Below are 115,343 nucleotides of genomic sequence, written 5' to 3' on the forward strand. Positions count from 1 at the left end.
AGCTATCTGAACGTGGAGACGACGGTAGGCATCAGCTCGCTTCACGCGGACGTGTTCATGCTGCCGAAGCTCATGGACGAAGCCAACGCCGCCGCGGAATGGCGGCACACGAATCCGGGACAGCGCGTGTTCTACTTCGAGGATCGCAAGGCGCGGGAAAATCTCGGCATCGCCGCCTGGATCGCGCAGGTGGACGCCTTTGCGCAGAAGCTCAAGGCCGGCGCCGGCCATGACGGGCCGGACGAAAACGGCAATCCGCTGCTTCAGACGCTGCGCCGGCTGCAGAACGAAGCCGAGATTTTCAACAGCTACTTCGGCATGCTGGCGTACCGGCTGTACGGCTTGCTGCTCGAGCAAGGCCGGGCGAACGGGATGTCGCTGCAAAGGTTCGATCCGGACGCGTACTTCCGCGGTTCGGATGCGCAAGGCAAGCTGGCGGCGCTGGCCGCCTACATCCCCGAGGTATCGGCGATGCTGGGGCAGCTGACGCAAGACCGCGACCGCTCCATTCTCGCGCGCATTACCGGCTTTATCCGGGAACGCTTCCGCGATCCGGCGCTCAAGATTCAGGATATCGCGAGCGAGGTCCACTTCAGCACGGCTTACCTGAGCTACCTGTTCAAGCGGGAGACGGGCAAAAACCTGTGGGACTTCGTCACGGAGCTGCGGATCGAAGAGGCGAAGCGCATGCTCGAGACGACCGACAAAAAGCGCTACGAAATCGCTTATGCCGTCGGCTATGAATCGCCGGAGCACTTCGGACGGATGTTCAAGCGGTACGCGGGCCTCAGTCCCGCGGAATACCGCAAGGAGAGGCAGGGGAATGACGGCTGAAGCTCAAATACAAAGTCGCGATCGCCTTCGCGCTGTTCATTGTCTGCCCTTTCCTCGTCGTCGGCTGGATCTCCGCGTACAAGGCGTCCGACTCGATGCGGGACGAGGTCGGCCTTACGACCCTTAGGCTCGTCAAGCAGAACCACGTGACGCTGGAGAAAACGCTGTCCGCCGTCAGCGACAAAACCGTCACGCTGCTGGACACCCACTTTTTCAGCGACGACGGCCAATACCGGTTCTGGACCAACATCGAGACGCTCGGCCAAATGCGGGAAGCGGACGCCGTCCTGGAGCGGTGGTCGTCGGACGGCACGGAATACTCCCTTTATATGACGAACAAGGAGGGAAAAAGCGCGCCGTTCGACTTGTCCAACAAAACCCGCGGCTTCAAGTATATAACCTGGGATACGGCGGCGCTGCCGGATTGGGCCGCCCGGGCGCTGAAGGAAAAGGGCGGGGCGACGCTGCTCCCGCTGTCGACGGACGGCGGCGTGCCGACCGTCAGCCTCGTCCGCGCCGTCCTGAACCCCAAGGCATACGATGATACGCTTGGTTTCCTCGTCGTATCGAGGCTCGAAGCGCTGATGAAGCGAGACCTTGTCTCGGTGGGCCTTGCGGACGATGCCGGCATTTATCTGTTCAACGATACGGGCGAGCCGCTCATCCGGATCGGAGACGAGGCGCTCGACATGAAGGGCATGCCCGACCGGCTGCAGGGCGAGACGGAAGGCTACTACTATGCCAAACGCGGCGGCGAGGAGCTGCTGTACGCTTTTTCCAGACGCTCCGCGTTCGGTACCCGGCTCGTATATCAGATCCCGCTGGGCGCCGTCGCCGACAGAAGGACCGCATTTCAATGGATTATCATGGCCGCCTCGGCGATCTACCTGCTGTGCGTGTTCGCCTTCGTCCTGTATTTGCTGCGGATCGTCGTGCGTCCGCTCGTCCGGCTGACGAAGATCACGCGAATTTACGAGCCGGGCAAGCGATTGGAAGCCGACGAAGGCCTGCTGCGCGGTGACGAGTTCGGCATCCTTTACGGCGCCTTCCTCAAGATGACGGACAGGCTGGACCGCTCCATAGAAGAAAACTACGTCATCAAAATCCAGCAGCGGGAAAACGAGCTCGCCGCGCTTCACTCGCAGATTACGCCGCATTTGCTCTACAACACGCTGGACTCGATCTATTGGTACGCGCTCGACAGCGGCAATCCGGGCGTCGGCGACATGGTCAAGGATCTGTCCAAGCTGCTGCGGATCGGTCTCAGCAAAGGGAAGACGGAAATCCCGATGGGCGAGGAGCTCGAGCACGCGCAGGCATACTGCCGGCTGCAGATGAAGCGGTATCCCGATACGTTCGAGGCGCGCTGGGAGGTGGACGAGAGTCTCTTGTCCTTCATGACGCCGAAGGTCATTCTTCAGCCGCTCGTGGAAAACGCGATCTTCCACAGCGTGAGCAGCATGGACGGCGAGGGGCAGATTGTCATCCGCGCGCGGAGAGCAGGAGACGACATCCGGCTTGAGGTGGAGGACAACGGGTTTCTGCCGGTGGACATGGAGCGGCTGGACCGTATCCTGAGCGGCGAGGAGCGGGACAAGGGCTACGGCATCCGCAACGTGCACGAGCGCGTGCGGCTGCATTTCGGCGAGGCTTACGGGCTGAGCTACGAGCGACCCGAGGGGAGCGGGCTGCGGGCGGTCGTCACGATTCCGGCGCGGGACGGCGGAGATTGACGCGAACAGGCGGCTTCCGCTGTTCACTTTGGTCTCTATGGTCCCGCGCACGGCTGCGAGCATGATTTTTACGCTAATCCGCACGCTCGATTTTCGAAAGGCAGAAGTCTTCCCAGCGATCTCTTGTGTACTGTGATTGCGAATTGGCAGGAATGATCGTTTTTTCAGTGGGCAAGTAGAAATAATGCTTTTGGGCATGCTTTTGCAAATCCGGCATTTTTTTAAAGTCCTTTTGCAATGTTCGATAAAAGGCCTGTATCCGTTTGTCGGGCGCTTTTGATATCATGCGCATTTGAATCAGTTCTCGACTTTGATCGGTTTCTCTGCCGCCTTTAACTTCAATGGAAGCGGAACTTGGCGCATCATAAAAATATCCGAATTGTTTGATTTCCGATAAGTCTTTTATGTCGAATCCGGAAAAGAAAAAGGAATGATAGGCGGTATTATCAAAATAACCGGCGAACAAATCTATTTCATTACCTTCAAAAGCTGAATACCGGCGTTTTCCCTTTGCGTTAACATATAATTCGGCATATAGTTTAACGCCATGACTCTGCATTGCGTTTCGACTCTCTGTAAGAAAATCGATAACGGACATTGAAATATTAAAATAAATGGCGATACGGATCCCCTCCCCGTCTTAAACCTCCAAGGTCAGCGATATTCCCCAAGATAAACAGGTCGTCCGGCCATGTGCCGGACGGCTTTTTCTACGAGAATCAGAACGTCTGACTTCGGTCGGCCATTCATGAAAGGCAAGCGCCTTTTCGGCGTGCCGGCACTTTTCGGATATTCGGCTACTCGGCTATTCGGCTATGGGATGAGTCGAAAAACCTGCATTTGTACAGGTGTTCTCTATCGGCCCGCGCCATTTGAGGAAATGCCTGCAAATATGCAGGTAAATGCAAAGCGCAAGCCAAAAATCCGGCCGACGAAGGAAAATAACTGCGCTTTCGCGCTTTCGCATCTATTTTATACAGCAGGGGCGAAATCGGCAAAAAAAGCTGCATATTCGCAGGTTTGCAGGCATTGCGGCAGCAGAACGACGCTGGCGGCGATACGAGGGCCGATCGGGGCGGCTGTCGGACGAGCCATCGATAGGCATTCCGCGCGATGCCAGCTTCTCATTTTACATCACACTCTGACAGGAATACATCATCGTCGCATGCGGACCGCCCATCTATACTGAAGTCACAGAAAGGATGTGGCGCCGTTGCACGCAAGATGGAAGCTCTTTTGGAAGTACAGGTATCTGACCTTGATGATCGTGCCCGCCTTGGCGGTGCTTGTTCTGAACAATTACCTGCCGATGTTCGGTGTGTTCATCGCCTTCAAGAACATCAACTATATCGACGGCATCTGGAGGAGCCCGTGGGTCGGCTTCGACAACTTCGAGTTTCTGTTCACCTCGGGCTCGATCTGGCGGATCGCCCGCAATACGGTGTCGTACAGCCTCGTCTTCATGATCGTCAACCTGCTGCTGTCCGTGGCGATCGCCGTCGCGATCAACGAGATCCGCAATCGCTGGCTGGCGAAAACCTATCAGACTTTTCTGATCATGCCCTACTTTCTGTCGATGGTCGTCGTGAGCTATCTCGTATACGGGTTCCTTAATCCGGAGAAAGGCTTCCTCAACCATACGATCGTCGAGTGGCTGGGCATGGAGCACGTCTTCTGGTACTCCGAGACCGCGTACTGGCCCTATATCCTGACGATCGTCAGCGCCTGGAAGGGCGTCGGCATCGGCGCCGTCATCTACATCGCGGCGATTGCGGGCATCGATCCCGAGTACTACGAGGCCGCCGTCATCGACGGCGCTTCGAAGTGGCGGCAGATATTCCACATCACGCTGCCCACGATCCGGCCGGTCATCATTATCATCACGATACTGAACATGGGCCACGTGTTCAACTCCGACTTCGGCCTGTTCTACCAGGTGCCGATGAACGCCGGACCGCTCTATCCCGTCACCGATACGGTCGACACCTATGTCTATCGCGCGCTGAAGGAGCTCAACGATATCGGCATGTCGTCCGCGGCGGCGCTCGTCCAATCCGTGCTCGGCTTCGCGCTCGTGCTGCTGACCAACGCGTCGGTGCGCAGAATCGACAAGGACCAAGCCCTGTTCTAGTAAAAAACCGAGGTGAACTATAGCTATGCTGAGAACCGCGAACCGCCGCGAGAATACGATCTCGCCGCTCACCAACTTCGTCCTGAACGGCGGCTTCATCGTCTTGGCGCTGGCCTGCGTGCTGCCCGTCGTCCTGGTCATTATCGTTTCGTTCACGCACAACGACTCCTTGCTAAGCCGCGGCTACAGTTTTTTTCCCGCCAAATGGTCGCTGATCGCCTACGAGAGCCTGTTCAAGGACTACGGCACGATCCTGCGCGCCTATGGCGTCAGCATCGGCATCACCGCCGCCGGCACCTTGCTCAGCGTGCTGCTGATGGCGCTGTACGCCTACCCGATCTCCCGCCAGGACTATCCGCTGCGTCCGTTTTTCACCTTCTTCCTGTTTTTCACGATGCTGTTCAGCGGCGGCATCGTGAGCAAATACATCGTGTTCACGCAGGGGCTCGGGCTGCTGGACAATTACATGTCGCTCCTTCTGCCGCTCCTCATCGTACCGTTTAACGTCATCATCATGCGCACCTTTTTCCAGACGACGATCCATCCCGCGCTCATCGAATCGGCCAGGATCGACGGCGCCGGGGAGCTGCGGATCTTTATCCGAATCGTCCTGCCGCTCTCGCTTCCGGTCATGGCGACGATGGCGCTGTTCAGCACGATCCTGTTCTGGAACGACTGGTTCAACGCGCTTTTGTTCATCCGGGCGGAAGATAAATATCCGGTCCAGTTTCTCATGATCCGCGTGCTGAACGACATCCAGTATTTGCGGGAAAACGTGCAGCTGGCGGCGCAAAATCCGGAAATGATGCGAGAACTGCCGAACGAATCGCTGCAAATGGCGATGGCGGTCGTCGGCATGGGCCCGATCCTGATCGTTTACCCCTTTTTCCAAAAGTATTTTGTCAAAGGACTCACGATCGGCGCCGTCAAAGGCTGATCCGATCGACAGTCGCATACCGGTAGTCCCGGCCGCCGGCACGCTCGCTATGCCGATTCCCGGCCGATCTATATAATCTGAATTAAATACCAGGAGGGTTACGCAATGAACATGAAAAAAACGAAAAGGCATATCCCGGCATTGGCGCTCGTCTTCGCCTTTGCCACGATGCTGCAGGCTTGCGCCGGCGGCAGCGGCAACGACCAGGGGGCTTCCTCGCAGACGGCAAGCTCCGCCGCGCCGAGCAGCGCATCCGCATCGGCGAGCGCGGCTCCTTCCGAGAGCGCAGCGCCTAGCGAGCTCGCGCCGTACGAGGTGTCGATCGTCTACTTCGGCAAGCCGCAGGCGGACGACGCGCTCGTCGAAGCGAAGCTGAACGAATTTTTCAAGGAAAAGATCAACGCGACGGTCAAGCTGCAGCCGATCGCCTCGAGCGATTATAAGAATCGCACCGAGCTGATGATGAATACCGGGGAAAAGATGGACCTCGTCTTCACGGCTTCCTGGCTGAACTTCTTTGGCAACGTTTCCAAGGGCGCCTTCATCGAGCTGGACGATCTGCTGGCGAAGTACGGACAGGGTATCAAGGACCGGCTGAACCCGCTTTATCTCGAGGCGCCGCGTCTTAAAGGCAAACTGTATGCGATCCCGACGAACAAGGAAATCACGCAAGGCAAGGCGCTCACCTACCGCAAGGACATCGTCGACAAGTACCAGATTCCGATCGACAGCATCAATACGATGGCGGACCTCGAGCCTTGGATGGAAAAAGTGAAAGCAAGCGAGCCCGGCATCATCCCTTACTACGTGTCGGGCGGCTCCGGCAACTTCGGCGGCGGCTTCATGATGTACGAGACGCGCGGCAACTACCGGCCGATCGGTCCGGCGCCGGCGAAGACGCCGATGTTCCTGCTCGATTACAAGTCTTCCGACGAGATGAAGGTCAAGTCGGTGCTCGATCCCGAGATTGTGGACATCAACAAGCAGGAAGTCGGCCTGTTCCGCAGCTTCTACGAGAAGGGCTACATCAATGCCGACGCGGCGACGAGCACGACGACCGTCAACGATCTGCAAAAGGAAGGCAAGATCTGGGTGCAGGCCGCGACCTGGAAGCCGGGCGCCGACATCGAGATGAAGCTCGCCACCGACAGCAAATACGACTACGTGTCCCACGTCGTCGAAGAGCCGATCGTCACGACGGACCTGGCCGCAGGCTCGATGTTCGCGATCTCCCGTACGTCCAAGGATCCGGATCGCGCGATGATGGTGCTGAACTACCTGCACACCGATCCGTACGTCATCAACCTGTTCGTCAACGGCATCGAAGACAAGCACTATAAAAAGGTCGGCGAAAACCGCATCGAACCGGTCGCCGACAGCGGCTACAACCCGGGCACGTCGTGGGTCGTCGGCAACCAGCTGCTCAACTACCTGAAGCCGGGCCAGCCCGACGATCTGTACACGAGCTGGGAGAAGTTCAACAACGATGCCAAGCGCTTCCCGCTCATGGGCTTCGTGTTCGACGAGGCCAACGTGAAAAACGAGATTACGCAAATGACCGCCGTCGTCACCGAGTACCAGTCGATCTTTACCGGCGCCGTCAAAAATCCGGAGAAGCTTCTCGACGAGCGCAACGCCAAGCTGAAGAGCGCAGGCATCGAGAAGGTGCAAGCCGAGCTGCAAAAACAAATCGACGCCTGGCGGGCAGAGAACAAAAAGTAAGAATCGCGTATGACGACGACGCGATAGCTTGAAGCGGCAGAGCGTCCGAATTCCGGGACGCTCTGTCCGTCCGTTGGGGGAAAGATCACTCGCCGCAAGGGGGCAGCGCACGTGAAACCGCAAAACCTGATTTATACGTTCGTCAGCTATGCCGCGCACTACGATACGCCCTGGGGGCATGGCGTCGCCGTAGAAGGCATCGACCGGACGGCCGCGCTCGCGCACAAGCACGGCATTCCGGTCACGTGGATCGTGAACGGCCGGTCCGTGCCGGTCCTTCGGGAGCGGATCGCCGACTGGCACGACGAATTCGGCGACGACGTCATTTTGCAAACGCCCTTTTTTATCGAGGACACGGGGGCCGACAAAGAAGCGTTCAAGCGGCGGCTGGAGGAAGACTGGCGCATCGTCCGGGAGGCGTTCCCCTGGGTCCGCACCAAAGTCGCGGCGCGCGGCAAAATATACAACGAAGTGATCGAAGCGCTCGAGGAGCTGGAATTCAGCGGCATGTGGGGCTACTGTTGGGAGCAAGTATGGTGGGACGGCATCACGCATAACGGCATTCCTTGGGGCTCATGGTACGTGGATCCGGCCCGCTACAAAGCGCCGCATCCCGGCAAGGGGACGATCGTCGCCTGCGAATGGACGGCCCGCGACTTGAATGCGACCTTCCACTCCGGCTGCCCGGTCATCTATTCTACGGATCCGAACGACGTGCTGCGGGCTGGACTCTGCGACGGCGGGGACGCGGAATATTGGAAGCGCGTGTTCGACGTTTACCTGGAAAATACGGCGCACAACGATCAGGTGTTTTTCTTGCAGCAGCAGGAGGCCCATGAAATGGAATTTACCGAACGGTTCGCCGTATTTCCGGCCGAGCACGTCGAGGCCTGCGCAGGCATGCTCGATCTGTTTTTTGCCTATGTCGCGAGCCGGTCCGTCACGCTCTCGACCGTGCCGCGCGCGATGGAGATGTACCGCGAAGCCAACGCCGAGACGGCGCCGTCGTACATGCTCGCGAGGGATGCCGGCGGAAGGCCGCAGCCGAACGAATACACGGTCACGCTCGGAGGGACGGCGGCCGGCCCCTGGCCCAAAACGTTTCTTTATTACGACAAGGAATGCCAGCTGGCGTTCGCGGACGGCGAATGCGTGCCGCGGCGCCTGCGCAGCTACGTGGGCAGGACCGGCATGCACGATACGTTCGACATAGAGCCGCCGCAGGTGTTCGTGCGCGGGTACGAGAAGACGGAGGCGCGCATCGTCATGACCTTCGACATCGGGCATGCGCCGCCGATGCCGTTCGGGCTCGCTTACTGGGACGAGCTGAGCGGCTATGAAGTCGAGTGCTGTTCGGAAGGGGTGACGGCTAAAATGATACTGGGCGAGCTGGTTTTCCTGCGGCTTGCGCTGAAGGGGGCGCCTGCTGCCGTCGAGCTGAGGCTTAGAAGAAAGAGCGGGTACGATGCCGGGCATGTTCGCAGGGATCGTGAAGAAAGCGGATACAGGAAATAGCCGCAGCATCTCGAAATCTATGTAAACGCCATGCCGGCCTTTTTCGCATCTCGCGCGCATCGGCGATTTTATCTTGCGGGGAGTGGGGCCGCTTGGCGGTCAAGCGCCGATTTTTCTCGATCCAAAGCAAGCTGCTCGCGCTGCTCTGCGCATTGATCACCGTCCCTTTTCTGTTCAGCGGCTATATTACGTATTACAAGTATTCGAGCAATGTCGAGCGGGATGCCGCGGCGTATTCGGAACAAATCGCGGAGCAGGTGTCGATCAACCTGGAGCGCTATATCAAGGAGATGGAGCGCATCACGCTGTCTCTGTATTACGACGAGAGCGTGCTCGGCATTTTGACGAAGCATGCGGGCCCGCTCCGTCAGGACAATTATCTGGCCTCGAACGAGCTGTCAAGCATGAGCCAGCTCATGTCTTCGCTCATTTATGAGCAAGGCGAGGTAGAAGGCATCTTCGTATTCGCCCCCGACGGGAGCCTGTTCAGCAACCTTCAGGAGACGGCGCGCATCCATTGGACCGTAGACGGCAACGGGTGGATGACGGATGCGATCTCGATGGACGGCGGACTCGCCATCCTGCCGCCGAGCCCGGGCGGGTATTACCTGGACAAGCCGCGGGAGGTCGTAACGCTCGCGCGGTTGATCAAAAATCCGGTGACGGGCGTGCCTCTCGGCTTCGTAAAAGTGGACCTGACGAGCGCGGGCTTCGAACGGATTCTTTCTCCCGTTCAGGTCACGCCCAACAGCCGTCTCTTTATTTTTAATGCCGACGGGGACCGCATCTACCCGTTCAAAGCGGAAGCGGACGGCGGCGGCATCCGGCCCGATCCCGCAGGTGCGTCCGGAAAGCTCGTGTCCGAGCGTTTCACCGATTACGGCGGGCTTCGCATCGTGGGCGTCATTCCGAAGGAAGACGTGCTTGCGGACGCGCGGCGACTGACGAGCTTCACGCTGTGGATCTCCCTCGGCGCGCTGCTCGTCGCCTATCTGGCATCCATTTATACGGCCCGCCGCCTCGTTCGTCCGATCCGGGCCTTGCACGCGAAGATGAAGCGGGTGCAAAACGGCGAGCTTGGGGAGCGGGCGCCCGTCACCTCGAGCGACGAGATCGGACTGCTCACGACAGGCTTCAATATCATGGTATCTCGGCTAGAGGTGATGATCAAGGAGAACTACGAGCTTACGCTTCGGGAAAAGGAGGCTCAATTGTCCGCGCTGCAGAGCCAGATCAACCCGCATTTTTTATATAATACGCTCGAATCGATCAGCATGTCCGCACGCCGGGAGGGGGCGTCGGGATGGCCCGACGCGATCGCGAGCCTCGGCAAGCTGCTGCGGTATACCGTGGACAAGCAGGAACGGCTCGTCCCGCTCGGAGAGGAGCTCGCATTCGTCGACAATTACCTGAACATCCAGTCGTTCAGGCTCGAGAGCAGGCTTGCGGTCGACGTACAGGTCGATCTGTCGCACGAGTCCGCGCTCGTGCCGAAGCTGATTCTGCAGCCGCTCGTCGAAAATGCGATCGAGCACGGCATGAGCGCCGGCCCCTGAAGCTGACGCTTCGAACGATCGCGGACGAGCAGGATCTGATCATCAGGATCAGCGACGACGGCGCGGGCATCGCGCCGGCCCGGCTGCCGGAGGTCGAGCGGCGCATGTACGAGGCCGAGCTGCCGCTGCCTGCGCAGCCTGCGGCTAAGCGGCCCCGCGGCTTCGCGCTGCGGAATATTCACCGGCGGCTTCGCATCCTGTACGGCGAGCCGTACGGGCTCGGCATCGACAAGACACACGGGAGCGGGACGGCGTTCGTCGTCCGGATTCCGTTCCAATGGAATGAAGAAGAGGAGGAGGAAGCCGTATGAACATCTTGCTAGCGGAGGACGAACCCAAGATCAGGCAGGGGCTGCGGGAGCTGATCGAAGCCGCGCTGCCGGGCGCTCCCGTCATCCGGGAGGCGGCGAGCGGCAAAGAAGCGTACGAGGTGGTGCGGACGCAGCCGTCGCTCGACCTGCTCATTACCGATATCCGCATGGGGGAAATGAACGGAATCGAACTGCTAAAGCGGGCGAGACGGCAGCATCCGGTGCTGTCGATCGTCGTCATCAGCGGCTACGACGAGTTCGCGTACGCCAGGGAGGCGCTTCGCTACGGCGTGCTCGACTATTTGCTCAAGCCGATCGGCCGGGCGGAGCTGGCCCAGGTGCTGGGCAGGGTGCAGGAGGCGATGGCATCCCGGGAGGCGGAAAGGAGCGACTGCGACGACGGGCGCGTCGCGTCCGCAGACAGAGCGGGGGCCGGCGAGGAGCGCCTGCTAATCCGGCAGGTGAAAGAGCTCGTCGCCCAGTCGCTCGACCGGGATATCTCGTTGCAATATCTCGCAGGCGAAGTGTATTTGCATCCTAAATATTTATCCGACATATTCAAGCGGGAGACAGGCGTCAACCTGTCGGATTACGTGACGGAGCAGCGGATCGCGAAGGCGAAGCACCTGCTTCGCAGGACGACGCTCAAGATCGGGGACGTCGCGGCCATGTGCGGGCTGCCGAACCAGAAATACTTCGCGTCGCTCTTCAAGCAGCGGACCGGCTGTACGCCGACCGAGTTCAGAGAAGGATAAAACGCCTTCCGATATCGAACCATTTCTGGAATCCGTGTCGTATGAAGCGCCGGCTCCTTTTTCTACAATAGATTTGTAAGCGCTTATCATAACGGTGGAGGAAAGGGGAAACGACATGAAGAAATGGCTCGGAGGCGCGCTTGCGCTGGCGGTGGCCGGCGCTACGCTCGCGGCGTGCGGATCGGACAACGAATCGGCGTCCGGCGGCTCGCAGTCCACGGGGACGGCGAACGCAGGGAAAGAAATCAAGCTGAAGTTCGGCATATGGGGCAACGAGACGCACAGCGCGATGTACGAGAAAATGATTGAAGCGTACCGCACGGCGCATCCCAACGTCAGCGTGGAGATCATGACGATTCCGTTCGCGGATTATCAGCAGAAGATGTCGATCATGATGGCCTCGAAGACGGCGCCGGACGTGCTGTGGCTCGCCGAGCGCGCGATCCCGCAGTTCATGGAGGCGGGACAGCTCGCCGACCTGTCCGCGCTAAAGGGCGATGCCGGCTACGAATTCGGCGATCTGATCCCGTCGACGGTCGATCTCGTCTCGAAGGACGGCAAGCTGTTCGGTATCCCTTTTTCTACGCCGCCCGGTATGATCTACTACAACAAGACGTTGTTTAAGGAAAAAGGGCTCCAAACGCCGACGGAGCTATACGCCGAAGGCCGTTGGACCTACGAAGAAATGGAGAAGGCGGCCAAGGCGATTACCGACCCGTCCAAAGGCATTTACGGCGTCAATCTGATCCGGCCAAACGGTTGGGGCGCAAGCTGGATCGAATCGCTCCAGACGGTCGTATGGGCGTTCGGCGCCGACTACTTCAGCCCGGACGGCAAGTATTCCAAGCTTGGTCTCGTCGATACGCATTTTCCGCTTACGGTACCGCCGATCTTGGGGGCGGGCGGCATATTCGGCGTGTTTTTGCTCCGCCAGTTTTATATCACGCTGCCGGCGGAGCTCGACGAGGCGGCCGAGATCGACGGATGCTCGCCGCTCCAGACGTTCTGGCGCATTATGGTCCCGCTCGCCGCTCCCGCCTTTGCGACGCTGTCGATTTTCACGTTCCTGAACAGCTGGGAGGACTTCCTCGATCCGCTTATTTTCCTCAGTTCGTCGGCGAAGTTCACGCTGCCGGTCGCGCTTAAGCTGTTTACGGATACGGCCGGAACGGCCTGGCATTTGCTCATGGCGGCTTCCGTCATGTCGACGGTTCCGCTGCTGCTCGTATTTTTTTTCGCCCAGCGCAAGTTCATCGACGGCATTGCGACGACGGGGCTCAAATAGGAGGCGGACTTTCATGATCAGCATGATCGAAACGGACGTCGTCGTCACGGGCGGCGGACCGGCCGGCGTCAACGCGGCGCTGGCGGCTGCGAGAGGCGGGGCGCGGACGGTGCTCGTCGAGCGTTACGGATTTCTTGGAGGCATGTCTACGGCAGCGCTCGTCTACCCGTGGATGACCTTTCATACGATGGAAGGCAAGCAGGTCGTCGCGGGCATTGCGCAGGAGATCGTGGACCGGCTGCGGCGTATCGGCGCCTCGCGCGGCCATGTGCGCGATACGGTCGGCTTCGTCCGCACGGTGACGCCATACCATCCGGAACAGTACAAGATCGTCGCGTACGACATGCTGCGGGAAGCGGGCGTACGCGTATTGCTGCACAGCTTCGTCGACCGCGTCCTGATGGCGAGCGGCGAGCGGATCGATGCCGTCGTCCTGACGTCCAAGTCCGGACCGATTGAGGTGCGCGGCCGCACGTTCGTCGACACGACCGGCGACGCGGACATCGCTTATCTGGCGGGCGCGCCGTGCCTGAAGGGGAGGCCCGGCGACAACCGTACGCAGCCGATGACGATGAAGTTCCGCATGCGCGGCGTCGACCTTAATAAAGTAAAGGCCTATATGCTGACGTACCGGGACGAATTTTACAAGAAGACGCCGTTCGACGAGCTGGAGACGCTGCCGCTGACCGGCGTGCTCGGCTTCTACAAGCACTGGCGGGAGGCGAATCTGCCGATCAACCGTGACCAGGTTCTGTTCTTTACGGGGCCCGAGACGGACGAGGTGCTCGTCAACACGACGCGGGTGCAGGGACTCGACGGCACGGACGTCGAAGATCTGACGCTGGCCGAGGCACTGGGACGCAAGCAGGCGCTGCAGGTGGGCGACTTCATGAAGACGCTGCCCGGCTTCGAGCGCGCTTCGATCTCCCAGGTGGGCGCCCAAATCGGCGTCCGCGAGACGCGGCGCATTCAAGGCAGGTACGTGCTGCAGGCGGAGGACGTCGTGGCCGGGCGCCGATTCGACGATGCGATCGCCCGGAGCGGCTACCCGATCGACATCCACGATCCGTCGGGCAAGGGCGTAACGGCCGCATGGGTGGAAGGGGACGGCGCGTACGACATTCCGTACCGCTGCCTGGTGCCGCTCGGCATCGGCAACCTGCTCGTCGGCGGGCGCTGCATCTCCACCTCGCACGAGGCGCTGGCGACGACGCGTCTCACGCCGAGCTGCATGGCGACGGGACAGGCGGCGGGCGCCGCCGCCGCGCTCTCGCTCCGGGCCGGCGTGCCGCCGTCGGACTTGGACGCGCAGGCGCTCCGCGCGATGCTCCGGGAGCAGCAGGCGATCGTGGACTAAGCGGCGGAAGCGGCGATAGGGGTCGCCGGCGAAGGCTGCCTGTGAGGCGATAGTTGGTTGGTTTGCGCGCCCCTGCGTCTTCTCGCGGAGAAGATGCAGGGGCGCTATTTTTGCGCAGCGCCGGCTGGAGCGGCGGGCTAATGGCGCGAGGGAGCCGAGTTGTACAAGAAGTGTGCACGAAGCGAACGTTATGAGCCGCCACGCCACGCGTCCGCAATCCGCCAAGATGCACAAGAAGTGTGCACGAAGCGAACGTCATGCGCGGCTACGCGTCCGCAACCCGCCAAGATGCACGAAAAATGGTGCTGTAACCTCTTTTTGCAAGTAACGCTCACGATCGCGACCAAACTTGGCCGCCTACACGCCCTCCCTTTCACCGCAGCATATCACCGCAGCATATTCTTCACCACCAGCCACAAATTCCCTGGCTTCTCCGCCAGGCGGCGCGTGTAGTAGGGATACCACATCGTACCGTAAGGCACGTAGCAGCGCACGCGATAGCCCTCCTTCGCCAGCCGCGCCTGCTCGGACATCCGCAGCCCGTACAGCATCTGAAACTCGAATTTGTCCTTCGAAATCCCGTTCCGATGCGCATAGGCTTTGACCCAGCTTAGGATCGCGTTGTCGTGCGACGCTACGGCCGTGTAGACGCCGCGCTCCAGATGGAGCTGCACCATGCTCTTGAAGCGGGCGCGGATCTCTGCCGTCTCTTGAAAGGCGATGGCGGCAGGCTCGCGGTAAGCGCCTTTGACGAGTCTCAAATGAACGCCCGCATCCATCAAGTCCCGCGCGTCCCCTTCGCTACGCTTCAGATAAGCTTGCAGCACGGTGCCCACGTTGGAGAACCCCTCCCGGTGCAGCCGGACGGTCATATCGATCGTCGCTTGCGTATAAGGCGAATTTTCCATATCGATCCGCACGAAATTGCCGTACTCCCTGGCACGGACGACGATCTCGCGGATGTTGCGGCAGCAGGCGTCGGCGTCCAGCGCGAGCCCCATCTGCGTCGGCTTCAGCGATACGTTGGCCCGGACGCCAGAATCCGCGATCGCGTCGAGCAGTTTCAAATACTCGTCGCGGTAAGTGCGCGCCTCCTCCAGACTGCCGATGCCTTCGCCGAGCGCGTCCAGCGTAGCCAGTATGCCGAGGCGGTTGAGCGCCGCCACCTCGCGCAGCGCGCCTTGCAGATGGTCGCTGGCGACGAAGCGGCCGGCCAGCTTGCGGCCGAATCGGAGCGTCAGCCGCTTGACCGTGCGGTTGCCCGTCACGGCCGTCATCGCTTTGCGGTACAGCGTCGAGCCGATATTCATGGGAGACGCTCCTTTCGCATGTCGGTCGTGCATAGATTGAGGAGGAGAGGCTGTTATCATTCGTTACCCGAAGGAGGCTGTCTTTAGGAATGAGGACCGAATTTAAAAACGAACCCTTCACGAACTTCAAGGCGGAGCCGGCCAACCTCGCATATGACGCCGCACTCCGGCAAGTTGAAGCGGAGCTCGGCTGGAGTTATCCGCTCGTCATCGGCGGAGCGCGAATCGATACGGAGCGCAAGGCGGCATCGGTCAACCCGGCCAAACATGGCCAAGTCGTGGGGATCGTCGCGCAGGCCGACCGCGAGCTGGCGGAGCGGGCAATCGACGCAGCGTCAGTCGCGTTCGAGACTTGGAGGCTGGTCGATCCCTGCGAGAGAGCCCGCTACCTGTACCGGGCGGCGGCGATGCTGCGGCGGCGCAAGCATGAATTTTCGGCCTGGATGACGCTGGAGGCCGGTAAAACGCGCGTAGAGGCGGACGCCGACACTGCGGAGGCGGTCGACTTCATGGAGTTTTACGCGCGGGAAATGCAGCGCCTTGCCCTGCCGCAGCCGCTGACGCCGTCGGCGGAGGAAGAGAACCAGCTTTACTACGCGCCGCTCGGCGTCGGCGTCGTTATCCCGCCCTGGAACTTCCCGCTGGCGATCGTCGCCGGCATGACCTGCGCGGCGGTCGTCTGCGGCAACGCGGTCGTGCTCAAGCCGGCCAGCCCGACGCCGGTCATCGCCGCCAAGTTCGTCGAGCTGCTCGAACAGGCGGGTCTGCCTCCGGGCGTCGTGAACTTTCTGCCCGGAGCCGGCGGCGAAGTAGGCGACGCGCTGGTGGATCATCCGCTGACGCGTTTCGTCAGCTTCACGGGATCGCGCGACATCGGCTTGCGCATCAACGAACGCGCGGCCAAGACGCAGCCGGGACAGCGGTGGATCAAGCGCGTCGTCCTGGAGATGGGCGGCAAGGACGCGATCGTCGTCGATGCGGATGCAGACGCAGACTTGGCGGCGGAGGCGATCGTCGCAGCGGGCTTCGGCTTTTCGGGCCAGAAGTGCTCGGCTTGCTCGCGCGCGATCGTACATCAAGATATATATGAAGCGGTATTAAATAAAGTCGCGGAACGAACCGGGAAGCTGGTCGTCGGCGATCCTGCGGATCGTGCGACCGATGTCGGACCTGTCGTCGACGAAAAGGCGTACCGCAAAATTCTCGATTATATCGCCATCGGCAAGCAGGAGGGCAAGCTCATCCGGGGCGGCGGCACCGGCGATCCCGGCGGCTGGTTCGTGGAGCCGACGATCTTCGCCGACGTCGACCCGAAGGCGCGCATTTCGCAGGAGGAAATCTTCGGCCCGGTCGTCGCATTCACGAAAGCGGACTCGTTCGAAGAAGCGATCCGCATCGCGAACGACACCGACTACGGCTTGACGGGCGCGGTGATCTCAAACGACCGGGCGCATCTCGAGTTGGCCCGCCGCGAGTTTTTCGCCGGCAACTTGTATCTCAACCGCAAGTGCACGGGCGCGCTGGTAGGCACGCATCCGTTCGGCGGCTTCCATATGTCGGGGACGGATTCCAAGGCGGGCGGCCGGGACTATTTGCTGCTGTTCACGCAGGCGAAGGTCGTATCGGAGCGGTTTTAAACAAACGGAAGGGTGCCACGGTTCATTCCTGTGCTAGAGGAACCGGCGCGCATCGCGTATAATCTTCTGTAAAGAAGGTCGACATTACTGCTTGTATGCCAATAGCGTCCTCAATACGCGTGGCCCGACTTCTGTCCTAGATAACGCGGTGCATCCTAAATCCGAAGAAGCGCTGCGCCGTCGAGTCAAGTTAGGAGACTTCATGCTCTATTACGTTCTCATGTTGTCCGCGGCCGCGGTCGTGCTGCTCGCTTCCGACGTTCGCAGCGAGAGCGGCCGCTGGGCCGCGTTTTTCCTGCTGAGCGCCGCGACCGGCGGCGTCGCGCGGCTCTGGCTGCAATCCCCGCTGCCGCGCGTTTGGTTCGAGATCGCGCAGCTGCTCAATCAGATCGTGACGCCTTACGGCGTCCTCGTGTTCGGCCTGGTTTATGCCGGCGGAGCGGCAGCTGCCTTGACGAAACGGCGGCGGCTGAAAGGGTGGCTGCTGTTGCCGCCGGTGGCGACACTAGCATACACGCTGCTGCGCGGTAACTTCGAGCCGAACTACCCGCTGATGCTGATCTGGGCCGCGCCCTATTACTTGGCGGCATGCGTGCTGCTGATCGCATCCTACCTCAGGGAGACGGACCGGCGGATGCGCAGGAGCCGGCTGATTACCGTCGTCATTACCGTGCCGACGCTGCTCGGCGTAGTGGCGTTTATCCATGTCGCCAAGACGATATGGCCGGACTTCGACTTTTTCGGCTATATCTCGGTTTTTTTTGTCTATTCGTTCGCGATCGCCCTGCTGTGCGTGTTCGTATACGGCGTGCTCGGGGTGAAGGTGCGCGTCGAGAGCGACTCGCTCGCCGGTGCCATGAAGGCAGCCGGCATGGGGACGAGCCTGCTCAACCATACGATAAAAAACGAGGTCGGCAAGATCGCGATCGGCGTGGAAAACCTGCGCGCCGCGCCGGATGGCGTAGACCTTGGCGCCGAAGAACAATTGGCGGTCATCGAACGGGCGGCGGCGCATCTGATGGAGATGGCGAATCGCATCCACAGCCGGACGCGGGACTTTGCCTGGAATCCGGCGCGCTGCGATCCGACCGCGCTCATGAGAGAGGCGCTGGAGCCGCTCAAAGAGCGCTTCGCTAGACAAGACGTCTCCATCGTTGAAACAGATGAGGGGAAGGAGATGCTGTTCGTCGATCCCGTTCATTTGCGCGAAGCGATCGGCAACGTGCTCGCCAACGCGGCGGATGCGATGGAAGCGGGCGGCGCGCTGGAGACGAAGATCGCGAAGGAGCGCCGGGATATCGTGCTGAGCGTCCGGGATACCGGCGCGGGGATGCCGCCCGAGCTGCTCGAACGGGTATGGGAACCCTTTTATAGCACGAAGCAGGGCAAGAACAACTACGGACTGGGCTTGTCCTATGTCCATCAGGTGCTTCGCAAATGCGGAGGGCGCGCGGAGATCGACAGCAAGCCGGGGGCCGGCACGGTCGTCCGGCTGCGTATCCCGCGATCGCGGAGATGAGAGGGAGCGGAGCCATGAAGCCGATTCGATTGCTGCTCGTCGAAGACGACCCGGATTGGGTCAAGTCGATGAGCGTCTACCTGAACCGGGAGGAAGACCTGCTGGTCGTCGGCACGGCCGCGACGCCGGAGGAGGCGCTGCGCCTGGCCGCTTCGATCGAATTTGACGTGGCGCTGCTGGACGTGCATCTGACCGAGGCCGGTCGGGACGGCATCCACACGGCTCTTGCCTTGGCGGAGATTCGTCCGGTGCGGATTATCATGCTGACGTCAGATTCGTCGGAACGCACGATGACGGACGCCTTCACGGCCGGCGCGCTGCACTATTTGGACAAGTCCAGGTTCAAGGAGCTCCCCCAGGCGATACGCGGCGTCTTCCATCATCCCGAAGCGATGGAAGCGCTGCTGAAGGAACTGAGGCGGCTCAAGCGCGAAGAGCAATTGCAGCCGCTAACCGCCGCCGAACGCGAGGTTTACGAGATGCTGGAGGAAGGCTACACGCATGCGCAGATCGAGCGCAAGCTGTACAAGTCCGAGAGCACACTCAAAAACCAGGTGAACAAAATCCTCAAAAAGCTCGGCGTTCGCAGCGGACGCGAGGCGGTGGACAAGGTTCGCAAAGGCGGTCTGGATCAGGAACGCGATATCGAGGGGAATTAGCGTTCTAAACTTTAGTGCCGAAGAAGGAGCGAGACGCTTGAAAATTATTGTGGACGACCTGTCCGGTCCCGAGGTGGCGGCGCTGCTGGAAGCGCATTTGCGGGGCATGGCCGCGGATACGCCGCCGGAGAGCATTCACGCGCTCGACCTCGAGGGGCTCAAGCGGCCGGAAATTACGTTTTGGAGCGCCTGGGACGGCCGGGAGCTGATGGGCTGCGGGGCGCTCAAGGATCTCGGCGGCGGTCACGGCGAGCTCAAATCAATGCGGACTGCAGCGGCGCATCTGCGCAAAGGCGTTGCAGCCGGCGTACTCGCGCATATTGTAGCGGAGGCGCGGCGCAGGGGCTTCGAGCGGGTGAGTCTGGAGACAGGTTCGCCCGACTCGTTCATTCCTGCGCGCAAGCTGTACGAGAAGTTCGGCTTCGCCTATTGCGGCCCTTTTGCGGACTATGGAGAGGATCCGTACAGCGTATATATGACGATGACTTTATAAACTTTGCTTTACTTAGGCTTCCGGCGAACCGCCGGGGGCCTATTTTTTATAGTCCCCCGCGCGCCTGCCGTCCTATGGAAGTTGGAACTGCCGCAATCCGCCGCCGAATCCTACAATGAAGATATAAAGGAGGCGGCACGAGATGAGTCGACACGGGGATACGTGGAAAAAGGGCGCTGTTGCCCGGATGCAGGCGGCAAAGCGGCGCTCGCCGGAGAGCAGCCTACGGGAGAACGAGTCGGATGCGTTCGTGCTGCTCGTGGACGGAGATTGCGCGATGTGCAGGGGCATTGCCCGCTTCGCGGCGAAGCGGGACCGGGCGGAGCGGCTGCGCTTCGCGGCGCAGGACTCCGCGGCCGGGCGAGAGCTGACGGCGCGTCTTGGTCTTACGCTGCCGTCCGGCGGCAGCTTCGTGCTCGTTCGCGGCTCGGCGTCGTGGACGCGGTCGGCGGCAGCGATCCGCACGCTCGCGGCGCTGGATGCGCCATGGCCGGCGGCAGCCGTTGCGCTCCGGCTCGTGCCGGCACGGCTGAGGGACGCCGTCTACGACGCGATCGCCGCGCGAAGGCATCGGCTGGCGGGGCGCATGGGCGAGCGTTGTCCGGCGGTGCCCGACGAGCGGTTGCGGCGGCGTTTGCTGGCCGACGGCGGCTGGAACGGGCAGGATGGCGATGCCGCTGCGGCCATAGAGCAGAACGGCTCGATGACAGCCGGAGCCGGTGAAGGGGCAACGGCGATGCCGACAGCCGAAACGTTAACAGCCGGCTTCGGACAGGGGGGCGAAGCGATGCGAGCAGCCGAAACCCAAGGACGGCTTCGGACGGACAAGGCGCGTGGCCGTCAACGGGCACTGGGCGCAAAGCGTCCGATTTATGTCGAGATCGACATCGCTTCAGACATGGAGACGCTTTGGCGACACACGCAGCAGCCGAAACTTCATGAGCGCTGGGATTTACGCTTTTCCGAGATCGACTACCTGCCCAAGGCATCGTCGAAAGACGACCAGGACTTCCTTTACCTGACCCGGATCGGCTTCGGACTATCGATCCGCGGCACGGGGAAGTCCCGGGCGCCGGACATCGCGGCGGATGGCGTCCGCACCTCGGTGCTCGCATTCGGTACGGACCAACCGCTCTCGCTGATCGGGCGCGGAGGCGGCTATTGGAGATATACGCAGCTGCCGGACGGCGGCGTGCGGTTCGTCACGCGCTTCGATTATCGCACGCGTTTCGGCCGCGCGGGACGCTGGCTCGACAGGCTGCTGTTCAGGCCGTTGTTCGGCTGGGCCACCGCCTGGAGCTTTGACGCGCTGCGGCTGTGGCTCGATCGCGGCGTGCCGCCGGAGGAGAGCCTGCTGCGCGCCAAGCTGCATGCGCTCAGCATCGCCGTCTTGTCGCTTTGCTGGGCATATGCCGGCCTGGTTCCGAAGCTGCTGTACCCAGCCGCCTCGGGCGAGCTGGACCTGCTGCGCGCGCTCGGCTGGTTTCCGGGCTTCGAGCCGGCAGTTCTATCCGCGCTCGGCGTTGGCGAGCTGCTGATTGGAGGCATCGTGGCGCTAAGACGGTCTCCGAAGCTGCTCGCGGCGCAGGCGATCGCGGTAAGCGCGCTCACGGCCGTTGCGTTGGCAGGTTCGCCCGAGCTGTCGTACGCGCCGTTCAACCCGCTCGTCTTGACGATGCTGATGCTGGCGGCTACGTTTGCCGCGCGCTGGACGTATAAAGGACTCCCATCCGCAAAGAGATGCCGAAGGCAGCCCGGGAGCCGCAACGAAAAGAGGACTATAAAGGGGGAACATGCATGAAGTCGATATTCGAAAAAGCGCTCGGGGAGAAGGAATTCGCGAAGCTGCATCCGAAAATCCGCGAGCGCTTCGGGTTTCACAGCGCAGAAGGGAGTGCTTCGATCGGACGAGGCGTGATGGAGGAGGTCCGCTATGCGAAGTGGGCGGCGCTCCCGCTTGCGGTCGGCGCGTCGCGCAACATCATGTTTCCCGAAGGTGGACGCCAAGTCCCGTTTTCCATCGAAAATTACGCATACCGCGACGCGCTCGGCAGAGAAACGCTGACCATCAACCGCACGTTCCGCTTCGAGCGGTCGCTTCGCCGGTTCGACGCGACAATGGTGTATAGCGACGATCGTGAACGCATTGTAGATTACCTGGGAAATAAACAGCATCTTGCGGTCGACCTGGACGTATGGGCGGCTCCGAACGGCGGCATCCAGATTCGTTCCGGCGAGCAGCGCTTTTATGAAGGACCGCTCGGTTTCCGTTTTCCGGGGCCGCTCACCGGCTGCGCGGACGTATGCGAATGGTACGACGAGGACGATGCCTGCTACCGCATCTCGGTATCGGTCCGCAATCCGCTGATGGGCCGGATTTTCGCCTACAAGGGCGCGTTTCAGGCAGAGACCGTACATGTCGGTCAAGGAGGCATTCCGCTGCAGGCGATGCCGCTCCGGCTGGAGCGCAGGGAATAATCCATTCAAAGCCATTTATACATTTCATAACACTTCAATGCTTCATGGTGCGCCACGACCGAATAGCCCAACCGCCTGTAAAATCGCGTGCCGGCCTCGTTCCCTTCGTCCACGTATAGCCGGGCGCGCATGCAGCCGAGGTTTTGCGCGTGGCGTTCGACACGGCTCATCAGCCTGGTGCCGTAGCCTTTGCCTTGACAGGAACGGTCTACCGCGAGCAGATCGACGAACAGTGTATCGTGCTGTATGATGAGGTGTAGAAAGGCACGAACCTTGCGGCCTTCGGATGCGACGAGCGTTGAGCCCTGCGCGAGGCGCGCTGCCATATCCTTGCGGAGCTTCCGCCCGCCCGGATGGGGATGGGGAGAGATCGGGATCAGCTCCCGGGTAACGATCCGGACGATGGCGGGCAGGTCGCCTCGTTTCAGCCAGCGCAACATTGGCATCTCCTCCAGAGCGGTCCGCATACGGAATGCGTATCTTTGACTATCATATGAAGGGACGCCGTCGCTCGCTCTCCGCGATTAGGCGATCATGCGGATTTAAAACGGATCCCGCCGGGCTTGGCGCATGAGCGCGCGGGCGAACGGAAATAATGGACACACCGGGGTTGCGACGGCCGGGTGAACCGGGCGAAAATGGATTTGTTCAAGACTTTAATCCTTGTCTTGACTAACGCTTCACCGGAGCATATAATGGGTACTACATTGATTCATCTTGAACAGCATTGAAGAGGAAGATGCGGGTGGGCACTATCGCTCAGAGAGCGTCGGGATTGCTGAGACCGATGCCGATAACCCTGTACGCAAGGTCTCCTCGGAGCTGGTCTCCAGAACGGCTGTACGCAGCTTATTAAGGAGTCTCGGGATGGCGCACGTTATCGCGCCTGAAGTATGGACGTCCTCCGAGCGCTCGGATCGGCGACATACTTGATGAGGCGCCGATTGCGAGATCGCGCGCGAATCCGGGTGGTACCGCGGAAGGAACAGCCTTTCGTCCCTGAACGTTTAACAGACGTTCGGACGAAGGGCTTTTTATTTTGATTTACAGCATACTGATTCATAGAAGATTCATTAAGGAGGATGAAGGATGGTCGCGAACAGTGCCACGCTGAAGTCCAAGGAACAATTGATCGAGAAATGGGGCAAGCAAGAAGTCATCTCGGGATCCGAGATGCTGCTGCGCAGCCTGCTGCTCGAAGGTGTCGACTGCGTGTTCGGCTATCCGGGCGGCGCCGTTCTGTATATTTACGACGCGATGTACGGCTTCGAAGACTTTAATCACCTGCTCACCCGTCACGAACAAGGTGCGATCCATGCTGCAGACGGCTATGCGCGCAGCACCGGCAAGGTCGGCGTCTGCATCGCGACGTCGGGCCCGGGCGCGACCAACCTCGTCACCGGGATCGCGACGGCATATATGGATTCCGTGCCGCTGGTTGTCATCACAGGCAACGTCGCGACGACGCTGATCGGCACGGACGCCTTCCAGGAGGCCGACATCGTGGGCATCACGATGCCGATCACCAAGCACAGCTATCTGGTGCGCAAGGCCGAGGATCTGCCGCGGATCATTCACGAGGCGTTCCATATCGCCAACTCGGGCCGCAAGGGCCCCGTCCTGATCGACATTCCGAAGGACGTCTCTAATGAGAAGGCGATGTTCAAGCCGCACGACGAAGTGAAGCTTCGGGGCTACAACCCGACCGTTCAGCCGAACAAGCAGCAGGTCGACAAGATGCTGCGCGCAATCGAGCAGGCAGAGCGTCCGGTGTTGCTTGTCGGCGGCGGCGCCGTATACTCCGGCGCCCACGAGGAAGTGCTGGCCTTCGCCGAGAAGACCGGCATTCCGGTCACGACGACGCTGCTGGGCCTCGGAGCGTTCCCGAGCGGACACGAGCTTCACATGGGCTTCCCGGGCATGCACGGTACCTGGACGGCCAACATGGCCATTCAGGAGTCGGATCTGCTCGTCAATATCGGCGCGCGATTCGACGACCGCGTGACGGGCAAGCTCAATGGCTTCGCGCCCCATGCGAAGATCGTGCACGTGGACATCGATCCTGCGGAGATCGGCAAAAACGTGCCGACCGACATCCCGATCGTCGGCGACGTCAAGGCTGTGCTGCAGCAGGCGATCGCAGGTGCCAAGTACGCGTCCAAGGCCGATGCCTGGCGGGCGCAGATCGCCGAGCGCAAGGCGGCGAAGCCGTTTACGTACAAGGATTCGGATGAGGAGCTCAAGCCGCAGTGGGTCGTATCGATGATTCACGAGACGACGAACGGCGACGCGATCGTCACGACCGACGTCGGCCAGCACCAGATGTGGGCGGCGCAGTACTATCCGTTCAACAAGCCGCGTTCCTGGGTCACCTCGGGCGGACTCGGCACGATGGGCTTCGGCTTCCCGTCGGCGATCGGCGCGCAGATGGGCAATCCGGACCGCACGGTCGTCTCGATCAACGGCGACGGCGGCATGCAGATGTGCTCTCAGGAGCTCGCCATCTGTGCGATCAACAAGATTCCGGTCAAGGTTGCGATCCTGAACAATCAGGTGCTCGGCATGGTCCGCCAATGGCAGGAGCTCATCTACGACAACCGCTTCAGCCACATCGACCTGGCCGGCAGCCCGGATTTCGTCAAGCTGGCCGAAGCTTACGGCGTCAAAGCCTTCCGCGCAACCAACAAAGACGAAGCCCGCACGGCCTGGGAAGCGGCGCTCGCGCATGACGGCCCTGCCGTCGTCGAGTTCGTCGTCCGCAAGAGCGAGAATGTCTATCCGATGGTTACGCAGGGCAGCACGATCGATCAAATGCTGATGGGGGATGACGAATGAGCACCAGACATACGATCGCCATTCTCGTGAACGACCAGCCCGGCGTGCTGCAACGGGTGTCCGGCCTGTTCGGACGCCGCGGCTTCAATATCGAGAGCATCACCGTCGGGACCTCCGAAGAGCCGGGCTTGTCCCGCATGGTTATCGTCACCAAGGGCGACGACCATACGCTCGAGCAGATTGAAAAGCAGCTTTACAAAATTATCGACGTCATCAAGGTCGTGGATATCGGCAGCAGCCCGATGGTCGCCAGAGAACTCGGTCTGATCAAGGTCGGCGCCGATCCTTCGGCCCGGCCCGAGATTCTGGGCATTGTCGATACGTTCCGTGCGGCCGTGGTCGACATCAGCCCGACCAGCCTGATCGTCCAGGTCGTCGGCGATACCGACAAGATCGACGCCATGATCGAGCTGCTCAAGCCCTACGGCATCCGCGAACTGTCGCGGACAGGCGTGACGGCGATGGCGCGGGGCAGCGTGCGCTAAGCTTAGGAGCGATCGCGCAGCCGCCCCCGGCATTATTTCTTTCATCCGCTATCCCAGGAGCGGGTGTTCGAGGGGAGAACTCCCTTTCGCGGCCAAGGCTTGTACACGGAGTCGGCCCGCGCCGCGCGAATACGGTTCTCCCTTGGGACGCCCGTTCCATGAGGGTCGCCTATATATCCCAGCTTCACATACTAAGGAGGATCTTACCCATGGCAGTCAAACTGTTCCACGAAAAAGACGCCGACCTCGGCGCCCTGCAAAACAAAACGATCGCGGTCATCGGCTACGGCAGCCAAGGCCACGCCCAGGCGCAAAACCTGCGCGACAGCGGCCTGCAAGTCATCATCGGCCTTCGCGAAGGCAAGTCCGCTCAAGCGGCTCGCAACGACGGCTTTGAAGTATTCCCGGTAGCTGAAGCGGTTTCCAAGGCAGACGTCGTGCAAATCCTGATGCCTGACGAAACGCAAGCTCGCGTTTACCGCGAAGAGATCGAACCGAACCTGAAGAAGGGCGCAGCCCTCATGTTCTCCCACGGCTTCAACGTTCACTTCGGCCAGATCGTCGCTCCTAAGGATGCCGACGTCCTGCTCGTAGCGCCGAAGTCCCCAGGCCACATGGTTCGCCGTACGTACGTTGAAGGCTTCGGCGTTCCCGGACTGATCGCGATCCATCAAAACGGCACTGGCAAAGCATTCGAAATCGGCATGGCTTATGCGAAAGGCATCGGCTGTACCCGCGCGGGCGTCATCGAGACTTCGTTCCGCGAAGAGACCGAGACCGACCTGTTCGGCGAGCAAGCCGTATTGTGCGGCGGCGCTACGGCGCTTGTCAAAGCCGGCTTCGAAACGCTGGTCGAAGGCGGATACGCGCCTGAGATGGCTTACTTCGAAGTTCTGCACGAATTGAAGCTGATCGTCGACATGATGTACGAAGGCGGCCTCGCTTCGATGCGCAGCTCGATCTCCAACACGGCTGAGTACGGCGACTATGTCACCGGCCCGCGCGTCGTAACCGACGAGACGAAAAAGGCGATGAAGGCTGTTCTGACGGACATCCAAACGGGCAAGTTCGCTCGCGACTTCATCCTCGAAAACCAATCCGGCAACGCGTTCATGACGGCTACCCGCCGCATCGAAGCCGAGCACCCGATCGAAGTCGTCGGCGCGCAGCTGCGTGGACTGATGCACTGGATCAAGAAGTAAGAGCGAGCTAACCTTATGTTATAATCGGGAGAAGGTCGGAGCATTTCGGCCTTCTCTTTCTCTCATCTGCATGACGATCGGAGGTGCGGGCCTGCAGGCCACGCCATGCGCAAAATTTATATGTTCGACACGACGCTCCGCGACGGTGAGCAATCCCCCGGGGTCAACCTGAATACGCAGGAAAAAGTCGAAATCGCCCTGCAGCTCGAAAAGCTCGGCATCGACCGGATCGAAGCCGGCTTCCCGATCGCTTCGCCCGGCGACCTCGCCGCGGTGGGCGCGGTCGCTCGCGCCGTCAAGAACGCGTCCGTTACCGGACTGGCCCGTTCCCGTGAGAAGGACATCGACGCGGTCGTCGAAGCGCTGAAGGGCGCCCAGGATCCGCGCATCCACATTTTCCTCGCCACCTCGCCGATCCACCGCAAGCACAAGCTGCGCATGGAAAAGCACGAGGTGCTCGAAGCCGCGGAAGCGATGATCAAGTACGCGAAGAAGCACTTTTCCCAGGTGGAGTTCTCGGCGGAGGACGCGGGCCGCACGGAGATCGACTTCCTCGTCGAAGTGACAGCGCTTGCCGTTAAGCTGGGGGTATCCGTCGTGAACCTTCCGGACACGGTCGGCTACCTGTCGCCTTACGAATACGGCAACATTTTCAAGACGATGAAGGAGCAAGTGCCCGGCATCGAGAAGGTCCAGCTTTCCGCGCATTGCCATGACGATCTGGGCTTGGCGACGGCTAATGCGCTGGCCGCGATTCAGAACGGCGCCGATCAGATCGAAGGCACGATCAACGGCATCGGCGAGCGCGCCGGCAATACGGCGCTTGAAGAAGTGGCGCTCGCGCTTTATACGCGCGGGGAGTTTTTCCAGGCGACCACCGGCCTGAACCTGCAGGAGATCGCCAAGACGAGCCGTCTCGTCAGCAAGCTGACGGGCATGCCCGTGCCGGGCAACAAGGCGATCGTCGGCGCGAACGCGTTCGCGCACGAGTCGGGTATCCACCAGGACGGCGTGCTGAAGGAGAAGACGACGTACGAGATCATCTCCCCGGCGACGATCGGCATGAAGGACAGCAAGCTTGTCCTCGGTAAGCACTCCGGCCGTCACGCGTTCCGCGAGAAGCTCGTCGATCTCGGCTTCGAGGGCTTGTCCGAGGATCAGGTCAACGCCGCCTTCGGCAAGTTCAAGGACTTGGCCGACCGCAAAAAGGACGTGTCCAACGAGGATATTCTGGCGCTGCTCGAAGAGAAGATCATCGAGACGCCCGAGGTGTTCGCGCTTGAGCAGCTTATCGTTTCGTTCGACAGCCATGCCGTACCAAGCGCGACGGTCAAGCTGAAGACGCCGGCCGGCATTGCGTCGCATACGTCCGAGGGCAACGGCTCCGTCGATGCGATCTATCATGCGATTAACGCCCAGACGGGCGAAGTCGTCGAACTGGACGACTACACGATCAAGTCGGTTACGGACGGCACGGATGCGCTTGGCGAGGTTCACGTCGTGCTCAAGCAGGGCGAGTACAGCGCACAAGGCCGCGGCGTCAGCACCGACATTCTCGAAGCGAGCGCGCGCGCCTACGTAGACGCGCTGAACCGTCTCGTCGAGAAGCGGCAGGAGCCGCCTCGCACCAAGCGCGACCGCGACAACGTCACTTTGATTTAACACACACGAATATTTAAGGCGGAGGCCCGCCGCTTCGAAGCTACGGACCGCCGTCATTTGAGAAATGGGGAACCCCGTATGAATTACAGATACTCCTCCAGACTCGGGAGCTTCTCCTCCTCGGCAGTCCGGGAAATTTTGAAGCTGACGCAGGGGAATTCGATCATCTCCTTCGCCGGCGGGCTGCCCGCTGAGGAGCACTTTCCGGTCGCCGCGGTGTCCGAAGCGTTCCAGCGCGTGATGTTCCAAGGCAACAAAGCGCTCCAATACGGACTGACCGAAGGCTACCTGCCGCTGCGCGAGGCGCTTTGCGAGCGTATGGCGCGCAAGGGCTGCAACGTCACGCCCGACGACATGCTGCTCACGACCGGCTCTCAGCAGGCGATCGATTTGCTGACGCGCATCTACATCGATCCCGGCGACACGATCCTGGTTGAACGCCCGACCTATTTGTCCGCACTGCAAGTATTCCGTTCTTACGGCGCGGAGACCGTGTCCGTAGAAGGCGACAGCGACGGCCTGGACCTTGCGGATCTGGAAGCCAAGCTGCTGAAATACAAGCCTAAGATGCTGTACGTCATTCCGACGTTCTCGAATCCGACCGGCAAGGCGTGGAATGTCGAGCGCCGCAAAGCCGTGCTTGAGCTATGCCAGCGCACGGATACGCTGATCCTCGAAGACGATCCGTACGGCGAACTGAAGTTCGGCGACGCATCGCTGACGTATCCGTCGATCTTCTCGTTGGCGCCGTCCGTCGCGGGCTCTTGCGTCGTCTATACGAGCACCTTTTCCAAGACGGTAGCTCCGGGTCTTCGAACCGGCTGGGTCATGGCCGATCCGGATATCATCCGCAACATGGCGCGTGCCAAGCAAGCGGCCGACCTGCAATCCAGCACGCTGGATCAGCAGACGCTCTATCAGCTGCTGACCCATTTCGACCTCGACGGTCATATCGAATTCGTCCGTACGGAATATGAAAAGCGGATGGAGAACATGGTCGGTTTGCTCCAGCAAGAAGCTTGGCAGGGCGTCGAGTGGGAAGTGCCTAAGGGCGGCATGTTCATCTGGATCGAGTTCCCGTCCTCGGTGAACACGAACGATCTGTTGAAGACGGCTGTCGAGCACGGCGTCGCCTTCGTCCCGGGCATCTCGTTTTATTCCGAGCAACCGGAGCTGAACAAGGCGCGCTTTAACTTCTCGTACACGGACGAGGAGCGTTCTCGGCAAGGCATTGCCAGGCTGTCCAAGGCGCTGGCGCATGTCGGCGTCGGCGTGTAAGTATAGCTAGTGGCGCGAAGGATTTAACATGCGGACGCACCGTTCGTCGAGGAATCGACTGCGGTGCGTTATTTATTTCGTGGGCATGGCGCGTGAATATAGGTTCACTTTTCCGGGCTCATTCCATTATCCCATTGCATCAGCTAGGCGCCTGATTGGCTTAAACCGCGATCCACTGCATATATAATCGACTAAGTGCTCTATTCACTATGCGCTCGATCATTGTCCCGGAACTACGCCAATCGCAAACGGATGAAGGCTCGATTGCGTCAGTAGGGACCGGAGCGGGTGCTATTGTGCATCGGGGAGAAATGATACAATGATTTACAGGCTGGCGCTGCAAATGCGCATGATCTTTACATGATCGCTCGCGGGGAGACTACTATTTGTAGAAGCGTAAATCTGTTGCACTGCTCAAAATAAAGTCAATCTGAGCCGATGGGATAATGGAATGAGCGCGAAAAATGACATCGTTCACTCAGGGTGATCCATTATATGGATAATATTAAGATTAGAGGAATTAAAATGGGGTCAGAAAAATGAGTGGAAGCCGGGACGCGATATCCCTTGAGGAAGCGCAGCGGCGCATCTTGGCCTGGGCCGAGCCGATCGGCGCCGAGGAGGTGCCGCTGTTTCAGGCGTACGGCCTTCGTTTGGCAAAAGCGGTGCGGACGGAATCGCCCATACCGGCGTTTGCGCGCGCGGGCATGGACGGCTACGCCGTAAAGGCGGCGGATCTGGCGGCAGCGTCGCCGCAGCGACCGGTTATGCTCGATATTTTGGAAGGAGACTCTCGCGGCGCCATAGCGTGTCGTATTCGCTCTGGCGAGACCATGCGCGTCGGGACAGGCGGCCCGCTGCCCGAAGGCGCGGATACGGTCGTCATGCAAGAAGCCGTTGTCTTAAGGCAGGGCGACGACGGCGTGCGCCAGGCTGTTTTCTTGCGGCCGGAGACAATGGGCAGGCATGTCACCGCCGCGGGCGCCGAGGCTTTGGCAGGCACCGTGCTCCTCGCGGCGGGAACGCGCATCGGTCCGGGACAAGCAGCGCTGCTGGCGTCGGTCGGCGCAGTACGGCCTCGCGTTTACCGTAAGCCGCGAATGGTCGTCATTACGGCGGGGGACGATGTGGTGTCCGTCGATTCCGTGCCGGGCATCGGACAAGTTCGAAACGGCAATCTGCCGATGCTGCGGGCATTGATTGAATCGGCGGCGGGGGAAACGATTTGGGACGCGCATGTGCCGGATGAGCCGCACCAAACGAAGCAAACGTTGCAGCGCGGCCTCGCGGATGCCGATTTAGTCATCGTGTCGGGCGGCATTTCCGTGGGAGACACCGACATCATGGGCGAATTTTTCCGGGAAGTCGGCCCCGGCCTCTTGTTTTCCAAGCTGGCCATTCGACCTGGAAGCGCGTCGAGCGCGATTGTCATGGACGGCAAGCTGCTCATCGGGCTGTCCGGCAATCCCGGTGCCTGCTTCGCCGGATTCGAGCTGTTGGCGCGGCCGGCGATTGAGCGGCTGGGAGGGGGCAGCGGCGCTCTGACATGGTGCCAGGCGCGTTTGGCCGAAGGCAGCGTAAAGAGCAATGCCAATCCCCGGTTTTTGCGCGGCGTCGTTTGGATCGAAGCGGGCATGCTGATGGCCAGGCCATGTGCTGAGAACAGTTCATCAGGGCTTGTCTCGATCGGAGAAACCAATGCGCTGCTTGCGATTCCTCCATCTGCCCGAGAGACGCGGGCTGGCGCGGTGATTGACGTTCGGTTGCTTCCCGGCTGGCAGGAGTGCGTATGGCATTGATATCCGCAAGGAATGGGAACTCTAACGTTAGTTTATCCGGCTGTCATGCCGTCGTATTGTGCGGCGGAGCCGGCAGAAGAATGGGCGCCCGCAAGGAATGGCTCGAATTTAACGGAGAGCCGCTGCTTTTGCGGTTGTGCAGAAGCCTAATGGAGGTCGCAGAGCAGGTGACGGTCGTAGCCGACGTTAAACGCGACTACGACTTTCTACCGAAGGAAATTCGCGTCATTGCGGATAACGTCAACGAATTCGGCCCCGTCGCCGGCATATGCGCGGGTATGTCGGCCTCTAGCCTTCCGCTGCAGCTCGTCGTCGCCTGCGACTACCCGCTCGCAGGGCCGCAGGTATGGCTGGCGCTTGCAGAGGCGCTGGCACAGCATCCGGAGGCGGACGCCGTGCTGCCTGAGGTCGACGGCAAGCTTCATCCGCTGTGCGCGTTGTATCGCAGCCGTACGCTCGCCGTATGGCAAGCCGCGCTTAACGCCGGGAATAAGCGAGTGATGGCTGCTACGGAACGTATGAGCATGATAAGATGGCTGCCGAAAGGCGGGGCGTCGGATTGGCTCATGAACATGAATACGCCGGAAGACTACCGGATCGCAAAGGAGCGTCTGCGCCCATGATTACCCTGCCTCCCGTTTTTCAGATCGTAGGCTATGCAGACAGCGGCAAAACGACGCTTCTCTGCGCACTCGTACGGCATCTGACGAGCCTTGGCATGAAGGTGGCAACGCTCAAACATCACGGCCACCAGCCGGACGACAGCAAGAGGACCAGGGCGGCGGCGCTTGATCTGCCGGATAAGGATACTTGGCTCCATCTGGCGGCAGGAGCTGCGGGGACGGGCGCATCTTCGCCGGCCTTATCGGCCGTTTGGACGCCTGGCGAAGCCACGCTGGAAGAGCTGGCGGTGATGCTGCCGTCGGCGGACTTTATCTTGGCGGAGGGTTTCAAACGAGCTCCCTATGCCAAGTGGTTGCTTCTGCGAGAGCCGCGCGACATCAAACTCCTTGACGAACTAGTCAACGTTATAGGCGTTTCCGCCTGTTTTCCTTTTTCACATCCAAGCCTGCCCGTTGTTGATCGAAACGAGGTCGAACGAATCGCGGCAATGGCTGTTGCCGCAGCGCAAATGAAGGCGTAAAGCAGCTTCACGCCTGTCAGGCAGAGCTTGTCCCCGCCACTCATAGCCGTTAACTATTAACGGCATAGTTTTTATGTTTTGGACGAGACCCGCGATATGTGCTACAACTAAACATAGCAATCGGAATGGAACCTAAGTCGGGAGTGAACTTAAACGTATGGCAGAAGTGAAGAAGATAGCGGTCATCGCCGGCGACGGCATCGGCCCTGAGGTCGTCGGTGAAGCGATAAAGGTATTGAAGAAAACGGAAGAACTGTTCGGTTATAAGTTTGAACTCGAGCACGGCCTGTTCGGTGGCATCGCCATCGACGAGAAGGGCACGCCGCTGCCGCAAGAGACGCTCGACATTTGCCAGCGTGCGGACGCCGTCCTGCTCGGCGCTGTCGGCGGTCCGAAGTGGGACAACAATTCGAAGGAGCTGCGCCCGGAGACGGGACTGCTCGGCATCCGCAAGGCGCTCGGCCTGTTTTCCAACATCCGTCCTGCAGTCGTATTCGACTGCCTGAAGGACGCTTCGACGCTGAAGCCTGAAGTGCTCGAAGGCACCGACCTCATCGTCGTGCGCGAGCTGACCGGCGGCATTTACTTCGGCGAGAAGTTCCGTCGCGAAGGCGCAGGCGGCCAAGAAGCGATCGATACCTGCGTATATAACGTGCAGGAGATCGAGCGCATCGTACGCCAAGGCTTCGAGATCGCGCAAAAGCGCCGCAAGAAGCTTGCGTCGGTCGACAAGGCGAACGTCCTTGAGACGAGCCGCCTGTGGCGCGAGACCGTCAACAAGATCGCGCCGGAATATCCGGATGTCGAGCTCGAGCACGTCCTCGTCGACAACTGCGCGATGCAGTTGCTGCGCCGCCCGTCCAGCTTCGACGTCATCGTGACAGAGAACATGTTCGGCGACATCCTGAGCGACGAAGCCGCCATGCTGACCGGTTCGATCGGCATGCTGTCGTCCGCTTCGCTCGGCGAAGGCAGCTTCGGCCTATATGAGCCGGTTCACGGCTCCGCGCCCGATATCGCAGGTCAAGGCATCTCCAACCCGATTGCGACCATCTTGTCCGTTGCGCTCATGTTCCAGCTGACGTTCGGCTATGCCGAAGCGGCTGAAGTCATCGAGCGCGCCGTCAAGCAAGTGCTTGACGCCGGTCACCGTACGGGCGACATCGCGGTAGACAAGAGCCAGGCGATCGGCACGACGGCAATGGGCGATCTGATCGTAGCCGCGATGGTTCGCTAAACCGCGTCGAAAGCTGCCGGCAATCGTGCCGGGCTAACTTGCATCCTGACGGTAAGGATTAGATTAGAATAATTTTAAAGAAGTAATCACTACAGCTTGATTTTCATTCTCACTCTATGATACTATCGTTTATAGCAAATAAGGCCCGGCTTTGTAGTCGGAATTACAGGAGGTAATTGTCAATGGCAGAGCGTTTGGTCGGCCGCGAGGCCCCGCACTTTAACCTGGAGACTGTGTCCGGTGACGGCAAGGAATTCGGCAGAGCTTCCCTTACGGATTACAAGGGCAAGTGGCTGGTATTCTTCTTCTATCCGCTGGACTTCACCTTCGTATGCCCGACGGAGATCGTCGCGCTGTCCGAAGCTTACGATCAATTCAAAGCGCTGAACACCGAAGTTCTCGGCGTCAGCGTAGACAGTATCCACAGCCACAAGGCTTGGATCAACACCTCTAAGAATGACAACGGCCTCGGCCAACTGAACTTCCCGCTGGCTGCCGACATTACGAAGCAAGCGGCTCGCGACTACGGCGTGCTGATCGAAGAAGAAGGCATCGCGCTGCGCGGCCTGTTCATCATCGATCCGGATGGCGTGCTGAAGTACCAAGTCGTCAACCACAACGACGTAGGCCGCAGCGTCGAAGAGACGCTCCGCGTGCTCCAAGCGCTTCAATCCGGCGGGCTGTGCCCGATCAACTGGAAACCGGGCGACAAGAACCTGGTTGCCAACTAATCGAATATCGTTGGGCCAAAGGCGCATGCTCTTGCATGCGCCTTTGGCATCCTTTAGACGGCAGCCCTTTTATTGACTTTTGGGATGCGTGGCAGGAATTTGCCGTTTTAGAGGAGAATATAGTGAATCATCCGGCAAAGCCATACACGTCCATAAGGGAGGGGAAGTCGATGTCATTCTGTTGCGGAGCCAGCATGATCGGGACCAAGGGAACGCTGAAGCACTATCGCACGCGAATTCACAACGTCCCGATTCTGTTTTGTCCGGTATGCCACCGGGTCGAGGTGCATTACCTGGTCGAGAACGAATATGAGATTCTTGCCGACTACGCGCACGGCGACGGCGCGTCGGAGGTAGACTTCCAGGACTACGTGGACGAATCGGAGAAAGATCTGCACGAGAACTCGGTCAACAACGAGGAAGAGGATCCCCTCCTCATGGTGCAGAATCAGATCGACATGGGGCTGGACCTGCTTACCTTCGCCAAGAAGATCGGAGACGAAGAGTGGGAGCGACAGCTCAAGCGCCGACTCGGCGTGCTGAGCCAGCGCAGGCACAAGCTCCGCCTCAAGCGGACGACGGGCGGGACGCTGTAGTGCTATCATTTTTCGACACATAGAGCAAGGCGAGGACGCCGCTACCGGATCTGCGACTTATGACTCAAGTCGACAGCTCGGGAGCGGCGTTTTTCGCGTTTTATTCGACATCTTCTCTGATTGACATCTTTCCCATTCCTTTACTATGATGGACTTGACGCAAGGTCGAGCCTGGAGGAATACGGCATGGAGAAATGGAGAACGAGATATTTCCCGGTTCTCGTGGAGTATGTACTTCACGAAGACACGAGGGAGGGATACGATCTGAGCGAGCTGCTCGACCTGCTGAATGGCGTTCCCGCTGAGCACATTTTCGAGCATCACGAGGAGAACGTTCGCCTGCTCGTCTCGCATGCGGATAGCGAGGACAGGCTGGCGCTCATGCATCGGAGTCTATTGTTTCTTCACGAGATTCTCGGCAGTCACACCTGTTCCGAGTCAGCGGCAGCCAAGGAAGAACAGCTGCCCGAGGATTTGAGGCAGGCCGCGGCGAAGGCCATTCCGCTCCAGGAAGAGAGGCCGAGCCGTTTCGAGACGGTACTCCAGCATCTGGACAGCGGGATTGCGCTGTTCGAGCCCGGCGGGACGCTTCGATTTTTGAACGTGCCGATGGCTCGGCTGCTGCAAGCGCCCAGGCGCATACTGATCGGCCAGAGTCTCCGCCAACTATTGTTTCACCCCAGCTTGAGCCGTTCGCTGCGGCTTATTTTTATTCGTATGTACAGGCAGTTGAAGTATGACCGACGCGCACAGGGCGAGTTTCAGGATGGCAGTCGCTATCTGCTGATCAGTATCTCGCAGATCGAAGAACTCGATGGGGATATTTTGGTCAGCATCAAGGACGTATCCGAGCACAAGCAGATTGAACAGAGCGCTTTTCAGAATGACAAGCTGGCGATGCTGGGCAAGATTGCTGCGGCGATCGCTCATGAGATCCGCAACCCGCTGACGAGCATCCGGGGCTTCATACAACTGCTCAAGCCATATCTGGAGTCGATCGGCAAGCAGGAATACGCGCGAATCATTTTGTCCGAGATCGACAGAGCGAACGACATTATTTATGAATTTCTCAATTCGTCCAAGCCTTCCGCGCCGATGACCCAGACCGTGCTCGTGGGCCTGCTGCTTAAGGAGACGATCTTGCTGACCGAGAGCGAGGCGCACATGCAAGGGGTCGAAATGACGTGCGAGATTTTTGATCCATATCTGACGATCTCGATTGACGTCAAGCAGATCAAGCAAGTGATTTTGAACATGGTAAAAAATGCTTTGGATGCGGTTGCACACGTGGCGGACAAGCGCAGGCCGAACATTCGGCTATCTGCGCGCCAGGAACGCGGGTATGCCGTCATCAGCATCGCCGACAATGGACGAGGGATGGACCGGGAGACGCTGACCAGGTTATTCGATCCCTTCTTTACGACGAAGTTCGAGGGGACCGGGCTCGGTCTGTCAGTGAGCTACCGAATCATCCGGAACCATGGCGGCACGGTACAGGTAGACAGCCGGCTCGGCGAGGGCACGGAGTTTATGATTTATTTGCCATTCGTAGGGGAAAAAGAGTAGAATCGGATTGAACGAAAGCGCGCTCCGCGACGGCTACGTCTCGGGGCTTTTTTATGTCGCCCGGTGGCTATCGTTGCGGGTGAAGCAGTCGATAGATTCGGATCACCATGGGGGAACTGCCGATGACCAAGCGCATACGAATCGCGGGTCTGGATATTCAACGACTGCTCCGAAGCAGGTTTAACGATTCAGAGACCAGACGCGGATTGCGAGCTTCGCTAATCGAAGGCATCCCCGCTACGATCATCGCCAATCTGCTGGGCGGGCCCTTGCAGACGGCGTTTTTGTTGTACCTGGGGTTCCAGTCCGAGCAGATCGGATTGATCGCCGCGATCCCTTCCTTGACGCTGCTCGCGCAGATCTTCATGGCGTTTGCCATGGAGAGGTGGAGAGACAGGCGAAAGGTCGCAACGATGCTTGGCGTCGGCCATCGGACGATGTGGATATGCACGGGATTGATCCCGCTGTTGTTCCCCCATGCGGCTTGGGCGCCGATGTACATGCTCGTATTCCTCTGTTCATTCACGCTGGGGCAAGCCGGAGGGGTCATCTGGACGTCCTTAATGGCCGATATCGTACCGCCTCCCGTGCGCGGTCGTTACTTCGGCATCCGCAATACGATTCACTGGGCAGTGGCCAGCCTGACATTGCTGATCGGCGGGCAACTCATGGATTGGTTGCCGGGCGGGCGAGGCTTCACGATTCTTTTTGTGGTCTGCGCGCTCTGCGTCGTATGGAACGGCATCGAGCTGTCCCGTTATGCCAATCCGCCCTACGAGAGCGCAGGCGGCGGGCTATCCGCTTCCCTGATCCTCAAGCCCTTCCGAGATCAGCCCTTTTTATCCGCTGCCTCCTTCATCACGCTTTTCATTTTAATTCAGAACGTTGTCGTACCGCTTTATGCTTATGCAATGCTTAATTTACTGAATTTGAGCTATAGCAGCGTCACCTTGATTACGATGATTCAAAATATCGTCATGATGGTCAGTTATATTTTTTGGGGTAATTTGAATGCACGTTTTTCCGCGCGCAGGCTGCTTACCTGGACATTTCCGATCATTGCACTCGCCTGTATCGTCTGGTTTGGCATGGCAGCGCTGCCGGTCCTGCTGATCCTCGGCTTGTCGCACGTCCTGCTCGGTATCGGTTTAGGCGGCTACAATTTGCTTGTGTTTAACTTTTTGATCGGGGATACGCCGAAATCGGACAGACCGATCTACATCGCTGTGTTTTCCGCGTTGACCGGTATCGCGGGTTTCGTCGGCCCGAACATCGGAGGCTGGCTGTTCAAGGCTGCAAACGACGCACCCTCGTGGTTGCAGGATTACGGAATCGTCGGATTAACGGGATTTGCGTTGCTAGTGCCTGCGCTCGCGATCGCGCCGTTCGTGTTCAGGAATGCGCGAAGCTCGAACAAAAAAACGAGCTGATATGAGAAAGGTGGGGCGCCTCCAAGCGTGCAAACGCAAAAAAAGCCCGCTGCGCCATGGGCGCAGCGGGCCAGTAGGAGGAATTGCTAGAGCCATGAGCTCTTAGTACAGGCCGATGCCCGCACGAAGGATGATCACGAGAAGAATGAAGAGGACGAGGACGAATGCTGCTCCGCCGCCGTAACCTGCGCCAGCTACTCCGCTCATTTGCTACACCTCCGAGGTTTTGGATTGTGGTGACTTCCACACCCCTAATATATGTGTTGTTGCCGAATCGGACTGTCCAATCGCCTATTTCCGAAAGAAAAAGCGAGCGTTAGCTGAGACGCTGCCATTCAGTTTTAGTTATTTGACGCCAAAATACTCCTTCAGACCGTCCACGATCGCTTGGGCGACGCGGTTCTGGAAACTGTCGCTAAAAAGAATCGATTCTTCCGTTGCGTTGGACAAAAATCCGACTTCAAGCAGCGTAGCGGGCATGGCCGTCTCGCGCAGCACCTTATAGCTTGCGTACTTGACCTTGCGGTCGGTAAAGCCGGTCGCTTGAACCAGATGCTTGTGCATGATATTCGCCAGCGTCTTGCCGCTCCCCGTATAATAATAAGTTTCTGTACCTCGAACGGTCGGTTTGCCGGGCGCGATGTTGGCGTGAATGGACACGAATGCGTCCGCGCCGGCTTTGTTCGCAATCGTCGCACGGTCCGATAGCGGGATAAACGTATCGTCATTGCGGGTCAGCACGACCTGAAAAGCGGATTCCTTCTTCAGCAGCTTCTCCACTTTAAGCGCCAACGACAGATTAAACGATTTTTCTTGCTTCTTGGTGGCGCCGATCCCGCCCGGGTCGCCGTCGCCGTGACCAGGATCGATAACGACGATCTTTTTGCCATTGCTCGGATTAACGGGGGGCGGTGTCGGCGTCGCGGTCGGCTTCAGATCGACAACGTATACGTTCGACTCGACATCTGCTTCTTGGTAGGCGGAATAAGGCTTGTCCGCCGCCAGATCCAGCGTAATAGTGATCGTCTTGGACGCGGTATCGGTTACGGCATATCCGACATGAGTAGCGCTCGAACCGTCAGAAATCGTGAACTCGCCTGATTGCGTTGCCGTATCGTAAGACTGCAGCGTCGAAAACGCAGGATCGAACGACGTATTCGGCAGCTCGACTACAATACGCGAAGGATTGGCGACCGCATACGTTTTAGGGATGAGGCTGCCGTTAAACGAGATCGCCAATCTGCCGTCGCTCCAGCCGATTCCTTTAATCTGCCCGCCCGTAGCGGGAGAAGGCAATGGCGTGGGCGTCGTTCCGGGAGCGGGCGTCGGCGTTGGATTAGGCGATGTCGTCGGCGCGGGCGAAGGTGTCGGTGTAGCCGATGGCGTGGGAGAAGTTGGAATCCATGGCTCCGATGGTTGGGGAGACGTCAAGGTCACAATCTTCTTGACATTATCCCAGCCGATGTCGATTCCTGCGGATTCGCCTACGAATCGGAGCGGGACCAGCGTCGTGCCTGAGCGATTGACGGGAGCGGCGTTCAGCTTGAAGCTGGCGTCGCCGACGCTGGCGACCGAGCTACCGATTGTCAACTTGATGTCGCCGCTGCCCGACCAGATTTTCACTTGCTTTTCGGTTTGGTTCCAAGTAACGAGAAGGCCGAGATTTTCAGCAATGACGCGAATGGGGACCATGACGCTGCCTTTCAAAATTTCGACCTTGTCTTTTTTCTGGAGTGACAGCGCTTGTCCGTCCAGTATGATGGTTGCCCCAGAGGACTGGGCGTTGGCTTGTCCGGCGAACGAAAAACAGAAGAAAATTGCTGCGAGCAGTACAAAGAAGCCGATCTGTTTCAATTCTCCACCTCATCCATGATGTTCTAGTACGTTTAGGTTAAGACGCCGACTTATAGTAAAAGGTTTCGCAAGATAGCGAAATCGGGTCGAAAGTATGATTTCTTAACACTAAACTTCATGTCGAGGGGCCAAATAAACGAAACGGGCAGAGGAGTGCTTATACTCATTTTTTCTAATTCATTCCATTATCCCATTGCGTCAGCTAGGCTGGAGTAAGAATACAGAAAGTTTACAAGTATTAAAAATCGAAAGTTCTAACTGTTCAAGCTCCCCATCTGCTCATATGATGACCCTTCCACCGCGATCTGCTTCCAAAGTAAATCCATGGCACGACAAGTATGGGCTTTGGCTTTATAAGCTCCTTGTATTGGATAGCGCGTGTCACCGCACACCAACGCATCAAGACGGGCAGTGTGGAAGCGGATTGCAATTGCTTGTTCAAACGGAACGCAAACTCGTCTAGATACGCCTGCAGATGCTTGGCCCCAATGCCATTGAAGGTATCGTTTAGCCAAGCGCAAACCATCTTCGCAATCGGGAACAAAGCGGCATGCATCTTGCCAAAGCGATCGCTCGTAGGAACGGCATGCGGCACGGCGTGCTTGCGAGCGAATGCATGGTAACCCGTTGCTAGAACTCTCCTGTTAACCGGGTCGACATGCGCCGGCTCCGGTTGATGTAGCACGACGCGGTCCGGCTTATCTTGCTCGTTCAAGGAGGCGCCGATCAGCACTGGCTGCCGGGCGTCTTGATAAATTGGCGAACCATAATAAAATGCGTCAAGCCTAAAATCAGATTCAATAAGGTTCGAAGCTTCAGCGGATTGGATTGCAAATCTAATCTTTTGAGCGATGTGCCAAGCCGTCTTATAAGTAACCGTAATTATATCGGAAAGGCGGAGCGCGCTGAGACCGCCCGGCTGAGAGAGCAGGAACATAGCCTGGAACCAACGAGGCAGCGGCGTACGGCTTCCTTCCATGATGGTGCCGGAAATAATGGAGGTCTGACGACGGCACGAGGTGCACTGATACAGCGGAAGCCGACGTGTTCGTATGAGAGAGAAGCTACTGCAACGGCATGCCGGACAGCGAAATCCATCGGGCCAGCGAAGCGCAAAAAGCGCTCGAGCACATGCAGCATCCGATGAGAAACGCAGGCAAAACTGCTCATAAGTATCAGCTTCAACTGTCATGATGTGCCTCCCGGAGCCCTTTTTTACTATAATATAGAACATTTGTTCTCTTTTCAAGTGTTTTTAGCGCATATTTTCATAAAAATTCCATTAAAATGATCGGTATATTGGCATGTACTAACAAAATAATGACGGCTGAGTTGATGGGATAATGGAACGAAGCTTTGAAACCGGCCGGCAGGGCTGAAGCGTTGGGGTAGTGGAACGAAGCGCGGAAACTGGCCAGCTGAAGCGTTGGGATAGTGGAATGCAGCGCAGAAATTGGTTAGCTGACGCATTGGGATAATGGGGTGAAGCTGAGAAACTGGCTGGCTGATTAGATGGGATAGTGGGAGGAAGAGCGAAAATAGAGGGTGCAATCGCGCGGGTGTAAAAAAATGGAATTAATAATGGGCTTCAGCATCCTCCCTAACTTGGCGGGCTAATTCCTCTGATTCCACCGGTGTCCGCTGCGGCGTCGTGGTCGGATAATAGAAGGTACCGGAGGGAGGGTGTGCCATGTTATATGGCGTTTGTTATTATCCGGAGCATTGGCCGAAGGCGCGTTGGACGACGGATGTGGCGCTTATGCAGGAGGCTGGCGTCAATGTCGTACGGATCGCGGAGTTTGCGTGGTCGAAAATGGAGCCGCTCCCTGGCGAATACGATTGGTCGTGGCTGGACGAGATCATCGGCTTGCTGGAGGCGCATGGCATTCGGGCGGTGCTTGGAACGCCTACCGCGACGCCGCCCAAGTGGCTCATGGACCGCAATCCGGATTTGTACATGAGGGACGATAAGGGTCAGGCGAGGGGCTTCGGCAACCGCCGTCATTATTGCTACAACCATGCGGGATATCGGCAACTCAGCGCGAATATCGTGGAGCGAATGGCGAAGCGGTACGGCAGACACGACAATATCGTCGCCTGGCAGATCGACAATGAGTTCGGCTGCACGGACACGATTCGATGCTACTGCGATAATTGCCGCATGGCTTTTCAAAGGTGGCTGAAAAATAAGTACGGCGATATCGGCACGTTGAACGAAGCGTGGGGAACGGTATTCTGGAGCCATGTCTACAATGCTTGGGGAGAGATCGTATTGCCGGCGTATACGGTGTTCCCGATGCATAATCCCGGACTTCATCTGGACTATATGCGCTTCGCGTCCGACTCGGTCGCCGAGTACCAGCAGATCCAGGTCGACATCCTGCGGCGAGAGTCGCCGGACAAACCGATCACGCACAACTTCATGGGCTACTTTGCGGAGGTTGACGCGTACAAGCTGGCAGCGCAGCTGGACTTTGCGTCCTGGGACAACTATCCGAATCTGCACTTCGACGAGAAAGCGGATCCGCTTAACCCGGCCATTCAGCACGACATGACCCGGGGGCTGAAGCGTCAGCCGTTTTGGGTCATGGAGCAGCAGAGCGGCTCGCCCGGTGGAAACTTCATCTTTGCAATGCCGAAGCCCGGCGAACTGCGAAGGTGGACTTACCAGGCCGTTGCGCACGGCGCGGACGCCATTGTTTATTTCCGGTGGCGGACGTGCTTGTTTGGGGCCGAGCAGTACTGGCACGGCTTGCTGCCCCATGACGGTATTCCGGGACGAAGATATGAAGAAGCCAAACAAACGGGAGCAGAGCTGCAGCGGCTATCCGGCAGATGGCTTGGCGCAGGCTCTGGCGCGGAGGTCGCCATCCTGCGGTCGCATGACAACGAATGGGCGATGGATATCCAGCCGCAGTCTTTTGGCCATCGATATATGGCGCACTTCAAGACGTATTGCAGATACTTTTACGAAAGGCATATACCGGCAGACCTTGTGGCACCGGACGCGCCGCTCGGATCCTATCGTCTTGTCGTCGCGCCGCACGACATGCTGACGCACCCGGCTGCGGCCGAGTCAATCTATGAATATGCAAAAGCGGGCGGCACAATCGTGCTGGACTTCCGGGCGGGCATCAAGCAACCCGACAATCGGATGGAGGAGCGGACGATTCCTGGCGCGTACAGAGAACTGCTCGGACTTCGCGTGACCGATTACGGATCGCTGCGGCAAGCGGACGCGCGCGCTGTCACGCTCGAACAAGGGGAGGTCGCGCCGGAAGGCTTCGCGGGACGCGTTTGGTACGACATTCTCGCGCTTGAAGGCGCTGAGGCAATTGCCTGGTACGCGGACGATTTTTTCGCGGACACGCCTGCGGCTACCCGGCATGCGTACGGGAGCGGAACCGCCTATTACTTGGCCACGGAGCCGACGCCGGCACTGATGACGGCGCTGATGGATCGGATCTGCGGGGGAGCCGGCGTGATGCCGATCGATGGAATTGCGGCGCCGGCAGGCGTAGAGATCGCGCGCAGAAGAAACGGCGTAAAAGAGTATATTTTCGTTCTCAACCACAACGAGCAGCCGGCGCAACTCGCGCTTGCCGAGCCCTTGGACGAGCTGATCGCTGGCGTCATGGAGGAAGGAGAAATTCTGCTTGAAGCTAATGGTATTCGAGTCTACGAGCGGCCGGTCCGCTAGCGGTCCGACTTGCTGCCCAAGTTGATCCGGCCTTTCGTTTGAGGGGTGAAGGAAGCGGATCAAGCGGGTTGTTGGCTCATGCAACCCAGCGCATAATCAGATTATAAGCAGCAGACAGATCAGGCAAGAGAGAGGGATCAAGAGATGGCCGATATCGCGAAAAGCCTTGTCCCGTCTCAGGCGGAGGCAATCCGGCGCAAGCAAAGCTTGGGCGCAATGATCGCCAACCAGCATCAATTGCTGGTCATGTCCATTCCGTTCGTACTGATCGTCATTTTGTTTTCCTACGTCCCGCTGTGGGGCTGGATTATGGCGTTTCAGAAGTACACGCTGGGAAAAGGCATCCTGCACAGTCCGTTCGCGGGGCTGGACAACTTCAAGCTGCTGTTCAAGGACCAGCAATTTTACCACGTGCTCCGCAATACGCTCGTCATGGGCGTGCTCAATCTGATCGTCTCGTTCGCAGGCGCCATCGCGCTCGCGCTGCTGCTGAACGAGGTTAGGGCGCGATTTTTCAAACGGACGATCCAGACAATCACGTACATCCCCCACTTCGTCTCCTGGGTGGTCATCGCCAACATCGTCACGCAGCTGTTGTCCCCGGACGGTGGAACGCTCAACCAGATGCTCGTCCAGCTAGGCGTACTGAACGACCCTTACTACTTTATGTCCAACCCGAAGCTGTTCTGGCTTATTCATACGATTGCCAACCTGTGGAAGGAAGTCGGGTGGAACACGATTATCTATCTGGCCATACTGGGCGGGCTTAATCCGGAGCATTACGAGGCAGCGGAAGTGGACGGCGCGAGCCGCTGGGCGAAAATGCGCTATATCTCGATTCCCGGGCTGATGCCGACGGCGATCCTGCTGCTCATCATCTCGGTAGGCTGGATTATCCAGAGCGGGTACGAGTCGCAGTTCCTGCTCGGCAACGCGATGACGATCGACTATTCGGAGGTACTCGATCTGTATGCGCTCCGGTATTCGCAGCAAATCGGCGATTATTCGTACGGCGTGGCGATCAGCATGTTCAAATCCGTCGTCAGCGTGCTGATGGTGCTGGGCGTCAACTACCTGGCCCGCAAGACCAATCAAAGCCGGCTGTTCTAACTGCGGCCGGCGGCAAGGAAGGAGATGCGAACGCATGAACCGCGCCCGCGGCGACTACGCATTCAGTACGATTAATTACGTTTTCCTCGCATTGCTCGGATTCGCCACGGTGTTTCCGTTTCTCAACCTGCTCGCGATCTCGCTGAACGACACGCTCGACACGATGCGCGGCGGCATCTACTTCCTGCCGCGGAAGTGGACGCTGCTGAACTATGAGATTATCTTCCGCGAGAACGGCCTTCTGATGGCGGGCGTGCGCTCGGTCATCCGGACGGTGCTCGGCACGGCGCTTGGACTGTTCTGTACGACGCTCCTCGCTTATGCGCTCAGCCGCAAGGAATTTTTTCTCCGCAAACAGCTGAATATCGTTCTCGTCCTCACGATGTACGTCAACGGCGGCCTCATCCCGACCTACCTGCTCATCCGCAACCTGCATCTGATGAATCACTTTGCGGTGTACATTTTGCCTTTGCTCATCAGCGTCTACAACGTCATCATCATGCGAAGCTACTTCGAGCAGCTTCCCGACGGCATCACGGAATCGGCGAAAATAGACGGCGCGAGCGACTTTCAGGTATTGTTCCGCATCGTGCTCCAGATCAGCCTGCCGGTGCTGTCCACGATCGCCCTTTTTATCGCGGTCATGCACTGGAACTCCTGGTTCGACAATTATTTGTACGCCAGCCGCAATCATAACCTAAGCCTGCTGCAGTACACGCTTCAGAAGGTGCTGATCCAGTCGGCCAACGAGATCGTCAGCGATAACGGGCATGCCAACGTCCAGGCGATCCGCAACAATCCGGAATCGATCCGGGCGGCGATCACGATGGTGGTCACGCTGCCGATCCTGTTCGTATACCCGTTTCTGCAGAAGTACTTCGTCAAAGGAATTACGATTGGCGCTATGAAAGAATAGCGGTATCATACGGGAGAACCCTTCCGTTGATATATCATTTCAAACATAGATTGAGAGGGTGTCCTATGAAAATGGTCAAACGGAAATACGGCTTCGCGCTCGGCGCCTCGGCGGTCCTGCTCGCAGGTCTCGCCACCGGCTGCTCGGGCAATGACAACGAGGGCGCTTCGCCTTCCGCCAGCCAATCTGAAAGCGCTCCCGCTTCGAGCACGGCTGCCGCGTCCGGCTCAGCCTCGGCCAGCTCAGGCTCAGCCAGCGCCGCGCCGACGCAGGATCTGACGCCGGTCACCTACACGATCAACACGACCGACGACAAGCTTAACTGGGAATCGCCGATCACGAAGAAGCTGACCGAAAAAACCGGCGTCAGCTTGAAATACGACCTGACCGTTGGCGACCAGTTTCAAAAGTGGGATCTGTGGCTCGCTTCGAACGATTATCCGGACATTATCTCGCTCGATCCCAAGTACACGCAAAAGTACAAGGACGCCGGCGCGATCATCCCGCTAGGCGATCTGATCGATCAATACGGTCCGCATATCAAGGAGAAGTTCGGCAAGTATTACAACCTGCTGAAGGACAAGGACGGCAAAATCTACGCCCTTTATAACGTCAATGCCAGCCAGGAGGCCTCGCCGGACGCAACGGGCAGCTTCATCATCCAGCAGGATGTGCTGAAGGAGGCCGGTTACCCGCAGGTCAAGACGCTCGACCAGCTATACGAACTTATCAAGGCTTACAAGGAAAAGCATCCGAAGATCGAAGGCAAGGACACGATCGGCTTCGCAGCCGCGATGCTGAGCTATACGATGAACATTTCCTTCAACAATCCGATCGTGAGCTCCAACGGCTGGCCGGACAACGGCAACTTCAAGGTACAGGACAACGGGGACGTCAACTACATTCCTGTGACCGAGGATGCCAAGAGCTATTATAAATTCCTTAACAAGCTTTACCGCGACGGCCTGTTCGACAAGGAAGCGTTCTCGCTGGACAGCATTCAGGGCAAAATCTCGCAAGGCCGCGTGATCGCCGCTTATGCGCCGGGCTGGTTCCTCGGAGACTCGGAGAAGGCGCTCCGCGCCGCAGGCAAGCCGGGCAGCACGTATGCGCATCTGCCGATCTATGCGAACGAGAGCGTCGAGGACCACTCCAACGCGATGACCCCGACGGCCGGCGGGGGGCTTTCCTGGACGATCAGCGCTGGCGCCAAACATCCGGAGCGCATCATTCAGTTCATCGACTATCTGTTCTCCGACGAAGGGCAAGTGCTGACGCAGTGGGGCATCGAAGGCGAAGATTATACGGTGCAAGGCGGCAAGAGAACGGTGGCGGACGGCCTGCTCGCGCAGCGCAGCTCGGATCCCGACGTGGACTACAAGCGCGGCTTCAAGAGTACGGGTACGGGCGGAGCGCCCTGGTTCGGCATCGGCAACGGCGCCAAGCTTGCCGACGGCGACTACGCGACGCCGCTCACCAAGGATTCCGTCGTGCAGACGTACGACGACACGACGAAGGCGACGCTGGCCGCATACGGCAAGCAGGTCTGGGCGGACTTCCTGCCGCCGGTCAACTTCGTGCCGGGCTATCTGTGGCAGCTCACGCCGCCGGAGACCGTCAAGGTGCAGCAGCAGAAGATCGACGACGCATGGCGCAAAAACTTGCCGAAGATCGTCATGAGCAAGAGCGACGACGAGTTCGAGGGCGCCTGGTCGACAATGGTCGGTTCGATCCAGAAGAGCGGACTCGACGACATGAACAAAGCGTATACGCAGCTGTGGGCGGATTTTAACGCGACGTACGAGAGCACGATCGGGGGATGACCTTCTGACCCGTTAACGAAGCGGCGCCTGTCGCGATTCAATGGCGAGCTGCAGCCTAAAAAGCAGGATATACTCCTTGTCTGGCAAGACAGGCAAGGAGTATTATCTTTACAAAGAAAGGGCTTGCAAAAGCCCGGTATGCCGGGGGCGGCGACGCATGAAAATTCGGACCAAGCTCATTCTCGCCAACCTGTTCATCGTTCTGTTTCTGCTCGGATCGGTGACCTATGTGCTCGTGCAGCGAAGCAGCGCGCTCGTCTACGAGCGGGTCATCGAGAATGCTTCCCTGTCGCTGTCACAGGTAGCCAACAATCTCGACAACAAGCTCGAATCCTACGAATTGATTCCGAACACGCTTTTTCTGAACAATACGATCGACAGCATTCTGGAAACGCGGTACGACGATTACAAGGATGCATACGACGACTACGCCGAATATTATCAGCCCTTTATCTCTGCCGTGCGCACGACGCGCGACGTCGCTCATCTCAATCTGTACACGACGAACGACACGTTCCTGTTCGGAGACATTTTGCTCATCGACGACGACGTCAAAAAGTCGGACTGGTACCCGAAGGTCATAGGCGGCAGGTCCGGCGGCTACTGGACCGGTCCGTATGCGCTCATCGGGGAAAATCAGGCCGTCATCAGCTACCGCAAGCGACTCAACAACTACATGAACGATTCGCTCAAGATCGTATCCCTCGAGATCAAGCAGCAGGTGCTCTACGACCTTATCAACGAGGAGGGCAAGAGCAAGCGGTATCTGTTCGCCATGGCGGACGGCACGGTCATGATGGATAGCGATCGAAGCCGGCCGAAGCCGCTCGCCAAGCTTCAGGACTTGCCCTTCTTTTCGAAAATCGAGGGTATGGACGGCAGCTTCCGTTACGAAATGGACGGGGAGCTCTATGAGATCGTGTACCGGTCGCTTAGCTCCCGCAACGTTGTCAAGGGCATGAAGGTGCTCGCCTTTATCCCGGTGACTCAGCTGCAGCCCAAGCTCGAGCAGCTTCGGTCGCTTGCGATTCTGTTGTTTCTGATCGCCTTCGTCATCTCCGGCTTGCTGATCTCCGCCATCTCCGTCGGCATGACCCGCCGCCTGTCGGAGCTCGCGTCCAAGATGAAGCGGATCCATAAGGATAACTTCCAGAGCTTCGTCGAGGTGAGGGGGAAGGACGAGGTCGCACAGCTCGGCGAAATGTTCAACGTCATGGTCCGCCGGGTGGGGACGCTGATCCAGGAGGTATACCAGTCCGAGATCGACCGCAAGGGGCAGGAGCTGCGGACGAAGGAGGTCGAGCTGTATGCGCTGCAGACGCAGATCAACCCGCATTTCCTGTTCAACGTGCTCAATATGATCCGCGGCAAGCTGCTGATCGTCGGCGAGCGGGATACCGCGAAGGTCGTCGGCCTGCTTGCGAAGTCGTTCCGCATGATGCTGAAGAGCGGCGGCCAGACGGTCGCGTTGTCCGAAGAGCTGGAGTTTGTCGACAGCTACTTGCAGATTCAGCAGTACCGGTTCGGCCACAAGTTCACGTACCGGATCGACGTGCCCGACGAAGCAAGGGACGCACGATTGCCGAAGCTCAGCCTGCAGCCGCTCGTCGAAAATGCGATTACGCACGGCATTGAGCTCAGTCCTGACGAGTGCCGGGTGTGGATCGAGGGCGAGATCGTCTCCGGCGCGCTGCGGCTCGTCGTGGGCGACGACGGCCTCGGGATGACGCCGGAGCGATTGGCCGAGGTGGAGCGCTCTCTCACGGAGGATGCGCTGAGCAGCGACTCGCATATCGGTCTGCGCAACGTTCATGCGAGGCTTAAAGCTAGATACGGCGACGAAAACGGTCTCGCAATCGAGTCCGCGCCGGGGGGAGGCGTCATTGTGCGCCTGGTCATTCCGCTAACGCACAGGGAGGAGGAGCGTGATGTATAGCGTATTGATCGTAGACGACGAGCCGCTCGCCCGGCAGTCGCTCCGCTATCTGATCGACTGGAAATCGCTCGGCTATCAAATCGCCGCGGAGGCGGCCGACGGAGCAGAGGCGCTCGCGGTCATGAAGGCGCAGCCGATCTCGCTCGTGCTGACCGACATCCGGATGCCGGTCATGAACGGTCTTGCGTTCGTGGAGCGACTGCGCGAATTTTCCGATGCGGCCGTCGTAATCTTGAGCGGCTACGACGATTTCGAGTATGCGCGCCAGGGCATGAAGATGGGCGTCAAGGACTATTTGCTGAAGCCGGTCGACGAGGACGACCTGGAGGCGCTGCTCCGCCTCGTCTCGTCGGAGCTCGCCGCCCGAAGCATGCAGGACCGCCGGCAGCATCTCGGCGAGTCGCTGCAGCGGGAGCTGCTGCTGCGACGTTGGACGCAGGGGCAGGCCGACGCGGATGAGCTGGAGGCGCTGCGCGATCTGCTGCCCTGGCAGGAGCGGGGCGGCTTGTACGCCTGTCTGCTGATCGAGATGGACTTCGTCTTCGGCGGCGGTGTGGCGTTGTCGGAGCGGGACATCGCCCTGAAGCGGTTTGCCGTGCAAAATATCGCCGAAGAGGTCTGCATGGGCGCCGGTTCGCTGTTCGAGGCGGGCGAGGACCGATATGGCATCGTGCTCCGGGTGGTGGAAGCGGATCGAGTGGCGGAGTCGCTGGCGGCTCGCATCGCCGAATCGGTCGCGCTCTACGCGAAGGAGACGGTGAGCGTGGGCGTCGGGCACGCGGTGGCGGATCCGGTGCGCGCGGCCGAGTCCTTCGCCGCGGCCGAGGAAGCGTTGGCCGCCAAGTTTTTGCAAGGCGGCGCCGCGGTGCTGCGTCGGCTGGAGCCGCCGGCGGAAGGCATGAACGGTGCGGCGGCGGATACCGGCGCGGCGGGCGCGCTTCAGGCGGAGCCCGTCGGAGCGTTCATGGCGCAGCTCGAGCGCGTGCTCGCGGCGGTGCGCAGCCAGGATCGCGCGGCGACGGAGCAGGCGCTCGCGAGCTTGCGCCGGTCGCTGCCGCACAGCGGCCTGAGTGCCGGCGCGATGCGGACGGCGATTTTGTACGCGCTTGTTCAGCTGCACCAACTGCTGAAGGAGCAAGGCGCCGATCCGAGCCCGCTGTTCGCGCGCGAGATCGGCGATTATGGACGCGTCATGACGTCCAGGTCCGCGGACGAGCTGCTTCGGTTCGCCGAAGGCAAATATATCGGCGTGCTCGAGCAGCTGGCGCGGATGCGCGCCGTCAAGCCGAACCGGGTGATCGCGGAGGCGAAGGCGATGATCGAAGCGCATTACGGCGAGAATCTCAGCTTAAGGAGCATTGCGGATCGGGTGTTTCTGAACCCGAATCATCTTGGCAAGCTATTTAAGTCCGTCACCGGCCTGTCTTTTAACGATTATCTGCTGCAGGTCCGGATGGCGCATGCCAAGCGCATGCTGCGAGAGACGGATTTAAAAGTTTACGAGATTGCGTCAAGCGTCGGCTATACGGAACTGGATTGGTTTTACAAGCGCTTTAAAGCCTTCACCGGGGTGAGCGCGGGCGAATATCGGGCAGGTGCGGGATGACGGAAGTCGCCGCGCCTGCGGAAAAGAGGCGAACTTATGGAGGAACTGAGAGAATGGCGGGCGTGCTGGATCTGGCCCGAGTCGTTGCGCGAAGATTCGGAAGGGGGAACGCGTCAGCAGCGGGCGCTGTTCCGGCGCGAGTTCCAGGTGCCGGAGGAAGGGGCCGGACTTAAGCTGGACGTGTCCGCGGACAGCAAGTTCCGGCTTTATCTGAACGGCAACCTGATCGCGAGGGGGCCGATCAAAGGCGACGCCTGGGCGCAGTATTACGATACGCTCGACGTGGGCGATAAGCTGGTGCCGGGCGCCAACGTGCTCGCGGCGGAGGTTGTGCATTATCCCCGCCTGGCGAGCGTGCCGGGCGCGGAGGTCGGTCCGGCGTCCGAAGGGCGGGCGGATTATGGCGGCTTGTGGATTCAGGGCGCGCTGGAGGATGAAGCCGGCAGGGAGTTGACGCGGCTCGACTCGGACGACCACTGGAGGGCGCTGCCGCTGCGGGCCGTCCGAATCGGACCGGAGATCGGGACGCTGTTCGTCGGCGGCACGGAGGAAGTGCGCGGCGACATGCTGCCGGCGGGCTGGCGGGAGGCGGGCTTCGACGACGCGTCCTGGGAGCGGCCGGTCGCGACGGAGCCGCTTGACCGGTTATACGGCCAGGTCAGCCCCTGGCAGCTGGCCGCAAATCCGATTCCGCGCATGCGCGAGACGCCGAGGGCGTTCGCGCGCGTGATACGAAGCGAGGATTTACAGGCAGCACAAGGCGTACCGGATGGCGCGGCATCCGGAGGCGACGCTGCGGAGGCGCTGCCGTTTCCGCTTAAGCTGGCGCCGGGTCATTCCGCCTGGGCGGAGCTCGATGCCGGATTGATGACGACCGGCTACGTGCGGCTGGCTGTCGCCGGGGGCGCGGGGGCGCGGATCTCGCTGCTGTATTCGGAAGCGTACGAATACGAGAATCCCGCGGACCACGGCGGCAACCGCCGGGGCGTGCGCGACGATCCCGCGGACAAGGTGCTGCGCGGCAACGAGGATGTGTACCTGCCTGTCGGCGCCGGTACGCCGGATGATCCGGAGGTCTACGAGCCCATGGGAAGGCGGGCGTTTCGCTTCGTGCGCTTGTCCGTGCAGGCCGCAGACGCACCGCTCACGATCGTTGACCTTAGCTACGCGGAGACGGGGTATCCATTGGACGCCGTCTCGCAGGTGGAGACGTCCGATCCATTGTCCGGCGAGCTATGGAACATCAGCCTGAACACGCTGCGCCGCTGCATGCAGGATACGTACGAGGACACGCCTTATTATGAGCAAATGCAGTACGTTATGGATGCCAAGTCGCAGGCGCTGTTTACCTACGCTGTCAGTGCAGACGATCGGCTGGCGCGCAAGACGATTCACGATTTTCACAGCTCGCTGACGCCCTCGGGCCTGATTCAAAGCCGGTATCCCTCGGTGAACGGGCAGTTTATTCCCGGCTTCGCGCTTTACTGGGTCATGATGGTGCACGATCATTACCGTCACTTCGGCGACACAGCGCTCGTACGCAGATACCTGTCGACGGCGGACGCGATTCTCGGCTGGTTCGACCGGCGGATCGGAAAAGACGGCCTGGTCGGACCTATGCCCGAAGCCTATTGGTCGTTTGTCGACTGGGTGACGGCGTGGAACGCGACTGCCGGAGCTCCGCCTGCCAAGCTGCAGGGACCGCTCACCGTCTACAACCTGATGTACGCGTCCGCGCTTCGCGAAGCGGCGGATCTGAATGCATGGTCGGGCCGCGGCGACACGGCGGCCGAGTACCGGCAGCGCGCGGAGGCGGTGCTCGTTGCCGTGCGACGGTCTTGCTTGGACGAAGCGGAGCAGTTGTACCGGGACGGCCCGCAGGTCGCGCAGTTCAGCCAGCATACGCAGATCTGGGCCGTCCTGGCGGACGCCGTTCAAGGCGGGGAAGCCCGCGAATTGCTGGCGCGGATGCTGGCGCGGAACGATCTGCCGAAGGCGTCGTTCTCGATGGCGCATTATTTGTTCCGGGCGGCAGCCAAGACGGGGCTGTACGGTTATGCCGACGCCTTCTGGCAGCCATGGCGGGAGCAGGTCGGCCTGCATCTGACCGCCTGGGTCGAGGACCCCGTTCAGCAGCGCAGCGATTGCCACGGCTGGGGCGCGCTGCCGTTGTACGAATACGTCGCCGAGACGCTCGGCGTTCAGCCGGAGGAGCCGGGTTATCGCACCGTCCGGATCGCGCCGCGCACGGGCGGACTGACCTGGGCGAGCGGCGAGGCGAAGACGCCTGCGGGTCTCGTTAAAGTTTCGTGGAAGCTGAACGAAACGAACGGAGGAACGCGGTTCGCGCTGAGCGGCGAAGCGCCGGAAGGCGTTCCGGTCGTCGTCGTGCTGCCCGACGGCACCCGGCACGTGCCCAGTGGTCCGGTTTTCGAATATGAATGCAGCGTAGAGGAGGGAGCGACGGCGTGAAGCTGGCGACCGCGTATTACCCGGATTATCATCCGCAGGAGGAATGGGCGAGGGACTTCCGGCTGATGCGGGAGGCGGGCATCGCATGCATCCGCATCGCGGAGTTCGCCTGGGCGAAGATGGAACCGGAGGACGGCGTTTACGATTGGGGCTGGCTGGACGACAGCATCCGGGCGGCCGAGGCGCACGGGCTGTCGGTCATGCTGTGCACGCCGACCGCGACGCCTCCGGTCTGGCTCACCGAGCGTTACCCGGACGTGCTGCCCGTAGGCAAGAGCGGCAGGACGATCGCCCATGGCGCCAGGCAGCAGCGGTGCTACAGCTCGGACGCCTATAAGAGATACTCGCTGCGGATCGTAGAAGAGATGGGCAAGCGCTACGGCGGCGATCCGGCAGTCATCGGCTGGCAGATCGACAACGAGTTTGGCGGCGAGACGAAATACGACTACGGCGACATGTCCAGAAAAGGATTCCAGGCTTATTTGGAAGCGGTGTTCGGGGACATAAGCGTCCTTAACGAGCGCTGGGGCACCGCGTTCTGGTCGCAAACGTATCAGCGGTTCGATCAGATCCAGCTGCCTGCGCCGATCGACTGCGATGTCATGATGTGGCCGCACCCGAGCCTGGAGCTGGCGTTCCGACGGTTCTCCTCCAAGGTCATGACGGATTTCCACCGCAGCCAGGTCGAGACGCTCCGCCGCTATTCGAAGGCGCCGATCACGACAAACGCCTTTATGTTCAACTGGGGAGACAACGTGGACTGGGCGAAGCTGTTCGCTTGCAGCGACGTCGTCGGCATCGATATTTACAGCAGCGACAAGGAGGAGATCGCCTTCTACGCGGACGCCTGCCGGTCGCTGCTGAACCGCCCGTTCTGGGTGATGGAGTACGGCACGGGAAGCACGGCGCTGTCGGCCGAGATGGACCTGATGCGCTCGCGGGGCTGCGAATGGTTCAGCCTGTTCAAGTTCCGCGTGTTTCCATGGGGGCAGGAGCAGGAAACGGCAAAGGGGGCGCTGCTGGCCGTCACCGGGGACCCGCTGCCGGGCTACGGCGCGGTCAAACGCTGGGCGGACTCCCGCGAAGCCTCGCCGGAACCGCTGCGGGTACAAGACTCCGGCATCGGCGTGTATTATGACTTTGAATGCGCCTGGGCCTACCAGATCTCGAAAGCCGATCCGGTCGACTATTTCAAATACGTTCACCGAACCGTTTACGGCAGCGTCTTCAGCGAGACTTCTTCGGTCAGCGTCCTTTTCGAACCGGCGGCGATCGACGGCGTCCGCACGCTGCTGCTGCCGCTGCAAATGCTGCACGACGAGGCGCTGGAGAAGGCGCTAATCGCCTTCGTCAAGAACGGCGGCCATCTGGTGGCCACCTCCGACCTTTTCCGGCGCAACCGCGACAACGTCTATTTAAGCAAGGTTCCGGCGATTTTCCTTGAGGCGCTTGGCTGGCTGGACAGCCGCTTCATTGACGATGTGCCCGAGCTTGAAGCGTCGCCGAATCCCATATTGGCGGAGCGCGCGTACGGGCTGGGGCGGATGACGATCGTCAGAAGGGATCTGGACCGCGAAGGCTGGGCAACCCTGGCCCAGTCTGGCGTCCAAGCATGAGTTTCCGATTGACATTTTGTTGCTGGAATGCTTATAATGTGAACCATCTAAATGAAGGAGGCTGATGTTATATGTTGAGCGTAGCGTCGATTGTGCTGTCGTCCGTCGCGTATGCATCGGTCTCGAACGGAGCCGGCTTGGGAGACTAAGCCTTTTTCGGCCATCATGGCCGGCTGCCGCGGAGACCGACAGGTCCCCGCGGTTTTTTTGTTGTGCACGGAAACCCTTCGCTCGAGCGGTCTTTGACTGTGTGGGCAGCATGAACACGACGGTTGTCGTCGCGCTTGGTCGTGCTTAGAGGGAGGGAATCCGTCCGGCCGCAGGGGGACCTGCGGCTTTTTGTGTTTTTTAGATTGTTTATCGTTGGATCAAAAAAAATTAAACTTCAAAGGAGTTACCGAACGAATGAACGAACAAGCAAAAACCGCTTGGCCTGAAATGGAGATTTACGGTTGGAACGAGCAGCGGGACCAGGAATATGCGGCGCTGCAGTCGACGGGCAAAAAGCTGGCGCCCGCGCGAATTGTCGCCCAGTTCAGCCATCAGTACCGCATCGCGACGCCTTGGGGGGATCGGCTGGCCGAGGTGTCCGGCAAGTTTGCTTATACGGCGGCGACGCCGGGGGATTATCCGGCTGTCGGAGACTGGGTGGCCGCCGAGCTGCCGGACGGCGATTCGCACGCCGTCGTCCACGCGCTGCTGCCGAGACGGACGGCGATCTTGCGGCGGGCGGCGGGCAGCCGTCCGGACGAGCAGATCATCGGCGCGAATCTCGATACGGTGTTTATCGTTGTCTCGCTGAACGAGGATTGGAATCTGCGCCGCATCGAACGCTATCTGATCGCCGTGCGCGATGGCGGCGCGAAGCCGGTGCTGCTGCTGACCAAGGCGGATCTGTGCGAGGAGCCGGAACGGTATGTCCGGGAAGCAAGCACGATTGCGCCGGAGGTGCCGGTCTTCCCGGTCAGCGCGCTGCTGGACCAGGGACGGGAAGCGCTGGCTCCGTATCTGACGCCGGGCACGACGGTAGGCGCGACGGGATCGTCCGGCGTAGGAAAGTCCACGCTGCTCAACTGGCTGGCGGGCGAACGCCGGCAAGCGGTGCAAGGCATTCGCGAGGACGACGCCCGAGGCCGTCATACGACGACGCACCGCGAATTGTTCGTGCTGCCCTCGGGCGTCGTCTGGCTCGACACGCCGGGCATGCGGGAGCTGCAGCTCTGGGAATCGGAGGACGGCTGGCAAGCGACGTTCTCCGATATCGAAGCGCTGGCGTCGTCATGCCGTTTCCGCGATTGCAGGCACGAGGCCGAGCAGGGCTGCGCCGTGCGGGAGGCGCTGAGCGGCGGCGAGCTCGATTCGGCACGCTACGCGAACTACCGCAAGACCGAGCGGGAGCTGGCGCGTCTCGCGCAGAAGGAGCAGCGCGCCGGCAAACGGCTCGCCAAGGAGGCGGGAGCGCGCGGCGGCAAGTCGGCGCCTGGCGGCATGAAGCAGAAACGCGTGCGCGTATACGAGGACGAGGATTAAAAATGGAAAGGGGCTTAGAGTTACATGGAAAAACCGTGCAACTCTAAGCCGTTAAGCGCAATCGGGCATTAACGCCGCTTCCGCACCGCTTGGCAACGAATCGGAGCTTCTGTCGGAAGCGCAGTCGGCACCAAAAAACCGTCAGGGCATCTTCTTCTTCCCTGACGGTTTGGTATTATCTGCCCCAAGCCAGCATCTTGCGCTGGAACTCCTTGGGCGAACAGTTGTTGAAGCGCTTGAACATCTTGTAGAAATGCGCCATGTTCGGCATGCCGATGCGGTCTCCGACCTCGCTGACGCTGAGATCGCGGGTGAGCAGCAGCTGCTCGGCGGTCTTGATCTTGCGGAAGTTGACGTATTCGGTGAACGAGATGCCCATCGACTTTTTAAAAAACTTCACGAAATAATAATAGCTCATATTCGCCAGCCGGCAGGCATCCTCTACGGTGACGCGTCCGGTGATGCCGGACTCCACGTAGTCGAGCACGGGCCGGAGCCGGATGCGTTCGACGCGGTCCTGGCCCGCGAGGAGTCCCATTTTATCGTGACGAATCATGACGAGCAGAATTTTTTTGATCAGCAGATTGACCGCGAGCTCGTAGCCGGCTTCCTTCCGCCTGGCTTCTTCGTAGATCTCCGCGATGCAGGTCGCCGCCTCGCGTCTCGCGGCTGCGTTTTCTTTGAACAGGTAGTTCATGGCGCTTAGCGGGACCTTCGTCTCGTTGAAGTACTGCAGATATGAAATCGTGCTCTGGTCGAAAAAGGCCTGGAGATCGAACTGCAGCACGAGATACTGCACCTGGGCGTCTCCGTAACTGCGGTCGCGGTGAAGCTGCGAGCTGCCGAGCACGACAACGTCGCCTTCCCGCATGACATGCGTCTCGCCGTTGACTTCGACGTCGAGACGCCCGCTCTGGACGAGCAGCAGCTCGCACTCCGGGTGGTGGTGCCAGCCGTAGAGCAGGTCGGCCTGGCGCATCGCCTGCCATACCTTGATCGATAGCAACGGATTCTCGTATTCGATTTTCTCCTGTCTTGCCTGCATGCCGGGTGGCCTCCCTGACCAAAATCGCATAACGACCGCGCACCATTGCACATGGGAATCCGGTAGATGAATGATATACTTGAATTGTAGTTCTATCAGCGCGAACATTCAAGGAGGACAACCTTTTGAGTCAAGTGCATGTGGGCATGATCGGCTGCGGGGGCATCGCCTTCGGCAAGCATCTGCCGTCACTCGCCAAGATTCCCGAAGCTAAAATAACCGCCTTTTTCGACGTATCCCAAGAGCGGGCGCACGACGCCAAGAACAAGTACGGTACGCCGGACGCGCGCGTCTACGACAATGTTCAGGCGCTGCTCCACGATCCGGACGTCCATGTCGTGCACGTGTGTACGCCCAACGATACGCATGCCGAGATCTCGATCGCCGCGATGGAAGCTGGCAAGCACGTGCTCTGCGAAAAGCCGATGGCCAAGACGTCCGCAGACGCCCAGCGCATGCTTGAAGTGTCCGAGCGCACCGGCCGGAAGCTGAGCATCGCCTACCAGAACCGCTACCGCGCAGACAGCCGCTGGCTGTACGCAGCCTGCCGCGGCGGCGAACTCGGCGAGGTCTATCTCGCCAAGGCGCATGCCATTCGCCGACGCGCGGTGCCGACCTGGGGCGTGTTCCTCGATCTGGAGAAGCAGGGCGGAGGCCCGCTGATCGACATCGGCACGCATGCGCTCGATCTGGCGCTGTGGATGATGGATAACTACGAGCCCAGGACCGTTCTCGGGACGACCTATCGCAAGCTCGCCGAACAAGGCAGCCCGGCCAACGCCTGGGGCAACTGGAATCCGGAGGCGTTCACCGTCGAGGACTCGGCATTTGCGATGATCACGATGAAAAGCGGCGCGACCGTATGGGTCGAATCGAGCTGGGCGCTTAACACGCTCGACGTGGACGAGGCCAAGGTGACGCTGCACGGCTCCAAGGCCGGCGCTGACATGAAGGGCGGCCTGCGCGTCAACGGCGAGGAGCATGGTCAGCTTTACACCAAGGAGATTCTGCTCGGCAATCAGTTCGATCCGTCGATGCCAAGCGACTCCGCCGAGCGCGAGGCGCGCGCCTGGATCGATGCGATCCTGAACGACCAAGCGCCAGTCGTCACCGCCCGCCAAGGCTACGTGGTACAGCAGATTCTCGAAGCGATCTACGAATCCGCGAACAAGGGACAAGCGATCTCTTTCGCTTAAGCCTTCGTTTTAAGCAAAGTTGGCTCGTTTTTGTACGAAGTTTTACCGCTTTAACACGAATTTCCGCCGCGTCGCCGGAAGTCATCTCCGTTTTCTCGCAAAACGGAGATGACTTCCGGCGACCGTTCCTGTAAACTAAGTTTGCTGGATAAACAAAGACTGCATGGACCTCTAATTTTGAAAGGTTGGGTGAAGCGCTCGTGAAATTGGGAGTATTTCTCGTATTGTTCGGCCAGCAGGACCTCGAATCCGCGCTGGATACGGCCAAAGCGGCCGGTCTCGAAGCCGTCGAACTCGGCTGCGGCGGTTTTCCCGGCACCTCGCACGTTAACGCGCGGGAAGTGCTGAATGACGAAGCCGCGATTGCGCGCATCAAAAATGCGGTCGATTCCCGCGGCATGACGATCAGTGCGCTGAGCGTGCACGGCAATCCGTTGCACCCCGATGCAAGCGTTGCCAAGTCCGATCACGAAGACTTCGTCGCTACCGTCCAACTGGCTGAAAAACTGGGCGTCGACACCGTCATCACGTTCTCCGGCTGCCCTGGCGAATCGGAGAATTCCAAATATCCGTCCTGGGTTACCTGCCCTTGGCCGCCGGACTTCCTCACCGTGCTCGAGTGGCAGTGGAACGAAATCGCGATTCCTTATTGGAAAGAGCAATCCGCGTTCTGCCGCAAGCACGGCGTGCGCGTCGCGATCGAATCCCACCCGGGCTTCCTCGTCTACAATACCGAGACCGCGCTGCGCCTCCGCCGCGAAGCCGGCGACAATATCGGCGTCAACTTCGATCCGTCCCACCTGTTCTGGCAGGGCATGGATCCGATCGAGTGCGTGAAGGCGCTCAGCGATTCGATCTTTCACGTGCACGCCAAGGACACGAAGATTGACGCGCGCAACACCGCGCTCAACGGCGTGCTCGACACGAAGCACTACGGCGACATTTTGAACCGTTCGTTCGTCTTCCGCACGGTCGGCTACGGCCATGACGACGAGTTCTGGAAAAACCTCGTCAGCACGCTGCGTCTGGTCGGCTACGACGGCGTCATCAGCATCGAGCACGAGGACGGCATCATGAGCGTGAACGAAGGCTTCACCAAAGCCGCGGGCTTCCTGAACGGCCTCATTCTCAAGGAAAGCGCGGGTGAAATGTGGTGGGCGTAAGCAAAAAAACGTTGAACGTCGGCATGGTCGGCTACAAGTTCATGGGCAAAGCCCACAGTCATGCGTACAAGGACGTCGGCATGTTCTTCGATCTCGAAGCGCCGGTCGTCATGAAGGCGATCTGCGGACGGGACGAGCAGGGCGTCAAGGAAGCTGCAGACAAGTTCGGCTGGGAAAGCTATGAGACCGACTGGCGCAAGCTGGTTGCGCGCGACGATATCGACTTCATCGACATCAACGCGCCGAGCGACGCGCACAAGGAGATCGCGCTGGCTGCCATCGAGGCGGGCAAGCATGTCTTCTGCGAAAAGCCGCTGGCGCTGAACCTGGCCGACGCGCGCGAAATGCTCGCCGCCGCCGACAAAGCGGGCGTCAAGCATGCCATCTGCTTCAACTACCGCTTCCTGCCGGCCGTACAGCTGGCCAAACAGATCATCGAGAGCGGCAAGCTAGGCGAGATCCATCACTACCGTGCGACCTACCTGCAGGACTGGCTGGTCGATCCTGAAGCGCCGCTCGCATGGCGCCTCAAGAAGGAAGTTGCCGGTTCCGGCACGCACGGCGACCTGAACGCGCACAGCATTGACCTCGCCCGCTTCCTGATCGGCGAGTTCGACCGCGTCGTCGGCCACAGCCGCACGTTCGTGAAGCAGCGCCCGATCCCGTCGTCCACGTCCGGCTTGTCCGGCACGGGCACGTCCGAGATGGGCGAAGTGACCGTAGACGACGCCACCGGCTTCCTGGCCGACTTCAAGAACGGCGCGATGGGCGTATTCATCGCCACGCGCTTCGCGGCAGGCCGCAAAAACCATAACACGTTCGAAATCCACGGCAGCAAAGGCACGCTGCGCTGGGATCTGGAGCGTCTCAACGAGCTTGAGGTTTACTTCCGCGAGGACGAGCCCGAGCTGGCGGGCTTCCGCACGATCCTGGCGACCGATCCTTCGCACAAATACGCAGCCAACTGGTGGCCGACAGGTCACATCATCGGCTACGAGCACGGCTTCGTGCACATCGTATACGAATTCCTGCAGCATATGGCGACCGGTTCGCCGTTCGCGCCGACCTTCCTGGACGGCGTGCGCTGCCAAGAGGTGCTCGAAGCGGTCGATCTGTCGATCGAGCGCGGCGCCTGGGTCGGCATCGAAGAAGTATAATGACATTTCCGCGGCGTAACGCTCGCCGGCAAAAGCAATCCCTCGGCTCTTCCGGAGCCGGGGGATTGTTTTTTTTAGCGGGCCGTTCCATTATCCCATCGGTTCAGGCGAGAGGGGCGTCGTAGATGGCCGTGAATGGTCGATCGTGGATGGTCGTCGTTAGTCGTCATTGGCCTTCCACCGATGCGACGAATTCGCGTATATATCCTTTTCAAATAAATGGTAGTATCATAATCGAAAAGCGATATGCTTTTTAGCCGATCGATTTGCAAATCTCAGTAGCATCAGCCCTGAAATAATAGGATTTTCCCTGTAGACCGCTTCCGAAACATCTGATAATAGAGGATATTCCAGGAGCGCAGGGAGGCTAGCCCAATGAATGATTATACGTTTGAGAAAAAAGTGGCTGTCTATGAAAAGGCGGATATATTGGTCGTAGGAGGCGGTCCCGCGGGAGTGGCTGCGGCGATCGCGTCGGCAAGGCGGGGAAAAAGAGTCACGCTCCTCGAACAATCCGGTCAACTGGGCGGGATGGGCACCTTGGGAAATGTAAGCGTGTTTATGGGCGTCGGCAACGTGACGGGCATTTATCGCGAGATCGTCTCCGAGGTGCTGCCGCAGCAGGCGGTGCCGGACGATCATAAAGGTTCGATCTGGCCCCAGTACAACCCGTTCCGTCTGCGGCACTATTTGAACGAGAAGCTCGAAAAGGAAGGCGTTCGGGTGCTGTTCCACGTCAGCTGCGCGGGAACCGTCACTGAGCGGGGACAGGTCAAGGCGGTGATCGCGAACTCGCGCGAAGGACTGCTGGCGTTTGAAGCGGACGCGTTCATCGACTGCACGGGAGACGGGCGCGTGGCGATCGAAGCGGGAGCCGACTACACCTCGGGGCGCGAAGCCGACGGGATGACGCAACCGATGACGCTGATGTTCATGATGCAAAATACCGGTCAGCCGGTCTTACGGCAGCTGCCGGAGGGCTGTTATCATTACGAGCACGTATCCGAATTGCCGCAAGGAAGACTGCTTCATTGGGAGCAAAGCGAGCCGGGCAATCTGCTCGTCAACATGACCCGGGTAAAGGGGAACGGGGCCAAAGTCGAGGACGTCAGCTATGCGGAAAAGGAAGCGATGCGGCAGGCCTTCTCCGTCGCCGACTTTTTGCAGCGCAACGGGTTCGAGAACTATGCGCTTTCCCATATTCCGGGGCAGGTCGGCGTCAGGGAGACGAATCAGATTGTCGGTCATTACACGCTGACCGAGGCGGACATCCTCTCCAGCCGAAGATTCGACGATGTCGTGGCGCAGACGAACTACGAGATCGATATTCACAATCCGGACGGCAAGGCAGGCACCGACGAGCGGGAAGTGAAAGGGTACGACATTCCGTACCGCTGTCTGATTCCGCAAGGCGTACAAGGCTTGCTCGTAGCGGGACGCTCGATATCGGCCACGCATGTAGCCATGTCGTCGATGCGGGTCCAGGCGACGTGTTATGCGCTCGGCCAGGCGGCCGGAGTCGCGGCCTCGATCGCTGCGGATCGAGGAATTCCGCTGGAGCATGTCGGCGCGGATGAGCTGCATGAAGCGCTAGGACAGCAAAACGTGACGTTCTTGAAGAACATTGCCAAGTGATTCGAGCACGCCATTATTCGTAAAATGCACAAACGGGTTCACGCGTCGGAGCGGCCGCGAGGCCCCGCTTGTGCCTTTTGCCGTTATATCGCTCCTTCATGTTCGGTTAGGGAGGCTGGGTTATGTATAAATTGGTCATTATCGACGATGAGCCGGCCGTCCGGAGCGGGCTAAGCAAATTCGTGAATTGGGCCGAATACGGAATTTTATTGGCCGGGACGGCGGACGACGGCGATACGGGGCTGGCATTGATCGAACGGGAGAAGCCCGACATCGTGCTGACGGACGTAATGATGCCGACGATGGACGGCATCCGGATGTCGAGGGACGTTCGGGAGCGGTTTCCCGAGGCGAAAATCGTATTCATCAGCGGCCACAACGACGCGGATTATTTGCGTTCGGCCTTGCAGATTCATGCTGCGGACTATATTTTCAAGCCGGTCAAGCGGACTGAGCTTCGCAAGGTTATCGAAGGCGTCGTGCAGGACCTGCGTGCCAAAGAAAAGGAGAAGCAGTTGCTCAAGGACATGCAGGTCAAGCTGAGTCAGAGCATGCCGCTGCTTCGCGAGAAGTTCCTGATAGCGTTGATTCAGGAGGGCATCGCCAATACCGACGAACTGCAGGAAAGAGCGGCATTCCTCAATCTGGCGCTGCCGCTCGGAATGCCGTGCCTCGTGCTTGCCATAACGATCGACGATTCGGCGGAAGTGTACGGCGGCCGCTCGGAGCGGGATAAGCAGCTGTTGTCTTATTCGCTCTTGAACATCATTCAAGAGCTGATCGACCGGTTCCTCCCCGGGTATGCGTTCGAGAACAGAGTGGCCGAATACGTAGCGCTACTGGCGCTTGACGACCGGCTGCCGGATCCGGAGGATACGCTGCTCTCGCTCGCAAAGGCGATTCGCGACAATGTGCAGCGGTGGCTGAAGATTAGCGTGACGATCGGCGTCGGCGAGCGCGTCGAGCATATCGGTTTACTGCCGGCTTCCTACCGGCATGCCCGGGAAGCGGCAGACCAAAAGTGGTATATGGGCAAAAACCAGGTGATTACGATGGACAGTCTGGAAATCGGATCCGCGGGCCCGATTCGATTCGATTCCCGCCAGAGCGAGCGGCTGCTGTCCGGTCTGAAGTCGGGAGACAAGCAACAATTGGAGACGGAGCTGGACAGCATCTTCGAAGCGCTGGCGCCGATTCGCAAGGAAGGCTTCAAATACGTCCGGCATGCCGGACTGCAAATGATTGCGCTAGCCGGCAGGCTGCTGCTTGAATTGAACCTGCTTACCCGCGACAAGGAAGAACAGGAGGCCCGGACGCTGGACGGGCTGCTGAAGCTGGAGACGAAGGCGGAGATGAAGCGCTTCGTAAGCGATTACTTATTCGGCATATGCAGCTGGATTCAGGAGAAGCGGAGCGGACGGTCGAGCAACGTCATCGAGCATACGCAAAAATACATAGGCGAGAATTACGCCAAAAACTTATCGGTCGCGGAGATTGCCGCCAGCGTCTACCTCAGCCAAACTTATGTCAGCCTCCTATACAAGCAGGAGACCGGGGAGACGATTTACGAATACTTGATGAAGGTCCGCATCGAGAAAGCGAAGGAGCTGCTGCGCGATCCCCGCATCAAGTTCTACGAGGTGTGCGAGCTGGTCGGATATTCCGATCCGAGCTATTTCGGCAAGCTGTTCAAAAAAATGACCGGGCTAACGCTAAGCGCTTACCGGGAACAGCAATAGACGAGAAACAAGGTTCCATGCGAAAGGAGTTGAGCCGGTGAGAAGCGTCCTGCGAAAAAGAAGAAGCCGCGCATTCGAGCTGTGGGAAGGCATCGTGGCGGCCAGGAGGTGGATGCTCGCCTACGGGCTTCTGATTTTTCTGCCGGCCTGCATCATGCTGTTCGTCTATTATGAGCAGTCCTCCCGGATTTTGCAGGAGGAGGTGACCCAGACCATGAAGCAGACGTTGAAACAGGCAGGCATTAACCTGAGCTCGCGGCTCGATTATGTGCAAAACGCATCCAATTCCTTATTCATGAACCAGAAGCTGTATGAGAGTTTGGACCCCGCTCACCCGATTATCGAGCGAATCAATCAATCGAAGGAGCTGCGCAATTTGCTCGAATCGGTACAGACGGCGCCCGACATCGCCAGGGCGCGTATTTTTACCGATCCGGAAAATCTATACGGCTTCGATTTATTGAATCTTTTTCCGCTGGAAGAATTAATAGATCGTCCCTGGCGCGAAGAAGTCTTGAACGCGGGAGGCAGCGTCGTGTGGACGGGCGTATATGAGGAAAACTATCTGGACGCGGGGGCGGCGCGGATTTTTTCCTGTGTCCGGATGCTGAGACATCCGCGAAATTTTGATAGGACGCTTGGCGTGCTGATGCTCGACGTATCCGAGAAGGCGGTCGCCGACATTATTGCCGAGCTGGATTTTCCGGCGCACAGCCGCGTCTATATCATGAATCGCAGCGGAACGATCATTTATAGCGCGGAGCGCGCCTTGATCGGCACCAAGTCTGCGCTCGCGAGTGAATCCGACGAAGGCATCCTCGAGCGGTCCGTCGGCGGCGTCGATTTATTCGAGCTGCTTGCGCCGATCAGAACCGCGGACTGGCGGCTCGTGCTCGAGGTGCCTAAATCCGGCCTGACGCAACGCACGACTGCGTTAAGTCAGTGGTCCGGCATCGCGACGATCGCCGGCATGATCGTCATGTTCCTGATTCTCGTATTCGTGCTGCTGGCTTTCGTCATCAATGGCATGAACCTCCGGATCAAGTCCGTCGTCAAGACAATCCGCACGGAAGGCGTCGAAGGGCTGGAAGAGCCGCGTACCGTGACGGGGGGCGACTTTTATCTGCTGGAGCGGGTCGTCGATCACTTGGTGCATCGGGTGAAGGACCTGATGGAGGAAGCTTATCGTTCGAAAATGCTGGAGCGGGAGGCCGAGCTTCGCGCGCTCCAGGCGCAGATCAATCCGCACTTCCTCTACAATACGCTGGACACGATCAACTGGCTTGCGATCTCCCGCGATGCCGACGATATCAGCCATATGATCGAAAGTCTATCCGACTATTTCCGGCTCAGCCTGAACAAGGGGAAGGATCATGTACGCGTAGCGGACGAGATGGAGCTGGCGAGAGTCTATCTGGAAATTCAGCAGAATCGGTTCCCATCCACGTTCGATTTTGCATTCGAGGTGGAGCCGCAGGCAAACGCATGCATGATCCCGAAGCTGACGCTGCAGCCCATCGTCGAAAACGCGCTTCTGCACGGCATTCGCAAAAACAAGGGGAAAGCCGGAACGATCCGCATTTGCGCGCACCGGAGCGGCGACGAGCTTGAGATTGCCGTCTCGGACGACGGCATCGGCATGGAGGAGCAGCTGGCTGCCAGTCTGCTGTCCGAATCGCGTCCATCCGAGCGTTCCGAAGGGGGCGGCAGTTCGTACGGGCTTTACAACGTGAACGAGCGGATCAAGCTGATGGCCGGCTATGAATACGGGCTTAAGGTCCTCTCCCGTCCGGGCGAGGGGACTGTCGTGACCATTCGTCTGAAGGCTTCGAAGGAGCAAATAACAGAGTAGGATACGACGAGAAAGTGTCGGATTGTCATCTACATGACCCATCCTCCTGCAGGTAAAATGAAGCCATAAGTGCAGGAGGTGCTACCATGATATGAACGAAGTGATTGCCCCATTGAAAAAAAAGGCAGAACGAACCGCCGCTTTGCAAAAGCGCGCAAGCAGACGGCGATTGGTATGGCGCAACATCGATACGTATTTGCTGCTGGTGCCCGGTCTGCTGTTACTGCTCCTCTTCAAATATATCCCCATGTACGGCATCGTGATCGCATTTCAGGATTACAACATTTTCGACGGGATCTCGGCGAGCGATTGGGTGGGGCTTACGCAGTTCCGCAAGCTCATGCACTCGGCGGAATTCATGCAAGTATTCGCGAATACGCTGCTCATCAGCATCTACAAGATCGTGCTGTTGTTCCCGATCCCGATCCTCATCGCGCTGCTGCTGAACGAGATTCGCTTCACGGCATTCAAGCGGACCGTCCAGACGATCATTTACATGCCCCACTTTTTGTCCTGGGTCATCATCTCCGGTTTATTCATGACCATCCTGTCTCCCTCCGACGGTCTCGTCAATTCCGTCATTCAATGGTTCGGCGGCGAACCGGTCAAGTTTTTCATGGATAACAGCGTATTTCGAAGCGTCGTCGTGTTCACGGCGGGCTGGAAAGAGATCGGATGGAACGCGATCATCTTCATCGCTGCGCTCGCCGGCATCGAGCAGGAGCAATACGAGGCGGCCTCGATCGACGGCGCAAGCCGGCTGCGGCAGATGTGGCATATCTCGCTTCCAGGTTTGTTGCCGACGATCATCCTGATGCTCATTCTGAGACTGGGCATCGTGCTGGATGCGGGTACGGAGCAGATCCTGACGATGTACAATCCTACCGTCTACGAATCCGGCGACGTCATCGGCACCTATGTCTATCGGACGGGCCTCGGCAAGATGGATTACAGCTTCAGCACCGCGGTCGGCCTCTTCAATTCGGTCGTCGGCTTCATTCTCGTCGTCACCGGCAACTGGTTCAGCAAGAGAGTGCTGAAGCGCGGAATCTGGTAAGGGAGAGCTGACATGCACATTCATAAAAGAACGTTTGGCGACTGGATGCTGGACATCTTCGTCTATGGCTTCATGATCGTATTGGGGCTGATTACGCTGCTGCCCATGATCCATGTGTTTTCCAAATCCGTCAGCTCGGACTGGGCGCTCGTGTCGGGACGCGTGGATCTGCTGCCGGTCGGCTTTCAAATCGATACGCTGGTGAATGTCGTTACTTCCTACGCATTCGGCCGGGCTTTCCTTATTTCGGTCATCGTGACGTCGATGGGGACCTTGTTCAGCATCCTGGTGACGGCCATCACCGCCTATCCGCTGTCCAAGCGGGAACTGCCCGGCATCTCCGTCATCATGGTCCTGTTCGTCTTCACGATGTTGTTCAACGGAGGGCTCATTCCCAATTACCTGCTCATTCGGGAGCTGCATCTGATCAACAGTCTGTGGTCGCTCATCTTGCCGGCGATGATCAGCGTATTTAATATGCTGGTGATCAAGAGCTATTACGAAGGGCTTCCGGAAGCGCTTGAAGAATCGGCGCGGATCGACGGAGCGAGGTCCTATACGATCCTGTTCCGCATCATTTTGCCGCTCAGCATGCCCGTTCTCGCCACGATCGCCTTGTTCTACGCGGTGGGCTTTTGGAACGACTACTTCAGTCCGATGCTTTACATCAGCGATCCTGCGCTCAAAACGCTGCAATTGCATCTGCGCGACGTCGTGATGGAGAACGATACGGCAAACGCGATCAACAAATCGGCGGACGATCTGATGAACATGTCGCCGGAAAGCATCCGGGCCGCTACCGTAGTCGCCTCTACCGTGCCCATTCTTCTCGTATATCCGTTCCTCCAGAAGTATTTTATCAAGGGCGTACTGATCGGCTCCGTCAAAGGTTGATGCTGCATTAACGCCGGCGGACGACACCGCCGCTTAATGATAAATCGAAAAAATAATCATGGGAGGTTTTAAAAAGAGATGAAAAAGACGATGAAATGGGTCGCGCTCCCTGCGACGCTAAGCCTTATGCTGCTGTCCGCTTGCGGATCGAACGGCGAGGGAGCGGGCCATGCGCAAAATAGCGCCTCTGCTCCGTCAAGCCAGTCCCCGTCTGCAAGCGAAGCCGCCAAGCCCGAATTGAAAGCGCTTATGCGCCTCGGTCCCAACTTCGAGAAAGATCCGATCGCCGCCATGCTGGAAGAGAAGACCGGCTATAAAGTCAATTACGAAGCGCTCCCGGTGGATAAGCCGGAGGATAAACTCAATCTGCTGATCGCTTCCTCCGAGCCGTACGACATCGTCTCGACGGGCGGAGACAGCAGCTCCAAAGCGATCTATGCCGATTATGCCAAAAAAGGCGCGCTGGTCGATCTGACGCCGCTCATCGAGAAATACGGCAAAAACATCAAAGCGTCGCTGTCCGCAGAGACGCTGGAAATGGCCAAGGTTGACGGTAAAATCTATGCGATACCGACCAGGTCCATCGAATCCGTCGGCACGAGCCTGATGATCCGCAAGGATTGGCTTGATAAGCTGGGCCTGCAGGTGCCGACGACGCTTGACGAGCTGACGGCCGTCCTCAAAGCGTTCAAGGAAAAGGATCCCGGCGGCAACGGAGCCAAAAACATCCCGATGGCCATTAAGGGCGACGTTCCGATGGTCGACAACATCGTCGGCGCCTTTGGTATCGTCAACGATTGGAACGATGTGGACAGCCATCTGGTACCCCGTGCCATGAATCCTTCGTTTAAAGACTATTTGTCGTATATGTCCGATCTGTACAAACAAGGGCTGCTCGATCAGGAGTTCGCGATCAACAAGGACGCGACGGTGAAGGAAAAGTTCACGAACGGCAAGGCGGGCGTCATCGTATTGCATTGGGCCGACATCCCGCAGATCGACGATGCGCTTAAGAAAAACTTCCCGGAAGCCACGTATGTTTACATTCCCGCATTGGCAGGCAAAGACGGCCAGGCAGGTCTGGCCCAGTCATCCGGATTCGACCGGATCACCTTTGTTCCGAAGTCTTCCAAGCACCCGGAAGATGCGATCAAATGGATCGATGCCAAGCTGGACCCGGATACGTTCAAAAACATGGCGATCGGCCTGGAGGGCACGCACCATACGTTCAAGGACGGGAACTATTATCCGATTTTGCCGATCTTCAATGACGAGCGCGGCTCAGCCAGCAACTACTTGACCGGCATCGACGAGAAAAACTATCCGATCTATTGGCAGGCTCGCGTTCGCAAGGACGAGCGGCTTTACAAAGGCTGGGAAGCGCTGAACAAGCAGCAGAAGCCGGAAGCGTTCAAGAAAAATCCGCTGGGATTGGCGCCTTATTTGCCGGATTACTCCAAAGAAGACGCGCAGCTCGGCCAGATGGTCAACGACTATGCCGTCAAAGTAATCGTCGGCGCCGAGCAACTGACGGGATTCGACGCCTTCACGGACAAATACAAAAAGGCGGGCGGCCAGACGAGCTACGACGAAATCAACGCCTGGTACGCGACGGTGAAAAAATAACGAAGCGCGGCAGTCTGCAGGCGTTGCATAAAACGGGCAGTCTGCCGCATTCGCCATGCATTTTTAAAAGTCCATTCGCGAAAGGGGGGACGAACGCTGTAAGTCGGGCAAGTGGATATCCATTATGGGAGGGAATAGGGATGATCGGCTTGGAATTATCGAAAAGATGGAAATCGCGCGTTGTATGGATGCTCTTTTTTCTGATCGGTATGCTGCTGTTCAATGTTAAATCCCTCAATGCCGCTCAACCGGAAGCCTACAACTGGCAAAACGTACGCATCGGCGGGGGCGGCTTCGTAACCGGGATCGCCATTCATCCGACGGAGCCTGACCTTGTCTACATTCGCACCGACGTCGGCGGCGCCTTGCGCTGGGACGCGGCCAACCAGAAGTGGATCCCGCTATTGAATGCGGTTCCACGCGAGAAATACAATTATTACGGCGTTGACAGCATCGCGCTCGATCCGTCGGATCCGAACGTGGTGTACGTCGCAGCGGGCAAATACAACTATGTAGGGGCGCCAGCCGATGTTCTGAAGTCGACGGACCGGGGAGCCACGTGGACGCCGACCGGTTTTAGTCCCAGGCATTATGGCAACGGATCGGGCCGGGATTTGGGCGAGCGGCTTGCCGTGGATCCGAACGACGGTCAAATCGTCTATATGGGAACCCGGTACGACGGGCTGTGGAAGAGCACGTCCGGCGCGAGCAACGGCTCGTGGCAGCAGGTGACGAGCTTCCCGACCGTCGGTGCCGATCCGACCGGACTCAATTTCGTACTGTTCGACAAGAGCACGGGATCTCCGGGCAATCCGTCGCAAACGATCTATGTCGGGGTCAAGGGCACGGGCATCTATCGGAGCACGGATGGGGGGGCATCGTGGACGCTGATGGCCGGAAGCCCGTTGACGCCTCGTCGGGCCGTCCTTGCCGGCGGCACCCTGTACGTAACTTACGAGTCGGGCGTCGGCAAGTATGCAGGCGGCGTATGGACTGATATTACGCCTCCGTCGGCTGGGAGATACAACGGCATTACGGTAGATCCAACCAACCCGAACATCGTGATGACGGCCATCGAGGATGGCTCGAACACGCCGGCGCCGATCTACCGGTCGACGAACGGCGGCACGAACTGGACGCAGATCACCTTCGTCAAGCATCAAAACGTGCCTTGGTGGACGAGTAACTGGTTTGCCGCCAATACGTCCACCTTGACCATCGATCCCCATGATCCGAAGCGGGTGTGGCTGACCGACTTCTACGGCACCTGGCGTACGGACGATATAACGGCAAGTCCGTCCCACTGGTATACGTACGAAGAAGGCCACGAGGAAGTGGTGACGTTCGCCCTGCGCAGCACCCCGATCGGCGCGCCGCTGCTGAGCGGGCACGCGGATGTCGACGGCTTGCGCCATACGTCGCTCACGGCGTTTCCAAGCGCCAAATTCGGCGGCCCGACGATGGGCGATACGGTATCCATCGATTTTCAAGAGAGCAATCCGAACTTCATCGCCCGGGTAGGCACCACGCGTTATGCCAGCACGGCAAGCGGCGGCTACAGCACCAACAACGGGGCGACCTGGACGGCGTTTCCCAGTTCGCCGGGCATAGCGGGACGCATCGCCGTATCGGCCGGCAGCGAGACGATGGTCTGGGTACCCCAGTACGGCAGTCCGCTTTATTCGACCGATCGGGGACAGTCGTGGACACCGGGCACGGGCGCGCCGTCCGGAGCCGTACACGATTTTTGGGTCTGGTACCAGCCGCTGGCGTCGGACCGGGTCAACAACAACACGTTCTATCTGTTGGAACGCGGGACGTGGAAATTGTTCCGCAGTACGGACGGCGGGGCTTCTTGGGGGCTTGCTTCCACAATACCGGTATCGCTGAACAAGACGCCCGCGTATTTCAGCGTCAAGGCAGCCCCGGGCAAGGCGGGCGAGCTGTGGGCCAGCCTGGATGCGGGAGGGCTGTGGCGCTCCGGCAATTCAGGCGATACCTGGACGCAGGTGCCGAACGTACAGCAGGCGACGCTGTTTGCATTCGGTAAAAACAAGCTTGGCGCTACGGACCCTACCGTTTTCGTATACGGCAAGGTGGACAATACCATCGGCATTTTCCGCTCCGACGACTTCGGCGCCACCTGGATGAAGATCGACGTGCTCGACCCTGCGATCGGCGACGAAGCCAATACGATGGAAGGCGACCGCCAAACCTGGGGGCGCGTCTATATCGGAACGAACGGCAACGGCGTTTATTACGGCGATACCTTGATGAGCGAAGGGACCGATACGGAGCCGCCGTCGACCCCTGCGAACTTGTCGTCTCCGTCGCATACGTCGGCGACCGTAAACCTGTCCTGGACGGCTTCGACCGACAATACCGGCGTGGCGGGCTACAACATCTATAACGGTGGCACGTATGTCGGAGCCACCACGACGCCTTCGAGCACCAGCTATACCGTAAGCGGCTTAACGCCTAACACAACTTATTCATTTACGGTAAAAGCCAAAGACGGCGCGGGCAATCTGTCGACTGCGAGCAATGCGATTAGCGTGACGACGGCGTCTCCGCCGGCGCCGCCGACGAATCTGACGATGACATCGGCTACGCTCACGAGCCTGACGCTGAGCTGGAGCCCGCCGTCCAATATGTCCGGTGTCGTCGGCTACAACCTGTACGTCGGTTCCAAGCAAGTGGCCGCTACCTCGGGCACGACATACACGCTCACGAACTTGCTGCCAAGCCGAACCTATTCGGTTACGATTCGTGCGTTCGACGCCGCAGGCAGCACGTCTGCAGCCAGCAATACGCTTGCTGCGACAACCGCGGCAGGTCCGGGCACGCTCGCCTTCAGCGACGATTTTCAGGATGGTGTTGCGGACGGCTGGACCTCCGTAAACGGGATATGGTCCGTCGTAACGTCGGGGGGCTCCAAGGTTTACAGGCAATCCTCCTGGCCGACGGACAATGCGTTCAGTACGGTCGATGCAAGCAGCTATTCCAACTACAGCATGGAAACAAATATTAAGCTTACTCAGAACGACAGCGATCTGGCCGCCGGCATTACGGCTCGATACCAGGATCCGGGCAACTTTTACTACTTCCGGGTCAAGGCGGGCAAGTTGCAGATCGGCAAATCGGTGAACGGAGCAGTCACGATCCTGACTGCGAAAAATTATGTGATGACGACAAACGTCGTATACTCGTTCACGGCAGTATTGAACAACAGCACACTCGACTTTTACGTGAACGGGTTCAAGGAATTGTCGGTTACGGATACGAGTCTTACCTCCGGTAAAATCGGCCTGTACGCCTTTAAAACAAGCGTGGAATTCGACGACGTAAAAGTCGTTCACGACCGCGATTTTGCGCCGCCGACGGCTCCCGGCAATTTGCGCCTGACGTCAAAAAGCGAGACGACGGCGGACCTGGCGTGGGACGCTTCGTCGGACAATGTCGGCGTCACCCAATACGAAGTGTATCGGGGCTCGACTTTGATCGGGACCGTCGCGTCCAACGCGTATTCCGCGACCGGCCTTGCGGCGAATACCGCTTACACATTCAGCGTCAAGGCGAAGGATGCGGCCGGCAACGTATCCGCGGCGAGTGCCGCGCTCAGCGTCACGACCGATCCGTATTCGTATCAGGCGAAGAAGACGATCGCCGTCGTGACCGTGAACGGATCGCTTGACGAAGCGGGCTGGTCAGCGTCCGGATTTAAGCAAGCCAAGAAAGCGATCATCGGCACGCCGAACAATACGGCCCAATTCAGCGCCTTGTGGGACAACAATTATTTATACGTGGGCGTCAAAGTCCTCGACGGCAATCTGTACAATACCTCTACGCTGCCCTACAACGATGACTCAATCGAGATTTATATCGACAGCAACAACAATAAGGGTACGACGTATGACAGCTACGACCAGCAGTATGTTAAAGGCTGGAACGACAGCACGCTTTGGCTGCAGCGAACGATGCCGAATGGCGTGTTGCATGGATGGGCTCCGATTCCGGGCGGATACAGCGTAGAGCTGGCAATTCCGTGGAGCTCGCTCGGCCTTGCGCCGACCGCCGGCTTGACCGTCGGCTTCGACGTGGCGAACAACGACTCGGACACCGGCAACGGCCGGGACAGCCAGCTGATGTGGGCGGGAACGAACGACAACTGGACGAATACGTCCGCTTTCGGGAGCCTGCAGCTTTCCTCCGTTTCAATTGGAGATATGCAGCCTCCGACGGCCCCGACGAACTTGACGTCGCCCTCGCACACCGACCGGTCGGCCATGTTGTCCTGGACGGCTTCGACGGACAATGTCGGCGTAACCGCCTACGAGATTTACAACGGCGCCAGTTTGGTTGCATCGGTTGCTTCGACGACCTATACGGTCACCGGGTTAACGCCGGAAGCCAGCTATACCTTCCATGTAAAAGCGAAAGACGCGGAAAACAACGTGTCTGCCGCGAGCAACACGGTCAGCGTCACGATGGATGCATCCTACACGCTGCTCTCCGTCGCCAAAACGAATGCCGCCATCCAAGTCGACGGCACGCTGGACGAATCGGCATGGACCATCACTAAACAAGTGAGCAAAGACGTGAGCGGTATCGGCAACAATACGACGAAGTTCGGCGTGTTGTGGGACGACAATTATTTGTACGTCGGAATCACCGTCCTCGACGCCGATCTGTACAACAATTCGCCGGAGCCCTATGCCGACGATTCCGTCGAGATTTATATTGACGGCAATCATAACAAGGGCACGACCTACGACAGCTATGACCGGCAGTTCATCAAAGGCTGGAACGACAGTGCGCTGTTCGAGGCGCGAAGCCTCACAAGCGGCGTGCAGCATGCATGGGCTACGATTACGGGCGGATACAGCGTGGAACTGGCGATTCCGTGGAGCTCGCTTGGCATCACGCCATCCGCGGGGATGGTAATCGGCTTTGACGTTGCGAACAATGACGAGGATGACGGCAACGGCCGAAGCAGCCAAACGGTATGGGCCGGCGAGTCCGCGAACTGGACGAATACGTCCGCCTTCGGAGAATTAAAGCTGTTGGCGCCGTAAGCGAGAAGCGAAGGAAGCCAAGGAAGCATCCGCTAGTTGCTTATGACGTCGGTTCCGGTATGCGGCAGAGGGATGCAAGCCTTGCCCGTACCGGACCGGCTGTCAAAGGAATAACTGAGAGGAGGAGATGGAAGGTGGAGATCATACGCCGCGTTTCCACATCGCAAAAAGCGGTTGCTTTTACGTTCGACGACGGTCCGCATCCCATTTATACGCCGCAATTGCTGGATCTTTTCGATACGGTTTCCGGTCGCGCTACGTTTTTCATGATGGGTAAACAAATGGCGCTTTATCCCGAGACCGTCAAGGAGGTCCATGTCAGGAACCATGAGATCGGGAACCATTCATATTCCCATCCTTATATGACGCAAATCGGCTTGGACGAATGCGAGCGCGAGCTGTTCGATACGGATAGTTTGATTACAAAGATAACAGGTGTCCGTCCATCGGTTATGCGTCCTCCTTACCTGGATTATAATCCGGACGTACACACGATTACGACAAAACTGAAGTATCGGGTCATAGGCGCGCTCAACGGAGAAGCCAAAGACTGGGGCACGCCAGGCGTCGATCATATTCTCGAAGCTACGCGAAAGCACGTTGGATGCGGAAGTATCCTGCTCTTTCACGACGGCTTCGGCGACCGGTCCCAAACCATCGAAGCCGTTCGAATTTTGACCAACGAATTGACGGAAGAAGGTTATAGGCTCGTAACGGTCAGCGAGCTCTTGCGGCTGTCGGAATCGTAGGGAGACTGTCGTAGCAGGGCTACGCAGTCGTTTTTTTTGTTATCCCATTATCCCATCGGTTCAGCTTGTACGAATCGGCCCAACCCGACCTGACCTGACCTGACCCGACCCGACCTGAGCCAATGGGATAATGGGACGACATGCGTGATCGAAGTACATCGCTGAGCGGATGGGATAGTGGGCTGAAGTGAAAAAAAGTATCGTCCAGTCTCTGTGTTCCAGTATTTTACATGCGCCAACCGTTTAGAAGTTGCTGGCGGCGGTTTGGCCGAGTGTGGTATATTACCACCGTACAACTAAAGAATAATTCCGGGCGAGGCTGTTCTAAACGAACGGCCGGCAGCGCCGGGAGAGGTTCGCGAACTCCCTCTATAAAAAACTATGCAAAAGCGGCGGCCCGTTACGGGCGCTGTCGTTTTTGACGTTCGGCGCGAAGCGGCTATAGGCCCGCTTCGCGCCGTTTCTTTGGTTGCGGGAATTCGAAAGCCTCTCTCCTGATGCCCAACTAGGAGCGTGCAACGATGAAACAGGAAAAAGCGATCGTCGTATTCAGCGGCGGCCAGGATAGTACGACTTGTCTGTTCTGGGCGAAGGAAAACTTCGCCGAGGTGGAGACCGTCACCTTCAAATACGGTCAGCGGCATGCGCTGGAAACGGAGATCGCCGCCGCAATCGCGGCAGAGCTCGGCGTGCGCCATCATCTGCTGGATATGTCGCTGCTCGGGCAATTGACGCCGAACGCGCTGACCCGCAGCAACATCGAGATCAAGCAGGAAGAGGGCGAGCTGCCTACGACTTTTGTAGACGGTCGCAATTTGCTCTTCCTTAGCTTCGCCGCCGTGCTGGCCAAGCAAGTTGGTGCCAAGCATATCGTGACCGGCGTCTGCGAAACGGATTTCAGCGGTTATCCAGACTGCCGCGACGTGTTCATTAAATCGCTTAACGTGACGCTGAATCTGGCGATGGACTATCCGTTCGTCATCGATACGCCGCTCATGTGGCTGAACAAGGCGCAGACCTGGGCGCTGGCCGACCGGCTCGGCGCGTTTGAATTCGTCAGAGATCGCACGCTGACCTGTTACAACGGCATTCCCGCCTCAGGATGCGGAGAGTGCCCTGCCTGCAAGCTTCGCGCAAACGGTCTGGCAATCTATCTTGGCGAAGCTGCAAAGGAGGGCGTACGCTGATGCTTCAGCAGATCTATCCGGTCGTTCCGCATCCGTACCGCTACGAGCTGAACAAGGATTTACAATTTGCCGCAGCGCACTTCATACCGGCAGAGACGGCAGGCAAATGCAGTCAAGTACACGGCCACACCTACTTCGTCAACGTCACTGTCGCCGGAGACACGCTGGATGAAGCGGGATTTCTCGTGAATTTTTCGGATATGAAGACGCTTATTCATACTCGCTATGACCATACTCTGCTAAATGACGATACGGACAGCTTTAGCGCGGAGGACCCGAACCGTTTTCCGACGACGGAGGTCGTGGCAAAGACGATATGCGAGCTCGTGCAGCGCCATCTGGACGGGCGGCCCAATCATGCCGTTTGCCTGCAGGTGTTTTTGCGGGAGACGCCGACCAGCTACTGTGTTTATCGGCCGTGGCCGAAAGTTCACAAGCGACCGGCGGGTGACGAGCGTGCTTAAGCAAGCGCCGAGTCCGCAGGAGAGCCGCATAGGCCGCATTCCGGTGATGGAAATATTCGGTCCGACGGTTCAGGGCGAAGGCATGGTTATCGGCAGGAAGACGAGATTCGTCCGCACGGCCGGCTGCGACTATCGGTGCAGCTGGTGCGATTCGGCCTTCACATGGGACGGCACCGGCAAAGACGATATTCGCATGATGAGTCCGGACGATGTTGTACGAGAGCTGACCGCGCTCGACGGATCCGCGCCGGATCACGTGACGCTGTCGGGCGGCAATCCCGCGCTGCTGCCGCAGCTCGGCGCGCTGATCGGCGCGCTTCGCACGGCGGGAGCGGTCGTCGCCCTGGAGACGCAGGGCAGCAAATGGCAGGATTGGTTCATGGAGATCGACGAGTTGACGATATCGCCTAAGCCGCCAAGCTCCGGCATGACGACGGATTGGTCCGCGCTTGAGCGAATCGTCGCGCGTCTTGCGGAGGGCGGCCGCGATTTCAGCTTAAAGGTTGTCGTCTTTGACGAGCATGACCTGGCTTACGCGGCGGACGTGCATCGGCGCTTTCCCGGCATTTCGTTTTATTTGCAGGCAGGCAACGATAGGCTCGGCGAGCAGGATCGCAAGCAGCTGTTGCCCTATTTGCTGGCGCGATACGAGTGGCTGGTAGAACGGGTCGTCGCCGATTCGGGTCTGCGCGACGTACACGTACTGCCTCAGCTGCACACCTGGATCTGGGGGAACAAAAAAGGCGTATAAGGAGGCCGCAACGATGGCGGGAAGAAGCAAAGAAGAGCTGGCGGGCGTATCGCTCCTCGGCAACCAGGGCACTGCATACGCAAGCACGTACGCGCCCGAGGTGCTGGAATCGTTCGACAACAAGCATCCGGGCCGGGACTACTTCGTCAAATTCAACTGTCCCGAATTTACAAGCCTTTGCCCGATGACCGGGCAGCCGGATTTTGCAACGATTTATATCTCGTACATTCCGGATGTGAAGATGGTGGAGAGCAAGTCGCTCAAGCTGTACTTGTTCAGCTTCCGCAACCACGGCGATTTTCACGAGGACTGCATGAACATTATTATGAACGATCTTATCGAACTGATGGCGCCGCGGTATATCGAAGTATGGGGCAAGTTTACGCCGAGAGGCGGCATCTCCATCGATCCTTACTGCAACTGGGGACAGCCTGGCACCAAATACGAGGCGATGGCCGAGCATCGGCTGCTGAATCACGATCTGTACCCGGAAAAGGTGGACAACCGATAGGTTGAACGGAAAGCCGCCGACATATACGCGAGGAGCTGCCTGAAAGTCCGCATCGAGCGGACTGCCTGGGCAGCTCCTTTTAACGTGCTAGCTATTTGCGCTATTTACGCTATTTACGCAGCTCAAGCTATGCGTGCGCAGCTCGCCTACCGCCGCGACAAGCTCGGCATGAAGCGCATGCCGGGCCGGAATGCCCATGTGCTGCGCGATGAAGGCGGACAATCCGTTTGCGCGCAGCGCATCCTGCAGCTGAACGGACTCGGGGTCGCCGGCGTACCGGTACAAAATCGCCGCAGCCGCTGCAACGGTCAGATGGGGGACCGCCAGTCCGAGCTCGTGCGCCTCCAGCAGCGGGCGGACGATTCGTTCGCCGCGCGACAGCTTGCGCAGCGGCGAGCGCGCGACCCGCGTGACGTCGTCTACAATCGCCGGATTGGCGAAGCGCTCCAGCGTTTTGTCGATATAAAGGCGATGCTCGTCGCGGTCCAGACCGTATTTACGGACGAGCAGCTCTCCGGTCTCCTCCAGCGTCTGTTGGACCTTGCGACGCAGCGGCGCGCGCTTCAGCACTTCTTGGAGCGTATGGCAACCAGCCCTATGCCCCAGATAAGCGGCCACACAATGCCCTGTGTTCACCGTGTACAGCTTGCGCGCCATATAAGGTTCGAGCTTGTCGGCAAAAATGGCGCCGCGGATGCGGCGAAAGTCAGGCCGCAGCGGTTTGCGGTCGATAATCCATTCGTAGAAGGGCTCGACCTTGATGGCAAGCGGATCGTCGCTCGGCTGTGCGGGAACGATGCGGTCGATCATGGAATCGGGGAAAATGACGCTGCGGTCTGCGCGGGCGCGGCCTTTGGCGGACAGATTTTCATAAATGTGCTTTTTAAGCTGGGTACTGCCTCTGACCGCATTTTCACATGCGATAATATACAGCGGATGGCTGTGCGTCGCCAATCTGCGCTCCAAGGCTGCAGCGATCGTTGCGGCGATCGCCGGCAGCGAAGCCACGCCTACGGCCGTGGTCAAAATATCTGCGTTCAAAATACGGCGCTTGACCTCCTCGCCGTTCTTGATGTGAACGGCGGTAACGTTGCGAACAACTTCGGTCTGTTCGGATTCGTCCGCGTAGGTCACGGTATATTGCTGCTGCTGCTTCAGCCGGGCAATCTGCGTCTCGTTGCGGGCGACGAAGCACACTTCGTAACCCGACTTCGACAGCTGCATGCCGATAAATCCCCGTCCGATGTTGCTGGCACCGAAGTGCACGGCCAGCGGCTTTTGATTGCGCGGACGCGGGTAAGCCCGCGCGGATACTCGTTCAGTATGCCTTGCAGCGACAGTTTCATCGCGAACACTCAAATGACCTCGCCCCTTTTTCATTTTTAGAATAATAGTAAGAATATTGCGAAAACATAACGGATCAGCCGGCAACCGCCTCGTTGACGATGCGATGAAAATCCAGCTCCAGCAGCGATTCGACCCGGCGAAGGCAGTCGCCGAATTCAAGGCGCTTGGTCAACGGATTAGGCGTTACGATGCAGCGGATGCCTGCGTCTTCGGCGGCTTTGGCGCCGTTAGGGGAATCTTCGATCGCGATCGCCTCGAGGGCGGACACGCCGAGCGCACGCAGCGCTTGCATATAAAGCTCCGGACTCGGCTTCACCTCGCTGACGTCGTCCGCGGTGCGGATGCAGTCGAAGTAATCGAGGATTCCCAGCTTCTTCAGATGGGTCTCGACCCATTCTCTGCGGGAGCTCGAAGCAAGTCCAATCTTGAGTCCGGCCGCCTTCGCGCTATTGAGGAAATGAAGAACGCCGGGTCGCATTTGTTCGCGTTCCATCAACTTGCCGTGCAGCTCGTGCACCGACTCGCGGAATAAATCCGGGTCGATCGGCAGCTTGAGATCGGTGATCAAATATTCGTAGGGGTTAAACTTGTGGAGGCTCGTGCCGATGCAGCCGGCGTACATGTCCAGGGACAAGTCCACCTCGTACTCCCGGTATGCGGACTTAAAAGCTTCGTACCATGCAGTCTCGGTGTCGAGGATCGTACCGTCAAAATCGAAAATAACAGCTTTTGTTTGCGATGCGATAGTCATAAGTTTCAAATCCCTCCATGGAGTTGTTCTGCTCTTCCGAACAACGGCGAGAGGGGGGACGCCGGCGATGGGCCGCTGGCAGAAAATAAAAAAGACCCTTCAAACCTGAAGGGCCGCGGATTCTAAATGAAATTTAGAAAATCAAATGGACCCATCTTCAAACGCTGACGAGGTTAGCTGACGGACTCGGGTAAGATGGTACCCTACTGACCGGATCTCCTGCGATCCTGTCTCGATTCGCCCCAAAACGTGGTTCCCCCGCTCTCCGGCCGTGCCGGAAACTAAGCTTACGTCCATGTTAAAGGTCCATCCAAAGGCTGTCAAGTTTGGTTAAACGATGTATGCGGTGTCATTCAAAATGAATTCGCTGTCATCGCGAAGTTCGTTAAAAAAGGGATAATTTACATTTCTCCATTGTTCCTCTAACGCCGTGTTGACAAGCCGCTGATAAACTGAGCGGGTCAAGAATAGCGGATAAGGGGCTGGGAGCATGAGTTTGCTTCTATTAGAAAAGACGAAATCCCGGGCGGCCGACGAGGCGCCCCGCTTAAAAACGGAAGAACGAAGCACGCAGCTTCCGGAGATTGCGGCCGTAAACAAAGCCGAACCCGCGGAATTCGCCAAACATTATCCGTCCGTCGCGCTTGCGGAGTGGATTCGTTCCTGCCCGCAGGTGTCGCCGGAGCAGACTTGCGGCGAGATGGCCGAGCTGTTCCGCAGACGCCATGAGCTCGAGTGCGTCGCTGTCGTGAAGGCGACCGGCGAACCTGCGGGAATCGTCATGCGGCATCGCTTCTTTAAGTTGATCGGCTCGCTGTACGGCATGCCGCTGTTCGCGGACAAGCCCGTAACCAAGCTGATGGATAGCAAGGCGATGATCGCCGAGACCGACCTGTCGCCGCAGGAGCTGATCGACCGCGCGATGTCGCGGGACGAGGAGCGGATCTACGATGCGGTCATGATGACGAGCGGCGGCGCCTTTACAGGCGTCCTTACGGTCAGCGACATGCTGCAGCTCTCGAGGCTGCTCCGGCGCGAGCTCGCCGGACGCCAGATGTCGACCGTACGCGGCGCCGAACGGATGCTGCGCGACATTCGGGGCGCGGTCGATCGCCTCGCCGGCGAGGCGTCGGTATCACGCACGGGGAGTCTTGAGGTCGCAGAGCTGGCCGAGCATGGCCAGCAAGATCTGACCGAGATGCTGGGGCTGTTCCGCCTGTGGACGGAGACGGCGGAACGACAGGCCAAATCGGTGGACGAGCTGCTCGCCAGCGTGTCGGACACGGTCGGCATCGCCAAGCTCATCGCGCAGCTGGCCGACCAGTGCAACCTGCTCGCGATCAACGCGCAGATCGAAGCGGCAAGAGCCGGCTCGCACGGCCTCGGTTTTTCCGTCGTCGCGCAGGAAGTACGCCAGCTTGCCGATCAGACCAAGTCCCAGGCCAGTCAGATTCGCGAACAGCTGAACGGGATGGCAGCTTCGGCCGCGGCCGCCGCCGCGCATGTGCGCGAAGGCAAGGAAGGCGCCGATCGCGGACTGCTGCAGGTGCACAAAGCGGAGAATACGTTTAACCGGCTGTGGACGCGCAGCTCCGAAAATGCGAAGAGCACGGAACATCTCGCGGTTGCTTCGCGCGAAGCGTCGGTCATGTCGGAGCAGATCGCGGCGCAAGTCGCCAAGCTCGCGGTTCAAATGAACGAATCTCCCGAAGAAAAATATTAACGTTCTACATTTTTTACATTGCGTTAACAATGCACGAATACAAGATTGACGAATGGTCGCTAGAATCAGAGATGTGCTTGAGAGCAAAACAAATATAAACACAATTTGAAAGGGGCTCTATCTCTTGAAAAAATCTCTGCTCGTACTGACGACGCTCGCGCTTGGCATCTCGCTCGCTGCTTGCGGCAAAAACGACAATTCCAATAACGCAAGCAATAGCGGCGCATCCTCCAGCGCGCCTGCCAGCGCAGCCATCAGCGGCGCGTTCAGCGCAGCGGGCTCGACCGCGCTTCAACCGCTGGTCGATCAAGCTTCGAAGAAGTTCATGGATCTCAACAAGGACGTCACGATCACCGTCAACGGCGGCGGCAGCGGCGCCGGCCTGTCCCAAGTTGCAGAAGGCACCGTGCAAATCGGCAACTCCGACGTATTCGCAGAAGAGAAGCTGAAGGACGCCGACGCTGACAAGGCGAAGGAACTCGTCGATCACCAAGTCGCAGTCGTATCGATCGCAGCGGTATCCAACAAGGACGTAGGCGTGGACAACCTGACGAAGGCGCAGCTGGTCGACATCTTCACCGGCAAAGTAACGAACTGGAAAGACGTCGGCGGCAAGGATGAGAAGATCGTCCTCGTCAACCGTCCTGCAAGCTCCGGCACGCGCGCAACGTTCGAAAACTTCGCGCTCGGCGCGAAGTCGGAAGATCTGCCTGACTCGATCACGGAAGATGCATCCGGTACGGTTCGCAAGCTCGTCTCCGAAACGCCTGGCGCCATCGGCTACCTGGCACTGTCCTACCTCGACGATACGATCCAAGCGCTGAAGTACGAAGGCGTAGAAGCAACGGCTGAAAACGTAGCGTCCGGCACTTATCCGGTATGGGCTTACGAGCACATGTACACGAAGGGCGAGCCTGACGGCGCACTGAAGGCATTCCTCGACTACATGCTGAGCGACGATATCCAAGGCACCGACGTTAAGGATCTGGGCTACATCCCGGTTAGCGACATGAAGGTTACGCGCGACGTGCAAGGCAACGTAACCAACAAATAATTAAATAACTTACAAGAATAGCCGGCAGAGGCGGACCTGAAAACGGGCGCCTCTCTTGCCACGTTAAGGAGAGGCTCGCATGAACATGACCCAAACCCGCCAAGCGGCGGATGCCATCGCGAAGGACGGACGCGGCAAATTTCCGAAGCACAAGCTTGAGGAACTCCGCGGCAGAGGTTACGTAATGTTTTGCGTGCTGCTGCTGATCGTGATCATTTTTTCGATCGTCTACTTCATCGCTTCGAGAGGTTTGACGCCGTTCGCGAGCCAGGGCGTAAGCGTCGGCGAGATGCTCGGCGGCCTCAAATGGTCGCCGGAAGCGGACACGCCTCGCTTCGGCGCGCTGCCGTTTCTGTTCGGCTCATTCGCAACTTCACTGCTGGCCGCCATTATTGCCGCACCGCTCGGCATATGCGCCGCAATCTTTATGACCGAAATGATGCCCAAAGTTGGCAAAAATATTTTGCAGCCTGCGATTGAATTGCTCGCCGGCGTTCCCTCCGTCGTTTACGGCTTCGTCGGCCTGAGCGTCATCGTGCCGTTCCTGCGTGATATTTTTCCCGGTCAGGGCGTCGGTATTCTGGCAGGCTCAATCGTGCTGTCCGTCATGATCCTGCCGACGATCACGACCGTCGCGACGGATGCGCTGCGCAGCTTGCCGGCCGGACTTAAGGAAGGCTCCTACGCGCTCGGCGCTACCCGCTGGCAAACGATCTCGAGGCTTGTCATTCCGACGACGCTGCCGTCGCTCTTGACCGGCGTCGTACTGGGCATCGCACGCGCATTCGGCGAAGCGCTAGCCGTGCAGATGGTTATCGGCAACGCGCCGCACATCCCGCACTCGCTGACGCAATCCGCCGCGACGCTGACCAGTATCATCACGTTGTCGATGGGCAACACGACGAGCGGTTCGTTGCACAACAACGCACTGTGGAGTCTCGCGCTCATTTTGCTGATCATGACATTCTTGTTCGTATTCGTCGTACGACTGCTGGAGAGGAGAGTGAAGCACGCATGAAGGCCAAGTCCGTAGACCGCATCATGACCGGCGTCATCGTCGGCATCGGCTTTTTGATCATCGTGCTGCTCGCCGCGCTGCTCGGCTATCTCCTCATCCGCGGCGTCGGCCATATCAGCTGGCACTTCCTCACCTCCGCGCCCGAATCGATCCGCGCAGGCGGCGGTATCGGTCCGCAGCTGTTCAACTCGCTGTTCCTGCTCGTGCTGACGATGATCATCACGGTGCCGCTCGGCCTCGGCGCCGGCATTTATATGAGCGAATACGCCAAGCAGAACCGGCTGACCGCCTTCATCCGCCTGATCGTCGAGGTGCTGTCTTCCTTCCCGTCGATCGTCGTCGGCTTATTCGGACTTTTGGTTATCGTCAACCGCTTCGGCCTCGGGCTCTCGCTCATGTCCGGCGCGCTCGCGCTGACCGTGTTCAACCTCCCGCTTATGGTGCGGATTACGGAGCAGGCGCTGCGCGCCGTGCCGCGCGAGCAAAAGGAAGCCGGGCTTGCGCTCGGACTGTCCCGCTGGCGCACGATCACGACGGTTATGCTGCCGATCTCGCTGCCCGCCATCGTTACGGGCACGATTCTCGCGGCAGGCCGCGTATTCGGCGAAGCCGCCGCGTTGCTGTTCACGGCCGGCATGAGCTCGCCCCGCCTCGACTTCACGGACTGGAATCCGCTGCACCACACGTCGCCGCTCAATCCGTTCCGTCCGGCAGAGACGCTGGCCGTGCACATCTGGAAGGTTAACAGCGAAGGCCTCGCGCCGGACGCCGCACAGATCGCCGCAGGCGCATCGGCCGTGCTCGTCATCACCGTGCTGCTCTTCAATCTGGGCGCCCGCTGGTTCGGACGCGCGCTGTACCGCAAGCTGACGGCGGGACGCTAAGCCCCGCCGCGTCCGACCACCCGGAACCTTAAAGGAGGAATTCATCGTGAGTACGATCGCGACCGATAAGACAGAAGCCGAACGCGCATCCCGCCCGGCCGCCGGCGCGCCGATCCCGCCGCGCGTAAGTGCGGGAACCGCCTTGCCGCCTGTGCCTTCCGCACCGCTTGCGCAACCCGAGTCTTCGGCGACTCCTGCGCCATCCGTGCCTGCCGAGAAGCCGCAGACGGCGCCGTCCGAGCCCGAAGCGAGCGGGACAGCGCGGACGCAAGCCGCGCCGCCGCCCGCTTTTTACACGAAGGACCTGTCCGTCTTCTATGGAGAAAAGCAGGCGATCAAGCAGGTCAGCATGGCATTCCCCGATCGCCAGGTCGTCGCGTTGATCGGCCCATCGGGCTGCGGCAAGTCGACGTTCCTGCGCTCGCTCAACCGGATGAACGACCTGATCCCCGGCGCTTCGATCAAGGGCGAGATTTGGATCGGCGGCCATAACATTTGCGATCCGCATACGGACGTCGTGCGTCTTCGCCAGAAGATCGGGATGGTGTGGCAGCGCCCGAACCCTTTCCACAAATCGATCTATGAGAACGTCGCGTTCGGTCCGCGCTATCACGGCGTGAAGAAGAAGGCGGCGCTCGACCAGCTCGTCGAGGAGTGCCTGCGCAAGACCGCGCTGTGGGACGAGGTCAAGGACCGGCTGCATCAATCGGGCCTCGCCTTGTCGGGCGGCCAGCAGCAGCGTCTGTGCATCGCGCGCTCGATTGCCGTCAAGCCGGACATTCTGCTCATGGACGAACCGGCTTCCGCGCTCGATCCCGTGTCGACCGCCAAGGTCGAGGAGCTGATCGCCGAGCTGAAGCAGGACTACACGATCGTCATCGTCACGCACAACATGCATCAGGCTGCGCGGGTGTCCGACAAGACGGCGTTTTTCTTCCTCGGCGATCTGGTCGAGTACGACGAGACCAACAAAATCTTCACCAACCCGTCGCGCAAGTCGACGGACGACTATATCTCCGGGCGCTTCGGTTGATCGCAACCGACCTAAAGCGACCGCGGGCGATCGACATGAGGCGGTGCCGGACCGCAGGCCCGGCCCAATGAGGAGGAGGCGCGCTAGTGATCATCGAGACCAAACAGCTGCAACTGTACTACGGAAAGTTCCAAGCGCTTAAAAACGTGGACTTGACCATACCGGAGAAAAGCATCACTGCGTTCATTGGGCCTTCGGGCTGCGGCAAGTCGACGCTGCTGCGGACGCTCAACCGGATGAACGATACGATTCCGGGCGTGCGCATCGAAGGAGAGGTGGTCATCCAGGACCGCAATATTTACGACGGGCAGACGGAGGTCGAGTTCCTTCGGAAGCGGGTCGGCATGGTGTTTCAGCAGCCGAATCCTTTTCCCAAGTCGATCTACGACAACGTCGCCTACGGACCTCGCCTGCACGGCGTAACCAAGAAGTCCGAGCTGGACGCCGTCGTGGAGAAGAGTTTGCGCTCGGCTTCGCTATGGTCTGAAGTCAAGGACGTGCTGAAAAAATCCGCCTGGGGCCTGTCGGGCGGCCAGCAACAGCGTCTGTGCATCGCGCGGGCGCTCGCAATCGAGCCGGACATCCTGCTCATGGACGAATCGACGTCGGCGCTCGATCCGATCTCCACGACGAAGATCGAGGAGCTCACGCGGGAACTGAAAAAAAGTTATACGATCGTCATGGTCACGCATAACATGCACCAAGCAGCCAGAATTTCGGACCGGACGGTGTTTTTCTTGAATGGAGAGGTAGTGGAATCCGCGGAGACGGAGCAATTGTTCCGGGCGCCGCGCGATCAAAGGACGGAGGACTATATCTCCGGAAGATTCGGTTAATCGACCTGGAAGGGGCAAACGGCCAATGACGGCGAGAAGGGAATTTGATATCGGTCTCGTGCAATTGCAGAACATGCTGGTAGAAATGGGAGACAGAGTGGAGAAGGCGCTTGGGGACGCGATGCAGGCGCTGGAGGGCCTTAACGGGCCGCTGGCGCAGCGCATCGTCAAAGCCGATCCCGAGCTGAACAGGCTCGAGGAGCGCATTGCCGATCTGGGGTCCAAGCTGATCGCTACGCAGCAGCCGGTGGCGAAGGATCTGCGCCGCATTCTCGTGGCGCTCAAGATCTCCTCGGATCTCGAGCGGATGGGCGACCTGTCCGTCGATATCGCCAAGGTCGCGATCCGGCTGGAAGGCCAATCGCTGATCAAGCCGCTCGTGGACCTGCCGCGGATGGCCTCGCTGGCGCAAGGAATGATCGGCGATTCGATCCGTTCCTACATCGACGAGAACGTCGACCTGGCCTACAAAATGGCCAAGGAAGACGATATGATAGACGCTTTGTACTCCCAGATCTTGCGTGAGCTGTTCGAATTGGCCGGCGAGAATCAGAAGAACGTCGGCCAGGCAATGAACCTTTGCTTCGTGGGACGCTACATCGAGCGGATCGCGGATCATGCGACGAACATCGGCGAGAACGTTGTCTTCCTCGTCGTCGGCACGCGTCCTGACTTGAACCAATAAGCATCGCCAGAAGGTGCGGCGGCGAAGCCGCAAGACAAGGGTTGCCCGGGCAGTCAATTTGTGGCTGCAGGGCAGCCTTTTGTTTTTGGGGGACGGGGGCGGGGAACGCTTGGCGGCGTGCAGCCGCCGAAAGGGCGATCGCCTCCTGTAGAGAAGGCGATGAGCGCTAAGCGGCCGCCGAAAGGGCCATCGCCTCCTGTAGAGAAGGCGATGAGCGCTGTGCCGCTGCCGAAAGGGGCATCGCCTGCTGTAGAGAAGGCGATGAGCGCTAAGCCGCTGCTGGAAGGGCCATCGCCTCCTGTAGAGAAGGCGATGAGCGCTGTGCCGCTGCCGTAAGGGCCATCGCCTCCTATAGAGAAGGCGATGCAAGCGCCCTGCCGCCTCAGACGCAAAAAAAGGGTTGTTCCCATCCGCTTGGCGGAGGAACAACCCTTTTCGCATTATTTCATCGGGATAAACATGAGCGTGATCGGCAGATTGGAGCCGAGCGCCGTCAGGTAGGAAATCTCGACCGTCTCGTTGTACTGTCCGGTGCGGTAGACCGGCGTTGCGACGTTCGGGTTTTCCAGGATGCTCGTGTTGGTGACGGGGACCTTCACGCCGTTGACGAGGAAGGCGCCGGTGTAGATGCCGCCCCGCGCGTTAAGCGAGATGAGCGTGTTTGCTTTGACCTGCACCGTCATGTGGTAGACGACGCCGAAGTTGCCCCAGTTGTTCTCCGGTTGGCCGTTCAGCTGGTCGATGCCGTCGAGCGCCGGATCGATGCTGTGGTCGCCGAACACGATGCGCTTCGCCGTGTCGCCAAGCGTCTCCTGGATGACGACCTCGCGGTCCGCGCCCTGGAACGTGCCCCGGATGTGCTTGCCGTCGCGCTTCATGACGCCGAGCGTCGGCAGCGTGGTCAACGGATCGTCGCCGCTCTTCACCGCGAACAGCGTGTACTTGACGTTCGTCGATGAGCTCAGGTCCGCGTAGGCGGAGAAGGTTTGGCCCTTGGACAGCGCCTTCTGGTTCAGCTCGGGCACGATAAGCTTGGTCGCGCCCGGCGCGAGCCACGTCGTCGAGGTCGTCTGCGTGTCGCGGGCGTCCAGGTAACGGATCGCCGCCATCTTGCCCGTATAAGCGCCGAACGTCTCCGGACCCGCGCTGCCCCAGGCGCCGAGGTCGATCGATGCGGATTCGGTCGTGCTCTCGTTGGTTGCGGCGAGATAGATCTTGAGCGGCTCGGAGCCCAGGTTCTGATGATACAGGAACAGGCGGAGGTCGCCGGCCAGGGTGTCGCGGTACAGAACGCCGGGACCGGTCAGATCCTCGGGACTGTCGGAAGCGATGAGCGCGCGGTTCGAGCTGTAGAACGTATAAGGCACGGTCGGAATCTTAAGAATGTCCGAGCCGACGACCGGATATTTGTCGCCGACAAGGGTGAAGCGTTCGTTGAATTCGGCCTCGGTGTACATGACATCCGTCGAAATAGTAATCGTCTTGGTAAAGTCCGAAATGCTGCCGTGCTTGTCGGTAACGCGGAGCGAGATCGTCTGCGGGCCGGATACGAAAAAGCCCCGCTTGTTGTTCGACCACTCGGTCGACACGATCGCGTCCTCGTCATCGTAAGACTGGTTCGTGTAAGTGATCGGCTCGCCGATCATATACGTGTCCTTGTCCGTCGTAAATTGAGCGACAGGCGGCTGGTTCGGAGGCAGTACGGTGATCGAGACGGCGTACGGATCCAGCCAATTGCCTGCCATGTCCTGAACGCTGCGGGTGATCACGTATGTACCGGGCTCAGGGAATACGCTCATGTTGCCATCCCAGCTCTCGGACCAGATCTTGTTCGCATTTTTGGACAAGCTGGTGTAAGTGACCTGCGTCTGGCCGGCGTAGATCACGTCCTGATCCACCTTAAAGTCGGCGGTCGGCGCTACGCTCCAGGTGAGCGATACGGTGCCAGGCGCAGCCGACAGCTTGGAGCCGGTTGCCTTGACCCAATCGCGCAGCGGAACCATCAGGCTGCCTTTGTAGATATAAGTCTTGCCGGAGGAAGCGTTCTTCGCTCCGTTCAGCCAAAACGAGGTGCTGCCGGTCTTGAATTCGACCGAATTGCCGTCTGTGGAGATCGTGTAAGTCTTGGATGAAGCGGTGTAAGCAATCTTATAGCCGAATCGGGCGGCGAGCATGGATACAGGCGCATAGGTGACGCCTTTAACGATAAGTGCGGGCTGCGGAGAGGCGTACGTCGTGCCGTTGACCGATACTTGCGCTTTGTTCAGGGTCAAAGTAAGAACGTTGTCGCTGGGGCCGGCGGCCGTTGCTACGTGCGTGGCGGTCGGTGCAAGCAGCGTGACGAGCAGCGCGGCGGCGGTGATCCATTTAATCAAGCGTTGTCTTTCAAGCTTCCAATTCATAGTGCTAAAGTCTCCTTTTACTTCTAAAATCCGACGATTACGGTTGTGTGCGACTCTATTCTAGACGAATGCCGGAATTAAAAGTTGCGTTAAAATCGTGAAGAAACAGCGAACAAAAAGCCGTCCTCTCGGACGGCCTTCCTTTTTGGCGTCGTAATTACGCGGAAAACAGGGGGTTCGATCGCCGTTTATCGCGACGCGGACGGTTTCTTTTTAGGTACCGAGGAGGTGCCGAACAGGATCCAGGCCCACCGGAAATTGCGCTGAATCGTCCAGGTGACAACCCATGCGACCAGCAACGCCGCGAGATACTCGCAGGCGTAATAAACGTGGAACAGCATGCCGTTGCCCGGAACCGGTATATCGCGGTAGTAGTAAAGCACGGCAGGGTGAACAAAATAGATCCCGAAGGAGCATATGCCGATATTGCCCAGCAGTCTGGCCCAAAACGCCTTAGGCCGACGCAGGATGACGTTCGAGAGCAGGAAAAGCGCGACGGCGGATGCGAGGTTGAACACGAATTGCGTATAGGTGAAAACCTGTCCGTCGGCCCAGTCCTTGTGCACGAGACCTTGATATCGCAAGTAGACGTAGTAGAAACCCGATACGAGCCACAGTGCGTAGGCCAGCAGCACGGACAGACGGCGAACGGCGGGACGCGCCGCGAACCAGGACAGAATCCGTTCAAAGTGGATGGCGATCCACACGGCGACCGTGAAGACGCCGAAGTAGGAAATGAACAGGCTGCCCGTACGGTGCAGGACGTCCGGCCATCCGGTCTGATGGACGATGTATTCGCGATTCAGGTAGTAATAACCCAATTGCAGGACGATGCCGATCCACCAGATATGGCGGCGGACCCAGACGCTGCGGAGCGTGAGCAGCAAGATGGGGAACAAGATATAGTACTGGATGATGACAAACATAAAATACAAGTGGCCGTATGCTTGTCCGGTGAGCAGCTGTTCAAGGAATTTCGTCGCCGAATCGGCGGGCGGCGCGAATTTGGCTTTGAGCAGAAAATAGAACAGGCTGAAGATCGCGTACGGAAGCACGGCGTTCCAAATGCGCTTGCGGTAAAAGGTGCCGATCGTGCCGCCGGTGAGCGGTTTGCCGACATAATTGTAGGTGAGCACGAACCCGCTTATAAAAATAAACGCAGGCACGGCGAAGACGGCGAAATCATGCAGGAATACGTAGAGACCATAAAAGGAAGAGGCTGTCTGCAGCTGAACCAGGGCATTGCTCGTCGAGTGAATCATGATGACGGCCAGTATCGCCATCGCTCGCATCAGGTTAATTTCCGGGATGTATCGTCTCGCTTGGGTCAACGCGAACTCTCCTTACCGTTCCAATATATTAGCAATATTAACACAGCCCGCCCGGGCCAAGTGCTTAAACTTTCCTTAAAGCGGGATCGGCTCCGGACGTCGCCCGGTCTCCGGCGTTTATGGTATGATTGATCTTAATGGAAGAAGAACGGATGGAGCGTGCGAAACCGATGGCAAAACGATGGAAAACCGGGCAAGGCGAAGGCGGGCGGGACAAGCTGCTCTTGATCGACGGCAACAGTATCGTATTCCGGGCGTTTTATGCGATGCCGCCGCTGACGAACGCTGCCGGCTTGCAGACGAACGCGGTGTTCGGCTTCACGACGATGCTGCTCAAGGTACTCGAGGAGGAGCGCCCGTCGCATCTGATCGTCGCGTTTGACGCGGGCAAGACCGTGTTCCGCCACGAGGGGTATGCCGAATACAAAGGCGGCCGCCAGAAGACGCCGCCGGAGCTGTCCGAGCAATTTCCGCTGCTCAAGGAGCTGCTGGACGCGTTCTCGATCGCAAGGTACGAGATTCCCGGCTACGAGGCTGACGACATCATCGGCGCGCTGACCAAGCAGGCCGAGCAAGCGGGCATCGAGGCGGTCGTCGTCTCGGGAGACAAGGATATGCTGCAGCTGGCGTCCGAGCGGACGAGCGTGCTCCTCACGCGCAAGGGTGTGAGCGAGACGGAGCGTTATACGCCTGCGGCGATCGGAGACAAATACGGGCTGGCGCCGCTTCAGATCATCGACCTGAAGGGTCTCATGGGAGATGCTTCGGACAATATTCCGGGCATTCCGGGGGTCGGGGAGAAAACGGCGCTCAAGCTGCTCGCGGAGTATGGCAGCGTCGAAGAGGTGCTGGCGCATGCCGGAGAGATCAAGGGCAAGCTCGGAGAGAACGTGCGCAGCAACATGGACTCGGCGAAGATGAGCAAGGAGCTCGCGACGATCTTGCGCGAGATCCCGCTTGAGCGGAACTGGGAGCAGCTTGCCTGGGAAGGCGCCGAGGAACCGGTGCTGCTTGGCGCATTGCGCAAGCTCGAGTTCAAGTCGCTGATCGAACGGCTCGCACTCAGCGAGGGCGAAGCGGACGCGGCGTCCGCCGCCGAAGCCGCTGCCGCTTACGAGACGGTGCGCGTTAACGATGAAGCGGACTGGGCCGCGCTCGCGGAGGCGCTCCCGCACGCCGATAGCTTCATCCTCGACGCGAGCGGCGATAACCCGCACATGAGCGAAGGCATCGGGATCGCGGTTGCCGCCGGAGAGCGGGTATACGCGCTCCCGTTCGCGGCGCTGCTGACGGCGCCGCAAGCCGCGCCGCTCAGGGACTGGCTCGCGGATGCCGGCGTGCCCAAGACCGGCTACGACCTGCACCGCGCCGAGCTCGTGCTGGCACGCAAGGGCCTCGAGCTGCGCGGCCAAGCTTTCGACTGCTCGCTCGCGGCGTACCTGCTTGACCCGACCGATGCGGATCCTTCGCTTGTCGGACTGCTCGCGAAGGCCGGGCTTCCCGGCATCGCCTCCGACGAAGCGGCTTACGGCAAGGGCGCGAAGTTCAAGGTGCCGGAGCCCGAGGCGCTGGCCGCCCATCTGGCAGCCAAGGCGGATGCCGTCCGGCGGCTCGCGTCGCGGCAGGCGGCAGAGCTTGACGAAGCAGGCATGAAGCCGCTTTACTACGAGCTCGAGCAGCCGCTTGCAATCATCCTCGCCGACATGGAGAAGCAAGGCATCGTCGTGCAGTCCGAGGCGCTTGAGGAGCTGGGCAAAGACTTTCAGGGACGGATTAGCCAGATCGTGACCGAGATCTACCGGATCGCGGGCTTCGAATTCAACATCGGTTCGACCAAGCAGCTCGGCGAGGTGCTGTTCGACAAGCTCGGTCTGCCCGTCGTCAAGAAGACGAAGACCGGCTATTCGACGGACGCCGAGGTGCTGGAGAAGCTGGAGCCGTATCACGAGATCGTGCGGCTCATCCTTCATTACCGCCAGCTTGCCAAGCTGCAGTCGACTTATATCGAGGGACTGCTCAAGGAAATTCGCCCGGAGGACGGCAAGATCCATACGTACTACCGTCAGACGATCGCCGCGACGGGCCGGCTCAGCAGCCAATACCCCAACCTGCAGAACATCCCGATCCGCATGGAGGAGGGACGCCAGATTCGCAAGGCGTTCGTGCCGTCCGAGCCGGGCTGGCAGATTCTCGCCGCCGACTACTCGCAGATCGAGCTGCGCGTGCTGGCGCACATCTCAGGCGACGAAGGGCTGAAGGAAGCGTTCCGCCTGGAAATGGACGTTCATACGAAGACGGCAATGGACGTATTCGGCGTCAGCGCCGAGCAGGTGGACGGCAACATGCGGCGCAGCGCCAAAGCCGTCAACTTCGGCATCGTTTACGGGATCAGCGACTATGGCCTGTCCCAGAACCTCGGCATTACGCGGAAGGAAGCGGCATCCTTTATCGAGCAGTACTTTGCCGCTTTCCCTGGCGTACGCCGGTACATGGACGACATCGTGGCGCAGGCCAAGCAGGACGGCTACGTCAAGACGATGCTCGAGCGGCGCCGTTATCTTCCGGACATCCGCTCTTCGAACTTCAACCTGCGTTCGTTCGCGGAGCGTACGGCCATGAACACGCCGATCCAGGGCACGGCTGCAGATATTATCAAGCTTGCCATGGTGCGCATGGCCGAAGCGATTAAGGCAGAAGGACTAAAGAGCCGGATGCTGCTGCAGGTGCATGACGAACTCGTATTCGAGGTGCCGCCGGAGGAACTGGATACGATGAAGAAGCTCGTGCCGGAAGTGATGGCTTCCGCACTGCCGCTCGACGTGCCGCTGAAGGCGGAGGTTAGCACAGGCGTCAACTGGTACGAAGCCAAATAAGCGACGACGCAACGGCGTTCGATTTTTAGCGAATCGATCAGTCACCTTAGAGAAAGGATGGACAAATATGCCGGAGCTACCGGAGGTAGAAACGGTCAGACGCACGCTGAGCGAGCTGATCGTAGGCAAGCAAATCGGATCGGTGACGGTGCGCCTGCCGCGCATCCTGCAAAAACCGGACGATCCCGACGTTTTCGGCGCGATGCTGGAGGGGCGTACGTTTACGGCTGTAGAGCGGCGGGGCAAGTTTCTGCGGCTGATCTTGGACGGACTCGTCCTCGTCTCCCACTTGCGAATGGAAGGCCGGTACGGCATGTTCGCGGACGACGCGCCGCTGGACAAGCACTCGCATGTCATTTTCCATTTTACGGACGGCACTGCGCTGAGGTATACGGACGTGCGGCAGTTCGGCACGATGCATTTATTCCCTGCAGGCGAGGAGCTCGTGTCGCCGCCGCTTGCGAAGCTCGGGCTCGAGCCGCTCGAGGCGGGCTTTACCGCGGAGGCGCTGCGGGGCTCGCTGGGCCGCAGAAATACAAAGATCAAGCCGCTGCTCCTGAATCAGGAATGGATCGTAGGGCTCGGCAATATTTATGTAGATGAGGCGCTCCATCTGGCGGGCATTCATCCCGAGCGCATGGCCGGCGAGCTCAAGCCAAAGGACTGGGGCAGGCTGCATGAAGCGATCGTAACGACGCTGACGGCGGCTGTCGAGGCCGGAGGCTCTTCGGTCAAGTCCTACGTCAACGGACAGGGCGAGATGGGCATGTTCCAGCATCGGCTTCGCGTCTACGGGCGCACCGGCGAGTCCTGCCCGGTCTGCGGCAATCCGATCGTCAAGTCGGTCGTCGGCGGACGGGGCACACATGTATGCGCCAAGTGCCAAAAGCCGCCGAAGGGCGCCGCAGGACCGGCGAGCGGCGTCAGCGCGGCTGCTTCGAAGCGTTACCGCGAGGGCGGCAACGCCGTAAAGCGCAGGTTGGACGGATCGGTTGACGACGAATCGTAACCGATTATTCGAGATTGAAGCGGGCATTCGCCTGCCCTTCTGCATAGGATGAACAGAACCGTCGATCCCTACCCGGGTTCGACGTATGTCTTCGCCATGCAGGAGGTAAGATCATGCTCGCTCATTTGGCATCCTTATTATTTCTCGCGTTTGCAGTCAGTTTGGACGGCTTCGGTGTCGGCATTACGTACGGTCTTCGCAAGATTCGCATCCCGCTCCCGTCCGTCGCGATCATCGCGGCATGCTCGGGCGTGGTTATCCTCGTCTCCATGCTCGTAGGGTCGCTGATCGCCGGGTGGCTGTCACCGTATGGATCCAAAGCCGTGGGCGCGGTGATTCTTATAGGAATCGGCACTTGGGCATTAATCCAGTTCGCGCGTAATCGCAAGGCGGATAAAGAAACAAGTGCCGGGGCGAACGGCGAGTCAGCGGACGGGGGACAGAGCGACGCAGCAGCGCAGCGCGCCCAGGTTGGCGAATCTCTCGCATCGGGATCAGGTGCAGAGGGGGCGCATGCAGCTGACGCCGTTAGTGTCGTGCCGATGCTGACGCTTGAGCTTCGATTGTTCGGCCTTATTATACAAATACTGCGAACGCCGTCGGTCGCCGACGTTGACAGGTCGGGTATTATTACCTCCGGCGAGGCGCTGCTGCTCGGCATTGCCTTGTCGCTGGATGCGTTCGGAGCGGGCATCGGCGCTGCGCTCGTCGGATTCCCGGCTGTGCCGACCGCGATCTTGATCGCTGCGGCGAGCGGCATGTTTCTTTGGGCGGGCATGCGCGTCGGATTTCTGGCATCGGGAATGCGCTGGGTGCAGAGACTGACCGTGTTGCCGGGCATTATTTTAATCGTAATGGGCATATTCAAGCTGATGCAGGCCTCTTGAGGTCTGCGGTATAGGCTTGATTTTTACGACTCATGCCATTATCCCATTGACTCAGCAGGTTCATCCGGCATTTGCGCAGCTCGTGCAGCTTGAAGCCGTATCTGAGCCGAGGGGATAATGGCATGGCAGGGTAGCACCAGAGCTGAGCGAGCGGGATAATGGCATGGCAAGGCAGGGGAGCGCCAGAGCTGAGCGAGCGGTATAATCGTACAAAGGACGGCAACCCTTTCATTTGGAGCGAACGACGGCATACTTTGCCGCTGCAAGGAGGTTGGCAGGATGAACATCGGATTGACCGGAGGCATTGCTACCGGCAAGAGCACAGTCGCGCGTATGTTGGTGGCCAGGGGGGCAGCACTCGTCGACGCCGATCGAATTGCCCGGGAAATTGTCGAACCAGGACAAGCTTCCCTCGCCCGGATCGCAGAGCGATTCGGTGCAGACGTCATTCGGGAGGACGGCACGCTCGACCGGCGGTTGTTGGGTTCGATCGTGTTTGCGGATGTGGAGGAGCGCAAAGCGCTTGAGGCGATCACGCACCCGGCCATTCGCGAGCGAATGCGCGAGCGGATCGCCGTGCTTGAGGCGGAGCAGGCGGACCGATTAGTCGTGGCGGACATTCCGCTGCTGTACGAGTCGGGGCTGCAACACTTATACGAAAGCGTCATGGTGGCTTACGTTCCTCGCGAAATTCAGCGCATTCGTCTGATCGAGCGCGACGGGCTGTCGCCTGAAGAAGCGGACAAGCGACTTGGCGCGCAAATGGACATTGAAAAGAAACGGCAGCTTGCCGATTACGTGATAGACAATAGCGGTACGCTGGCCGACACTGAAGCGCAGCTGGATCGCTTCTGGCGGTCGCTTCAGTCGGGAACGGTTTCGTTATGAGTAAAAAAAGGACGAGGCCGAAGCGAAAACGCTGGTTTTTGCTACTGTTCCTCATTATCGTCGCGTTGCTGTTTATCCGTTCGGAATGGCTTGGCAAGATGGTATACCCCATTCAGTACCAAAAAGAAATTCAGTCGAACGCGGACCGCTATGCCGTGGATCCTCGCCTGATTGCGGCTGTCATACGGGTAGAATCCAATTTCGAGCCGAATGCTGTCTCTCCGAAAGGCGCGATCGGTATCATGCAGATCATGCCGGATACCGCCGAATGGATCCTCAAGCAGGACGACTTCGGCAGCATCACGGCCAAGCTCGCAGGAGAGCGAGCCGACGCGGGCATTCGCCTCGGATCCTGGTACCTCAAGGAGCTGCTGCGGCAATTCGACGGCGATGCGGTCAAGTCACTGGCCGCATACAATGCGGGACCGGGCAAGGTGAAGCAGTGGCTCCGGGATGGCAAGTGGGACGGCCGCGAAGAGACGATCTCTGATATCCCTTACGGAGAAACCCGGCGATACGTGCAGAAGGTGCTTTTTTACCGCAAGAAATATGACGAACTATATGACAATTGGTCTTAAGCGCGTTAAAATGGAAAAGAAGCCCTGAAGCACGAAGCTTCAGGACTCCTTGTTATTGAATTACCTAGGTGAAGAGCGTGAACTTAGAAACGGCCTGCGAGTTGTTGCTCAGCGATTTGTACCAGGCGCTTAGTGATGCTACCACCAATCGAACCGGTATCGCGAGTAACCATGTTCCCGTAGTAACCGTCTTGCGGGATTGCAATGCCGAGTTCTTGAGCAACTTCATATTTCAGTTGGTCAAGCGCACCGTGAGATTGAGGTACGACCAGGTTGTTGCTGTTGCTGTTGTTTCCTTGGCTCATGTTGTTCACCTCCTCGCGGTTGGTAAACGTATTATGTGCCTTATCCCCGGAATCATGTAAGGGAAGGCTTGGAAATTTAAAAAAAGTTTCTCTCGTCGAAGGAGAGCCGCATCCATATGAAATGTCCTTATTGCGACTACAACGGTACGAAGGTGCTCGACTCCCGTCCGGCCAACGACAACAAGTCGATTCGCCGCCGTCGCGAATGCGAATCCTGCAATCGCCGCTTCACGACTTTCGAGATGGTCGAAGAGACACCGCTGATCGTTATTAAGAAAGACGGCAGCCGCGAAGAGTTCAGCCGCGAGAAGCTGCTGCGCGGCCTGCTGCGCGCATGCGAGAAACGTCCCGTATCCGTCGGACAGCTCGAGATCCTCGTCTCCAACGTCGAGCGCGAGCTGCGCAACACCGCCCAGGCGGAGATCGACAGCAACATGATCGGCGAGAGCGTCATGGAGCAGCTGTACCCGGTCGACGAGGTCGCATACGTACGCTTCGCGTCCGTGTACCGGCAGTTCAAGGACATCAACATGTTCCTTAAGGAATTGAACGTGCTTATTAATAAGCACGGGATTTGAAGTTTTGAACTTGTTATTGGTTTGCAGGCGGACAGGCTCTGCGCCTTAGAGGGGCAGAGCTTTTAAGCTTTATGTACATGAAGAAAAATTGTTCAATTTATTGTTGACATGCCTTTTGATCCTGTGATAAGATCATTCTTGTCGCCAACGAACGATACGTCATATGGGGCCATAGCTCAGCTGGGAGAGCGCATCGCTGGCAGCGATGAGGTCAGGGGTTCGATCCCCCTTGGCTCCACCAAATGCAAACTTCAGACACGCCGAATAAGGCGTGTTTTTTGCATTTGGTGGAGCCCCTGAGGGGGCGAACCCCGGGGGGCGTTCCACGCGCAGGGAGCCGAAGGCGGACGAGCATGGCATCGATATCTACCGCTGCGCTCTACATCGGCGAATCTGCTTCGTCAGCAAAGGTTAATGAGGATATCGTTATCCCCCTTGGCTCCACCAAACATACGATACTCGAATCCCTTGCGTAGCAAGGGTTTTTTCCTTTTGGTGTTTTCCCTCTTCGGCGGGTCAATCATCGGTTTTGATGAATCGGGGACGGATTGGGGACGAAAATTTTTACATCGTGCTGCCGAATCCGAAGGAAAGCCTTCAAGGTCCAATACCCGTAAGGCAAGTCGATATGGTGATTTTTCTTAGGCAATGGATAAAATGGTGGAGGACGGGTCGACTTGGAATCCCTTGCCTGCCTTCCGCCCTTGGCCGCACTAACATCTTCTACACGACCTTCTTGCGGTTGTAAGATCGTCCCTGAGGAAACACGAGGGCGTTTCCTCGTCGGCACTCCGATTAGTCAGTGCCCCAAAGAAGTAGTATTTCGTAAAGCAAAAATCCCCAAAGATATCGAGTATATTTCCCCATCGTCGCGTGGGGAATTTTGTCACGGCTCTTTTGTCACGGCTCTTTCATGAGCGCATGCTTCATTCTGTAGCTAGCTCTCACCTCGAAAACGAGTAGATGTCCATGGTGTGCTAAACGGTCAATCATCGCCGCGACCATCTGGCCATCGGTGAAGACGGTTCCCCATTTAGAGAATTCCAGATTCGTTCTAATGACTAGACTTCGGCTTTCATAGCTGTCAGCAGAAGCTCGCCTCGAGCGAGCTTGACAAGACTCAGAGGCTGGAGAACGAATCAAGAAGGCTTTCAGTCGCAGAGGTTATCAGAAGGGCGCTCGCTCCATCAAAATGGTCCTGGAGCATGGTTATCTATAACTGTAAACGGATTCGCAGGCACATGAGGAATTTAAACCTCGTCTGCCCTCACTGCAGGACTAATTCATACAGAAGAATGGCTAAGACAGTACTGGAGCACCGAGTCGTACCGAATAAAGCTACAACGGGAGTTTAAGAAGGGGTTCCTGGGTCTTGGCTGCTCACTGACATCACTTATCTTCTACATGGACGGTCGGAGATGGCTTTTTTATCGATGATCCTGGATGCCTCCACGGGAGAACTGTTGGCTTACAATCTTTCCAATTGCCTTACCCTATCTTTGGCGACGAAGACGATCGATAATCTGAAAAAACAGCGACGTTTGAAGTTACATAAGGATGCCTTTATCACTCCGATCAAGGTAGTTGCTATTCCAAAAGCTGCTGAAGAAGATGGGCTGAGCCAGTCCATCTCGAGACGAAAAAACTGTTGGGATGATGCACCATATGAGTCTTTTTACGGTCACATGAAAGACCATGTGATTAGCAGCAATTGCTTCACTTTAGAGGAACAAAGTCTAGAAATTGATCGCTACGTGCGAATTACAACCACTACAAATACCAATTGGAACGAAAAAGGTACCCCCTATTACACGAATCATTGAAGCCCGCTCATCCGCACGGTACTATTTTGTAGGATAACAGCGAGTTTCGTTGTATCTTCCTTGCTTAACCCTTTTTCTTCCTTCACCATGATAAAACACTCTCCAGCCTTGATCGTTGTTATCCATCCACGACCGATCCCCGTTTGAATATACCCAATATCGCGCGGACAAAAAGCCGACAGCTATTAGCACAAACATGCCAGGATCACCTAATATCTGGAACGAAAGCATCCGGGATAAAGGAATGATTGACTGGATCGATCAGGATCAATTCTTTAAATTTGTCCTCACGAAAGATACGGGTTACAAGAAAGAGAGCACCTTAGTCCAATTTGCGAATCAAAGACGAAGAAAAGTGAATCCGAGCTGGCTTTGAAGATCAAAGGCTGCAAGTCATATAAGTAGTAAGCCGGTTCAATCGTATCCTGCCGGCTTCGCTGTTGCGGGAACTTCTTCTTTTTTAGGGCGCTGTAATTTTAGTCACAGAAAGAATCGATGGGGTTTACGAGGTTAAAGAGGAAAGCTACAACGCGGCTCCCTACAAAAAAATATAGCATTAAGAAGTAATGAACTTTTTAATATTCTACAGATTTAGATAGTTTATCAAGAAATGTCTCAAAGAAAGTTTTTTCCGCTTGCTTAGCTTGAGTTAGAAGCTTCATTATTAGGGGTATCTCGTTCGTTTGATGAGATAGGGAAACTTTTAAAGCCAAATTCCTAATCACTGCTATTGCATTTTTTAGATTGTTTGAATGATCATACAGTCGTTTATCAAATGAGATAATTTTATTTGTAAACATATAAGAGAGTCGAGAGTTTAAAGTGTTCTTATGTTCGAAAAAAAGATGATAGGGCCGTATATCTAAAAACCCTTTGTCTAAAAATTCGCTGCTTCGATTTATCAATGAATTATAAACGTTAATTCCATAGATACTACTTTGTGTTGGTGAATTTGAGCTAGAGTCCCCTATGCTGTTAATGTAGTTCATAGTATCATTCATAACTTTTTTCAAATCAAAATTAATTTCTTCATTTCTATCCAAAGAATAAAAGGTGACATGATTATGATAAGGATAAAAACATTCATCATCCATGATCGATGCAACAAACAAGTCTATTGGAATAATCATATTATCGTTATATATTCTATTGTAAAAACCTGAACATATTAAATAACCCTCAGTTTTATTGTAACCATGTATAAGTATATCGTGACTAACATGTCTTTTGTTGAAATTCCTATTTCCTTTAGTATAATATTCATTTAAAAATGTATAAATGTATTTGCTTTGGTCTATCAAATCAAAAAGAGTTTCAATGCTACCATTTATAGCGTGCTTTAAATAATTTCTAGTATGTACTTCAGCAGAAAGATTTGGAGGAAGTTGATAAGAATCGAAATCAAACCATTTCTCGTCATTTTTTGAGTCGTATCGACATGAGATTTGAAGGAAGTTACTATAAAACCAAGGAAGTATTTTATCTTCTTGCGTAAAAATTATTGAAAGAGGATAAGCATGATATAAGTAAAGGACTATTGGGGGAGTCCTCGTAGGTAAATTATTTATCATAAGTCGTCCCTTCTCTAATCAAAAGGTTTAGATTTCTATTTGGATATAAAATCCTTGTTGTACTATGATAATAAATAAAGTTATAATTTGTATGTTAGTATATAAATATGAGCATGTAAAGAGCGGCTTATTAATTTTAATAAAGGTAAAATTTTTGAAGTAATGGAGGTGAGATTTTGAAGCTGCTTTCCGTACATAAAGAATCATACATTATGCCGGGAGAAAGTGAGAGTGTATACCTGCCCAAAAACATATCACTGTTTCTAAAGTGCCAGGGAGAAGCGAAGGTTTTCTACCATAAAAATTCTTCGAATATAAATAATGAAGGAATTTTAATAACGAGAACCACCTATAAAAGGTTAAAATTACAAGCCCTAAACAATATAATAAAAATTCAATTTTATTTATTTCTTGATGAAAGCCAGACAGAACTTAATAATAGTTTCATCAAGATTAATTCAATGGGAATTGAAATTATTGAAATGTCCCAAAATCTATTTACAGATAAACTGGAAAAAGACATTGCATTATTTGAAAAATTTTTTAATACCATTCTGAAAAAAAGGGATATGCATGAAAAAACTAAATTAGTAAATAAAAAAAATCAAATCGATACAAGACTTATTAAGGTAAATCGTTTTATTCGCGATAATTATTCAAAGCCTATCACTCTTAGAATGCTGGGGGAATTAATCAATATTAATCCTATTTATTTAAGTAACGCATATTCCAAAGTTTTCCAAGTTTCCCCGATTTATTATTTGAATACTGTTCGAATTAATGCCGCAAAAAGAATCTTAACGAAAAATTTTGATTTTCCTATATATAGGATTGCTAAAATGGTCGGTTTCTCTTCAAGTTCACATTTTGCAGCCACTTTTAAGCGTTATACTTCTTTAAGCCCTTCTGAATTTAAAAATTTGAAGACTTGATTATATTAGATTCATACTACATTATTCTTGGGGGAAATAATATGGATAGGAGTCAGTACCTACACAACAAAATCATGCTAAATGCATTATCTTTTAAGTCAAATTTTTATAAAACAATAGTACGATCTGATTTAGCAAAAAAGTTAGAAGTAATCGTTAATGAAAAGCAAAGTTTACTCCATTATTTTGGGATGCCTGCCGCGAATTTTTATGACATGAATACATTTAAAAGTTATATAAATAAGCTCACTAGTGTTGAATATAACGAAGTTATATTCAATGAACAACTTGAGAAAGTCAAAAACTTTGACTTAATTTATAAGAATATGCTTTTTGGGGATATTGATTTAATAATCAAATCCGGTGAAGACGAGAATCATAAGAAAATTGTATGGCCATTTGATTTTATTTTCTTAGATTACTATGATTGCTTTGAATTGAATAGACTTGAAATTTTTGAAAAATGTATGTTTGAGCAAAAAGAAAACGGTGTTGATTCTTGGATATTTGCATTATGCCACAAATTTGAGTTTCATAATACAAATGAAAAAGAAATTTTGCTAGAAAATCATCAATCAATAATAAGGAGTATTCTGGATGTTTGTAAGAATAGTGGATATTTCCATAGTGATATGGATACATTTATTTATATTCGCGAAGGGCGTAAAACGAAAGAATTACAAACTTATATGCAATATTCCATGATTTTAAAGGATGAAAAATCTTCAAGAAATAATGCGATTAAGATTCACTTTAGCAATGGTACTAATTTTGAAAATATAAAGGAATTAGTATTATAACTAGATTACCTTAACTTATAAAGGATCCTGGGAAGGATTCCTTCCAGACTGTCGAATAAATTTAATTATTCGAGGCGCTTTGATATAGAGTCTGTCAATAATTTTGTGTAAACTCATTTATAGTAATCTCCCCGGAGGGAGATGGCCTTAAGGTAAGTGCTGGCCGATCCGGTCCGGAAAGAAGACGGAGAGCTGCAGAAGCATCTGTCCCCAGTTTTGGACACGGCCCGTCCCTTTGCGTGTGACATCCATCGTGACGAGATAGAGCATCTTAAGTAGCGCTTCGTCGCTCGGAAAGATGCTTTTGCCTTTGGTGACTTTACGCAACTGGCGGTGATAACTCTCGATTAAGTTCGTCGTATAAATGAGCTTACGCAGCTCTGGCGGATACTTGAAGAAGGTGGCGAGCTCGTCCCAGTTACCGCGCCAAGAGCGGACGATGAGCGGATACTTGGCGCCCCAAGCTTCCTCAAACCGATCGAGTTCCAGCAGCGCCATCTCCTCGGTCGTGGCCTTGTAGATGGGCTTCAGATCGGCTGTTACTTTTTTCAGGTCTTTGTAGGAAACGTAGCACGTAGAATTGCGAATCTGGTGAATGATACACTTTTGAATTTCCGTCTTCGGATAGCAGGCCGAGATCGCCCGAGAGAAGCCGGTGAGGTTGTCGACGCAGGTGATGAGGATGTCCTGAACGCCGTGATTCTGAGGTCGTTTAGGACGCTCAGCCAGAACTTAGCGGACTCATTCTCGCCGATCCACATGCCAAGCACGTCCTTGTTTCCGTCCAGATCGATGCCGATGACCATGTAGGCAGCCTTGTTCACGATGGCGCCGTCCTGCTTGACCTTGAATTGGATCGCGTCCAGAAAGACGACAGCGTAGACACCTTGCAGCGGCCGGTTCTGCCATTCTTTGACGAGCGGAATGATCTTATTGGTGACATTGGATATGAAGGTCGGAGAGACCTCCAGACCGTACAAATTCTGAAGGTGGTTCTGGATCTCTCGCGTGCTGACACCCTTGGCATACAGCGCAATAATCTGGTCTTCAATGCCGGTCGCGTTGGACTGATTCTTCTTCACCACGAGTGGCTCGAACTCGCCCAGACGGTCTCGTGGAGCGGAAATCTCCTGATTGCCGTATTCACTCGTGACCTTTTTCTTGCTCTTGCCGTTACGGCTGCTCAGCGTCATCTTGTTCTGTACGTCATGCTTCTCGTAGCCCATGTGCGTGTCCATTTCCGCTTCCAGCATTTCCTGCAGCGTCTCGGCGAACAAATTCTTGAGCGCATTTTGCGCGTCTTGTGCTGTAACCAGGTTGTTCTCCTTAATGAAGCTCCAGAGTTGCTCTTTCGACCAATGTCCCATGTGTGCTCCCAACCTCACTATTTTTCATTTTAGTAGGTTTGAGAGTTTACACAAGCCAGCTAATATGATGTCAAGACTTTCGATTAAATTAATTTCCCTGTTAGAATCATAAAAAGGCAATAAGAAACTACCCCCAGCCCCAACTGGAGTTATGTGTAATACTGTCCTTTTTAAGGATTAAAAGGGGCGGTATGAGACCGAGTCTTTAAGTAGAGCATAAATGATGTGCAGCAATTTAATGGTACATGCGATAAGTGCAACTTGTCGTAAAATGAACGAATACGTACGTTTCTCGCTGCCCCTCTGATTCCACAAAGTACAGCCAAATATAGGGCTCTTGGTATACGGTTGGAGCCTCGCTTTGTTATGCGGTTTCGCGTCGCTGTGAATTTGCCTGACGAAAATACACTTGGATCGATGCCGGCAAACGCTACAAGCTTTTTAGCATGTTCAAACGAGGAATATCACCTATTTCCGACAGGAGCGTAGCTGCAAGTTTAGAGCTTACTCCAGGAATCGAACATAATAAATCATAGCCGGCAATGCAACTGGCTTTCGTATGAATCTCGTTTTCCAGATTTGCAAGGTGGCTCTGGTACTCCTGTAACAAATTGATCATGAGCCGCAATGCTATAGTCTGGCTTGCGTTCGAATCAATGACAAGGCTGTTCTTTGCCGCTAAGACGATCGCAGCTGCCTTACTGGATGCCCGGCCACTTGATCGGTTACAAAAGGTCATAATCGTATCCGTCATCTCTTCCGTAGTTGTGGAAAGAACTTGGCAACGGGTTCAAATGACAATGCGAAAAGGTTGCTGTGGAGTTCTTCTCCAAAAAAACCGATTTCGCCATGCGAATCGGACGAGGAACTAGCGTAAGCCAGCGCCACATCAATTATCGCCCATGCAAATGTCTAGCTGAAAATTGCTTACGAAACTTTCATGGACGAACTGTAACTTACTAGGATAATTATATGAATCTTATGACAACGTTGAGTAAGCCTCCCGAAGCGTTTATATTTTACTGAACATAGAAAAGAAACCTCGCTTACCGTTGACCGAGGTTCGCTGCGTATTGTGGGAGAAAAAAGGACATTAGTAAAGTAGGGACTTGCACCAAGCAAATGGCCGATTAACCTACTAAAACACTTTAGTTAAAACGGGTATATTAAGATTTTGTAAAATACTGGATGAGATCGCCTGAGAGAAGCCGATGAAGTTGCGGTTTAGGTCGATGCGGTTGACCATATAGGACAATGGCGCCGTCCTGCTTGAAGTTGAAGTGGATGGCATCCAGAAAGACGACCGCGTACTCGCCCTGCAGCGGCCGATTCTACCATTCCTTTATGAAGGCATAATCTTATTAATGACATTTGAAATAAAGGTCGGAGAGACCTCCAGGCTAATACTGGTCCTCGATGTCTCGCGTGTTGACGCATTTGGCGTAAAAGCGTGATAATCTGATCCTTAGTGCCGGTCTCGTTGGACTGATTCTTCTTCACGACGAGTGGCTCAGACTCGCCCATCAGAAAATCGAATAACTATATCACACAAAATTTAACGGCTTCGTTGGTTGCGAACCCGGTTTATTTAGTTATTAAGCTGTGAGCATTATAAAAAGTTAAATAGAAGTAAAAGACGGAAGCACTGTCTGATTCATACTCTTAAAAGGATTGTGTCATATTTGTGATTTCGTTTTTAAGAGGACGGTAATAAGGGTGAGAAGGTTAAACGAACGATGTTTGTGGTCTATTATGACGGCAATTGCAAGGAGTATTTCTTTAATTTCCCGGCAGGTCACGCAACTCGAAAGTTAAAACAGAAGAGTAGCGATGTTGAGTAACGTATGACGATGATTTGGTCTCTGCTTATGCCCAGCATTCTCTAAGACCTGATAACAAATTTGACTTTCCTTAACGTCAGCGGAGACTATGTACATTTGTTCATTCAATATCATCTCGTGTGAGGCTACGGCTTCCTGTACGCCGTCTAGAACGGAAACATTTTTTAAGGTCTACGACTGTCGCGATTTCTAACAATTTGGCAAAAGTGAGAATATCCCTACGCGTATTAGCAAGTAGCCTCACCGTCGCGGGTGACCCGTCACTTCATGAACGGGTCACCGGCTTAGTTTTTTCCTGCGCTACCAGCCCCCTTTTTTCGTGTGTGCTTTTTGGTAAGGAGAATGGTCGGTACGTTTGGGGGGATGTTACTTATTGAACCGAGAGCCTAATATAATCGTCCAGTATAGGTGCTTGTGGCTTTTGGAAGCATAAGTTTGTCTAGTTCATTTGGAAGCATAAGTTTGCCTAATGTACAGAAATATGAGTAAAGCTACAGGAAGAACTCGATCTGGTTCGTAGCCTTCGCCGCGCTAAAAGCGACCAGAAGGCAAGCAAGCTTGCCGTAGAGCTTCATAACTGAGCGCTTGTGTTTCATGCTTTTCGTTTTTACTGCTGACTTAATATATGATTCATCTTTCAGGATGAGGACCATGGTAGTGAATGCCTCCGGAAGTACCTGGAGTAGCGTACAACAGAGTAGCAAAAAGAGAAGCGATACCTCGCCCGCCCTGTTTCAACATGCGCTTAAGTTGCCAAATTTGACATAGTTCCTTTTGACCAGACGTGGTTTATCCTATATTGAGATCCTACAAATTAGCGAGCATTCGTGAGAAAACTATATTATACCAAGGGAGCTTAATGATGTGGCGATAGTCTAACATTTTAACGTTTGGAACACTTAGAGCATTGAATTTATAAGAGAGGGGCTACGTTGACTTCGTTTCAAGGTAAATGGAAATAAACATGCCCTCTCGACCTCCTTTTGAGAGGCGAGAGGGAGGCTTATTTACAGCACTTGTTAACCTAATTTGGAACCGCCGTACAGTAAATAATTGTACAAAGGTAGAGAGGCTTATGGCCAAGCCGTCTCATCTTAAACGATAGGATTAAAATCTAGCTACTTTCACAGTCTAGAGATTAATTGTTTTCTTTTTGGCCCAACAGAAACATACGTGATTTTAACCTTAATTTCTGATTCAATGAATTTGATGTATTCCTGGGCGGCTAATGGAAGTTCATCAAAGGAACGTGCATGTGATATGTCCTGTTTCCAACCTGGAAGAGATTTAAAATATGGTTTGGCATTCTCCAGTTTTGCGTTTACTGGAAACTTATTAGTCTTTGTTCCGTCTTCTAGTATATAGTTGGTGCAAACGATAATTTCGTCTAAGTATCCTAGAACATCAAGATTTGTTAAAGCAACTTCAGTTGCTCCTTGAACCATGCAACCATAGCGTGTCGCTACTACATCAAACCACCCTACCCTTCGAGGACGACCAGTGGTTGCACCAAACTCTCCTGCGTCTCCTCCACGTGTCCTCAGTTCAACTGCTTCGTTTCCTTCAAGTTCTGATACAAAGGGGCCACTACCAACGCAACTGGAATACGATTTAGTAACTGCCATAATTCTTGAAATTGTATATGTCGGTATTCCAGCACCAATTGGAGCAAAACCAGCCAGTGTGGAAGAGGATGTTGAGAAGGGATAAATTCCATGGTCGGGGTCGCGAAGTGCGCCAAGTTGACCTTCTAATAGGATGTTCGCATGCTTTTCTAGGGCTTCATGTAACATTATTGTCGTATCACAAATAAAAGGTAGAAGCCGTTTCCCTTGGTCTAACAGAAGAGAAACTATTTCTTCGGGATTAATTGAATTTCTTTTATAAAAGTGCTCAAGAAGAACATTTTTTGATTCAAGTGTTTGGACTATTCTATTAAACAATCTAGATTCATTATATAAATCAGCTACTTGTATGCCCAACTTTGCATATTTATCAGCATAAAAAGGAGCAATTCCTTTTTTTGTTGAGCCAAAACTGCGAATGCCTAATCGTTCTTCTTCTAGCTCATCAAACAAACGGTGAATTGGAAGGACTACTTGTGCACGGTCAGATACTCTTAAGCGAGGTTCCGGCACACCCCTCCTAAGTAACTCTTCGCGTTCTTTAAAAAAGGCATCAATATCGAGTGCCACTCCAGGGCCAATTACATTTACTACGTCTTGATGAAAAACACCAGAAGGCAACATATGAAGTGCGAATTTTCCATAGTCATTAATAATGGTATGGCCAGCGTTGCTTCCACCTTGATATCTCACAACATAAGATGATTTAGCTGAGAGGAAATCTGTCATCTTCCCCTTTCCTTCATCGCCCCAGTTGGCTCCGACGATCGCAGTAACTGTCAAATTTGATCCCTCCATAACTTGATATTTCTAACTTTGAATATTATAATTTCTGGGAATGCTATAAGTAAAATTGTTATTAATAATGACAGTCATAAAGAGAGGTAATATAGATGGAGCATAATTTAGAGTGGTATCGTGTTTTTTATTGGACTGCAAAACTTGGTGGATTAACAAACGCTGCGAAAAGGCTCAATATTACTCAACCTGCGGTTAGCCATACTCTCAAACAACTTGAAAGCAATTTAGATGTTCATTTATTTTTTCGTACGTCCAAAGGCGTTACTTTAACATCAGAAGGAGAAGTCCTTTTTACTTTTATTGAAAAGGCTATTCAACTAATTGAATTGGGGGAAAAAAGTATTTCGGGAATGAAGAATTTACTTAATGGAGAAATTAGTATTGGTGCTAGTGATACCTTGTGTAAATATTACTTGCTTCCCTTTCTAGAAAAGTTCCATTCCCAATATCCAGATATAAAAGTTCATGTCACAAATCGCACAACACCTGAAACACTTGCACTTTTAAAGGATGGTAAAATTGACTTTGGCGTTGTTAATTTGCCCGCAGAAGACCCTAAAATTACATTTCATAAAAGTGCAATTCAGCAGGAATGCCTTGTTGGAAGCCCAAAGTATGCAAGCAGAATTAAAAAAACACTACATTTGTCTGAACTTAGTCAATTTCCGCTACTTTTGCTTGAACCTGGGGGAAGTACTAGGTCATTCATAGATAATTATTCATTGGCAAATGGTGTACTTCTCAACCCCGAATTTGAGTTGGGAAGTGTCGATCTGCTTGTACAGTTTGCGTTAAGTGGCTTTGGTTTAACTATTATTGCGAAAAATTATGTGGTTGAGGAATTAATGATGGGAGGGCTTATAGAAATTCCTTTAATTCCGAAAATTCCAGAACGACATATTGGTATAGCTACACTTAATGGTTTTCCCCTATCGGCAGCTGCGAGACATTTTCTGAATTATATAATTCCTGAATCTCCTCTATAAAATGTAAATTATTTTGGATCCGTTGCTTGTTACATTTGAATACTTTGATCCCCATAAATTCGGTAAGTATAAAATTAAACACTGAATATTCAAGAAACCAATCTGGTTACATTTTCAAATTAAAGTTTATCAATTTTTAAAGATTCAATTGAGACAATACATTATTTCTAATATAATTCTGCTTATCGAGGATAAGTTACATTTACTAACAAATAAGCCCTAGATTTGAATTCGTGTAACAGGAAAAGAAAGTATGATTTCGTATAACTGGGAAAAGCATTATTAAAAGAATAGGAAGGTGTAAGATCCTGTAGATTCAAGTAGATTCATGTAGACTTATCCAAATATTAAAGTCGTAGAGTATTCTTTATTTAATACACACAAAGAGGGTAGGTTTGAATATGGAATTCGAAAAAAGAATTAAAGAACAAGTTATAAAAGTTTTAGAACAAGAAGCATTGGACAACCAAACAAATTTAGTGGAATTAGGGCTAGATTCATTAAAAACTATCCAGTTAGTTGTGAATTTAGAATCTTCGCTAGGAATCGTTTTTGAAGACTCAGATTTGTTGTTGGAGAACTTCGAAACAATTGAAAAAATTATGAGCACAATTAATAAGAAGCCGGCATAAAGATTAAAATTCTAAAATGTTTTAATAGGGAGTCCTTTATGGTTAATTCACTTGAGATTACACTTGCTGGAGTAAATGATGAATTACACACTGAATGGCTTATCAAAAGTTTTCAAAAAGATATAGAAATCGCATCAATCAGTGAAATTAATCAGCCATTAGATTCCAAAAGTTTAAAGGAGTTTTGGGCAGAAAATATTAATTCGTGTCGCTTTGTGTATGGAGACATTGTAATATGGACCCCTTACCTCCAAGTCTTAAGAGCTTTAATTGTTGAGAGTGTGATTAAAAGCAACCCTATCGGATTTGATGAAGCATTGTTATTGTCAGACAATGCATATATTACTGCATTAAATGAAATTCAACATATAAATATAGAAACTAATAAAGTAAATATTCAACTGGGCGAGAATCCGATTAGGACTAGGAAAGATAAATCTTTAAGTTTTGAAAATATCCTTGAAACACTGAAAGCAAGTTTTAAATTCGATCATTCGCTTAAATATGATAGTGTAAGTGAATTAGAAATTCAAATACAAATTAGAACTATATTAAATAATTATGATTCTAGATTCAAAATCCCTTTCGAACATGTCAACTCAATTGTTATTGTTGGTGGAAATAAGAATTCAAATTCTAGTGAGATTGCAGATTACTTTCAATCCCAGCATAGTTATATAAGATTAAATGCAGATTATTTTTGCGATAATAGAGCCGTGTCCTTCAATAAAATTGATAAACAATGTAGAAATTTTGTTTACAATTTAGAAGAGTTCATTCAATTTAATCCCTTTAGCCGAGCATATGTGATAGAAGCAACTTTAGACTCTAATACTTTCGCCTCCTTAAAAAGTTTGTTAGGCGAAATAGTTATCTTACTTGATGATAAAGACTTAAATCAAAATGTTGAAAGTCGTTGGAGCAAAGCTGACCGTCTGGCAGTAAAGTATTCAGAAAATTCAGAAATGAAAAAGATTATATCTGCTCCTGCAATAATAAATAGTCAAGCTAACGAAATTACAGAAAAAATTTTAGATTATTTCACAGAAGAGAAAGAGGCAATTAATCTTATAGCAATTGGTGGAAGTGCGGGATTAGGAAATTACCGAGCTAACTGGAGCGATATAGATGTACTTATGGTAATAAAAGATGAAAACTTTATTTCAATTGTTAGTAAACTTCCAGTAGTACTAAGTGAATTACGCAATACATCCATATCTGTTTTTACTCAAAATGAGATATATAGAATGGCCGTGCCTCCCAAAATAGCATTTATGATTAAATTGTTATCAGAGAATTATTTATCACCATTTTTTCAATCAAAAGAGTTTAAACTGCCTAGAGTTGATTTAGCTCGAGAAAGGCAATGGGCAATGGCCGAACTAATAATCGTCATAGATCGTCTTCGGCGATATTTGCAGGATAGGCCGATACGAAAACGAGCTGTTTATAAATATTGTACTTTAATATGTCGATTGATGTTACGAATCTACGGAGACGAAAAGATTGATGAAAGTGATGTACTCACAGCATTCCGTATTAATTTTAAATGTAATGCAGTTATCACCTTGGAAAAAATGGGTCCTGCAATTGAAGAAGAACACTTAGTTAAAGAGGCATTAAATCTATCTGATTGGCTTGCTAACTTTCAATAGAAAAGAGGAAACCAATTGCTCTTAGAAAGTTTCTCTTCAAATTTGCTAATTAAATTACAAAAACAATTAGATCATTCTTGTTTATGTTATGGAGAGGGTTTTCGTTATAATTCATTACTAACCCCTACAACGACAATTATTGAATCAAATACAGCTTCAAATATAGATGAAGATTTAAAGCACCTTTGGAACCTTTATAGAATTTTAAATGATTTATATATTGATTCAAGAGGCGGCAGGCAGCCCACTTGGATTACCAAACTTGTTGAACATGGTGTCACATCAACAGAACTTGAGGTTCATCAAATAATTTCTGAAGCAAGATTAGAACCTCGTATGTGTAGAATTGATTATGTAACGTTGGGAAAAGATGAACGCCAAATTGCAGAAGTGCAATGGAAAAGCGGTGGGCCAGGTTTGTTTTTTGGTATACAAAGAGAGCAGTCATTAATAATACCAAATTCATCAAATACGAGAACACTCGGAAATCTTGCGGAGGGATTTGCAGATGCTATCTTAGAATCTGGTGCGGATCCAGTTGCAATAAATGATGTGAGACATTTTTGGATGAATGGCGAAAACTATTTAAAAAATTACTATGAAAAAAAAGGAATAGCATACTTTCCTATTGAAAGATCTTCGCTTGAAACAGTTATTAGTTTAAGGAATGAAAAGGTACTGTTGAATGACGAAAATGGATCAAGGCCACTAACGTTTTTATACGGTCAAGAGTTTACAAGTACCTTAGACCACGAACTTCTTATCAAACTAGCAAGAGAAAGTATAGAAGGGAAATTATGGGTAGAGACTCCGATGAATGTTATCTACAGACAAAAATGGGGCATGTCTATTCCCTTTATGGATGAATATAAAGATTTATTTTCTAATAGGCTAAGAGAAATTATTATTCCCACAGTTCTTATCCAAGCAGAACAAATAAATTTGAAACCAATACTAAATTATCTGCCTGATTCCCTAGCGAATCATCTCGAAAGCGTTAAATCAATATATGATTTAGCAATGCTTCCTGAATCAATAAGAGGTAAGTTAATTATTAAATGTGGAGGGGGTGCTGGGGCATTTTATAATAGGAGTAGAGGGGTATTTAGACTCACTGGCTCCAAAAAATCGGCGAAGCAAATTTTGGACCTCGTTTTAAGTCAAGTACACTTAGGTGAGCCTTGGATTATTCAGCCATATGTTGATCAAACAGTTGCTGTTCCTCTCTCTCACCCCGAGAATTCTGATGACATTGAAGTGAGCCAGTGTCATGCAAGATATATGATATTTGGAAGATGCCTAAGTAAAACCCAATACAAGGTTATTGGTGGGTTGGGTAACTACTCCAAGCATTGGAAAGTTAATGGACATTCAGCTCAGTATGATAAACTTGGGCGGCTTGAGGGAAGTGCTTTTAATGAAATTCGAGTAGGTCAACCTCAAACTATAGGTGTTGAGGAGCTAATAGAAGTATGATTAATTTACATTGGTTTGTCCCAACGGCAGGAGATAGTAGATATTACGTCGGCCACTTTGATAAAAAGCTTGAACGTAAACCAGATATGGAATATTTAAAACAAGTTGTGTTAGCTGCTGAAAGTGTAGGATTTGAGGGGGTTTTGCTACCAACAGGTTTATATTGCGAAGACCCCTGGATCACTGCCTCAGTCCTTAGTCAATACACCAAAAATATAAGATTTTTAGTGGCCATCCGTCCGGATGCAACAGCGCCAATGCTTGTTGCTCATATGGCTGGAACAGCGCAAAGAATGTTTGGAGGTCGTTTGGATCTTCAAATTGTTGCCGGAGGAAAACCTGAAGAACAAATAAAGTTTGGAGATTATAAGAGTCATGATCAACGATATGAAAGAATGAGTGAATTTATCGGAATATTAAAAGAAATTTGGGCAGGTGAATCAAAGGAATTAAACGGAAAATATTATAAACTACAAGTTGCGCCAACACTACTGCCTACTCCAAATCCACTTCCCAAAATTTACATTGGTGGATCTTCTGAGAATGCAATAGAAGTATCTGCTAAGCAGGCTGATGTTCACCTGTTTTTTGGGGAACCCCCAGAAATGATTAAAGATAATGTTTATAGAATCAAACGTATGGCTGGTAATCGTGCTTATAAAGTAGGTATGAGATTAAATGTTGTGACTAGGGATTCAAGCGAAGAAGCTTGGTCGGTTGCTGATAGATATATGTCTTCAATTAACGAAGGTGAAATTAAGTTGGCTCAAACGAGACAAACTCTTTCTGAA

At 56.2% G+C, this 115,343-nt stretch carries 89 protein-coding genes, 1 tRNA gene, 4 pseudogenes and 2 riboswitches (2 of these 96 cut by a window edge); of the genes and pseudogenes, 76 read left to right on the forward strand and 18 right to left on the reverse strand.

The annotated features are described in order from the left end of the window. Both ACFSR7_RS01460 and ACFSR7_RS01465 read left to right on the forward strand, forming a co-directional pair. Positions 1-834: the 3' portion of a response regulator transcription factor gene (locus ACFSR7_RS01460; protein WP_378158593.1), read on the forward strand. The gene continues 813 nt to the left of window position 1, outside the view; 834 of the gene's 1,647 nt are visible here — the last part of the coding sequence; its start codon lies off the left edge, out of view; the stop codon is at positions 832-834. A 95-nt stretch (positions 835-929) separates the two neighbouring features. Continuing rightward, a complete protein-coding gene (locus tag ACFSR7_RS01465) occupies positions 930-2,567 on the forward strand; it encodes a sensor histidine kinase (RefSeq protein WP_378158594.1) in 1,638 nt (545 codons plus the stop codon). 73 nt (positions 2,568-2,640) lie between these two features. Here the strand turns inward: ACFSR7_RS01465 and ACFSR7_RS01470 are convergent, their stop codons facing one another. Further along, positions 2,641-3,126: a hypothetical protein gene (locus ACFSR7_RS01470; RefSeq protein ID WP_378158595.1), complete on the reverse strand. Its 486-nt coding sequence runs from the start codon at positions 3,124-3,126 to the stop codon at positions 2,641-2,643. 645 nt (positions 3,127-3,771) lie between these two features. On the opposite strand from ACFSR7_RS01470, the gene ACFSR7_RS01475 reads away from it, so the two are divergent. The 9 genes from ACFSR7_RS01475 to ACFSR7_RS01515 all read left to right on the forward strand — a co-directional run bounded on the left by ACFSR7_RS01475 (position 3,772) and on the right by ACFSR7_RS01515 (position 14,136). Beyond that, positions 3,772-4,698 carry an ABC transporter permease gene (locus ACFSR7_RS01475; RefSeq protein WP_378158597.1) on the forward strand — a complete coding sequence of 309 codons (927 nt, stop codon included), beginning with the start codon at positions 3,772-3,774 and terminating at the stop codon, positions 4,696-4,698. 25 nt (positions 4,699-4,723) lie between these two features. Continuing rightward, on the forward strand, positions 4,724-5,635 hold the full coding sequence (locus ACFSR7_RS01480) for a carbohydrate ABC transporter permease (protein WP_378158598.1): 912 nt from the start codon (positions 4,724-4,726) through the stop codon (positions 5,633-5,635). A 105-nt stretch (positions 5,636-5,740) separates the two neighbouring features. Continuing rightward, positions 5,741-7,357 carry an ABC transporter substrate-binding protein gene (locus ACFSR7_RS01485; protein WP_378158599.1) on the forward strand — a complete coding sequence of 539 codons (1,617 nt, stop codon included), beginning with the start codon at positions 5,741-5,743 and terminating at the stop codon, positions 7,355-7,357. 111 nt (positions 7,358-7,468) lie between these two features. Continuing rightward, a complete protein-coding gene (locus tag ACFSR7_RS01490) occupies positions 7,469-8,872 on the forward strand; it encodes a hypothetical protein (protein WP_378158600.1) in 1,404 nt (467 codons plus the stop codon). A gap of 92 nt (positions 8,873-8,964) precedes the next feature. Continuing rightward, the gene (locus ACFSR7_RS01495) at positions 8,965-10,428 is read left to right on the forward strand and encodes a histidine kinase (RefSeq protein ID WP_378158601.1); all 1,464 of its coding nucleotides are present in this window, start codon (positions 8,965-8,967) and stop codon (positions 10,426-10,428) included. Positions 10,429-10,469: 41 nt separating this feature from the next. Beyond that, positions 10,470-10,739, forward strand: coding sequence for a sensor histidine kinase (locus ACFSR7_RS01500; RefSeq protein WP_483862647.1), 270 nt, complete (start codon positions 10,470-10,472; stop codon positions 10,737-10,739). Further along, positions 10,736-11,494 carry a response regulator transcription factor gene (locus tag ACFSR7_RS01505; protein WP_378158603.1) on the forward strand — a complete coding sequence of 253 codons (759 nt, stop codon included), beginning with the start codon at positions 10,736-10,738 and terminating at the stop codon, positions 11,492-11,494. Before ACFSR7_RS01500 ends, ACFSR7_RS01505 begins: the two co-directional genes overlap by 4 nt. A gap of 115 nt (positions 11,495-11,609) precedes the next feature. Continuing rightward, a complete protein-coding gene (locus tag ACFSR7_RS01510) occupies positions 11,610-12,779 on the forward strand; it encodes an extracellular solute-binding protein (protein WP_378158604.1) in 1,170 nt (389 codons plus the stop codon). A gap of 13 nt (positions 12,780-12,792) precedes the next feature. Continuing rightward, positions 12,793-14,136: an FAD-dependent oxidoreductase gene (locus tag ACFSR7_RS01515; protein WP_378158605.1), complete on the forward strand. Its 1,344-nt coding sequence runs from the start codon at positions 12,793-12,795 to the stop codon at positions 14,134-14,136. Between the two features lie 386 nt (positions 14,137-14,522). Here the strand turns inward: ACFSR7_RS01515 and ACFSR7_RS01520 are convergent, their stop codons facing one another. Beyond that, the gene (locus ACFSR7_RS01520; RefSeq protein ID WP_378158606.1) at positions 14,523-15,446 is read right to left on the reverse strand and encodes a proline dehydrogenase family protein; all 924 of its coding nucleotides are present in this window, start codon (positions 15,444-15,446) and stop codon (positions 14,523-14,525) included. 89 nt (positions 15,447-15,535) lie between these two features. Between ACFSR7_RS01520 and pruA the strand changes: the two genes are divergently transcribed. From pruA to ACFSR7_RS01550, 6 genes are all read left to right on the forward strand, one after another. Then, on the forward strand, positions 15,536-17,083 hold the full coding sequence (gene pruA / locus ACFSR7_RS01525; RefSeq protein ID WP_378158607.1) for an L-glutamate gamma-semialdehyde dehydrogenase: 1,548 nt from the start codon (positions 15,536-15,538) through the stop codon (positions 17,081-17,083). 202 nt (positions 17,084-17,285) lie between these two features. Beyond that, positions 17,286-18,602, forward strand: coding sequence for a sensor histidine kinase (locus ACFSR7_RS01530; RefSeq protein ID WP_378158608.1), 1,317 nt, complete (start codon positions 17,286-17,288; stop codon positions 18,600-18,602). 14 nt (positions 18,603-18,616) lie between these two features. Continuing rightward, positions 18,617-19,261: a response regulator gene (locus ACFSR7_RS01535; RefSeq protein ID WP_378158609.1), complete on the forward strand. Its 645-nt coding sequence runs from the start codon at positions 18,617-18,619 to the stop codon at positions 19,259-19,261. 37 nt (positions 19,262-19,298) lie between these two features. Continuing rightward, on the forward strand, positions 19,299-19,754 hold the full coding sequence (locus tag ACFSR7_RS01540) for a GNAT family N-acetyltransferase (RefSeq protein ID WP_378158610.1): 456 nt from the start codon (positions 19,299-19,301) through the stop codon (positions 19,752-19,754). Between the two features lie 142 nt (positions 19,755-19,896). Then, positions 19,897-21,555 carry a DCC1-like thiol-disulfide oxidoreductase family protein gene (locus tag ACFSR7_RS01545; RefSeq protein WP_378158612.1) on the forward strand — a complete coding sequence of 553 codons (1,659 nt, stop codon included), beginning with the start codon at positions 19,897-19,899 and terminating at the stop codon, positions 21,553-21,555. Then, positions 21,552-22,232, forward strand: coding sequence for a DUF4166 domain-containing protein (locus ACFSR7_RS01550; protein ID WP_378158613.1), 681 nt, complete (start codon positions 21,552-21,554; stop codon positions 22,230-22,232). The genes ACFSR7_RS01545 and ACFSR7_RS01550 overlap by 4 nt, the downstream gene beginning before the upstream one ends. 5 nt (positions 22,233-22,237) lie before the next feature. Here ACFSR7_RS01550 and ACFSR7_RS01555 read toward each other — a convergent pair whose 3' ends face one another. Further along, positions 22,238-22,672, reverse strand: a complete 435-nt coding sequence (locus tag ACFSR7_RS01555; protein WP_378158614.1) for a GNAT family N-acetyltransferase — start codon at positions 22,670-22,672, stop codon at positions 22,238-22,240. A 649-nt stretch (positions 22,673-23,321) separates the two neighbouring features. On the opposite strand from ACFSR7_RS01555, the gene ilvB reads away from it, so the two are divergent. The 13 genes from ilvB to ACFSR7_RS01620 all read left to right on the forward strand — a co-directional run bounded on the left by ilvB (position 23,322) and on the right by ACFSR7_RS01620 (position 38,197). Beyond that, positions 23,322-25,067: a biosynthetic-type acetolactate synthase large subunit gene (gene ilvB, locus ACFSR7_RS01560; protein ID WP_378158616.1), complete on the forward strand. Its 1,746-nt coding sequence runs from the start codon at positions 23,322-23,324 to the stop codon at positions 25,065-25,067. Next, positions 25,064-25,552 carry an acetolactate synthase small subunit gene (ilvN, locus tag ACFSR7_RS01565; protein WP_378158617.1) on the forward strand — a complete coding sequence of 163 codons (489 nt, stop codon included), beginning with the start codon at positions 25,064-25,066 and terminating at the stop codon, positions 25,550-25,552. Before ilvB ends, ilvN begins: the two co-directional genes overlap by 4 nt. A gap of 209 nt (positions 25,553-25,761) precedes the next feature. Continuing rightward, the gene (gene ilvC / locus ACFSR7_RS01570) at positions 25,762-26,754 is read left to right on the forward strand and encodes a ketol-acid reductoisomerase (RefSeq protein WP_090114013.1); all 993 of its coding nucleotides are present in this window, start codon (positions 25,762-25,764) and stop codon (positions 26,752-26,754) included. Positions 26,755-26,859: 105 nt separating this feature from the next. Then, entirely contained in the window at positions 26,860-28,416 is a 1,557-nt protein-coding gene (locus ACFSR7_RS01575; RefSeq protein ID WP_378158618.1) for a 2-isopropylmalate synthase, read from the forward strand. A 78-nt stretch (positions 28,417-28,494) separates the two neighbouring features. Beyond that, the gene (locus ACFSR7_RS01580) at positions 28,495-29,694 is read left to right on the forward strand and encodes an aminotransferase-like domain-containing protein (RefSeq protein ID WP_378158619.1); all 1,200 of its coding nucleotides are present in this window, start codon (positions 28,495-28,497) and stop codon (positions 29,692-29,694) included. A 539-nt stretch (positions 29,695-30,233) separates the two neighbouring features. After that, positions 30,234-31,493, forward strand: coding sequence for a molybdopterin molybdotransferase MoeA (locus ACFSR7_RS01585; protein WP_378158620.1), 1,260 nt, complete (start codon positions 30,234-30,236; stop codon positions 31,491-31,493). After that, positions 31,484-32,116, forward strand: a complete 633-nt coding sequence (mobA, locus tag ACFSR7_RS01590; RefSeq protein WP_378158621.1) for a molybdenum cofactor guanylyltransferase — start codon at positions 31,484-31,486, stop codon at positions 32,114-32,116. The genes ACFSR7_RS01585 and mobA overlap by 10 nt, the downstream gene beginning before the upstream one ends. Beyond that, positions 32,113-32,637 carry a molybdopterin-guanine dinucleotide biosynthesis protein B gene (gene mobB / locus ACFSR7_RS01595; RefSeq protein WP_378158622.1) on the forward strand — a complete coding sequence of 175 codons (525 nt, stop codon included), beginning with the start codon at positions 32,113-32,115 and terminating at the stop codon, positions 32,635-32,637. The genes mobA and mobB overlap by 4 nt, the downstream gene beginning before the upstream one ends. A gap of 157 nt (positions 32,638-32,794) precedes the next feature. After that, positions 32,795-33,874, forward strand: coding sequence for a 3-isopropylmalate dehydrogenase (gene leuB / locus ACFSR7_RS01600; protein ID WP_282909952.1), 1,080 nt, complete (start codon positions 32,795-32,797; stop codon positions 33,872-33,874). 182 nt (positions 33,875-34,056) lie between these two features. Further along, positions 34,057-34,605, forward strand: a complete 549-nt coding sequence (locus ACFSR7_RS01605) for a peroxiredoxin (RefSeq protein ID WP_378122623.1) — start codon at positions 34,057-34,059, stop codon at positions 34,603-34,605. 170 nt (positions 34,606-34,775) lie between these two features. Beyond that, positions 34,776-35,201, forward strand: a complete 426-nt coding sequence (locus tag ACFSR7_RS01610; protein WP_378158623.1) for a hypothetical protein — start codon at positions 34,776-34,778, stop codon at positions 35,199-35,201. 186 nt (positions 35,202-35,387) lie between these two features. After that, a complete protein-coding gene (locus ACFSR7_RS01615) occupies positions 35,388-36,767 on the forward strand; it encodes a two-component system sensor histidine kinase NtrB (protein WP_378158624.1) in 1,380 nt (459 codons plus the stop codon). Positions 36,768-36,889: 122 nt separating this feature from the next. Next, positions 36,890-38,197 carry an MFS transporter gene (locus ACFSR7_RS01620; protein WP_378158626.1) on the forward strand — a complete coding sequence of 436 codons (1,308 nt, stop codon included), beginning with the start codon at positions 36,890-36,892 and terminating at the stop codon, positions 38,195-38,197. A gap of 102 nt (positions 38,198-38,299) precedes the next feature. Here ACFSR7_RS01620 and ACFSR7_RS01625 read toward each other — a convergent pair whose 3' ends face one another. From ACFSR7_RS01625 to ACFSR7_RS01635, 3 genes are all read right to left on the reverse strand, one after another. Next, a complete protein-coding gene (locus tag ACFSR7_RS01625) occupies positions 38,300-38,404 on the reverse strand; it encodes a YjcZ family sporulation protein (protein ID WP_282909948.1) in 105 nt (34 codons plus the stop codon). 138 nt (positions 38,405-38,542) lie between these two features. Next, positions 38,543-40,051 carry an N-acetylmuramoyl-L-alanine amidase gene (locus ACFSR7_RS01630; protein ID WP_378158627.1) on the reverse strand — a complete coding sequence of 503 codons (1,509 nt, stop codon included), beginning with the start codon at positions 40,049-40,051 and terminating at the stop codon, positions 38,543-38,545. 262 nt (positions 40,052-40,313) lie between these two features. Further along, on the reverse strand, positions 40,314-41,243 hold the full coding sequence (locus ACFSR7_RS01635; protein WP_378158629.1) for a transposase: 930 nt from the start codon (positions 41,241-41,243) through the stop codon (positions 40,314-40,316). Positions 41,244-41,741: 498 nt separating this feature from the next. Between ACFSR7_RS01635 and ACFSR7_RS01640 the strand changes: the two genes are divergently transcribed. The 9 genes from ACFSR7_RS01640 (at position 41,742) to rsgA (ending at position 56,760) form a co-directional block, all read left to right on the forward strand. Beyond that, positions 41,742-43,751: a beta-galactosidase gene (locus tag ACFSR7_RS01640; protein WP_378158630.1), complete on the forward strand. Its 2,010-nt coding sequence runs from the start codon at positions 41,742-41,744 to the stop codon at positions 43,749-43,751. A 144-nt stretch (positions 43,752-43,895) separates the two neighbouring features. Continuing rightward, positions 43,896-44,861, forward strand: a complete 966-nt coding sequence (locus ACFSR7_RS01645) for an ABC transporter permease (protein WP_378158631.1) — start codon at positions 43,896-43,898, stop codon at positions 44,859-44,861. 34 nt (positions 44,862-44,895) lie between these two features. Continuing rightward, entirely contained in the window at positions 44,896-45,777 is an 882-nt protein-coding gene (locus ACFSR7_RS01650; protein ID WP_378158633.1) for a carbohydrate ABC transporter permease, read from the forward strand. A 65-nt stretch (positions 45,778-45,842) separates the two neighbouring features. Continuing rightward, positions 45,843-47,600 carry an extracellular solute-binding protein gene (locus ACFSR7_RS01655; RefSeq protein ID WP_378158634.1) on the forward strand — a complete coding sequence of 586 codons (1,758 nt, stop codon included), beginning with the start codon at positions 45,843-45,845 and terminating at the stop codon, positions 47,598-47,600. A 157-nt stretch (positions 47,601-47,757) separates the two neighbouring features. Further along, complete coding sequence (locus tag ACFSR7_RS01660; RefSeq protein WP_378158635.1) at positions 47,758-49,536, forward strand: sensor histidine kinase; 1,779 nt, start codon at positions 47,758-47,760, stop codon at positions 49,534-49,536. After that, on the forward strand, positions 49,529-51,142 hold the full coding sequence (locus ACFSR7_RS01665; RefSeq protein WP_378158636.1) for a response regulator: 1,614 nt from the start codon (positions 49,529-49,531) through the stop codon (positions 51,140-51,142). The genes ACFSR7_RS01660 and ACFSR7_RS01665 overlap by 8 nt, the downstream gene beginning before the upstream one ends. Before the next feature lie 36 nt (positions 51,143-51,178). Then, the gene (locus tag ACFSR7_RS01670) at positions 51,179-53,614 is read left to right on the forward strand and encodes an alpha-L-rhamnosidase-related protein (protein ID WP_378158637.1); all 2,436 of its coding nucleotides are present in this window, start codon (positions 51,179-51,181) and stop codon (positions 53,612-53,614) included. Next, positions 53,611-55,230, forward strand: a complete 1,620-nt coding sequence (locus tag ACFSR7_RS01675; protein ID WP_378158638.1) for a beta-galactosidase — start codon at positions 53,611-53,613, stop codon at positions 55,228-55,230. The genes ACFSR7_RS01670 and ACFSR7_RS01675 overlap by 4 nt, the downstream gene beginning before the upstream one ends. Positions 55,231-55,635: 405 nt before the next feature. After that, positions 55,636-56,760, forward strand: a complete 1,125-nt coding sequence (rsgA, locus tag ACFSR7_RS01680; protein WP_378158639.1) for a ribosome small subunit-dependent GTPase A — start codon at positions 55,636-55,638, stop codon at positions 56,758-56,760. A 175-nt stretch (positions 56,761-56,935) separates the two neighbouring features. Here rsgA and ACFSR7_RS01685 read toward each other — a convergent pair whose 3' ends face one another. Then, on the reverse strand, positions 56,936-57,805 hold the full coding sequence (locus ACFSR7_RS01685) for an AraC family transcriptional regulator (protein ID WP_378158640.1): 870 nt from the start codon (positions 57,803-57,805) through the stop codon (positions 56,936-56,938). A 125-nt stretch (positions 57,806-57,930) separates the two neighbouring features. On the opposite strand from ACFSR7_RS01685, the gene ACFSR7_RS01690 reads away from it, so the two are divergent. From ACFSR7_RS01690 to queF, 15 genes are all read left to right on the forward strand, one after another. After that, a complete protein-coding gene (locus ACFSR7_RS01690; RefSeq protein WP_378158642.1) occupies positions 57,931-59,001 on the forward strand; it encodes a Gfo/Idh/MocA family protein in 1,071 nt (356 codons plus the stop codon). A 200-nt stretch (positions 59,002-59,201) separates the two neighbouring features. Then, positions 59,202-60,164 (forward strand): sugar phosphate isomerase/epimerase family protein, encoded by a 963-nt coding sequence (locus tag ACFSR7_RS01695; RefSeq protein WP_378122640.1) that lies wholly within the window; start codon positions 59,202-59,204, stop codon positions 60,162-60,164. 23 nt (positions 60,165-60,187) lie between these two features. After that, positions 60,188-61,321 carry a Gfo/Idh/MocA family protein gene (locus ACFSR7_RS01700; RefSeq protein ID WP_378159056.1) on the forward strand — a complete coding sequence of 378 codons (1,134 nt, stop codon included), beginning with the start codon at positions 60,188-60,190 and terminating at the stop codon, positions 61,319-61,321. Positions 61,322-61,696: 375 nt separating this feature from the next. Beyond that, positions 61,697-62,956: an FAD-dependent oxidoreductase gene (locus ACFSR7_RS01705; protein ID WP_378158643.1), complete on the forward strand. Its 1,260-nt coding sequence runs from the start codon at positions 61,697-61,699 to the stop codon at positions 62,954-62,956. A 122-nt stretch (positions 62,957-63,078) separates the two neighbouring features. After that, on the forward strand, positions 63,079-64,695 hold the full coding sequence (locus ACFSR7_RS01710; RefSeq protein ID WP_378158644.1) for a response regulator: 1,617 nt from the start codon (positions 63,079-63,081) through the stop codon (positions 64,693-64,695). Positions 64,696-64,732: 37 nt separating this feature from the next. Further along, positions 64,733-66,547 (forward strand): cache domain-containing sensor histidine kinase, encoded by a 1,815-nt coding sequence (locus ACFSR7_RS01715; RefSeq protein WP_378158646.1) that lies wholly within the window; start codon positions 64,733-64,735, stop codon positions 66,545-66,547. Positions 66,548-66,638: 91 nt separating this feature from the next. Further along, positions 66,639-67,604, forward strand: a complete 966-nt coding sequence (locus ACFSR7_RS01720; protein WP_378158647.1) for an ABC transporter permease — start codon at positions 66,639-66,641, stop codon at positions 67,602-67,604. Between the two features lie 12 nt (positions 67,605-67,616). Further along, positions 67,617-68,498, forward strand: coding sequence for a carbohydrate ABC transporter permease (locus ACFSR7_RS01725; protein WP_378158648.1), 882 nt, complete (start codon positions 67,617-67,619; stop codon positions 68,496-68,498). Between the two features lie 78 nt (positions 68,499-68,576). Next, positions 68,577-70,124, forward strand: a complete 1,548-nt coding sequence (locus tag ACFSR7_RS01730) for an extracellular solute-binding protein (protein ID WP_378158649.1) — start codon at positions 68,577-68,579, stop codon at positions 70,122-70,124. Positions 70,125-70,264: 140 nt separating this feature from the next. After that, positions 70,265-75,199: a sugar-binding protein gene (locus ACFSR7_RS01735; protein WP_378158650.1), complete on the forward strand. Its 4,935-nt coding sequence runs from the start codon at positions 70,265-70,267 to the stop codon at positions 75,197-75,199. Between the two features lie 140 nt (positions 75,200-75,339). Next, positions 75,340-75,948: a polysaccharide deacetylase family protein gene (locus tag ACFSR7_RS01740; RefSeq protein WP_378159057.1), complete on the forward strand. Its 609-nt coding sequence runs from the start codon at positions 75,340-75,342 to the stop codon at positions 75,946-75,948. Positions 75,949-76,293: 345 nt separating this feature from the next. Then, a riboswitch (PreQ1 riboswitch) is annotated at positions 76,294-76,337 on the forward strand. Positions 76,338-76,469: 132 nt separating this feature from the next. Further along, positions 76,470-77,135, forward strand: coding sequence for a 7-cyano-7-deazaguanine synthase QueC (queC, locus tag ACFSR7_RS01745; protein ID WP_378158651.1), 666 nt, complete (start codon positions 76,470-76,472; stop codon positions 77,133-77,135). After that, the gene (gene queD, locus ACFSR7_RS01750; protein WP_378158652.1) at positions 77,135-77,599 is read left to right on the forward strand and encodes a 6-carboxytetrahydropterin synthase QueD; all 465 of its coding nucleotides are present in this window, start codon (positions 77,135-77,137) and stop codon (positions 77,597-77,599) included. The genes queC and queD overlap by 1 nt, the downstream gene beginning before the upstream one ends. Before the next feature lie 46 nt (positions 77,600-77,645). Beyond that, the gene (gene queE, locus ACFSR7_RS01755) at positions 77,646-78,350 is read left to right on the forward strand and encodes a 7-carboxy-7-deazaguanine synthase QueE (RefSeq protein WP_378159058.1); all 705 of its coding nucleotides are present in this window, start codon (positions 77,646-77,648) and stop codon (positions 78,348-78,350) included. A 13-nt stretch (positions 78,351-78,363) separates the two neighbouring features. Further along, positions 78,364-78,861, forward strand: coding sequence for a preQ(1) synthase (gene queF / locus ACFSR7_RS01760; protein ID WP_378158653.1), 498 nt, complete (start codon positions 78,364-78,366; stop codon positions 78,859-78,861). 87 nt (positions 78,862-78,948) lie between these two features. Here the strand turns inward: queF and ACFSR7_RS01765 are convergent, their stop codons facing one another. Then, positions 78,949-80,220, reverse strand: a complete 1,272-nt coding sequence (locus ACFSR7_RS01765) for a mannitol-1-phosphate 5-dehydrogenase (RefSeq protein ID WP_378158655.1) — start codon at positions 80,218-80,220, stop codon at positions 78,949-78,951. A gap of 61 nt (positions 80,221-80,281) precedes the next feature. Then, entirely contained in the window at positions 80,282-80,959 is a 678-nt protein-coding gene (locus ACFSR7_RS01770) for an HAD family hydrolase (RefSeq protein ID WP_378158656.1), read from the reverse strand. 146 nt (positions 80,960-81,105) lie between these two features. Next, a riboswitch (cyclic di-AMP (ydaO/yuaA leader) is annotated at positions 81,106-81,257 on the reverse strand. Positions 81,258-81,449: 192 nt separating this feature from the next. Here ACFSR7_RS01770 and ACFSR7_RS01775 point away from each other — a divergent pair. The 7 genes from ACFSR7_RS01775 (at position 81,450) to phoU (ending at position 88,192) form a co-directional block, all read left to right on the forward strand. Beyond that, on the forward strand, positions 81,450-82,682 hold the full coding sequence (locus ACFSR7_RS01775; protein WP_378158657.1) for a methyl-accepting chemotaxis protein: 1,233 nt from the start codon (positions 81,450-81,452) through the stop codon (positions 82,680-82,682). Between the two features lie 124 nt (positions 82,683-82,806). Beyond that, complete coding sequence (locus ACFSR7_RS01780; RefSeq protein ID WP_378158659.1) at positions 82,807-83,736, forward strand: PstS family phosphate ABC transporter substrate-binding protein; 930 nt, start codon at positions 82,807-82,809, stop codon at positions 83,734-83,736. A gap of 85 nt (positions 83,737-83,821) precedes the next feature. After that, on the forward strand, positions 83,822-84,754 hold the full coding sequence (gene pstC, locus ACFSR7_RS01785; RefSeq protein WP_378159059.1) for a phosphate ABC transporter permease subunit PstC: 933 nt from the start codon (positions 83,822-83,824) through the stop codon (positions 84,752-84,754). Further along, on the forward strand, positions 84,751-85,638 hold the full coding sequence (gene pstA / locus ACFSR7_RS01790; protein WP_378158660.1) for a phosphate ABC transporter permease PstA: 888 nt from the start codon (positions 84,751-84,753) through the stop codon (positions 85,636-85,638). The genes pstC and pstA overlap by 4 nt, the downstream gene beginning before the upstream one ends. A 304-nt stretch (positions 85,639-85,942) precedes the next feature. Beyond that, the gene (pstB, locus tag ACFSR7_RS01795; RefSeq protein ID WP_378159060.1) at positions 85,943-86,671 is read left to right on the forward strand and encodes a phosphate ABC transporter ATP-binding protein PstB; all 729 of its coding nucleotides are present in this window, start codon (positions 85,943-85,945) and stop codon (positions 86,669-86,671) included. Positions 86,672-86,760: 89 nt separating this feature from the next. Continuing rightward, positions 86,761-87,507 carry a phosphate ABC transporter ATP-binding protein PstB gene (gene pstB / locus ACFSR7_RS01800; protein WP_378159061.1) on the forward strand — a complete coding sequence of 249 codons (747 nt, stop codon included), beginning with the start codon at positions 86,761-86,763 and terminating at the stop codon, positions 87,505-87,507. A gap of 25 nt (positions 87,508-87,532) precedes the next feature. After that, a complete protein-coding gene (gene phoU, locus ACFSR7_RS01805; RefSeq protein ID WP_378122653.1) occupies positions 87,533-88,192 on the forward strand; it encodes a phosphate signaling complex protein PhoU in 660 nt (219 codons plus the stop codon). 440 nt (positions 88,193-88,632) lie between these two features. Here phoU and ACFSR7_RS01810 read toward each other — a convergent pair whose 3' ends face one another. Beyond that, positions 88,633-90,594: a stalk domain-containing protein gene (locus ACFSR7_RS01810; RefSeq protein WP_378158661.1), complete on the reverse strand. Its 1,962-nt coding sequence runs from the start codon at positions 90,592-90,594 to the stop codon at positions 88,633-88,635. Between the two features lie 188 nt (positions 90,595-90,782). Beyond that, positions 90,783-91,925 (reverse strand): acyltransferase, encoded by a 1,143-nt coding sequence (locus ACFSR7_RS01815; protein ID WP_378158663.1) that lies wholly within the window; start codon positions 91,923-91,925, stop codon positions 90,783-90,785. Positions 91,926-92,095: 170 nt separating this feature from the next. Between ACFSR7_RS01815 and polA the strand changes: the two genes are divergently transcribed. The 5 genes from polA (at position 92,096) to ACFSR7_RS01840 (ending at position 98,160) form a co-directional block, all read left to right on the forward strand. After that, a complete protein-coding gene (gene polA / locus ACFSR7_RS01820; RefSeq protein WP_378158665.1) occupies positions 92,096-94,798 on the forward strand; it encodes a DNA polymerase I in 2,703 nt (900 codons plus the stop codon). A 67-nt stretch (positions 94,799-94,865) separates the two neighbouring features. Continuing rightward, positions 94,866-95,807 (forward strand): DNA-formamidopyrimidine glycosylase, encoded by a 942-nt coding sequence (mutM, locus tag ACFSR7_RS01825; protein ID WP_378158666.1) that lies wholly within the window; start codon positions 94,866-94,868, stop codon positions 95,805-95,807. Between the two features lie 113 nt (positions 95,808-95,920). Beyond that, positions 95,921-96,694 carry an MntP/YtaF family protein gene (locus tag ACFSR7_RS01830; protein WP_378158667.1) on the forward strand — a complete coding sequence of 258 codons (774 nt, stop codon included), beginning with the start codon at positions 95,921-95,923 and terminating at the stop codon, positions 96,692-96,694. Positions 96,695-96,973: 279 nt separating this feature from the next. Continuing rightward, entirely contained in the window at positions 96,974-97,582 is a 609-nt protein-coding gene (coaE, locus tag ACFSR7_RS01835; protein WP_378158669.1) for a dephospho-CoA kinase, read from the forward strand. Continuing rightward, on the forward strand, positions 97,579-98,160 hold the full coding sequence (locus tag ACFSR7_RS01840; RefSeq protein ID WP_378158671.1) for a lytic transglycosylase domain-containing protein: 582 nt from the start codon (positions 97,579-97,581) through the stop codon (positions 98,158-98,160). Before coaE ends, ACFSR7_RS01840 begins: the two co-directional genes overlap by 4 nt. Positions 98,161-98,243: 83 nt before the next feature. On the opposite strand, the gene ACFSR7_RS01845 is transcribed toward ACFSR7_RS01840, so the two are convergent. After that, positions 98,244-98,465 carry an alpha/beta-type small acid-soluble spore protein gene (locus ACFSR7_RS01845; protein WP_090113886.1) on the reverse strand — a complete coding sequence of 74 codons (222 nt, stop codon included), beginning with the start codon at positions 98,463-98,465 and terminating at the stop codon, positions 98,244-98,246. Between the two features lie 116 nt (positions 98,466-98,581). On the opposite strand from ACFSR7_RS01845, the gene nrdR reads away from it, so the two are divergent. Together nrdR and ACFSR7_RS01855 are read left to right on the forward strand one after the other, a co-directional pair. Continuing rightward, complete coding sequence (gene nrdR, locus ACFSR7_RS01850) at positions 98,582-99,043, forward strand: transcriptional regulator NrdR (protein WP_090113883.1); 462 nt, start codon at positions 98,582-98,584, stop codon at positions 99,041-99,043. A 165-nt stretch (positions 99,044-99,208) separates the two neighbouring features. Then, a tRNA-Ala gene (locus ACFSR7_RS01855) sits at positions 99,209-99,284 on the forward strand. A gap of 659 nt (positions 99,285-99,943) precedes the next feature. Here the strand turns inward: ACFSR7_RS01855 and ACFSR7_RS01860 are convergent. After that, a complete protein-coding gene (locus tag ACFSR7_RS01860; protein ID WP_378158673.1) occupies positions 99,944-100,186 on the reverse strand; it encodes an ATP-binding protein in 243 nt (80 codons plus the stop codon). Between the two features lie 275 nt (positions 100,187-100,461). Between ACFSR7_RS01860 and ACFSR7_RS01865 the strand changes: the two genes are divergently transcribed. Continuing rightward, positions 100,462-100,866 (forward strand): hypothetical protein, encoded by a 405-nt coding sequence (locus ACFSR7_RS01865; RefSeq protein ID WP_378158674.1) that lies wholly within the window; start codon positions 100,462-100,464, stop codon positions 100,864-100,866. Between the two features lie 575 nt (positions 100,867-101,441). Here ACFSR7_RS01865 and ACFSR7_RS01870 read toward each other — a convergent pair. Then, entirely contained in the window at positions 101,442-102,437 is a 996-nt protein-coding gene (locus ACFSR7_RS01870) for a hypothetical protein (protein WP_378158675.1), read from the reverse strand. Positions 102,438-102,613: 176 nt separating this feature from the next. On the opposite strand from ACFSR7_RS01870, the gene ACFSR7_RS01875 reads away from it, so the two are divergent. Then, the gene (locus ACFSR7_RS01875; RefSeq protein ID WP_378158676.1) at positions 102,614-103,369 is read left to right on the forward strand and encodes a helix-turn-helix transcriptional regulator; all 756 of its coding nucleotides are present in this window, start codon (positions 102,614-102,616) and stop codon (positions 103,367-103,369) included. 41 nt (positions 103,370-103,410) lie between these two features. Continuing rightward, on the forward strand, positions 103,411-104,169 hold the full coding sequence (locus ACFSR7_RS01880) for a hypothetical protein (protein ID WP_378158677.1): 759 nt from the start codon (positions 103,411-103,413) through the stop codon (positions 104,167-104,169). Positions 104,170-104,316: 147 nt separating this feature from the next. On the opposite strand, the pseudogene ACFSR7_RS01885 reads toward ACFSR7_RS01880, so the two are convergent. From ACFSR7_RS01885 to ACFSR7_RS01900, 4 genes and pseudogenes are all read right to left on the reverse strand, one after another. Next, positions 104,317-105,536 (reverse strand): annotated as a pseudogene (locus tag ACFSR7_RS01885) (IS256 family transposase). A gap of 170 nt (positions 105,537-105,706) precedes the next feature. Further along, positions 105,707-105,982: pseudogene (locus ACFSR7_RS01890) on the reverse strand (transposase); the annotation flags it as partial. Between the two features lie 804 nt (positions 105,983-106,786). Then, a pseudogene (locus ACFSR7_RS01895) lies at positions 106,787-107,057 on the reverse strand (transposase); the annotation flags it as partial. A gap of 1,444 nt (positions 107,058-108,501) precedes the next feature. After that, positions 108,502-109,785: an adenylosuccinate synthase gene (locus ACFSR7_RS01900; protein WP_378158678.1), complete on the reverse strand. Its 1,284-nt coding sequence runs from the start codon at positions 109,783-109,785 to the stop codon at positions 108,502-108,504. A 110-nt stretch (positions 109,786-109,895) separates the two neighbouring features. Here ACFSR7_RS01900 and ACFSR7_RS01905 point away from each other — a divergent pair, with 110 nt between their 5' ends. From ACFSR7_RS01905 to ACFSR7_RS01925, 5 genes and pseudogenes are all read left to right on the forward strand, one after another. Further along, complete coding sequence (locus ACFSR7_RS01905; RefSeq protein ID WP_378158679.1) at positions 109,896-110,789, forward strand: LysR family transcriptional regulator; 894 nt, start codon at positions 109,896-109,898, stop codon at positions 110,787-110,789. A gap of 401 nt (positions 110,790-111,190) precedes the next feature. Continuing rightward, the gene (locus ACFSR7_RS01910) at positions 111,191-111,421 is read left to right on the forward strand and encodes an acyl carrier protein (RefSeq protein WP_378158680.1); all 231 of its coding nucleotides are present in this window, start codon (positions 111,191-111,193) and stop codon (positions 111,419-111,421) included. A gap of 38 nt (positions 111,422-111,459) precedes the next feature. Next, complete coding sequence (locus tag ACFSR7_RS01915) at positions 111,460-113,076, forward strand: nucleotidyltransferase domain-containing protein (protein ID WP_378158682.1); 1,617 nt, start codon at positions 111,460-111,462, stop codon at positions 113,074-113,076. 15 nt (positions 113,077-113,091) lie between these two features. Further along, positions 113,092-114,552, forward strand: coding sequence for a hypothetical protein (locus ACFSR7_RS01920; RefSeq protein WP_378158683.1), 1,461 nt, complete (start codon positions 113,092-113,094; stop codon positions 114,550-114,552). After that, a pseudogene (locus tag ACFSR7_RS01925) lies at positions 114,549-115,343 on the forward strand (LLM class flavin-dependent oxidoreductase) (its annotated part continues 249 nt past the right edge of the window); the annotation flags it as partial. The gene ACFSR7_RS01920 and the pseudogene ACFSR7_RS01925, both read left to right, overlap by 4 nt.

Origin of the sequence: Cohnella sp. GCM10020058 (assembly GCF_042683485.1) — a bacterium.
Classification (GTDB): domain Bacteria; phylum Bacillota; class Bacilli; order Paenibacillales; family Paenibacillaceae; genus Cohnella.

What these genes read in the sequence shown, in the direction of transcription:
- ACFSR7_RS01465 (WP_378158594.1), top strand. Translation starts at nt 930, where the DNA reads ATGCGGGACGAGGTCGGCCTTACGACCCTTAGGCTCGTCAAGCAGAAC.
- ACFSR7_RS01470 (WP_378158595.1), bottom strand. Translation starts at nt 3,126, where the DNA reads ATGCAGAGTCATGGCGTTAAACTATATGCCGAATTATATGTTAACGCA.
- ACFSR7_RS01480 (WP_378158598.1), top strand. Translation starts at nt 4,724, where the DNA reads ATGCTGAGAACCGCGAACCGCCGCGAGAATACGATCTCGCCGCTCACC.
- ACFSR7_RS01485 (WP_378158599.1), top strand. Translation starts at nt 5,741, where the DNA reads ATGAACATGAAAAAAACGAAAAGGCATATCCCGGCATTGGCGCTCGTC.
- ACFSR7_RS01505 (WP_378158603.1), top strand. Translation starts at nt 10,736, where the DNA reads ATGAACATCTTGCTAGCGGAGGACGAACCCAAGATCAGGCAGGGGCTG.
- ACFSR7_RS01510 (WP_378158604.1), top strand. Translation starts at nt 11,610, where the DNA reads ATGAAGAAATGGCTCGGAGGCGCGCTTGCGCTGGCGGTGGCCGGCGCT.
- ACFSR7_RS01515 (WP_378158605.1), top strand. Translation starts at nt 12,793, where the DNA reads ATGATCAGCATGATCGAAACGGACGTCGTCGTCACGGGCGGCGGACCG.
- ACFSR7_RS01520 (WP_378158606.1), bottom strand. Translation starts at nt 15,446, where the DNA reads ATGAATATCGGCTCGACGCTGTACCGCAAAGCGATGACGGCCGTGACG.
- pruA (WP_378158607.1), top strand. Translation starts at nt 15,536, where the DNA reads ATGAGGACCGAATTTAAAAACGAACCCTTCACGAACTTCAAGGCGGAG.
- ACFSR7_RS01530 (WP_378158608.1), top strand. Translation starts at nt 17,286, where the DNA reads ATGCTCTATTACGTTCTCATGTTGTCCGCGGCCGCGGTCGTGCTGCTC.
- ACFSR7_RS01535 (WP_378158609.1), top strand. Translation starts at nt 18,617, where the DNA reads ATGAAGCCGATTCGATTGCTGCTCGTCGAAGACGACCCGGATTGGGTC.
- ACFSR7_RS01545 (WP_378158612.1), top strand. Translation starts at nt 19,897, where the DNA reads ATGAGTCGACACGGGGATACGTGGAAAAAGGGCGCTGTTGCCCGGATG.
- ACFSR7_RS01550 (WP_378158613.1), top strand. Translation starts at nt 21,552, where the DNA reads ATGAAGTCGATATTCGAAAAAGCGCTCGGGGAGAAGGAATTCGCGAAG.
- ACFSR7_RS01555 (WP_378158614.1), bottom strand. Translation starts at nt 22,672, where the DNA reads ATGTTGCGCTGGCTGAAACGAGGCGACCTGCCCGCCATCGTCCGGATC.
- ilvB (WP_378158616.1), top strand. Translation starts at nt 23,322, where the DNA reads ATGGTCGCGAACAGTGCCACGCTGAAGTCCAAGGAACAATTGATCGAG.
- ilvN (WP_378158617.1), top strand. Translation starts at nt 25,064, where the DNA reads ATGAGCACCAGACATACGATCGCCATTCTCGTGAACGACCAGCCCGGC.
- ilvC (WP_090114013.1), top strand. Translation starts at nt 25,762, where the DNA reads ATGGCAGTCAAACTGTTCCACGAAAAAGACGCCGACCTCGGCGCCCTG.
- ACFSR7_RS01575 (WP_378158618.1), top strand. Translation starts at nt 26,860, where the DNA reads ATGCGCAAAATTTATATGTTCGACACGACGCTCCGCGACGGTGAGCAA.
- ACFSR7_RS01580 (WP_378158619.1), top strand. Translation starts at nt 28,495, where the DNA reads ATGAATTACAGATACTCCTCCAGACTCGGGAGCTTCTCCTCCTCGGCA.
- ACFSR7_RS01585 (WP_378158620.1), top strand. Translation starts at nt 30,234, where the DNA reads ATGAGTGGAAGCCGGGACGCGATATCCCTTGAGGAAGCGCAGCGGCGC.
- mobA (WP_378158621.1), top strand. Translation starts at nt 31,484, where the DNA reads ATGGCATTGATATCCGCAAGGAATGGGAACTCTAACGTTAGTTTATCC.
- mobB (WP_378158622.1), top strand. Translation starts at nt 32,113, where the DNA reads ATGATTACCCTGCCTCCCGTTTTTCAGATCGTAGGCTATGCAGACAGC.
- leuB (WP_282909952.1), top strand. Translation starts at nt 32,795, where the DNA reads ATGGCAGAAGTGAAGAAGATAGCGGTCATCGCCGGCGACGGCATCGGC.
- ACFSR7_RS01605 (WP_378122623.1), top strand. Translation starts at nt 34,057, where the DNA reads ATGGCAGAGCGTTTGGTCGGCCGCGAGGCCCCGCACTTTAACCTGGAG.
- ACFSR7_RS01610 (WP_378158623.1), top strand. Translation starts at nt 34,776, where the DNA reads ATGTCATTCTGTTGCGGAGCCAGCATGATCGGGACCAAGGGAACGCTG.
- ACFSR7_RS01615 (WP_378158624.1), top strand. Translation starts at nt 35,388, where the DNA reads ATGGAGAAATGGAGAACGAGATATTTCCCGGTTCTCGTGGAGTATGTA.
- ACFSR7_RS01620 (WP_378158626.1), top strand. Translation starts at nt 36,890, where the DNA reads ATGACCAAGCGCATACGAATCGCGGGTCTGGATATTCAACGACTGCTC.
- ACFSR7_RS01625 (WP_282909948.1), bottom strand. Translation starts at nt 38,404, where the DNA reads ATGAGCGGAGTAGCTGGCGCAGGTTACGGCGGCGGAGCAGCATTCGTC.
- ACFSR7_RS01635 (WP_378158629.1), bottom strand. Translation starts at nt 41,243, where the DNA reads ATGACAGTTGAAGCTGATACTTATGAGCAGTTTTGCCTGCGTTTCTCA.
- ACFSR7_RS01640 (WP_378158630.1), top strand. Translation starts at nt 41,742, where the DNA reads ATGTTATATGGCGTTTGTTATTATCCGGAGCATTGGCCGAAGGCGCGT.
- ACFSR7_RS01645 (WP_378158631.1), top strand. Translation starts at nt 43,896, where the DNA reads ATGGCCGATATCGCGAAAAGCCTTGTCCCGTCTCAGGCGGAGGCAATC.
- ACFSR7_RS01650 (WP_378158633.1), top strand. Translation starts at nt 44,896, where the DNA reads ATGAACCGCGCCCGCGGCGACTACGCATTCAGTACGATTAATTACGTT.
- ACFSR7_RS01655 (WP_378158634.1), top strand. Translation starts at nt 45,843, where the DNA reads ATGAAAATGGTCAAACGGAAATACGGCTTCGCGCTCGGCGCCTCGGCG.
- ACFSR7_RS01660 (WP_378158635.1), top strand. Translation starts at nt 47,758, where the DNA reads ATGAAAATTCGGACCAAGCTCATTCTCGCCAACCTGTTCATCGTTCTG.
- ACFSR7_RS01665 (WP_378158636.1), top strand. Translation starts at nt 49,529, where the DNA reads ATGTATAGCGTATTGATCGTAGACGACGAGCCGCTCGCCCGGCAGTCG.
- ACFSR7_RS01670 (WP_378158637.1), top strand. Translation starts at nt 51,179, where the DNA reads ATGGAGGAACTGAGAGAATGGCGGGCGTGCTGGATCTGGCCCGAGTCG.
- rsgA (WP_378158639.1), top strand. Translation starts at nt 55,636, where the DNA reads ATGAACGAACAAGCAAAAACCGCTTGGCCTGAAATGGAGATTTACGGT.
- ACFSR7_RS01685 (WP_378158640.1), bottom strand. Translation starts at nt 57,805, where the DNA reads ATGCAGGCAAGACAGGAGAAAATCGAATACGAGAATCCGTTGCTATCG.
- ACFSR7_RS01700 (WP_378159056.1), top strand. Translation starts at nt 60,188, where the DNA reads ATGGTCGGCTACAAGTTCATGGGCAAAGCCCACAGTCATGCGTACAAG.
- ACFSR7_RS01705 (WP_378158643.1), top strand. Translation starts at nt 61,697, where the DNA reads ATGAATGATTATACGTTTGAGAAAAAAGTGGCTGTCTATGAAAAGGCG.
- ACFSR7_RS01710 (WP_378158644.1), top strand. Translation starts at nt 63,079, where the DNA reads ATGTATAAATTGGTCATTATCGACGATGAGCCGGCCGTCCGGAGCGGG.
- ACFSR7_RS01720 (WP_378158647.1), top strand. Translation starts at nt 66,639, where the DNA reads ATGAACGAAGTGATTGCCCCATTGAAAAAAAAGGCAGAACGAACCGCC.
- ACFSR7_RS01725 (WP_378158648.1), top strand. Translation starts at nt 67,617, where the DNA reads ATGCACATTCATAAAAGAACGTTTGGCGACTGGATGCTGGACATCTTC.
- ACFSR7_RS01730 (WP_378158649.1), top strand. Translation starts at nt 68,577, where the DNA reads ATGAAAAAGACGATGAAATGGGTCGCGCTCCCTGCGACGCTAAGCCTT.
- ACFSR7_RS01735 (WP_378158650.1), top strand. Translation starts at nt 70,265, where the DNA reads ATGATCGGCTTGGAATTATCGAAAAGATGGAAATCGCGCGTTGTATGG.
- queC (WP_378158651.1), top strand. Translation starts at nt 76,470, where the DNA reads ATGAAACAGGAAAAAGCGATCGTCGTATTCAGCGGCGGCCAGGATAGT.
- queD (WP_378158652.1), top strand. Translation starts at nt 77,135, where the DNA reads ATGCTTCAGCAGATCTATCCGGTCGTTCCGCATCCGTACCGCTACGAG.
- queE (WP_378159058.1), top strand. Translation starts at nt 77,646, where the DNA reads ATGGAAATATTCGGTCCGACGGTTCAGGGCGAAGGCATGGTTATCGGC.
- queF (WP_378158653.1), top strand. Translation starts at nt 78,364, where the DNA reads ATGGCGGGAAGAAGCAAAGAAGAGCTGGCGGGCGTATCGCTCCTCGGC.
- ACFSR7_RS01770 (WP_378158656.1), bottom strand. Translation starts at nt 80,959, where the DNA reads ATGACTATCGCATCGCAAACAAAAGCTGTTATTTTCGATTTTGACGGT.
- ACFSR7_RS01775 (WP_378158657.1), top strand. Translation starts at nt 81,450, where the DNA reads ATGAGTTTGCTTCTATTAGAAAAGACGAAATCCCGGGCGGCCGACGAG.
- pstC (WP_378159059.1), top strand. Translation starts at nt 83,822, where the DNA reads ATGACCCAAACCCGCCAAGCGGCGGATGCCATCGCGAAGGACGGACGC.
- pstA (WP_378158660.1), top strand. Translation starts at nt 84,751, where the DNA reads ATGAAGGCCAAGTCCGTAGACCGCATCATGACCGGCGTCATCGTCGGC.
- phoU (WP_378122653.1), top strand. Translation starts at nt 87,533, where the DNA reads ATGACGGCGAGAAGGGAATTTGATATCGGTCTCGTGCAATTGCAGAAC.
- ACFSR7_RS01810 (WP_378158661.1), bottom strand. Translation starts at nt 90,594, where the DNA reads ATGAATTGGAAGCTTGAAAGACAACGCTTGATTAAATGGATCACCGCC.
- polA (WP_378158665.1), top strand. Translation starts at nt 92,096, where the DNA reads ATGGCAAAACGATGGAAAACCGGGCAAGGCGAAGGCGGGCGGGACAAG.
- mutM (WP_378158666.1), top strand. Translation starts at nt 94,866, where the DNA reads ATGCCGGAGCTACCGGAGGTAGAAACGGTCAGACGCACGCTGAGCGAG.
- ACFSR7_RS01830 (WP_378158667.1), top strand. Translation starts at nt 95,921, where the DNA reads ATGCTCGCTCATTTGGCATCCTTATTATTTCTCGCGTTTGCAGTCAGT.
- coaE (WP_378158669.1), top strand. Translation starts at nt 96,974, where the DNA reads ATGAACATCGGATTGACCGGAGGCATTGCTACCGGCAAGAGCACAGTC.
- ACFSR7_RS01840 (WP_378158671.1), top strand. Translation starts at nt 97,579, where the DNA reads ATGAGTAAAAAAAGGACGAGGCCGAAGCGAAAACGCTGGTTTTTGCTA.
- ACFSR7_RS01845 (WP_090113886.1), bottom strand. Translation starts at nt 98,465, where the DNA reads ATGAGCCAAGGAAACAACAGCAACAGCAACAACCTGGTCGTACCTCAA.
- nrdR (WP_090113883.1), top strand. Translation starts at nt 98,582, where the DNA reads ATGAAATGTCCTTATTGCGACTACAACGGTACGAAGGTGCTCGACTCC.
- ACFSR7_RS01865 (WP_378158674.1), top strand. Translation starts at nt 100,462, where the DNA reads ATGGCTTTTTTATCGATGATCCTGGATGCCTCCACGGGAGAACTGTTG.
- ACFSR7_RS01870 (WP_378158675.1), bottom strand. Translation starts at nt 102,437, where the DNA reads ATGATAAATAATTTACCTACGAGGACTCCCCCAATAGTCCTTTACTTA.
- ACFSR7_RS01880 (WP_378158677.1), top strand. Translation starts at nt 103,411, where the DNA reads ATGGATAGGAGTCAGTACCTACACAACAAAATCATGCTAAATGCATTA.
- ACFSR7_RS01905 (WP_378158679.1), top strand. Translation starts at nt 109,896, where the DNA reads ATGGAGCATAATTTAGAGTGGTATCGTGTTTTTTATTGGACTGCAAAA.
- ACFSR7_RS01910 (WP_378158680.1), top strand. Translation starts at nt 111,191, where the DNA reads ATGGAATTCGAAAAAAGAATTAAAGAACAAGTTATAAAAGTTTTAGAA.
- ACFSR7_RS01915 (WP_378158682.1), top strand. Translation starts at nt 111,460, where the DNA reads ATGGTTAATTCACTTGAGATTACACTTGCTGGAGTAAATGATGAATTA.